The organism is Streptomyces sp. NPDC048196 (assembly GCF_040652715.1).
In the GTDB taxonomy this organism is placed as follows: Bacteria; Actinomycetota; Actinomycetes; order Streptomycetales; family Streptomycetaceae; genus Streptomyces; species Streptomyces siderophoricus.
In genome coordinates, this window is record NZ_JBEZMM010000012.1 from 55,417 (window position 1) to 168,614 (window position 113,198).

The window sequence follows — 113,198 nt, forward strand, 5'->3', positions numbered from 1 at the left end:
GGTATAGCCCTGGCCGCGCCGTACGATGACGCCCTGGTCGAGCGCGGCCCGGTCGGCGTCGGCCAGGTCGGCGGCGCGGAGGAAGTCGGCGACCTTGCCCGGGCATGTCGAAGACGACCGGCAGCTCCGGGCCGGAGCGCACGGGTCGACGGCCGTGTGCTCGGGCAGGAGGTCGGCGACGGTGGTGCGGATGGCGCCGCGGCTGACGTGGTGGTCGCGGGCGAGGGCGGCGATGGAGCGGCCCTCCAGATACGCCGTGCGCACGGCGTCGGTCTTGTCGACCGGGACGGCGGGGCGTCGACCTCCCTCGTTGAGAAAAAACCGATGACGAGCCGATCGGACAGGAGGGACCAAAGGACCGTCGGCCTCGGACTACAGGGTCAGCACGAGCCCGCTGCTCGCCAACCACGACGGGCCGACCGCGTGATGGCGACACACTGCGCGCACGCATGGCCCAGCCACGCCCGGTACCCGGTGCCACGCGGGCGACGAACCGCACCGCCGATCCAGCGAATATCAGCACGTGGACACAAGATCAGGACACATCTGCCGGGCGTTAACCTGCTTCCATGGCTCTTGGTGTGCCCACTACCCGTACGGACCGCGCGGCGTCCATCCGCGACCTCCTGGCCTCGGGAGCCCGCTCCTACTCCTTTGAGTTCATGCCCCCGCGCAGCGCCGACGCCGAGACACACCTGTGGAAGGCAGTCCGAAAGCTGGAGGCCCTCTCACCGACCTTCGTCTCGGTGACCTACGGCGCCGGCGGCTCGACGCGCGGCCGCACCATCAACATCACCGGCCGTATCGCCCAGGAAACCACCCTCACACCCGTCGCTCACCTCACGGCCGTTGACCACAGCATCTCCGAGCTGCGCAACATCCTCGGCCACTACGCCGACCAGGGCGTCCGCAACATCCTGGCGCTGCGCGGTGACCCGCCCGGCGACCCGCTCGGTCCCTGGCCGCGGCACCCGGAAGGGGTCCAGTACGCGGCCGAACTGGTACAGCTGATCAAGGAGTCCGGCGACTTCTGTGTCGGGGTCGCAGCCTTCCCCGAGATGCACCCGCGCTCCTCCGACCGGGAAGACGACATCCGCAACTTCGTGGACAAGTGCCGGGCCGGAGCGGACTATGCGATCACCCAGATGTTCTTCGACGTCGACACCTACCTGCGCTTCCGCGACCGGGTGGCGCGCGCAGGATGCACGACGCCGATCATCCCGGAAATCATGCCGGTCACCTCGATCCGGTCCCTGCGCCGCATCCCCACCCTCAGCACCGCCGCGTTCCCACCGCATCTCGCCCAGCAGATGCTCGCTGTCGAGGACGACCCCAAGGCCGTCAGGGCACTTGGCATCGCCCACGCCACAAGGATGTGCCAGCGTCTGATCGAGGAGGAAGCCCCCGGCCTCCACTTCATGACGATGAACTTCTCCCAGGTCACCTCGGAGATCTACCGCAACCTCGGCCTGCAGACCGGAAACAGCCCCTCCTGAGGCGCAAGGGTGCTGCACACCCCGTGAGCGGAAGCAGGTGGAAACACCAACACCGCTGCACGTGACACCGCTCGCCGTCTGCCGAAGGCAGTGCGGAAGCGGGCGGCGAAGGCCCGTACAGAGCCCACCATGATCGCTGGGCGTCGTCGACGGTGCGGTGCGGTGTGGTGAGCACCTCGTCATGCCGCCTGCTTGTAGCCGTCGGCCCCGGCGAGCCGTCGCCGCGCAGCGGGCTGAAGTCGACGTCCAGGTGTGGGTCGTACGCTTCGGGCACGAGGCCGAGCTCCTGGGTGGAGTACTCGCCGAAGCGGCGGACGTGCTCGGTCAGGTACGGCGAGATGTGGGCCAGGTCCCCGGGGTCGATGACGTGGCCCTCCTCCTGGAGCTGGCGCACGATCTCGGCGATGTCCAGGGCATTGTGGAAGATCACCGCGTTCGTGAGCAGGGCGTTGAATTTCGCGGTCTTCTCCTGCTCGACGGCGTCGTTGTCGGTGATGACGCCGCCGTTGCCGAAGCCGATCCACTGGGAGAAGCCGTTGAACGCCTCGACCTTGTTCGTCGCGGCGGTCACCCGCCGGCGCAGTGGGGCGTCCGAGAGGTAGCGCAGCAGCTGGACGGTGCGCATCACGCGGCCGACCTCTTGGAAGGCGGTGTAGGTGGCGTTCTTGCGCGAGCCGGCGCGTAGGCGTCGCAGCAGCAGGGTGGAGGAGATGGCGCCCTCGCGTACGGAGACTGCCACCCACCCCAGGTGCTCGGCCTGGGCGCGAAAGTGCGACCATGTCGAGGCTTGGCCGACTGCTTCAGCCGGTTGTACTTCGTGGTGCCGGAGGTGTCCTTCTCCGACAGCAGAGCGAGCGGCCGCTCACGGTGGGCCTCGCTGAGCTGGTCGTAGATGCCCATGCAGATCGCGGCGTTCACCTCGGTGCGGACCTTCGCCGCGAGCGCGTCCAGCGTGGTGAAGCCCGGCAGCTCCAGCCCGGCCTCGACAACCTTCTCCAGCGCGATGTTGATGAGATCAGCCGGCCGGTTCTTCGAGACGGCCTCGCTCCGCATCACCGCCTCGGCGATCTTCCGGGCCCTCGCCTTGTCGTACGAAAGGCCCGTCCGCTGGCGCACGGCGGTTCGCTGCCGTTCCGCCGTACGGTTCGAAGCCCTCGGCGCCGTGCCCTCCGGCAGGTCCACCGCGCGGCGCACGAAATCAACGACCGGGTCCGGGATCTCGTCCAGCTTCGGGAAGCACCCCATGCGCTGATACGCCTTCAGCGCGAGCAGCTGGGCCAGCAAGTGCTCGTCACAGTCGGTACGGGCCGCAGCCCACTCGACCTCGTCACGGCTCGACGCGAAGAACAGATGCAGCTCATGCGCGGTGATCAGCCGCTTGAACCGCGGATACGCGGTCCTCTCGATCGAGGTCACAACCCACCCTGCCCCAGACGAAACCCAACGTCACCACCAACGACACTGGGCCGTACGGGTGAGGGGCGAGGCTCTCCACACTCCAAGATCATCCCGGGGCGGGTTTCTGGCGTATCTGGGTCATGCCCCCTGATGACGCCCCGCGCCATGTGGCGCACGGTGGGCCGGTGGCCGCGTAGTGGCGTCCCCGTCCCGGGCAGGAACGCCACGACGCACAGCAGGGAGCGACGTAGCCGGCGTGGACCGATCTACCGGAAGGCGGCGGCGTTCCGCGCGGCCCACTCATGGAAGGTGTGCGGGGGCCGCCCGAGCGTCCGCTCGACGTCGGGACTGACCCGCCGTTCCTCCGGGGTCGGCTCGCCCAGAATCGCCAGCGTTCCCTCGACGACCGGCAGCGGCATGAACTGCGCCATCTGCGCATGGGCCTCCTGGCGGGTCTGTTCCACGAAGCGGACCGGTTCCCCCAGCACCTCGGCGAGCGCCGCCGCGCGTTCGCGTGGGGTGACCGGCGCCGGCCCGGTGAGGTTGTACGTCGCGCCGTCATGCCCCTGCTCACGCAGAGCGGCGGCGCCGACCGCGGCGACGTCGTCCGGGTCGATGAAGGGCAGGCCGACATCACCGAACGGAGCTGCGGCGGTGCGTTGGAGCCGGACCGGCTCCGCCCAGGCGAGGGCGTTCGACGCCATACCGCCGGAGCGCAGAACGGTCCATTCCAGCCCCGATCCGCGCACCGCCGCCTCGAACCTGCCCGCATGCGCGTAGACCTCCGGCCGGGTCCCCGCGCCCTGACTGGACAGCAGAACGAGCCTGCGGACCCCCGCAGACTTGGCCGCCGCCACGATCCCCTGCGGATCCTCCCCGGCCACCAGGAGAAACACCGCCTCCGCCCCGTCAAGCGCGGGCCGCAAGCTCTCGACGTCTCCCAGGTCCGCGGCGACCACGCGCACACCCTGAGGAACGTCAGCCTCGGTGATGCGGCGGGCCACAGCCGTGACCCGTTCACCCGCCTCGACCAGCATCCGTACCAGCGTCCGTCCCACATTGCCCGTAGCGCCCGTAACGACGATCACGATGACCCCCCATAGGTGAAAAAGTTAGTTAGTTAGTTAGTTGACTGACTCACTGAGGGGAACGTAGCACATCTCCCGGCCTATAGTTAGTCGGGTGACCAACTCACAGAGTGCGAGGGCGAAGAACGCCGGTGCCAAGCGGCAGCGCCTGATGGCCGCCGCCGCCCAAGTGGTGCACCAGCAGGGCGCCGAACGCACCACCATCGCCGACATCGCGCGCGCCGCCGACGTCCAAGTGGGCAATGTCTACTACTACTTCAAGACCAAGGACGAACTGGTCGCCGCGGCGCTCACCGAACACACCCGTCAGCTGGAGACCCTCACCGGCGAGCTGGACCGGCTGCCCGATCCGCGTGAGCGGCTCAAGTCCCTCGTACGGGGCTGGGTCGGACAGCGTGACCTCGCGGCACGCTATGGCTGCCCCACCGGGACGCTCGCCACCGAGCTGGACAAGCGCGCGGAGGGCGGGCTGGACAAGGAGGCGGGCAAGGTCATCCGGCTGCTGCTGGACTGGGTGGCGAGCCAGTTCCGGGAGCTGGGCCTGCCCGATCCCGACGGACTCGCGCTGACCCTGGTGGGCGCGTACCAAGGGATGTCCCTGCTGGCCAACGCACTGAGGGACCCGCAGATCATGGTCAAGGAAGGCGACCGCTTGATCGCGTGGCTGGACACGCTCTGAACGGCGGGCACTCTTGAGCGGTGGACACTCTCTGAACGGCAGGCACCCTCTGAACGGTGGGCGCTCGCTGAACGGCAGGACCCTCTGGCTCTGGGCGAAGTGGCTCAGGTGAGGGGGAATTCCGGTGGCAGGCCGAGGGCGGCGGCGACCTGGCGCCAGATAGCGGTCAGGGCGGCGTTCAGGGAGACGGTGGGGTCGGCCATCATCAGGCGGATGCCGTAGCCGTCGCTCAGGGCGAGTACGAGTGTGCTGAGCTCGTCCACGTCGGTCGGGGTGAACTCGCCGGAGTCGATGCCCCGTTGAGCTGCTCCCGCGACCCACTGGTGGAGCTGGGCGTACAGGTCGACGGCGAAGGTGCGGGTCGGCTCGTCGCGTAGTGCCCGCACCCACAGTTCCTGCCACAGCCGCCAGTCCTGCTGCAGTTCCGGGTCGGTCGGCAGCAGGCTGCGGACGATGCGGGCGAGGATGACCGCGGCGGAAACGGTCTCCGCGTCGTGCTCCAGATCGACGGCGGAGTGGGCGAAGGAATGGGTCATCGCCTCGGTGAAGAGCTTCTCGCGGGTGTCGAAGTGGTAGTGCAGCAGCGCCGTGGACACCCCGGCGCGTTCCGCCACCATCCGCATCCTGATCTTCTCGAAGCCGATCTCGGCGATGGCCTGGCACGCGGCGGACAGGATGCGCTCACGGGTCTCCTCCGTGCGCCCCTTGGTCTCCACGCGGTATCCCCCCTGCTCGTCGGGTCGGTACGTCGTGACCATCCTCCCTCACCAGCACATGAGCGACGCGCCCGCCTCGCCCACCCGCCTCGCCCGCCCGTCTCGCTCCGCCGGCGTGCCCGCCCCAGCGGCCCCGACCTAGTGAAGTCGCCAGTTCCTCGACCACCGGTAATTGCGTTGTCGATGTGACGTGGCTCGGCCAGGATCTCGGACCATGGAACGCCCGTCTGCCATCCTCCGCTCGGACCAGGTCGAGCTGCGCCGTTGGCGCACACACGACATCGAGATCCTGGACCGGTTGGTCAACGAGTCACGTGACCACTTGCTGCCCTGGATGCCCTTCGCGGCCAGTCACCACCGGAAGCAGGGCGAAGAGTTCCTGGCCCGGTGCGAGGAGGAGTGGGCGGCGGGACAGACGTACTGCTACGCGATCACCTCGGGCGGTGTGGAGGTCGGCAGCTGCAGTCTGATGCGCCGGATCGGACCGGGCGGGCTGGAGATCGGTTACTGGCTCCACCCTGGTTGGACGGGGAAGGGATTGGCCACCATGGCCGCTGGTGCCCTGGTCGCCGCGGGACGTCGACTGCCCGGCATCGACCGCATCGAGATCCATCACGACGAGGCCAACCCCGCCAGCGGGGCCGTCGCCCGACGCCTGGGCTTCACCGAAATCGAGCGCGTCCCACTGCCCGACGGGCCCGAGACCCCGCACGAGACGGGCATCGATGTCATCTGGCGCCTGCAGATCCACCCTTCGCCCTCACCGAGCACCTGCACGTGCACCGGCACCGGCACCGGCACCGGCACCTGACGCTGCTGACCGTATGTGTACGTAGGCGGGGATGCCCGCCACCCATGAAGGCGACGGGCCTCCCGAAGGGGCGCGGGGCGCCGGCCCGTCCCCTCCCTCCTCAGGTCAGCGACGAGCCGGACGGGACGACGACGCCGTACAGGTCGGCGATCGTCGCGAGCGCGCCGTGGTGGAGCTGTGCGGCGGACACGTCGGCCACCGACGTTTGCAGCGGCCGCGTCGCGCAGGCGTCGGCGACGACGGTGGGCCGGTTGCCGCGCAGGAACGCGCCGGCGGCGGTGAAGACCACGCACATGTGGGTCATGAACCCGGCGATGATGACGTCCTTGTTCCCGGCGGCATCGACATGGTCACCCAGGTCGGTGTCGTGGAACGCGTTGGGCGTGGGCTTGACGACGACGGGCTCGCCCTCGACGGGCGCCACACCTGGGTGGATCTGGCCGATCTCCGCACGGATGTCGTACGGAGTTCCCTCGCCGGCGTCGTTGATGACGTGGATGATCTTCGCCCCCGCGTTACGGGCTCGGGCCAGCAAGGTGGCACCGGCGTCGAGAGCTTCCTGCCAACCCGTCAGCTCCAACGCCCCACGGGTGTAGGTGTTTTGGTAGTCGATCAGGATCAGCGATGCAGTGGCCAGCGATGCCGGCGTCTGATCGAATCCGCTGAGTTCCCGCAGAGTTGTCGTAGACATTGCTGCACTTTCTCGGGGTGGGTGTTGAAGGTTCGCGCCGCCGCGCGAGGGCACAACCCACGCTACGGAGCCGCCCCGGATGGCGGCAATGTCATGTAACTTGCAGATACGGACATGGGCTCACCTCACCCCGTATCCCCTTGCATCGCCTCGCATCGCCTGGCAGCGCCTCGCCTGGCATTGCCTCGTATCACTGTTGCCGACCGGCGGAGACCCCTTGAGCAGCTCAAGCAACAGCAGTAACACCGGCAGCAGCAGCGTCAAACGGCTCACCGTCGTCCTCCTCTTCGACGGCGTTGACCTCCTGGACGTCACCGGTCCCCCGGAGGTCTTCGCGCTGCTGCAACGGGAGACGGGCGATGCGGCGGGCTACCACGTCGTGCTGGCCGCCGAAACGATGGACCCCGTCACCACCGCGGCCGGGGTGCGCGTCCTCCCGGACATCACCTTCCAGGAGGCGTCGGCGAGGAGCATCGACACCCTGATGGTCCCGGGCTCGGTCGAGGTCGACGACCAGCGCCGTGTTCAGGCCCTCACCGACCCCACGGTGGTCCGGTGGGTGCAGAAGCTCGCCGGCCGGACGCGGCGCATCGCCTCCGTTTGTGTGGGAGCGCATCTCCTCGCAGCCGCCGGACTGCTGGACGGAAGACGCGCCACGACCCACTGGTCGACCGCGCAGCAACTCGCCGCCGACCACCCGTCGATCGAGGTCGACGCCGACCCGATCTTCATCCGCGATCAGAACGTGTGGACCGGAGCGGGCATCACCGCCTGCCTTGATCTCTCACTCGCCCTTGTCGCCGAGGATTTCGGCGAGGCCATCGCCCTTCGCGTCGCCCGGCAGCTCGTGATGTACCTGAAACGCCCGAGCGGTCAGAGCCAGTTCAGCGTCCCGATCGAACCCGTCTCCACCACGCGACGCATGGACGATCTCCGCCACCACATCACACAGAACCTCGCCGAACCCCTCACCGTCGCCGATCTCGCCGAACACGCCCACGTGAGCGAGCGCCAGCTGACCCGGATCTTCAAGACCGAACTCGGCATGACGCCGGCTTCCTACCTCGAATCAGCCCGCGTCGAAGTGGCCCGAAACCGACTCGAGTCCACGGATGACACCCTCGAACGCATCGCATCCGCATGCGGCTTCCATACGACCGACACCCTCATCCGCGCATTCCGCCGCAAGCTCAACACGACACCGACGGAGTACCGCAATCGGTTCCGGCATACCGGTTAGCGGACCTCGCAGGCGCGAAGCGCGACGCTGGTGATCCGTGGAGGCACGTCGTGCGGGGACGCCGTGGGCACCGTTGATGAGGCCGAATTGCCGGGGAGCGTGTGTGGCCCGTCGCACGGGCTGAGGAATGGGCGCCCGGCCCAGGCCGGCCATGCCGCTTGGTTCCGCGCGCCGGAACCGTTCTGGGCGGGAGCACGGGCCCCACCCAGAACGGCCTTAGGGACCCACCAGTCCCTAGCGCGCCCTACGCACGCAACGCGACTCTATGCCGGAGAATTTAACGTGACATCAACGGCTGGGCTGGATCGTGATAACACGTCGGCCATTCTCGCGGCGGCACACGAGGGAACGCTGGCCCGAATCAGCCGCCGCTTTAAGGAGCTCGCCTAGGCTGAGGCCCGCATGCTATGCCAGCAGGCCTATGTATGCATGCTTACGGCCGCATGCTTATATCCGCATGCTTATGTTCGCATCCCGAGGAGGAGAGGTCCATGAGTGCATTTCGCCGCAGCGCGTCCCTGTTGGTGGCCGGGTTTACCGCCCTGCTGACCGTGTCAGCGGCTGTCGAACCCGCGGTGGCCGCCGACCCGGTTCGTCAGCCCCTCACCTGCGCACCGTCGACGGCGGGTTCGTTCCTGCTGTGCAACGTCGAACGCAACTTCTCCGACACGTGGGACGGGCGCGCACTGTTCCGCCTGACCTCGGCCGCGGCACGTACTGGGGAAGGCAGTTACTTCCTGTACGTGCCGGCCACGGCGGCCGTCCAGAGCATTCCCCACAACGGCCCAGAGGTGCCGTCCGACTGGCGTGCTGTGCTGTTCACCATGCCGCGTTCGGAGCACCGTGTGGAAGTCCGCTTCGGCGATATCGATCGTCCCGAGGCAGCCGAGCCGGTCGCCTGGGTGGAGGAAATTCCGGCAGGCTGAGCGCACTCGGGGCACAGCGGGCTGTCAGCCCCGCGGATGCGGAGCGGAGAGCGCAGAGCGCAGATTTCTGAGCGCCGAGTACCGAGTGCCGAGTGCAAAGTCATCCCATGCGAGCGTGAGCCGGCATTTAGCGTTCCGATTACTGCCACAATTCCGAGGCAATGTTAATTGATCAGTGCCTCGCTGAGGCGCTGGGGAGGCTGACCCACACCTCGGACACCGTGAGATGGCTCAGGCGGCGAACCAGGGAACACGGCAGGCGTGCGGTGCCATGCCTTCCGGGCACATGGTCTGGAGTACCGTCCTGCGGATCGCGCGCCAGCTCCGCAGGGAGCAAGCCAACTGGACGCGCAGCTCGACCAGTTCGCGCGTTCCGCTGTTCTGACCGGGGTGTTCCCAGGCCCACTGGTCCGCCAGCAGGTCGTACATGTCGGCGGCCGTGATATCGCTCCCGGGAAGCGTGTGGTGGACGGCCTCGCCGAGGATCCGGGCGCTCCGGGAACCGACAGCTTCGCCGATGATTCCCCTCACCCAGGCCAGCCCCTGCTCATCCGCGTACAAGCCGAACCTCAGGGTGCGCGTCCTCATCGCCTCAAGCCTTCTCTGTTGTCATCTCCGGTGCCTTCACCAGTGTCATCTCCGGTGCCGTCACCAGTTCTTCTCCGGAGTCCTCACCAACGCCTTCAACCGACGCCTCCACCGATGCCTTCACCGATGTCTTCACCGGGCCGGGAATTGCACGGCGGCCAACGGTAACCAGTGACAGTCGGTCCCTTCACCTGCTTTTTCGCTACGTACGGCGCAGCACATGCTTACGCGATGCGCTACTGACACGCGCCCCTGCTCGTGGTCGGCCCCGTACCGGCCAAGAACGTCCACTGCGCCGGGCCCGGGCCGTCCATTTCCTGAGCTGCCACTGCAGGCGCAGGGCTGTGGCGGAGGTACCACTCGGTGGACAAGAGCCGCTCCTTGCCGTCCGCCGGGAGGCCGGCGATCACACCCGGCATGGCACCCCGTTCCACCTCGCTGCGATGGGCCAGGACGGCAGCGACCTTCTGCTCCAGCCACGGGCGGACATCGACGGCCGCGGTGATCTGTTCGTCCGGAACGCTGTACACCGCCTTGCGCACCCCGACCACCTCCGTCAGCGCCGGCACCACGGAACGCGGGTGGGTGGCCAGGTAGAGCGCGCTCGGCTGCCAGGGTTCGCCGGCGTCCGGGTAGAGCTGGTCGAGCCCGGCCGCCTGGACCGCGAGGACGGTCACCCGGTGGGTGTGTACATGGTCCGGGTGACCGGGCAGCCCACCGTAGGCGTCATGGGTGACCACCACCTCCGGGCGGAAGTCCCGGATGTGCGCCACCAACCGCCGCACGGCTTCGTCGAGCGGCGCCTCGATGAAGGGCACGCTGCCCGGCGCCGACTGCGGTACGCGCGCATCGGCGAAGCCGAGCATCCGCGGCTCACCGGCACCAAGGATGCGCAGCGCCTCGGCCAACTCCGCGGCACGCCGGGTGCCCGCGGCCCAGGTCGCCGTGACGACTCCGGTACGCGCTCCCGCCGCCGCATGCCCGGCGAGCACTCCGCCCGCCGACAACGATTCGTCGTCAGGATGGGCAAAGACCCCGAGCAGGCTCGGTACGGACATCGACGTTGACATCGGCATCGGCATCGATGGACCACCTTCCGGTGCGGGGGTGTCGGATCACGGCCGCCGGGCACATCATCCCTGATTGGCCCACCATCCCCGCCCTGTCTCAGGCACAAGAGCGCGAACGGCGACGGGGGAAGCGCGTACGACGCTCCACGGAAGCGCATACGCCCCCGGCGGTCACGGTGTGAGGATCCGGTCCTGCTCCACCGGGGGTGTGCCGTCGTACCAGGGCAGCGCGTTGCCGAAGCGGATCAACTCGCCGTAGAGGGCCGGGTCGACGTGTTCGGCGAAGGCCAGGTCCAGGACTGCCTGGGCGGCCTCGGAGGGTGACTGGGCCTGGCTGTAGTCGCTGAACCAGGGGCGGGAGGTCGCGGTGTCGACCATGCCGGGGCACACGGAGGCGATCAGGGTGCCGGTGGCGAGGTCGTGTGCGCGGCGTTCGGCGGCGACCGCGCGGACGGCGGCCACCTGGGCCACCTTGGACGGCACGTTCAGCCAGCGCGGCCAGCCCGCTTCCTCCGCCGTCCGCTGGTGGATGGCGCTGCGCCAGGACTCGACGGCGTACTCGACCTGGTCCAGGCTCGCGCCGTCGAAGAGGTGGTGCAGTCGCGCATCGAGGTGGCCGAGGGTGCCGAGGCTGCTCGCCACGACCAGCAGCCGGCCACCCGGGCGCAGGAGAGGGCCGAAGGAGCGCAGGATCGTATGCGTGGCCGTGTTGGAGACGTCGATGAACTCGTCGGCGCGGACGGATTGTGATTCCTCGGGCAGCACCCGTGCCACCGCATTGGAGATCACGACGTCGACGCCGCCGTACTGGCTCTGGAGCTCGCCGGCCAGAGCCTCGATGGCCTCGGTTTCGGTGACGTCCAGGACCCGGCCCTGGATCCGGCTGCGGGTACCGGGGAGTTGGGCCACCTCGGCGGCGGCATCGGCGACGCGCTGTCGGCTGCGGCCGGTGAGCAGAACCAGGTCGTCAGGGCGCATGCGGGCCGCCAGCCCTTCGACGAAGGCGCGGCCGAGTCCCTGGTTGGCGCCCGTGACGAGGGCGATTCGGGGAGCGTTCATGCAGGCAACGGTAGAAATCGCCGCTCCATGAGTCCAACGAAAGTTGGGCATGGCTAGTATGCGTCATCGTCATGGACTTCACCGATGTGTCACTGACCGCGCTGCGCGTCTTCCGCGCGGTGGCGGAGCAGGGGACGTTCACCGCGGCCGCGGCGTCGCTGGGCTACACCCAGTCGGCGGTGTCCCGGCAGATCGCGGCGATCGAGCGGGTGGCGGGCGCGGAGCTGCTGGAGCGCAGGCGGGACGGCGTACGGCTGACCGCGGCCGGCCGCGTCGTCATGCGTCGGGCGACGGTCGTGCTCGACGAGATCGACGCGACCGCGCGCGAGCTGTCGGGCCTGCCCGGGCAGGCCGGCACGGTCCGGCTCGGCTGGTACCCCAGCGCCGGAGCCGTCCTCCTGCCCCGAGCCCTCACCGCGCTGCGGCGCACCGCCCCCGGCATTCACCTCGTCAGCCGGGAGGGCACCACCCCGTCCCTGGTCCGCGCCCTGCGCGCCGGCAGCCTGGACCTGGCCCTGCTGGCGGCGGCGCCGCCGTTCCGCCCGCCGGACACCGAGTCTCCCCCGCTGGAGCTGCAGACGCTTGCGGAACGACCACTGTGCCTGGCCGTGCCCGCCACCCATCCGCTCGCCCGCGGCGAGTTCGTGGACGTCGCCGACCTGCGCGGGCAGCGCTGGATCGCCAGTCCCTCCTCCGGGGAGGACCGGCTGATGGGAGTCTGGCCGGGCCTGGACGAGCGTCCCGAGATCGCCCACACCGCGCGTGACTGGCTGGCCAAGCTCGGACTGGTCGCCGCCGGTTGCGGACTGACCACCGTGCCCGCCTCACTCGGCGCCGCCGCACCGCCTGGTGTACGCATCCTGCCGGTCCGCGGCGGCCCCCAGGAACAACGCCGCCTGCTGCTGGCCCGCCTCCCGCAGCCACCCACCGAACAGGTCACCCACGTCGCGCACGCTCTGCGCATGGCGGCACTCGACGTCGACGAGTCGGACAAGTAGCAGCCATAGCAGGGACTTGATATCCGTAAGGTGGCTAACTCCCGCCCATGCAGGCGGAGTTGCCCCTCCTCTCGTGCACTATGGTCGCGTGGAGAGCGAAGCTGACCGCCCTGCGAACGCGAATCGCCACCTTCCCGTCCCCGTCGGCCGCGGCCGTCCTTCTGTCCCGGCGACAACCGAAGCCCCACTGACCCTGGGGGTGGAGGAGGAGTATCTACTGGTCGATCCGGTGACCCGGGAAGTGAGCCCGCAGGGCCAGAAGGTGGTGGCGCAGGCGTCCTCTTCCGGGCTCGGGGACCGGGTCGGCACGGAACTGACGTGTTATCAGGTGGAGGCACGTACCGAACCGCACACCGTGGTACGGGAGCTCGCGGAGCAGATCCGGTCGATGCGGGCCGTTGTCGCCGATGCCGCCGGGCGTCAAGGCTTGCGCGTGGTCTCCAGCGGTTCGCCCGTTCTCGGGCAGTCGGTTCCGCCACCCATCTCGGACGGGCCCAGGTACGCGCGGAGCGTCGCGACCTTCCGGGCCCTGGACGACGAGCAGACCGCCTGCGCCTGCCACATTCATGTGGGAATCGCGGACCTGGGCCGGGCGCTCCAGGTCAGCAATCATCTGCGGCCCTGGATCCCGGCCCTCATCTCCCTGACGGCCAACTCTCCGTACTGGAACGGCAGGGACACCGGCTATGCCAGTTGGCGTGTGATGACGTTGGCGCGCTGGCCGGTCTCCGGTCCGCCGCCGTACTTCGATTCTCCGGCCCATTTCCACGACCTCGTCGGGCGCGCCATCGAGGTGGGAGCGGTGATGGACCGTGGCGGCCTGTACTGGGACCTCCGGCCCTCCAGTCATGTGCCGACCCTGGAGATCCGGGTGGCCGACGCGGCCGCCACCGCTGACGAGACCGTACTGTTCTCGGCCATCATCAGGGCCATGGTCGCGACCTCGCTGACGGCCGTCGACGCAGCAGAACCTGCACCGCGTCCGCAGCCGGAGCTGCTGCGCGCGGCCTGCTGGCGGGCCGCGCGCGACGGCCTGGCCGGGCAGAGCGTCGATCTGCCCACCAGTCGCCTGGTCCCGGCGGCGGCCCGGGTGGACCGGCTCCTGACGTGGATCCGGCCCGCGCTGCGCGCATACGGCGATCTTGGGCTGGTGCGTTCCGGGTGGTCACGGCTGCGGGCCGTGGGCAACGGCGCCGACCGTCAACGCGTCGCCTATCAGCGCCGTCACAGCCTGCCCGACGTCGTCGACCACCTGATCGTCGCCACGACACCGCCACCCACCTATCGGTGAACGCGTGCACCGGCCCACCGGCCGGTGATGGGGTTCAGGACGTGTGGCGGGGCCAGGGGACGTCGGTGGCGACGGGTGCGGTGTAGTCGACGCCGGGGACGGCGAAGCCGTAGAGGCGCTGGACCTCGGCGTGGAACCAGTCGAGGTCGGCGAGTTGGGCGATGGTGTCGGTAGTGGCGGCCTGCCAGCGTTCGGCGACGGCGGTCTGGACCTCGGGAGCCAGCTCCCAGGTGTCGAGGCGTACGCGGCCGTCGTCGTCCAGGCCGAGGGGGCGGGCGCCGGTGAGCTGGTCCCACAGGTCGGTCAGCTGGGCGAGCGGCGGTACCACTCCCTCGCCGAGGACGCCGCGGAGCAGTCCGACGTACAGGGCGATGCCGGGGATGGCGGTGGAGGACTGGGTGACGGCGGCGCCGTTGACGGAGGTCACCGCACGGCCGCCGACGAGCTTTTCCAGGCGCTCGGTCAGGGTGCGGGCGGTGGCCTCCAGATGGGCCTTGGCGGTGCCGATGGTGCCGTGGCGGTAGATGGCGGCCGTCAGCGGGGACCCGATGTAGGACAGGGCCGCGGTGCTGAACCCGTCCGCGAGCAGGCCGCGGTCGGCGAGGTGGTCGATCCACCGCTCCCAGTCGGCTCCGCCCATCACCGCGACGGTCTGCTCGATGTCGTCACCCACGGCCGGCTGGGTCTCGACCTCCTTGATCTCGCCCGCGCCCTGGTCGTCGAAGACCAGCGTCTTGGTGCGGTGGGCCTGGCCGATCGGCTTGAGTACGGAGGCGTAGAGGGTCCCGGTGTCGGGGTCGGTGCGGCGGGGCGCGGCGACGGAGTAGATCAGGTGGTCCAGGCGGCCGCCGAACCGCTGCTTGAGGAGGTCAGCGACCTGGTCCTTCATCTCGTCGGCGAAGGCGTCGCCGTTCAGGAAGACCATGTCGTGCCCCGCCCGGGTGGCGAGTTCGGCGGTCGCGGCGGTGCGGTACCAGCCGGCCGTCGCGGTACGCCGTTCGCTCGGGCCCTTCTCGAAGCAGACCCCGATGCCGCGGATCCCGACCCGCCGGAGGCCGGCGATGGTGGCGGCGAGCCCGTATCCGGCGGACGAACCGATGACCAGCGCCACCGGACCGTCCCCCGTCGGCGTCGCGGCGGGGCCGGCCACGGCGGCCTGCCACATGTCCTCGACCAGGCGCCGGCAGCCCGCCGGGTGGGAGTCGAGGAAGAGGAAGCCGCGATGACGTGGGGTGATGACGCGTTCGGTCACGATCAGTCAGTCCTTAGGTCATTCGGACGTGAAGCATGCGGACGTGCAGGTGGTGGCCGCGCCGATCCCGGTCGGCGCGCCTTTGGCAAGTCTTCACCCGCACCGAAACGGACCGTTACATCGGCAGGCACAGGGATCACGATCTTGGATTGGAGCCTTTCCACTACTTCGCGCGGACCGCGCCGGGCTGCCCTTCGCACCTTCGCGGGAAGGCGGAGGTGGCGCGGGGCCCTGCCCCCGGCAGGAGCCCCGCGCCTCGCTGCCTCACCAGGCCGATGGCCGGGGCTGGTCGCCGTCCTCGCCCTCCTCCGGCCACTCGATGGGGCGAGTGTCCGTCCGGTAGAGGATTCCGGGGTCGGGTGCGTACGCGTCGTCGTGCGGACCGCTCCAGTAGCCCCGCCGGGTACGCGGAAGGGGAATCTCGACCAGCTTCCCGTCGTGGATCATCCACAACCCGAAGCAGTCGTCCTCCTCGTCGTGTATCAGGACCTGCACCGTCTCCGGCCGGGGCCACGGCAAGGACTCCAGATGTCTCAGCAACCCGGATCTGCTGCGCATCCGCACGAACTCCGCGCCCCAGCCGAATCCGTAGCCCGGGGCCATCGCGTGGAAGACGCCCTTCCAGGTACGAGAGTCGTCGTACCGCGTCAGCGGCTCCATCACCTCGTCCGCGTTCTGCGCCAGCACGATCACTTCAGCGATTCTGCTCATGCGGGGAGTATCACCGTCGGCCTCGGATCCACCAACCCGGTTTCGCCGCTGGTCAGGCCCACCGTGAGGGAGGCCGCTCAGGGGGTGCAGGCCTCGGCGACCGAGAGGCTGTTCTCGTAGACGTGGTGCCGGGTGATCAGGCCGTCTTCCACGGACAGCCGCAGCGCGAAGGGCCCTTCGAAGGTCTTCCCGGTGGCCCGGACCGTCCCCGAGAGGTGGCCGGTCAGCACGGCGTCCGTGCCCTCCACCACGATCGCGTCGATGGAGAAGGAACCCTCGCCCGGGACCGTGTGCGCGGCCAGTTCGATCCAGTGGCCCGCGACGTCCGCACGGGTGGAACGGGGGCGGATCCAGGGGACCTGCGGGTTCTCGGCCACCATCCAGTCGACCTTCTCCGCGTAGACGGCGGCGATGTGCTCCGGGTCGCCGCCGGCGGCACGGCGAAGGTACTCCTCCACGACAGCCCGGGTGTGCTCGGTGGTGGTGGTCGTCGTCGTCATGTTCGGTGGATTCCTCTCCCCAGTGATGCAGTGATCAGTCGTGAGGCCTCAGTCATGCAGACCTCAGTCATGCAGGCTTCAGTCGTGCGGGCCAGTCATGTCGTGACCAGTCATGTAGTGATCAGCCTGCGCGATGCAGCGGGGAGAGTCGATTACCTCGCAGGTAAGGAACCTCTGGTCAGCCGTGGCGGAACCCGCCGAATCCGCCACCGTGATCGTGGCCGTGGTCACCCGGTCCGCCATGGTCGTGGCCGTGGTCACCCGGCCCACCGTGGTCGTGACCGTCGTCGTGGTCGTGGTCGCCGTCTGGACCGCCCAGCCTTGGCGGGAGTTCGACGGTGTCGCAGTAGATCACCGGCCCCGGAGTCATGGGCGGAGTGGGCGGAGTGGGGACGTCGGGGGGGATGCCCTCGGTTTCCAGGACCAGCAGACGCAGGGGCCCGCGCCGGCCGGGCGGTAGCGGGATCTGGCCGGTGTAGAAGGGCGTGTGGGAGGACTCCGCGTCGACCGAGGTGAGTTGGGTGGTGGTGTCGTCGAGGCTCACCCAGCCGAGGTCGTCATCGTCGACGAGACGGTTGCGGCGTTGCAACGTGGCGGTGATCCGTGGCGGCCGGGGACCGGTGGGGTCCGTGGGGTCCCAGGAAGGGCCGCTGACGCTGACCGACAGTGGGTCGCTGAGCGTGACCCGCAACTCGCGGTCGGGCAGGGTGCGCACCAGGTCGGCGAGGACGACCTTGGAGATCTCGGCTCCGGAGACGGAATCCGGCTGATAGCGGACCAGGGCGAGCCGCACGAAGGGCAGACAGGTGTCCCCGGTGTCCAGGTCCAGGTCACAGAACCAGCGGCCGATCTTGTCCAGATCATCGCCGGGCTTGGGAACGGCCTTTTCGAACTGCGGGGTGAAGCCGACGACCCGTACTTGGAGGGGGATCGAAGGAAGGTCGAGCGCGATCGGCTTCGGGGTCTGCGCCACCGCGTTGGTGAACATCTCCGGGGTCGGGGCCACGACCGGTGCGGAACGGTGGATGGGGTCGCGGCCCATCAGGGTGACCCAGGCGTCCCGTACGGACGTGGGGTCGCCTCCCGGCGGGTCGCCGAGAACCACGCCGAGCAGTTCGCCGTCGCCGGAGGAGTACCAGGGACGGTCCAGGTAGATCCGGATCCCGCGACCGTGCCGGCGATGGACGATGACGCCGGGCGGTCCCTTGATCTCCTCCATGGTGAGCGTGGGTACGCAGTACTGCAGTCGCGGCGCCGTGGGGCGCGCGCTGCTCGGTACGGAGTACTCCTCCGGCTGCCCCGCCACGGTCAGCGCGTTCGTGCCCGGCGCGGCGAACTCCGGTGGGAAGTAGTCGGAGAACTTGCTGCCGGCCACCGGGTGGTAGCGCACCGTCCGGTGTTTGGTGTCGCCGAACTCGTGCTTGGCGGGTTTGGGCGGGTCGGGGTGCTTGTCCGGGTCCCCCACCGCAGCAGCGGCGTCCGCCTTCGCCTTCTTCTCCGCCGCCTCGGTATTGAAGGTCAGGACGCCGTCCTGGAGGACGGCGGGCTCGACGCCCGGGGCGCCCTTCTGGCTCGCCGCCCAGGCCGTCAGCAGGTCGAAGACCGGGACGGTCATCTCGCTGGTCTCGCGGCCGTCGGGGCCGGCGTCCCGCACCTCGGTCCATTCGGCGATCAGGTCGACCCGGTCCGTACTGGCCTCGTCCAGGGCGATGGCCCCGGTCAGGTGCTCGGCGGTCGCTCCGAGCGGACGCCGCGACGGATCAGGGTGGACGAGTGTCAACACCGGTGACTTCAGTGGCTGTTGTACCGCGTGGACGAGTGTCAGTTCCTGCCAGGGGGTGAACATCCAGTGCCGGCTGGCGGCGGCCAGTGCCAGCACGTCGTCGGTGCGCCGCGCTGCCGCCGCCCTCCGCGCCGCCACTTCCCCCTCCCCCTCCATCGCGAGCCTCGGTGCCGAGTCCTGCTGCTTCCGGCACCAGCCGGCCACGCCCATGACCTTCTCGTCGAAGTCGATCCTGGAGCACACCCGGACGGTCGCCACGACGCCCTTCGGCAGGAAGACGGTCAGCACCCGGGACGCCTCGTCGAAGCGCGGCGGCGCACTGCCCTCGGCCAGCCGCAGCCTGAGGGAGCGCGGGCGGTGCCAGACATCGCCGTCCCAGGCGACCGCGAAGGGCTCTCCCTCAGTCACGCCCGGCAGGTCCAGGAAGACGGCGCCCGTGGACAACGGATCGGGGAGGTAGGGCAGTTCGACCTGCTCGCCCGTGTGAAGGACGGTGTTCGCCGGGTTGTTGGGGTCCGCCGCCGGCGACTTGATCGTCTCCACTTCGACGTCCGGCTGGGACGGGTCGCTCAGCGAGCCGCTCTCCCGTACGGCCAGGTCGTAGACGGCGTTCTGTACGTTCGGGTCGGTGGATCCGATGGCCTCGTCCAGCAGTCCGTGCCACTCGATGCAGCGCAGCGACGCCTTCGGCGCCACCACATGGCGTTCGTCGGTACCCCGGTACGGGGCATGGCCTCCCGAGGTGACCAGCGGCGACCGGTTGAAGTCCGCGGCGTACTGCTCCGCCGTCATACCGGCTCCGGCGCCGGCCGCAGTGCCGGTTCCCGTGCCGGGGCTGGTGCCGCCGTCGTCGCAGTCGACGGCGAATCCGCTCTTGAGGCCCAGTTTGGTGAGCGTCTTGCAGCCGGGTACGCCGTCGGCATCGCTGCCCGTGAAGCCCTGGGCTTCCTGCTCCTGCGCATAGGCGGCTCTGGTCTGCTCGCCGAAGAATCCGGTCGGGCCGGCCGGGATGGGATGTCCCTGGGCGATGAGGGCCTGCTGGACGATGCGTACCTCGTCGTTGGTCATGCCGGGCTGGACATGGGTCCGGTGGACGATGATCTGTGGCGTCCCCGGAGTGGCCGGCGGCGGGCCGGACCCCGGACTGCTCCGGATCACCATCCGGAACTCCGAAGCGCCTTCCCCGGACCCGAATCTGGACACCACGGCGGGCGCCAGAACGGCCTCGAACCTCTGGAAGGTCAGGAGCTCCGCGTCCTTGGGGAGCAGCAGGGCCTCCCGGTCCTTCAGGCCGTCGGCGGCCGCCACGTCCGTTCCGTTGTCCGTCAGGTCGACCAGGGCGTCGGCCTCCGCCTTTTCGAGCCCGTTGCCCGCCAGGTCGACGGTGCGCATGCGCGCCCGGTACTCGTGGCCGAACCGCAGCCTGGGCAGTGTGCCGGGCCGCACCGTCGGTGTGATTTCCAACGGCAGTTTCGTCTGTGCCTCGTTGTTGAGCGGTACCGGCTGGTTGGGGTGCCGGTCCTCGTCGACCGAGCCCGCGTCGGTGTCCAGCACCAGGCCCGGCCGGGGCGCGGACAGTGACCAGCCGTCCCAGGTGACCAGTTGCTCGGGCACGTAGAGGTGGTCGGGGTGCATCGCCTCGGGGGGTGGTCTGAGCAGGTGGGCCTGGAAGAAGCCCTCGTCGGAGGCTTTGAGCAGGAGCGGTCCGCCGCGCGGCTTCCGGTATTCCACCTCGCGCTCGTGCAGTGAGAACCACTGCCGTCGGGTCTCGTCCCAGATGTCCAGCCGGTGGCCGCGCACCAGGTTCTCGGCGAACAGTTCGGGGGCGGGCACTTCGTCACCCGCGGCGTGCGGGGCGGCCCCCGGATTCTGCGGGTCGGGTGGCGCGCCACGCTCCTTCTGCTGCTTGACCACCGCGCTGAACGCCTTGTCATGCTCCGCCGCCCGGGCGAACTCCTGCCGGAGGCTTTCCATGCGCTGGTCCCTGACCAGCGCGATCCCATGGGTCCGCACCGTCGCGAGTCCGGTGGCGTCCTTGGCGGGCCCGACCATCTTGCCGGCGGCGGCGTCGATGTCGGCCGGTTCGAGAGTGAAGTTCCCCTGCAGTTCCACCAGGCCGCGGGAGGGTGGCGTCAGCGGGCCGTCGGTGGGTGCCCCGGCCCGGGGAGCGAAGGCGCGGCGGTCCGGAAGGAAGACATACCGCGTGCGAGGCGACACATTGTGCGACGCTTCCTCTCCCAGTTCGGGCTTCCAGTGGGGGATGACCTTCAGGAACAGCTGGCCTGACGAGACGGGGAGCCGGTCGGCCGGCAGGCGGAAGTCCAGGACGAGTCCGAGCTGCCGCAGCAGTGTGGGGTGGTCGCCGAGCCAGGTGAGCATCTGGTGGAAGTCGGGATCGTGCTTCTCGGGTCGCGGTGGTGGCGGCGGTTCTTCGCCGGCGAGGGTGGACGGTCTCTCGGGCATGGGGATCGTGTGGAAGCTGTGCAGGCTCTGGAGCTCCGCAGGCATCGGTGGATCACCGTCCGTGGTGGTGTCGCCGACCGCTGTGGGCTCGTCCCTGGGGCCCACGTCGCCGGTGCCCGCGGAGCCCCCTGGGCCGTCGCTCGGAGAGCCACCATTCGTTGAACCGCCTTCCGTGGCGCCGCCGTTGGTTGAACCGTCGTTGGTTGATCCGCCGTCCGTAGGACTGTCGCCCGATGGCATCACCAGGCCTTGGGTGGGGGGTGGTACCTCGGGTGACTTCATGGCCGCTTCGACGTACTTGTCCTTGGTGAAGGTGCTGACCTCGTTGGCGGAGTAGGTCTCGCAGATCTTGTCCGTATGGCTTTCGAAGGTGTAGGGATCGAGCGGTGTGCCCTTGCCGAAGAGGCTCTTCCACAAGTCCGCATCGGGGGGCGGGCCTTGCGGCTTCAGCCCGGTGACGAAGGTCGTCGAGGGGGCGGGCGTCGTGTTGGGCTTCTGGTCCGCCTCGGTGGAGGTGGAGGGCTCGCGGGTGCCCGCGCCGGTGGCAAAGTCGAAAGTGGCGTTCGCGATCTTCTCCGGCCAGCTGAGGAAGTCGGGGAAGGGACCCAGCGTGGCGCGTTTCGTCGGGTCGGGCGGGTCGGGCGGGGCGGGCCCCAGCAGCCGCGGCGCGATGAACACCGACACCTTGACCTGCGTACCGTCGGCCGTCAGCCCGGCGGGCAGAACGGTCCAGTTGATCTGCTGTTCGAAGTCCATGGTGGTCTCCACGCGGCTCGCTCACGCGGCGAACGCCGCGCAGTATTCCGGCCAGTCCTGCTCCTTCGAGAAGCACTGCGCGAAGGTCGGGTCGACCGGCGCGCCGGCGAAGGTCCGCTCCAGTTCGAGCGAGACGGATTTGCTGAAGAAGGCGATCCGTACGCTGACGGTGAGGGTGCCCCGGCCTCGGACGATCGACTGCTTGCCCTTCTTCTCGTAGGTGAGCTCCAGATAGAACTCGACGGACACCGTGACGATGCCCAGCACCGTCAGGAAGCCGTTGCACCGCAGGTAGCCGGTCAACTTCACCTCGTTCTTGGCCAGCATGAAGCGGATGCCCGCCATGATGGAGACCCCGCCGCTCGCGACCCCGAGGTCCAGGGCCGCGGCGCCGCCGAACTCGATGGCGCCCTCGACCTCCTTTACGCCGCTGGCGTCGACCAACATGGAGAAGTAGCCGCCGCCACCGAACAGGGAGACCGTGACGGTGAAGGGGTGCTTCTGCTCACTGACCGAGAAGCGGAACGAGACCGGCTTGCCGTCGAAGGGGATCGCCAGCTCGGCCGACAGGGTGAGGTTGGCCAGGTTGAAGACGCCGAGGGGGATGGTGGGAACGGCGAGCTTGTACCCGGCACGGATGCCGCTGGTCTGGACGTCGATGAACGCGCCGGCGCCGAAGACGTCGGCGGGCAGGGCGCTGCGGAGGGTGTTGACGAACTCCATCGGACCGCGGAACGTCAGCGCCACACCGGAGGCCGCCACGTCGGGCTTCTGCCCCGGGCCGGTCTTGAACTTCAGCTTCTCGAAGTCCACTCGGGCCATACCCAGGAAATCCAACGCGAAGTGGCTCAGGCTGCCCTCCACCGTGGATTTGTCGAGGGCGTCCTTCGACCGGACGGTCCGGGCGTCCAGGATCAGCGAAGCTTTGGTCACGTCGATCAGGGGCAGGGCACCCCCGGTCGGCGGGTCCAGCGGCGGCTTCCACACGTACCGCAGTTCCTTGCCCTGTCCGTCCGCCAGGTCGCGCATGCGCAGCACGGGCGCGGGCAGCAGACGGTTCGCGTCTCCGAGTATGTTCGCGATCTCGTCGTCGCCCAGCTTCCGCAGTGTGCCGAGTTGGTCCTTGACCAGCTTCTTCAGATTCAGGTACTGGCTGAGGTCGATGCCGAGCAGCTGTGCCCCGCCGAAGGCGTCTTTGATGGCCTTGACAGCATCCGCATCGGCGATCGCATCGGTGGCCTGGTCCGACTTGAAGATGTCGGGGAGGACGCCCGCCCGGCTGGTGATCAGCTTCACCGCGGCGTTGGGGCTGGAGAGTCCGCCCGCCTGCTGCGCCCCGAAGGTGAGGTTGAGCGGGGTCGTCAGATCCAGGTACGCCCCGGCCGGATGTCCCTCGATCTTCTGCTGCAGAAAGGTGTCGTTGAACTGGACCTTGAGATTGCCGGCGTTCGGGGTGAACTGCTCCACGGCGGGGACCCGGACCTCCGCGGCCGCCACACAGGGTTGGCCCACGACTGGCGCACCTTCCGCGCCGAGTCGGAAGGTCAGGGTGCCGACCGCGTGGCTGGTGCTGCCGGCAGCGCCGTCGGGGGGCTGCGCCATGGCCATCACCTGGCCGTGCAGCTCCCGGTTCTGGCGCTGGTCCATCTTTTTCTTTGTTTCCTTCGTCGGGTCGTGCAGGGCCTTCAACTGCTTGTCCTCATCCAGCAGTCCGTCGGGCACGAATATCAGCGGCATGGTGAAGGTGACCTTGCGGCCTTCGGAATCCGTGCCGATCAGGGTGAATTCGTGGTCCTCGCCTGATGGTTGGAGACGCACCCAAAAAGCCTTGATATCCGGCTTGTCCTCTTCGGGGGGCAGTGGGGGATTGGAAGGGACGTCGGGCGGAATGATCACCGGAGTGACGCGGTCGGTGATGCGCAGCACCTGGAACGGCATCTCGCGTCCCTCGTGCGGGAAGCCGGTGGCCGCTCCGTACGTCATCTCCGGCTGCTTGACGATGATCCGGTCCTCCCGCTGGAGGTAGGCGACGATTCCGTCGTCCGGACGCGCGATGAAGAGCCGCTTGTACTCCTGCATGTGCAGGGCCTCATGGCCCGTGGACAGGCGGCCGTGGTGGACGATGCGGACGTACTGGTCACGTCCCAGGCCTGTGATGTGGTCGTACGCCACCAGATTCGGAGCCCGCCGACCGACCTCCTTGTAGCGGTCGAGGGCGGCCTTCGCCAGCGGCTCCCAGGCGCCGTGCAGATGGGCCGAGGTGCCCATGGACGTGAGGAGGAACTGCTCCGCGTGCAAGGGAGCACTGTGCACTTCGAGCGGCCCACCTATTCCGGGCAACGGGAGGCGGCTGGTTTGGGTGACGAGGTCCTGCAGGACAACGTCTACGTACGGCGCACCCGGTGGCAGCGTCCCCCCGTTCGTGACCATGGCGAAGGCCCTCAACTTCACGCCGCCGTCGGGTGCACCGGGCCCGGCGCCGTCCGGTGCGGCGTGCAGCCGGGCGTGCCACAACGCGGTGCGGCCGTCGGCTTGTTGGGGTCGGGTCCCGCCCAACCAGTCAACGGGCTCGTCGTAGCTGATCAACAGCCGGATGGGGAACTCGATGACGCTTCTGGGGACGCCCTGGAAGACTGTCGTTCCCGGCGTGTCCGGGCCTTTTTGGCCGTCCGGCACCCTGAGCGGCACCAGGCGCTCCCAGTCGAGCAAGCCGTCCAGCGACAGCTCCAGCTCCTTGATGTCCGCCGGCACCGAGAAGGCCAGCCGGGTGGAGCCGGCGGTGACTGCCTTCATGGGAGCAGTGACCTTGTTCAGGTCATCGGGCACCTCTTCGGCCACATGCTGCGGGGGCAGTCCGACGAGGATGAAGGCGTTCGGCGCGTCGGGGGTCCGCACGAGGCGGTGTCGGCCGCCGTCGAAGCGCAGACCCACGAGTGCGATGTCGACGACCAGCATGTCCGCGGGCCGCACCACCCGGAACGGTCCCTCCGCGACGTCCTCCTCATGGGGTGGAGGAGGGTGCGGGGGCTCATGCGGTGGAGGGGGCTCCGGGGGCCGGCCGGGACCGGGGCCAGGGCCGGGGTGCGGGCCGTGCGGTGGACCAGGATGCGGACCACCGAATCCGCCACCGGGTCCCCCACCGAAGCCGCCACCCCCGCCAGGGCCCCCGCCGCCCCCACCGAAGCCACCGCCCCCGAAGCCACCGCCGAAACCGCCACCCCCGAACCCTCCCCCTCCCCCGCCGCCGAAACCGCCGCCGCCGGCACGGTCGCCGCGCTCACCGCCGTGGTCGTCGCCGTGACCGTCGCCGTGGCCGTCGGACCGGTCGTCATCGGGATGGTTTCGCAGCTCCGCCCCGAGCCACAGGGAGACAGGACGGCGGGAAGGGAACGTCATGAGGAACGCCTCACCCGAGCTCATGAAGGTGTGCAGAGACCGTGCGAGGGGCGAGGTGCACAGGCACCTTCACCTCTCTTCCATGCTTACTCCGGTGGCGTACCGGCGCCACCGGGGTGGGCGACAGCCGCGATCAGGCTCTGGAGCGACGACGAGAGGGACTGCGCGGGGGTACCCGCGACCACAGCCACCGGGCCGGTCACCGGTGCCGTCTTGGGGCCGGATCTTGCCCACCGCGACGGCGGCGGCCACCGCGGCCGCGCGGTCCCGCGCCTCACCAGCGACGGAGGCCATCTTCCGTTTGAGCGACTGCTTCGTCTGCGGCTTGACCTTCTTACGAGGTGGCATGGTCGGCGCCTTGGTGCCCGTCTCACGAGGTGGCAGGGTCGGCCCCCTTGGCGCCCGCGGATTTCCGGTGCCGGATGGACACCCGACACCCGACGACGTCCGAGCCGCGCTGCGACCCCTCCAACCACGCTGACTCCCCGTCGAGTTGTCGACGACCGCAGTCGGCGCCCGCAGTCGGCGCCCGGGTGCGGGCCGGTAGGCGGGGGGCTAGCGTGGAAGGGAGCCGCCGTGCCGCCCGTGTCCTGGACGACGTCCCGGCCCACCCCCACCCTGCCCCTCCCCCCAGGCGGATCGCTATGTCCTCCACCGTTCGCATCGCCGGCGCGCTGCCCACGCCGGACGCCAACCCGAGCCTGAGCATCGTCTTCGCCGGCGGCTGGTCGGTGGGTTACGACTGGGCGGCGGACCACGTGGTCACCGCGGGTGCGCCGGTGCAGCCGCTTTTCCCCGCGCCGTTCGACCGCGACCTGGACGGCGCGCTGCTCGGCCAACAGGCCTTCAGTGACTTCGAGTACGTCTTCCAGGGCGGCAACTACCAGCGGATCAAGCTGGTCGGGCTGCAGCCGGACGGCGACCCCGCCTCGACGGCGGACAACTGGTTCCTGCCGTCCGACTGGACCACGCTCGACGCCGTCTTCCCCGGCGGCGGGGTGAAGAGCGGCTTCGCGTACTTCTTCCACGGCCCGGACTACATGCGCTTCGACTGGCCGGCCAATGCGGCCTCGGCCGGCTACCCGAAGCCCATCGGCCCGAACTGGCACACCAGCGGCGACTTCACTCACGACCTGGACGGCGAGATCACCGGCCTGCGGGGCTTCGGCACCAAGGCGTACCTCTTCCGGACCGTCACCACCATGGTGAACAGGGACGGCCGACGGACCTCCAGCGGTGGCGTCGTGGTGAATGCGCCGGTCTATTGCCGTTACGACTTCAACGGGGAGGTCGTCGACAACACCGTCACCGACCCGGCCGACGTCGTCGAGCAGTGGAACGGCCTCTTCCCGCTGCTCGATGCCGGGGACGCCATCGAACTCGGTCTGGCCTGGATCGACGCGGCCGAAACGGCGGCGGCCGCCACGCCACTCGATCCCGCCACCCTGACGGCGTTCGCGCATCACTTCATGACCGGATCCCCGGACGCGACCGTGGTCAACACGGTCCGCGACCGGCTCCGGCAGATCCGCGAGCGGCTCAACGAGCTTCCGGACCGGTTCAAGTGGACCGCGGACCTGGGGTTCGCGGCAGTGACCACGCCCGGCGTACTGACCGAGATCGGGAACGAGTTCTCGACCTTCCACGGGCCCAACGGCCGGGCGGCGGCGTTGATCCACGAGGCGAGCCACTTCCGCTTCGACGCCGGCATCGACGTGCCGGAGTGGTCGGGCGAGGTGGTCGCCGGTGTGCAACAGGGCCAGGCGGTGATCGGCGGCGTCACCATGCCCCGCTACAGCACCATCCCGACCTCCGACGCCCTGGTGAACCCGAGTTCCTACGCCGCGTTCGCGCAGGAGACCGCGCTGGGCGAGGACACCCGGTTCGGTGCCGCCCGGCCCCAGCTCTGAACGCGGCGCTCACACGGCGCCCGCTCTGAACGCGGCACTCATGCGGCACTCATCGAGCCCCTGCCGCCTCACCGGCCCCCGGAGCGCCCCGCATCGCCACCCGGTACTCGCTGGGCGACATCCCCGTCGCCGTTCGGAAGGCACGGGAGAAACGGTCCGGCTGCGGATAGCCCCAACGGGTGGCGATGGCGTGCACGGTCAGCCGGGACAGTGCGGGGTTGGCCAGGTCCCGGCGGCAGCGGTCGAGGCGCTGCCGGCGGATGAAGGCCATGGGGGTGGTGGCCTGCTGCTGGAAGATGCGGTGCAGGTAGCGCAGGGAGATCTGGTGGGCGGAGGCGATGGTCTCCGGGCCCAGTCCGGGGTCGCCGAGGTGATCGACGATGAAGGCGCTGATCCGCAGGAACAGTGCGTGCCGGCCGGATTCGCCGGACGCCTCGGTGCCGTCGGGCGGGGTGGTGTCACGGTCGAAGTGGTGGGCCAGGACGGTCGACAGCAGGTCGAGTGCGGTGTCTCCCAGGCGGGTGACGTCCTGCGGGGTGCAGTGGGCGTACTCCTCGGCCAGCCCGACCACGAACTGGCCGAAAAGGCGGGCGACTCCTTCCGTCCACGGCAGGGAGAGTCCGCACAGCCGGGTGAACTGCTCGTGCGGCAGCCGCAGCAGTTTCTTCGGGAACTGGAAGAGCAGCGTCTTGCCCGGTGTGTCACCGGCGAAGGTGTCGAACGGTTGGGAGCTGTCGAAGAAGCCCAGGTCGCCGCGCTTGAGCAGGGAGTTCTGCCGACGCTGCTCGATGCCTATCTCGCCCTCCGTGACGATGGCGACGTGGTACATCTCCGGATCGGACTGCCGGACGAGCCTGGGGGTCCGCTGCGCGATCACCGAGGCGTAGGAGAGCTCGGAGACCTGTCCCACGCCGAGCGGCATCATCGCGATCCGTGCCCCGAAGGTCGCCGTCTCCAGAAACTTGACGCGCTGGGTCACCTGCGCCAGCGCCATGGTCTCGGCCCACGCCTCCGGTCGTTCGTGGACGGGAAACTCGACGGTGTCGATGACGGTTGGATGCATCCCTGCTCCCGGGTGTGGATGACGCTGCTTCGAGACAGCCGACAGTGTGCAGGGACGCCGGGGACCTACAGTGCGGTCCGCGCCAACACGTGTGCGTCCGGGGGCAACGACGCCCGCCGCCCGGCTCGGGCAGGATCGGAGCCTGTCCCGCACGACCACTGCTGGTCGGGCCGGTACCGCCGCGGGGGTGCGGTACCGGCCGCGGGGCACCCTGCGCACCGGGCCGGCCACAGCGAGGGGTCACGCACGCGGCAGGCGTGCCGCGTTACTCCAGCCCCGCCTCCGCGATCCGCAGCAGCAGCGCATGCAGCGTCTTCCGCTCGGCCGGTTTGAGTGGATCCAGCAGCTCGTCCGTCACGTGCAGACCCGATGCGTCGGTGTCGCGGAGGAACGCGCGGCCCTCCTCCGTCAGCACGACGATCCGGCTGCGTCGGTCGTCGGGGGCGGGCCGGCGCTCCACGAAGCCCAGCTTCTCCAGATCGTCGACGAGACCGACGATCGCGCTGGGGTCGTAGCCGAGCCGGGCACTCAGCTCGCGCTGCAGAGCGCCCTCCGAGGTGGCGAGGAAGCGCAGCAGCGCGTAGTGCCGCAGGCGCACGCCCGACTCCTGGAGGAAGGCGTTGAAGAGCTGCCCGGAACGCAGCCCCAGCCGGTACAGGAGGTAGCCCGTGTCCGCGTGCAGTCCGCGCATCCATGGCTCGTGCGCGTCGATCGGGACGGGGGTCTTGGAACGCGGCTGGCGGGCGATGACGGACTCCCTGGTCAGGGCCCCGGCAAGGGCGGAGTTGTGGGTGCTGGTCCCAGTGTGGCGCATCGCGTCGGTCGGCAACAACTATTGACGTCAACAATCATTGTTCTTACCTTCGATCTCGACGTCGCACCCCGAGCGCCGTGCAGGCGCCCCTACGAAGGGATTCGTACGTGCCCACCATCGATCTCACCGGCAAGGTCGCCGTCGTCACCGGCAGCGGCCGGGGCCTCGGACTCGCCTACGCTCAGGCGCTGGCCGCGCACGGCGCCTTCGTCGTCGTCAACGACGCGGACGAAGACGCGGCGGAAGCGGCCGTGAAGTCCCTCACCGCTGCGGGCGGCACGGCCGTCGCCGAGGTGGTGCCGGTCGGCACGGCCGAGGCCGCGGACCGCCTGGTGGCGCGCGCCGTGCACGAGTTCGGGCGGCTGGACGTCCTGGTCACCAATGCGGGCATCCTGCGCGACAAGGTCCTGTGGAAGATGACCGACGAGGACTTCGACGCCGTGCTCACCACCCACCTCAAGGGCACCTTCACCTGCGCCCGGGCCGCCGCCGTCCGCATGCGCGAGCAGGGCGAGGGCGGCACGCTGATCCTGGTCGGCTCCCCGGCCGGCCAGCGCGGCAACTTCGGGCAGACGAACTACGCCGCCGCCAAGGCCGGTATCGCCGCCATGGCCCGCACCTGGTCGATGGAACTGGCCAGGGCCGACATCACGGTGAACGCGATCGTGCCGGTGGCCGCCACCGCCATGACCGAGAGCATCCCGGCCTTCGCCCCGTACATCCAGGCCATGAAGAACGGCGAGCGGCTGCCGGACTTCCTGCGGAAGGGCGAGGGCTTCGGCACGCCCGAGGACTGCGCGGGCCTCGTCCCCTTCCTCGCCTCGGAGGCGGCCCGCGGCATCACGGGCCAGGCCATCGGCATCGGCGGCGACAAGGTCGCACTCTGGTCGCATCCGCAGGAGATCAGGGCGGCCTACGCCGACGGCGGCTGGACCCCGGAGGCCCTGGCCGCCGCCTTCCCCACCTCCATCGGCGCCGAGTTGCAGTCGGTCGGCATCCCGGCGCCCGCGTTCCCGGAGGCGTGATGACCACCCGGATGAATCCCGAAGAGCTCGTCGCGATCGACGTCCACACCCACGCCGAGGTCTCCTCCCAGGGCCGCTCCTCACTGGACGACGAGTTGCACGACGCCTCCGCCGCCTACTTCAAGGTCGAGGGCAGGCGGAAGCCGACCTTGGAGGAGACGGCCGCGTACTACCGCGAGCGGAAGATGGCCGCCGTGATCTTCACGGTGGACGCCCAGTCCGCGACCGGTACGCCCCCGGTCCCCAACGAAGAGGTCGCCGAGGTGGCCGCCGCCAACGCGGACGTACTCATCCCCTTCGCCTCCATCGACCCCTTCCGCGGCCGGGCGGGCGTGCGGCAGGCCCGCCGCCTGGTCGAGGAGTACGGGGTGAAGGGCTTCAAGTTCCACCCCAGCATCCAGGGCTTCTTCCCCAACGACCGAGCCCTCGCCTATGAGTTGTACGAGGTCATCGAGGAGACGGGCACGATCGCGCTCTTCCACACGGGCCAGACCGGCATCGGCGCGGGCGTGCCCGGTGGAGGCGGGATCCGCCTCAAGTACTCCAATCCGCTGCACGTCGACGACGTCGCCGCCGACTTCCCGCATCTCAACATCATCCTGGCGCACCCGTCCTTCCCCTGGCAGGACGAGGCCCTCGCCGTCGCCACCCACAAGCCGGGCGTGCACATCGACCTGTCCGGCTGGTCGCCGAAGTACTTCCCGCCGCAGCTCGTGCAGTACGCGAACACGCTGCTGAAGGACAAGGTCCTCTTCGGTTCCGACTTCCCCGTCCTGACGCCCGATCGCTGGCTCGCCGACTTCGCGAAGCTGCCGGTCAAGGACGAGGTGAAGCCGAAGATCCTCAAGGAGAACGCCGCCCGCCTGCTCGGGCTGACCACGCCGTAAGGGGCCGTCGATGCGCAACGAGGGACTGGGGTCGTGGCCCGCACGCCGGGCCCGCAAGACCCCGCACCGTACCGCCTTGATCCACGGCGACATCGCGACCACATACGCCGAACTGCACGAGCGCACCACGCGCCTCGCGCACGCGCTGCGCGAGCGCGGCATCCGGCGGGCCGACCGGATCGCCTACCTCGGCCCCAACCACCCCTCCTACCTGGAGACACTGTTCGCGGCGGGCATCCTCGGCGCGGTCTTCGTCCCGCTCAACACCCGTCTCGCCGGGCCGGAACTCGCCTACCAGCTCGCCGACTCCGGTGCCAAGGCCCTCGTCTTCGGCCCCGCATACGCCGGGCTCGTCGGCGAGCTGCGGCGGGACACGGACGTGTGGACGCCCATCGAAGTCGGGGCAGAATACGAGGAGTTGATCGCAGCGGCCCCCGCGGTGCCGATCGACGAGCCGGTCGCTGCCGACGACCTCAGCCTCATCATGTACACCTCGGGGACGACCGGTCGCCCCAAGGGTGCGATGCTCACCCACGGCAATCTGACCTGGAACGCGCTCAACGTCCTGGTCGACACCGATCTGATCACCGACGAACGCGCCCTGGTCTCGGCGCCGTTGTTCCACACGGCCGGCCTGAACATGCTCACCCTTCCGGTACTGCTGAAGGGCGGCACCTGCGTGCTCGTCGAGGCCTTCGATCCGGCGGCCACCCTCGACGTGATCGAACGGCACCGGATCACCTTCATGTTCGGCGTGCCCGCCATGTTCGACCAGGTGGCGCGGCATCCGCGCTGGGCGGACGCGGACCTGTCCAGCTTGCGGATCCTCAACTGCGGCGGCTCCCCGGTGCCGACGCCGTTGATCGCCCGCTATCAGGAGCGCGGGCTGACCTTCCTCCAGGGCTACGGCATGACCGAGGCGGCGCCCGGGACGTTGTTCCTGGACGCCGAGCGCGCGGCCGACAAGGCGGGTTCGGCCGGTGTGCCGCACTTCTTCAGCGACGTACGGGTGGTCCGCCCGGACCTCACTCCGGTCGACGTCGGTGAGACCGGTGAGGTCGTCGTCCGCGGACCGCACGTCATGCCCGGCTACTGGGGGCTGCCGGAGGAGACGGCCGCCTCTTTCGCCGACGGCTGGTTCCGCAGCGGGGACGCGGCACGGGTCGACGAGGACGGGTACGTGTACATCGTCGACCGCATCAAGGACATGATCATCTCCGGTGGGGAGAACATCTACCCCGCCGAAATCGAGGACCTGCTGCTCGCCCATCCCGGCATCGCCGAGTGCGCCGTGATCGGCGTCCCGGACGAGAAGTGGGGCGAGGTGCCCCGCGCGGTCGTCGTGCCCGCCGAGGACGGCTCGCTGGACCCGGACGAGGTGCTGGCCTCGCTGGCCGGGCGACTCGCCAAGTACAAGCTCCCCAAGTCGGTGGTGATCGCCGACGAACTCCCGCGCACCGCCTCCGGAAAGCTCCTGAAGTCCCGGGTGCGCACGCACTACGGAAGCTGACCAACTCCCTCAAGGAACAGGCCACTTATGAGCATCACCGTCCACGGCATCGACGAACTGAAGAAGCTCGCCGGCAGCGACCTCGGCACCAGCGAGTGGATCGCGGTCACCCAGGAACGGATCCACACCTTCGCCGACGCCACCGGCGATCACCAGTGGATCCACGTGGACCCGGAGAAGGCCGCCGCGGGCCCCTTCGGCGCCCCGATCGCCCACGGCTACCTCACCCTCTCCCTCTTCATCCCGCTGTTCACCGAGCTGCTGGACGTCCGAGGCGTCACGACGAAGGTCAACTACGGCCTCAACAAGGTGCGTTTTCCCGCGCCGGTGAAGGCCGGCTCCCGCATCCGGCTGGCCGGGAGGCTGGCCGAGGTCGAGGACGTGGCCGGCGGCGTACAGATCACCGTCGACGGCACGATCGAGATCGAGGGCGGGACAAAGCCTGCGGCGGTACTGCAGAGCCTGTCCCGCTTCTACGCCTGATCAGGGCGCAGGGGTACGAGGTCGAGAAGGCGTTCCGAGGCGTCCTGGGCGAGTGGCGTGAGCCGGTCGTACACCGCCCGGAACGTCTTCTCGGCCGGCTCGGCCGGCCAGTCGTCCGGCAGGTGCCGGACCGGCAGACGCGGGTCCCGGCGGATGACCTGCAGCCACTCGGCCTGCAGCCGCAGCCGGAGGGCGAGCGCAGCGAGAGGAGCCTCCGGCAGCTGCGTCTTCCACGGCTGCCAGCGCCGGACGAACTCCTCGTAACCTGCGGCCAGTTCGGTCAGCTCGGCCAGTCCCCAGGTCTCCTCGATCATCGCGCCGATGTCCATGCCGGTGTCGGCGCGCGCCCGGAAGATCTTCACGTGGGCGGTCAGGCCGAGCTCGGCCACCAGCGAGGACACGTCCACCTCGCCGGGTGCGATCCACAGCCCGCTGAACAGCGGTCCGAAGCCGCTCCAGGTGAGCTTCGCGCGCAGGTCGTGGCGCTGGCGCTGCCAGGACTCGGGCAGCGAGAAACCGAGCAGGGTCCAGGTGCCGTCCCACTCCTGGTTGACCGCGCCGGTCCGCCAGATGCGCCGTTCGCCGTCGCGCAGCACGGCCACCGAGTGCTCGGTCAGCCCGAAGTACATCCGGCGGCCCTCGCGCTGGCGGCGCAGCAGACCGCGGTTCACCATGCGGGTCAGCGTCGAACGTGTCGCCTGCTCACCGATCCCGGCGCGGGCGAAGACGTCGATGACGCTGCCGGAGTACACGCAGACGTCCCGCCCCAGCACCTGGTCGCCCAGGAACGCCAGCATGAGGGACTGCGGCCGCAGCGACTCTTCCGTGTTCACGCGGTCCACCGTAGCCCTCGCCGTTCGTGCGTGACCTGGCGGTTCGCCTTCCCGCCCACGTTCAGGTCCGCCTTGATCACGGCCTTCCCGTCCGCGCTCCCGTCCGCGCTCTCCTCCTCGTTCTCGTCCTCGTTCCCGTCCGCCTTCCTGTCCACGTTCATGTCACGGATCAGTGCACCCTCGTGTTGCGGCCCCGGATACCGACCAGCTCCGGAGCGGTGTAGCGCACGAACGAGGGGTAGCTGCCCTCCTCCGCCTCCCCCGCGGCCTTGTTGAGCTTCTGCGGCTCGGTGGCCGCGTCCCAGCTGCCGGTGTCGAGGCGGTGCTCAAGGGCGTTCAGGACGGCGAGCCAGTTGGCGGGCTTGAAGGTGCAGTGGCCGGTGGCGTGCACGTACGTCTGGCGCAGCATGCTGCCGTCGCCCGCGCTGCGCACCCTTCGGGCGTACTCGCTCTCCTGGGGCGCCGGGTTCAGCGGGTCGTCCGTGGTGTGCAGGGTGAGGTTCGGCACGGCGAGGTGGCCGGAGGGCACCCCGGTGCGCTCCATGTTCCGTACGGCGGCCGGGTCCGCCTCGGTGTGGGCATTGCGCGTGAGCTTGGCGAGGTCCGTGTCCAGGTCGAGGTCCGCCTTCTTGTAGAGGGCCCGGACCTGGGGCAAATCGCGGCTGTGCCGAAGCAACTGGGCATAGTTGACGCCCGCGTTGGAGTAGACGGGTCCGCCCTCGGCCTTCTCCACCTGATAGCGCGCCCCGAGCGTGAAGGGGAGGGACATCTTCACAAGCCCCTCGGCCTGCTGCTTCTCCCGTGCCTCATAGTCACGGGCCTTGGGCGGCTGTGGGCCGCTGGACCAGTTGGGCTGGTTGCGCAGGGCCGCGACCAGTGCCGTACGCGCGCGTCCCTGTGCTGTCGACTGGGCGCCCTGGACTACGTCCACGAGGGCCTTCCCGGAGGCGGCGGCTTCCTCCTCGGAGGAAAAGCCGCTGACCTTGATCTGTTTGCCGGAACGTCCGGAGCCGCCGGAACGTCCGGAGTTGTCGGAACTTCCCGAGCCGCCGGAGCCGCCCGAGACGAGGAGCTGGTTGATCGCGTAGTCGCCATCCGCCTGGTACTCGTTGAAGTCGAGGCCCCCCGCCACGATGCCGCAGGCGGAGAGTGCGCCGTCGACACGGCCCCGGCCGTGCTGCGCGACGAGCGAGTTGATCAGCCCGCCCATCGACTCCCCCCAGGCAAGGGTGCGTTTCGGCTCGCGCACCGCGGGGACCTTCTTCCGTACCGCGCTGAGGGTGTCGAACTGATCCTTCACGGCCACATTCAGCGCCCACCGCGAGCTGCCCGAATACGAGGAACCGGCCAGCGCATAGCCCCGCTTGAGGAGCGCGTCGCGGGTCTTCGGACCGGGGGCGTTCTGCGCCTGGAGCGGCCCGTAACCGTGCGAGAACAGCATCAACGTGCCGTTGAAGTCCGGTGGCACATCAGCGATCCATTTGGCCCCGTCCGCGAGTTCACCTGTGTAGTGCTTGGCCTGGGCAGCAGGGCCCGTGGGAGCGGCGCTACCGGAAGCCTTGGGGGTCCCGGCCCTCCCGGTCTCCGCCCCGCCGGGGGTCCCGCAGCCGGCGGTCACCGCCAGCGCGGTACAGCAGCCGAGCACTGCGGTCACGGTTCGGGGGTAGGTGGTGGGGTGAGCGCGATGTCCCGGGCCTGGCAATGTCATGAGGACTCCGTGGGCGGTTGGCTACGGAGCATCGACAGTAGGCAATTGCACTACAGCCGTCAAAAAACTGCCTAACGTTACGTGATCGCCCTCCCTGAGTGAGGCCCAGGACACGGCGTCCTGGGCCTCACAGCGACCGTCCTGTAGGCCTCACAGTGGCCGGTCCCGGAGAAGTGACCGTGACCGTTTCCGGGAAGTGATCGCCCCGGGAAGTGACCGTTCCCGGGAAGTGACCGTTCCCGGGGCCCGAGAGCTCGGCCGCCGATCACCCCTCGTCAGTCCCTGTCAGCCCTCGTCAGTGCCTGTCAGCCCTCGTCAGTGCCCGTCAGTCCCCGTCAGCCCCCGTCAGTCCTCGTTGTTCGTCAGGCTGGCCCGGTAGGTGACCTTGGAACCGAGGACGTGCTCCTTCTTGTAGGCGGCCTTGCCGAAGGACGCCACCTGCGGCTCGGCGGACCAGTAGGTCTGGGCGCCGTAGCCCTTGACGCTGACGCGGTTGTGGGTAACGGCTATGGCCGCGTTGACATTGGCAACCTTGGCGGTGGCGGTGGCTCGCTTCGGGCCGTTGCCAGCGGTCGGGTAGGCAATGCTGATGGTCTCGGCGGTGACCGGGATCTTGAAGATCTCCTCCGTCACGGTGAAACGGACGGTAGTGGTGCGGCGCTTGTCCTTGCCCACGGAAGTGGAGGCCTTGGTGACGAAACGCACCTCGCTGTTGTGCGGGTCGACGACAGTGCGCGGCTGCCCGATCCGGCCCTCCACCTGACCGAGGAGAGCCTCGTAGATCTTGCGGTTCTGGAGGTCCTGGACGAAGGTCGCCTGCTGACCCTTGGTCAGTGCGCCGAACCCCTTGAGGGCCTTCTTCGCCTCGGGCGTCTTCTGCTTCTTCAGGTACGCCTGGTAGGACGCCACGGTGAGCTTGGCGGGCTTCTTCGCCGCGATCTCGGAGGCGTCAGCGGCATGCGCAGTGGGAGCGAGGATCGCTGCGGAGGCGCCGACGGCTATGGCCGCAGTGGCAAGGCGGCGGCTCGCGGTGCGAGTGGGCATAAGGGTTCCTCCCGTTGCGGAAGTGATGCATGTGGTGGTCGCAACGAACCTACGGAAGCACCGCGTCGGCTGAAATCGTCTCTACAGCCAGCGTCCGTTGGGGCATGGGCCATCCGATCAACTCCCTTTGGTCCAGGGGCATCCGGGTCAGCGTCCGAACCACGCCTCCTCCATCTCGGATGCGGCCGACGACGTGCGACGAACGCGGAACACGGAAACCCGCCGGCCTCCGGCACCGGGGCCGACGCCGAGGCCGCCGGGGAGTCCCCAAAGGGCGAGGATCCCGAGATCGGACCAGACACGGTCGCAAGGATCCTCGTCGAGGTCGAAGCCCGCTTCCGCTGCCGCCTCACGGTCGACGCCTATGGCACGCAACACCGCTTCCGGGTCGCCGGCGACATCCCATTCGTCGTCGCAGTCCCACCCCGCGGCGTACGCCTCCACGCCGCCGGGCAGGTCCACCACGTCTTCGAGGAAGCTGTTCCCGTAGTCCATTTCGATCGACCCGACGATCCGGGCCTCCGGGTACCGGGCACGCTGCCCGCGGACCTCCTCCGTCATGGCATACGTAAGGAAGTCACCCCCGAGGGCCGGATCGGTGATGTGGACGGCGTTGCCCCAACATCCGACCGCGACCAGTTCGAGGTCTGCGCGCACCCTTGGATCGGGAAGGTCTGCGAGGAGGCGGTCCGGCAACTGCTCCAGAACCTCCTCCACGGTGCCCAACTCCTCAACGATCTGACGGGCACGCACCGGGTCATGAGGTGCCAAGACCGACTCGTCGGCCTCACCCGGGACCGGAAACGGCGGGAAACGCAGGGACAGCACGGCATGGCTGCCCAGCTTCGGCCTCACCTCCTGGGACCCGTTCTCAGTCCCGTTCTCGGTACCGTTCTGGGTCCCGTTCCTGCCCCCCATCTCAGGGTCTCCTCCGGGCCGTTCATCCTGCATATGGCTCATCTCACTCATCATGATCGGAGCCTAACTCCCGCCACTGACAACGCACTTCGGACGCCTGAGCCACCGCTTCTGCGCCCTCCCCACCCCTCGCCGCCCCCAGCTTTTCGACTGTGTCGCGCATCACACCGGCCCCGTGTCACGAATGGACGGGGAGCTTGCATCTGGTGGTCGTCAGCAGGCAGGCGAAGGCAAGTGAACGAAGGCGAATGATGAGCACACAGCACGAAACAGGAACCGGAGCAGGAGCCGGAGCCGATGTGGCGATCCCCAGCCAGTCGACCGCGCGACAGACGCCCACCCAAAAGGCGGCCACCCATCAGAAGGCCGTCCACCGCGTCCTCATCCTGGGAGCGGGTTACGCAGGCATGGCTGCCGCCATCCAGCTCGGGGCTCGGGTCGCGGCGCGCGAGGACGTGCAGGTGACGCTGGTGAATGCGCAAGAGCGGTTCACCGAACGGCTGCGGCTGCACATGACGGCGACCGGGCAGCAGCTCGCCGAGCTGAGCATCCAGGAGCTGCTGGAGGGCACCGGCGTGCGCTTCGTGCGCGGCTGGGTGACGGCGGTGGACGCGGACACCCGGACCGTACGGGTCGATGACGACCAGGTGCTGCCCTATGACACGCTGGTGTACGGGTTGGGGAGCGTTGCCGACACCGCGGCGGTGCCGGGCGTCGAGGAGCACGCGTACACCCTCAGCAGCGCCCAGGACGCCGAGGTCCTGGCCGGCCGGCTGGTGCAGCCCCACGGCAGCGGCACGGTGGTGGTCGCCGGCAGCGGACTGACCGGCGTCGAGGCGGCCGCGGAGATCGCCGAGCGGCACCCGGAGCTGAACGTCGTGCTGCTGGGCCGACAGGAACCCGGCGCGGCCATGAACCCGAAGGCCAAGGCGTATCTGCAGGGCGTACTCCACCGCCTCGGCGTCCGGGTGCGCAGCGGGGTCGAGGTGGTGGAGGTCCTGCCGGACGCGGTCGAGCTGGCGGGTGGGGAGAGCATCCGCGCCGACGCGGTCCTGTGGACCAGCGGGACCCGAGTGTCGCCGCTGGCGGCCGCCGCCGGCCTGACGGTCGACGCGCACGGCCGTATCGTCACCGACGTCGCGCTGCGGTCGGTGTCGCACCCGGATGTCTACGCCGTGGGCGACGCGGCGGCGATCCGCCAGGGGTACGGGGTCATGCACGGCACCTGCCAGGGCGGCATGCCGACGGGCGTGCATGCGGCGGTGTCCATTGCCCGCGCGCTGAAGGGCAAGCAGCCCAAGCCGTTTCGCTTCGGCTATTACCACACGCCGGTGAGCCTGGGCCGGCACGAGGCGGTCGTGCAGTTCACGCACCCCGATGACAGCCCCCGGCGGCTCTATCTGACCGGACGCCTGGCGGCCCGGTATAAGGAGACGGTGAGTGCTTCCCCCTGGCCGACCTACGGCCGCATGAAGAAGATGCCCGCCTCGGGCGCGTTCTGGCCGCGCGGCGGCCGCTTCACCCGCATACGGGAGGCACGGTGACCAACCCGCCCCCGCGCCCTGCACCGAACCCGGACACGGACCTGGACCAGGACCCGGGCCAAGAGGTGCGCCTGCGCCTGGACCAAGAACTGGACTCGGACCTGGACCTGGACCTCTGCTCGGACCTGGACTCGGAACTGGACTCAGACCTGAACCACCAGGTGTACCACCAGCATCGCAACCTGCTGTTCTCGGTGGCCTACCGCATCCTCGGCACGGCGGCGGACGCCGAGGACGCGGTGCAGGACGCCTGGATCAAATGGTCGGCGGCCAACCGCTCGCAGGTGGCCGACCCGAAGGCGTATCTCACGCGGATCGTGTCGAATCTGGCGCTGGAACGGCTGCGCTCCACCCGGCACAAACGGGAGGCGTATGTGGGGCCGTGGCTTCCGGAACCCATCCTCACCGTCGGCGACACCGCCGATTCCGTCACGGACGCCGAGTCGGTGTCGATGGCGATGCTGGTGGTGCTGGAGACGCTGAGCCCGCTGGAGCGCGCGGTGTTCGTGCTGAAGGAAGTCTTCGGCTTCAGTCATGCCGAGATCGCGGAGGCGGTGGAGCGTTCCGAGGCCGCGGTGCGGCAGACCGCCCATCGTGCACGCGAGCACGTACAGGCCCGGCGGCCGCGCTTCGCCGCGGACCGGTCACGGCAGCGGGAGGCCACTGAGAAGTTCTTCGCGGCCGCGACGGGTGGGGACATCAACACCCTGATGGAGTTGCTGTCTCCGGACGTCACGCTGTGGACCGACGGCGGCGGCAAGGTCCGCCAAGCCCTGCGCCCGGTGGTGGGCGCGCAAACGGTGGCCTCCTGGTTCGCCGCCATCGGCACCGTTACCTACCAGGGCATCGAGCCTGCCGATATGCACGCCGCATTGGTCGAGATCAACGGCGGCCCGGGGCTGGTGTTCCGCGGACCGGACCGCGTGATCGCCACGGTCACCTTCGATTTCGACGCCGAAGGCCGTATCACCGCCCTCCACAATGTCGCCAACCCGGAGAAACTCCAGGCCATCACGGACGGCACCCCTCACGACGTCGCCACCCGGTAAATCAGGAGAGCACCGGCCACCCACCCCCGGTCGTCCGGCTGGTCACCGGCGCCCAGCCGCCGCGGGCGCCCCCGGGGGAGGGGCCGGTGACGTGGGACGGGACAGTGTGGCGATCCGGCCATGATTTTTTCCGTATCGCGAGTGGCGGACTTCCCCGCCTATGTACGATACGGCCGAAAAAGAACGCCATTTGGCATGATTCCTGTGGGGGGAATTCTTGAAGAGCCGTATAGCCGCCGCTGCGGTTGCCGTTGTCCTGGCCCTGGGGGTCGCCGGCACGGCGGAAGCGTCGACGACGCTGCCGCGCACGAACACCGCGCACAGGTGCGTGCACCACACCACCGGCGTCTGCGGGTGGAAGGCCGGGAAGAAGCCGGTGGACCGCTACGAGACCGCGCGCTGCAAGGACAACAGCCATTCCTACTCGCGCCACTCCAGCGGTACCTGCTCGCACCACCGCGGTGTGAAGTACTGGTGGAAGTGAGGTAGCCGCCGGTACGTAGTCACGGTTATGTAGCCACAGTTACTTGGTGGTGCGCCGCCCCCGTCTGCCATCCATGCGGACGGGGGCGGCGATGTGTGGGGCGGCCCAGAGCCGTGGGCCGGCCGCGAAAACTCGATTGTCAGTGGCCGGCTCTAGGGTGATCCACATGGAAGCCACGGCTCTGGAACAGAGACTGCGAGAGCATCCCGACGATGTCGCCGCATGGCGCGCTTACGCCGAGGTGTTGCGCGAACTGGTCGATTCCCGGGGGAAGTTGATCGAGTGGGAACAACGCGCATGCATGGCGGGCAAGGCCGCGCGCGAGCAACTGTCGTCTGACGTACAGAAGTTGTCCGAGGCGCACCAGGAGAACTGGGACGCGGAGCTACCGTCGGAAGTGACCGTCGAGGCGCGTCGGCACGGGTTCGCCACGAAGGTCTCCGTCGAATGGTCCGACGAGGCACCGGAGTTGATAGCAGCGGCCCTGCGCGCCCGCTTCGTGACCGCGTTGCGAATCAAGACGGGTGATGACCCGGAGGGCGAGGAGTGGGGGCACGAAGAGGAGCATTGGGACGAGAACGGGCCACTCATGCCGCCGCCCATCGAGGCGGGCGGTCTCGCCAGCCTGGACCTCGGCCGGCTCGTCGCACTCGACCTGTCGTACTTCCGCATCGGTGACCCCGGTGCCGAGGCCCTCGCGGCCGCGACCGGGAGCGGCCGGATCGAGACGTTGGACCTGCGGTACTGCGCCATCGGCGATTCCGGCCTGGCGGCCCTCACCGCATCCCCGCACTTCGCGGCGGTCCGGCGCCTGCACCTCCAGTGCAACGCGGTCACCGCGGAGGGCGTGCGCTCGCTGAGGGGTTTCCCGAACCTCACCGAGCTTGACCTCCGGTACAACCACCTCGGCGAGGACGGCGTTGACGCCCTCCTGGCGGCACCGTTCATCGGCTCGCTCAAGCGTCTGCTGCTGTACCGCGACGACGTCTCCGAGGCGGGCGTGCGGAAGCTCGCCTCCGCCCCTCAGCTCCCGACCACCCTGCGCAGCTACTGGAGGAGCGTGTGAGCACCGAGCTCCGCGACCGTTTCTTCGCCCTCTCGACCGGTGAGGCCACCGACGAAGAGGTCGCCCGCTACCGCTCCGAGGTCGACGCGACCGATACCGAGCCCACCGCAACGCTCGACGGGCTGTCGATTTCCTGGCACCCCACCGCGCGCCACAAGTCGGTGCGCTTCGTCGACGCCGAGCGCATCGACGCCGACCTGCGCGAGCTGTTCGCCCGGCCCAGCGAGGGCGCGCCGCACCTGGCCGCCGTCTTCGTCGATCCCCGCGAGCTGTCGTTCCGTACGTTCGAGAACATCGTTCCGCTGGACCACCTGTTTGCGGACGTCCCCCTTGACCTGGAGCTCGCCGAGCCCGTCGAGCTGGGGCCGGACGCGTACGCGCTGTCCTTGCGACTCCCGGATGCCGCCCGCGCCGGCCTCGAACGGCTCGACTCGCTCCACCTCTACGTCCCGCCGCTCAATGCCTCCTCGCGTGGCGGCGAACGCTTCATCTTCCACTCGGCGCTGCTCGCCGAGGCGCTCACCAAGGCAGTGTCGGCCGCGATGCCGGAGGCGGTGCTCGACGGCTTCTCGCATGTGAATCCGGTGTTCCGCTGCAATCGCTTCGAGCCCGGCGACAGCAACTTCCACCACCACCGTGATACGCCCTACTACGACGCCGCCCGCGGGCAGGTCTCCCGCCACACGGTGCTGCTCTATCTCACCGGGGGCTCCGCCGATCCCGCCCTGGACCTCGTCGGTGGGCCGGCGGTCTCCGAGATCGAGCCCCTGACCTGTGTGATCTTCGATCAGCGGTACGAGCACGAGGGCGCGCCCTACCGTGACGGCCGCAAAGTCTTCCTGCGTACCGAACTCGTCTTCAGTGAGCCGGACGTCACGCACGATCCCGAGATCGGCGCCCAGTTCAGCAAGGCCTGCTACTGGACCGGCGAGAGCGTCTTCGCTCCCGAGCTCGCCCGCCATGCCGACGCCTATTACGACCAGGTCGCCGCAGCGCATTGGAACGGCCTCACCCCCGGTGAGACCGGCGAGCCCTTCGTCCACAAACAGTTCCGCGGCGTGCATTTCCTCGCGAACGGCTATGACTTCTGGTTCCCGAAGAGCGACACCCTCTCGCTGACCGAATGCGCCGCGATCACGCTGCTCGACTACTTCAATTGCAAGATCGGCGACACGGCGTTCCGCGAGCTGTGCGACACGGCCGTCATCAAGGCCGAAGGCACTGACGGCACGTGGATTCCCCGCTTCCTCAAAGCCAAGCGTGCCGGGTCACCGACGTCGGCGGAGTCAGCCGAGTCAGCGGCTTCGTCGGACTCTCCACATCCGTCCCAGTCGCAGATACCGTCACCCTCGCCCGTCTCGTCGTTCGACAAGTCGGCCTTCTTCCCGGACGGGGAAGAAACGGACGATGTGTGCTGCCCCTTCCACGACTTCGGCAGGTTCGACGCCACGCGCTTCGACGAGATCGTCGATCTCTACGAGCGCGCTCAGACCTTCGCCAAGGCGCACATCATGCCGGCGCCGATCCTGATGCTCGGCGAAGACGTGGTCCTCGACCCGGAAAAGTTCGTGGTCCGGGGCAATCAGATACACATCCTCGGCAAAGAGCCGCTGACGCCCGTGAACTTCGCGGCCTGCTGGAATTCCGGTGGAACGCCGGACAACTACATCGACGTCGCGGCCACGGTCGGTGCGGCACACTTCCTCGTCCCGCCGATCCTCTTCAGCGAGTCGGACGACTGCTACCACCTTCAGTTCGACTTCTTCCGCAACACCTGGATGGTGCAGCACCAGCAGTCGACCGTGCCCGTCCCCATGATCCGTCGGATCGACGAGGGCGAGGCCGAGGAACTCGACGAGGAAGAGGCGTATCCGTGGATGGACGCCGTCGATCCCTCCCTGGTCACCGGCGGCTCCGATGGGTCCGCCCGTACCCCTTGGTGGGCCGACGACTCCCCACTCGTCGACGAGCTCTACGACCACCTCACCGAACGTGAGGACTACTACGACGATGAGGATGACGACAAGGACGACCAGGACGACGAAGACGACGAGGACGACAGGGAAGACGGGGACGACGACTAGGAGGGGGCGGGCGCGCCCTCCCCGGGACGGAAAGAACACGTATGGCGTGCCACCGGCGATGCACCCTTGCCGGGGCACGACATGGCACCTTCACTCCCCCTCGCGCTGCTCCATGAGGACGCGGAGAAGTCCCGGGAAGGCTTGCTCGAACTCGTCGCTGCGCAGGGCGTTCATGCGCGAAGTACCCGCGTAGCACTGCCTGATGAGGCCGGCCTCGCGCAGGACGTGGAAGTGGTGGGTGGCGGTGGACTTGCTGACCGGCAGGTCGATCGTGCCGCAGGCGAGCTCCCGGCGGGCGGCGTACAACTCACGGACGATCCGGCGGCGTATCGGGTCGACCAGGGCCTCAAGCACCTGCTGAAGGCTGATCTCCTGAATGTCCGGGTGGGGCGGGACCCGTTCCTGCCCGCTTCGTCGTGCTCCTGCCATCGCGCGTTGACCTCCCATGTTCGTGCCATGACGTCCAGCAAAGTATGACACTCATCAAAGTACGGCACGCATCGAAGTTTGACATCCGTCGTACCTTCCGCTTGAGTGAGGCCGCGCCTGTCGCCAACTCGCGTCGATGGGCCCATGGACAGGGGGATGCATGATGACCAGAGCAGTGCGGTTCCATGAGCACGGTGGCCCGGAGGTCCTGCGGCTGGAGGACGTGGAGGTCGGTGAACCCGGCCAGGGTGAGCTGCTGATCCGGGTCGACGCGATCGGCCTCAACCGTGCCGAGGTGCTGTTCCGCGACGGCAAGTACATCGAACCCGTAAGGAAGTTCCCCGCCCGGCTCGGCGCCGAGGCCGCAGGCGTGGTCGAGGCCGTAGGCGCGCACGTCACCGGATTCGAGGTCGGCCAGCCGGTCAGCGTGGTGCCCGCGTTCTCGATGAACGACTACGGCGTCTACGCGGAGCGCGCACTCGTCCCCGCGTCCGCGGTGGTACCCCGCCCCGACGGGCTCGACGCAGTCGGGGGCGCCGCGGTGTGGATGCCGTACCTGACCGCGTACGGGGCGCTGGTGGAGGTCGGCGGGATGCGCGCCGGGGACACCGTCGTACTGACCGCCGCCTCCAGCAGTGTCGGGCTCGCCGCGATCCAGATCGCCCACCGCGTCGGGGCGGTACCCCTCGCGACGACCCGCACCAACGCCAAGAAGGACGCACTGCTCAAGGCAGGAGCAGCCGACGTGATCGTCACTGACGAGGAGGACGTCGCCGCGCGAGTGCTCGACCTGACCGGCGGCCGGGGCGCCGAGTTCGTCTTCGACGCCATCGCCGGTCCCGGTGTCGTGGACCTGGCCAAGGCGGTCGCCCCGGACGGCACGCTCTTCCTGTACGGCGCACTGAGCGGCGAGCCGACCCCCTACCCCGGGTTCGAACTCGGCATGCCGGCCCTGAACATGCGCACCTACACCGTCACGCAGGAGACGACCGCCGACCCGGAACGCCTGCGCCGCGCCGTGGCGTTCGTCTCCTCCGGCCTGCGCACCGGTGCGTTCCGGCCGCTGGTGGACCGCACCTTCCCGTTGGACGACATCGCCGAAGCCCACCGGTACATGGAAGCGGGCACCCAGGTGGGCAAGATCGTCGTCACCGTCGACCACTGAGACACCACCCACGCCAGAATCAGCTATTCAAGATTGACTAGGCGCCCGCTGGCGCCCTACCCTCTCCCGCGTAGTCAAACTTGATGAGCTCTCCCTCCGCCTCGTCCGCCATGCGCGACGAGCGCCCAACAGCCTTGAAGAGGAGCCAGCGTGACCGTTCTTCCCCCGACCGGCTATGTCCCCACCACCGAGGATCGCGCGAGCCTGGATGCCTGGTTCGCGGAGTACGACGCCCAGAGCGCGAAGCGCAACATCGAGCGGATGGCCGAGATGGCGGTCTTCCCCCTGAATCTCGTGAGTGACGACGCAGCCGGCAACGGCCGTTCGGCGCAGTGGGACCGCGAGCAGTTCGTCGCGACGATGACCCATGTCATGGGCGACGGCAGCGAGGACATCGGGTTCGAGTCGACACGAACGCCGGTCTTCCTCTCCCCCGCCATCGCCGTGGTCTTCACGGACTCGACCATGACGATCCAGGGTGAGACCCAACAGCTGCGGTACGCCGACATCCTGCTCAGGCAGGACGGAAAGTGGGCGTTCCAAACGATGATCCAGGGCGGCTGGGGCGACAACCTGGCCTGACCTCGACCGGCGAAGGTGTCTGAGGCTGCTCACGAGGCCATTGGCCAGGCATTCACGCCTCTATGCGCAGCCAGGTGTCCCCCGTACGGAGCCACAGGACGCCGTCGCGGCCTTGGCCGCAGCGCATGACGACCCGTCCGGGCACGCGGAGCTTACGACGGCTGGTCACCGTCCAGGTGGGGGTGTTGGGGGCGTTGTGGCTGGTAGGGCCGGTAGAACCGGTGGTGTCGTCGAGCTCGGCGCGGATGAGTTCGACGGACCGCTGGTGGTGATTGCGGACGGTCAGCACGGCGCGATGGCCGCGGACGGCGAACCCGTCCGGGTGGGGAACAGGGCTGCGGTAGCTGGTCACTTCGCCGGTGGACGGGGTGATCCGGGTCAAATACGTGCCGGCTCCGCGTCCGCCGCCCGAGTACCACACCAGCCATACCCGTTCGCCCTCGGTGGCGGCGGTACAACCTTGCAACGGGTGGGCGGGGAGCCGCCCTTCGGGCTTCCATATCGCATGGCCCTCGGCATTCCAGCCGGCCATTCCGGCCGCTGACTCCGGGTGCCCGCCGTAGATGCCCTCGTCTCCGTAGGCCGCCCAGATTCCCCCGTGGCGGTCGGCGACCAGAGTGGTGAGGTCATCGCCGATGCAGAATTCGCCTTCGGGTTTCCCGGAGGGCGACAACACCACGGCGTTGGGTGTCCAGTCGCCCTCGGTCGCCCCCTCTTCGGTCTTGGTCCTGAAGGTGCGGCCGGCGGCCATGAGGAATCGCGATTCCGGAAGCAGGACCAGGTGGCTGGGCCGGATCGGGATGTTCTCCAACGGCGTGCGCCGCTCTCCCTCTGACGTGACGGTGACCAGCTCGGCACTGAACGGGGCTTCCGGCCGCCACCCGATCCACCCCTTGACGTAGCGAGAGCGGCTCAGATACCTCCGGTGAACCAACAGGACCGCCAGTTCCCCGGCGGGCCGTACGTTCCACCACAGGGCCCGCCACCCTCGCACGGCATCGTTGGCGGGCAGCCGCCAAACGCTGCGTATCGCGGCGTCGGAACGGGCAGTCACGGGCCGAAGATTCATGAGGAGACGCCTTGGGGACTCCAGGGGCTCACGCCGCCCGAAGAGCGTTACCTTACCCGGCCCACGACCCTCACCCGAGCCTGGTCCGCAAACCGACCGGCCGCCCCCTCCTCCCGCGGCTCATGCCTCGGTGGCGAAAGGCCGGACCACGGTGTCCGGGCCCGGGGACATGATGGTCTCGTGACCGTCCTCGAAGCGCACCCGATACGGCGGGCTGCCGTTTGCTCCCAGCACCTCGATGACCTCGGCGGTCCGGTCGCGCTGCCCGACGATGCGCCCGTGAATGAGCAATCTGTCACCTACGCTGACCTGCATGATCATGCCTTTCTGAAGACCGGTTCCGGCCCGCATGGCATCCCCGTAGCAGCACTCCGCTATGCACGGTGTCACCGGTTCGGACGTAGCGTCACTTTCCCGCGTTGCGTTCTCACGGCACGTTCTCGCGTCACGTTCTCGCCTCGCTTTCTCCGGGTGGGGCTGCAACGTCTGTGGCACTGGCACCCAGGGGGAGGCTGCTCCGCCGGGAGTGATCAGCGCCCGGTGAAGTGCGCGGTGGCGAGGACGCGGCCGTCGGTCGTGGTCAGGCGGGCGCCCGCGAGCGCGGAGGTGTTCACGGAGGTCGGGGCACCCCAATAGGCGTAGCCGCCGCGGAGGCTGAAGGTGCCGAGTCGGACGGTGGTGCCGTCGGTACGCTCCAGTGTGCAGATGACCTTCCCGCTGTACCGGATGCCGGCGTCGGCGAGGTCGACGGACATGAAGACCCAGCCGCGCGGTCCGGGGTGGGCGTAGATTTCGCCGACCGGTTGGCGATGGTCCGTACCGTCCGCGGTCAGGTTCGCCCGTAGCATTCCCGCCGCGGTCTGGACGGGCGGCGCGGGGCCGGCGGCCAGGTTTTCGATGGCCGTACCGACGGCCCAGCCGCCGAACCCGAAGCCCAGCGCGATGACGGCCGCCGCGGACGCGACCCGTAGCCGTACGCCTCTGCGGACCCGGGTGGGCCGAAGCGCGGCGCCGCGCGCGGTCTCGCGTCCGTCACGTGCGGCTTGCGCCTGGGTCAGCCGCCGCGCCACCCGGGTTTCGAAGCCGGCCGGCGGCTCCCTGCGGGGCAGGAGGGACAGCAATCCGTCGCCGACGAGGGCGAGCTGCTCGATGTACTCCCGGCAGTCCGCGCAACGGTCCAGATGAGCGGCCGCCTCGGCCCGCTCCCGGCCCGAGAGGACGCCAAGGGCCAGCTCGGCACCGGTCTCGTGCAGCTGTTCGCAGGTCAGGTCCTTGTTCATGGCCGCCTCATTCATGGCCGTCCCGCTTCGGAGACGCGGGATGCGGATCGGCGGGCTTCGGGGCTTCGGAATGTGTCGGGTGCGGAGGGGCGGGATTCGGGGCTTCGGAATGTGCCGGGTGCGGAGGGGCGGGGTTCGGCGAGGTGAGAGTGGTGCGTAGTTTGCCCATGGCGGTCCGGATCCGGGTCTTGGCGGTGCCCAGGGGGATGTGTTCCCGGTCGGCGACCTGCTGAGCGGTCATTCCGTAGATGCCCGCCATCACCAGGGCACGGGCCTGCTCGCGCGGCAACTGCGCCACCGCGGCCCGCAGGGCGGCCGACGCCTCGTCTGCGAGCGCACGTTCCTCGGGGGTGTCGGTCACCGCGCCGAGGAGCGCGTCGAGGTCTTCGGGGGCCACCGGCTCCGGCCGACGCGATCGGACGGCGTCGATGGCGAGGTTGTGGGCGATGGTCGTCAACCAGGTCGTCACCGATCCGCGGCGTGAGTCGTAGACCTGCGCATGCCGCCACGCACGCTCGAAGGTCTGCTGGGCGATGTCCTCGGCGAGCTGCGGATCACGGGTGACCGCGAGCGCGACGCCGAAGACCGTGTGCTGGAATCGCCGTACGAACGTGACGGCGAGCTCCGGATCCCCCGTGGCCAGGCCAGCCAGCAGCGCCTCGTCGGGGATGCGTCCGACCGGGAGCTGCAACTTCTGCATACCCTTGTGTACGGTCCGCCCCGACCAGGGGATTGCCCTGCGGTTACGGAAGACCACGCACTCATTCTCTCTCGGGGTAACGGCTCCGTTGGCGCGGTCACGACATGCCTGTGCGGTCACGACGTACGGGCGCGGTCACGACGTACCGGCTGTGGCTACCCAGCGTGCACGGACGCGGTGGGTCGGGTGACCTCGGCAGGCGGGGTCCGCGTCTTCGCGACGCCGCACCAGGCGATGAAGGTGATGATGAAGGCCACTTCGGCGACCATGCACAGTACGCCGTAAGGGGGGTCCCAGCCTTCTTCCTGGTAGTTGGGCAGCCCGACGGTACGGGACAACGCGAAGCCGAGGACCATGCCGCCGCTGACCAATGTGCCGAGCAGCCACGCCGGTACGGGGTTCCGCCGCGCAAGACCTGCCGCAGCGACGAGCAGCGCCACACTGCCGATGAGGAACAGGATTCCCATGTACGGCACTTCTTTGAGGTGTTCGGGGACGATGAGGAGATGAGCTACCGCGCTGAGGAGCGCGCAGACGGCGGCAACTCCTCGCAGCGAAGCCTCAGCTGGGCGAGAAGGCATCGGGACCTCCCGGAAGCGTCTGGTGTCTGTTTCTGTGTCGGTGTCTGTTTCTGTGTCGGTGTCTGTTTCTGTGTCTGTTTCTCTGTCTGGGGACCGTGGCTGGGGTCTGGGTCTGGTGTCTGGGTTCGGTGTTGCCTGGTGTACGTAACGAGCCTGGTGAATGGTTCATGATCGGCGGCGATGTCTGGACCGCCACTCCGCGTCGGCCGTGTGGCAGCACACCGTCCAGTACCGCTGCGAGTTGGGCGAGTGAAGGCCGGGCGCCCGGGTCGGGGGACAAGCAGCTGTCGATGGCCGTGGCGAGGGAGTGGGGCAGTCTCCGGTGGGTGCTGACGGACGGGGCTCGTTCGTCGAGCTGCGGGTACCGGTCGGGGCCGGTACCGGTGTCGGTGCCGGTATCGGTGCCGCTGTCGGCATAGGTCTCGGTGTCGGCGAAGGGGACATCGCCCGTGACGGCCTCGTACAGCGTGCTGCCGAGGCCCCAGACGTCGGTCGCAGGGGTGAGCAGTCCGCCGCGCGCCTGCTCGGGGGCGAGGTAGCTGACGGTGCCGAGGCCTGGCGGGGCGGGGCCCGGTGGGCGGGCGATGCTCAGGTCGAGGACCTTTGCGCGCCGGCAGCCGACCACGATGTTGGACGGCTTGATGTCCAGGTGCAGCAGGTCCTTGCCGTGCAGGTAGTGGAGGGCCGAGCACAGGTGCAGGCCGAGCAGGGCGAGGTCGTTGGTGGCCAGGCGGCGCTGTCGGCGCTCGACGAGGTGGGCCAGGGTCTCGCCGGTGAGGGTCTCCAACACGACGTACGGTTCCGGGGTTTCGCCCGTTTCGTAGGCGCGGACCAGGTGTGGGTGGGTGAAGGTCTGGAGCCAGTGGCCCTCTTGCAGCAGTCGCTCGCGCAGCCTCTGCTCGCCTTGTCGGTCCGGGCGCAGCACCTTCACCACGCATCGGCACTCCCGCTCCTGACTCCAGGCGTCGTAGAGGTCCAGCCAACCGGTGCGGCAGAGGTGGGCAAGGACCCCGTAGCCCGGGGCCACAGTCGTCCCGGCCGTCAGCGGCGGGGTTTCAGGGGGCGGCGTACGGCTCATTGCAGCACCTCGGCCATCGGCTGGTCGCCGGGCCCGTGCAGCCAGTAGAGCCGGGCGTACGACGCGCTGCGGCCGAGCAACTGGTCGTGGGTGCCGTGGTCGGCGATGCGGCCGTCCTCAAGGAGCACGATCTGGGTGGCGTCGCGGACGGTGAGCAGGTTGTGGGAGATGAGGATCGTGGTGCGTCCGCTCATCAACAGACGCAGTGGTTCGAGGATGCGCCGGCCCGATTCCGCGTCGAGGCCGGTGGTCGGCTCGTCGAGGATGAGGAGGGGAGCGTTACGGATCATGGCGCGGGCGATCGCGAGGCGCTGCCGCTGTCCGCCGGAGAGCAGCCGGCCGCGCTGGCCCACCACCGTGTCGTAGCCCTCGGGAAGTTGGCTGATGAAGCCGTGTGCGTCCGCGGCGTGAGCGGCCGCGACGATGTCGTCCTCGCTCGCGTCGGGGCGGCCGTAGGCGATGTTGTCACGCACCGTGCCGTGGAAGACCAAGGTCTCCTGGAGCAGTACGGCGACGTTGTTCCGTAGGTCGTCCAGGCGCAGATCGCGGAGGTCGTTCCCGTCGAGGCGGACGGTTCCGTGGTCCGGGTCGTAGAAGCGGAGCAGCAGCTTGGCGACGGTCGACTTCCCGGCTCCGCTCGCCCCCACCAGTGCCAGGGTCTCGCCCGGGGCGACGCCGAAGGAGACGCGGGAGAGGGCCGGCCTGGTCGTCCCCGGGTACCGGAAGGAGATGTCGTCGAACCGGATCTCACCGCGCGCGTGGCCGAGTTCCCGAGGGGTCGTGGCCTGGACGACCTGGGGCCGCTGGTCGAGCAGTTCGATGATCCGCTCCGCGGCGGCGGACGCCGAGTAGAAGGTGTTGCTGAGGCCGGAGATGCCGCGGATCGGGCTGTAGAGCCTGCTCAGCAGGGTGAGGAACACCATCAGGCCGCCCAGGGTGAGGCGGCCCTGGGTCAGCTCCCAGGTGCCCAGGGCCATCACGAGCAGCGCGCCGGCCAGCTCGATGACGTCGATGACCGTGGCGTACACCGCACCGATACGGGCCGACGCCATGGCCGCCCGGAACCGGCCGAGGTTCTCGCGCTCGAACCGGCCGTGCTCCCACCGCTGCCGGTTGTACGCCTGCACGAGAACGATGTTGCCGAGGGCCTCCTCGGTGACCGCGCTGACCGAGCCGCTGCGGCGCCGCCGCTCCCGCGACGCGGCCTTCACCCGCCGGGAGAAGCGTCGGGCGGTCCACCAGAACAGCGGCGCGATGACGAGGGCGAGGACGGTCAGCTCCCACCGGAGGTAGAAGAGCACGCCGAGGAAGATCCCGAGCCGCATCACCTGGGCGATCGCGTTGACGATCCCGGAGAGCAGGAACGTCTCGACCGCATCGACGTCCCCGGTCACCCGGGAGAGCACGTCCCCGAGCCGCCGCCGCTCGAAGAATCCCAGGGACAGACCTTCGACGTGGCGGAAGAGATCGGACCGCAGGGCCAGCAGGAAGCGCTCACTGACCCAGGTGGAGGTCACCTCGTCGGCGAAGGCGAGGACGCCGGCGAAGAACGTGAAGGCGAGGTAGGCGAGGGCGATCGGCAGGAGGAGGTGCAGATTGCGCGGGACCAGCATGTCGTCGATGACGATCTTGAAGAGCCAGATCTCGGCCGCGTCGACGACGGGGCCCAGCACGACGAAGGCCAGGATCACCACCAGCCAGCGCCGCCCGCCCCGCGTGTACGGCCAGAAGCGCCGGAAGACGTCCCGCAGGGCAACTGGCGGAGCGGGCTCGACGATGCCGCCCGTGCTTCCGTCCGCCTTTGCTGCGCATCCGGTTCCGCTTGTGGTCCCGTCCGTGGTTCCGTGGGGGGTCCCGTCCGTGGATCCGTAGGAGATCCCGTCGGTCAACTTGGCGGAAGAGCGCAGGGGAGGGTGCTCGGAAGGACGCTCCGGAGGGCGCGCCTTATCCTTTCCCCCGCCTTCGCCTGGCGCGCCACCGGGGGAGGAAGCGATCGGCCGCGCGCTGCTCATATCGCCTCACTCCTCAGCCTCGCCGACTGATGCGGCCGGGCGAGGGCCCGGCCGCCGACAGTCAGCAGGAGTGTTCAGCACCTACCTTCATCCATGGCCCCTGTCGTGACCACGGTGTCCTCCGTGACGCCGGTGCCGACGCCGACGGCGATCGTGGTCGTCATCGTCCGTGTCCCTGCGCCTGCCCGTCGTCGAGCGGTCACGACGGCTGTGGCTCAGCGCGGGAGCCAGGTTTTCGAGGACTCCCATGCTCTTCCCTTCTCGGTCCCCCTCCGCAAAGCCCCCCTCGAACCATCCATCAATCACGTATACGGAGGAAAGTTGAAAAGGGATTCAACCGGCGCCTGGGCCGACGATTCAGGAATCGAGGACGGCGGCGACGGCCTCGATCTCCACGAGCTGGTCGTGGTAGCCGAGCACGGTGACGCCCATCAACGTGCTGGGAACGTCGTGGTCACCGAACGCGTCCCGCACCACCTCCCACGCGGCGACCAGGTCCTCCTGGCGGTTGGAGGCGACCAGGACGCGGGTGCTGATGACGTCGTGCAACTCCGCCCCGGCGTCGGCCAGCGCGGTCCGCAGGTTCTCGACGGCCTTGGCCGCCTGCCCGGCGACGTCCCCGATCGCCGCGGTGGAACCGTCCTCGTTCAGCGGGCACGCCCCGGCGAGGAAGATCAGCCGGGACTCGGCGGGGGCCGTGGCCGCGTAGGCGTACTCGGCGACATCGGACAGGGAGGCGGAACGGATCAACGTGACGGCACGAGGCACGGACATTCCTTTCGCGGCGTGTGCAAGGCGTCCATGACCCTGTCAAAGATGCGTTCCACATTCGACGCATTTTCCCGGCCTGCTGACCGCCGTCGGACCCGACCGACCACACGACGAGAGCCGGCAGCACCACGACGCTCGGCCGCCGGGCAGAGCGCCACCATCATCCCGTACGCAGTCACCCACGGACTCGGCAGGGTGGGGTAAAGGCGCGGTAAACCGCGGCGTACGCTCCGGGCATGAGCGAGCGAAGAGCGCTACTACGGCGCATACGCGTGTGGCTGGTCATCTTCATCATCTGCCTGGTGCTGAGCGGGCTCACGGCCTTTCCCCTCGTCACCGAACTGCACCTGGTCCACGGCGCACTGACGTCCTGGGCCTCATCCGTCGGCGAGACGCTCCCGGGGCTCGCCGACTGGATCGAGCGCGTTCGCGACGGCCTGGACGCCACCGACGCGAAGTACCCGTTCGTGCTGTACGGCACCGACTGGCTGGCCTTCGCCCACCTCGTCATCGCCGTCGCCTTCTACGGGCCGTACCGCGATCCCGTGCGCAACATCTGGGTCATCGAGTTCGGCATGATCGCCTGCGCCGGAATCATCCCGCTCGCCCTCATCTGCGGGCCGGTCCGCGGGATCCCCTTCTGGTGGTCGGTCCTCGACATGTCGTTCGGCGTGTTCGGCGTGCTCCCGCTGCTCCTCGTACGCCGCCTGATCAAGCGCCTGGAGCAACACGACCGAGCTCCCGGCGCGCAGCCCGTCCCCGCCTGAGGTATTGCCCCCTCACCCAAACCGAGGCGCATAGCTGAACGCCGGGCAGGGCAGGCGAAGTAGAGCGAGAGGCTCAACCCTGGAGGGCGGGGTGTGCGACGGGTGCTGGAGATGTCGCCCGTTGCACACTCCCGCCCTCGACCGCCGGGCGGACCTCAACCGGCTTGGCCAACGGCGGTGGTTCGGTCAGCGCAGATAGTCCTCGATCACGTCCGCGCCACGGGCGGCGCCGCCGCTCTCCCGGACGACCTTGCGCATCCGGTCGAGGTTGGCGCGTACCGTGGGGTCGGAGGCGACGCGGGCGACCGCGGCACGCAACGACTCAGCCGTCACCGTCGCAGCGTCCAGTTGCTCACCCAGCCCCAGTTCCTGCACGCGCCCGGCGTTGGCGGCCTGTTCGGGCATCTGGGGGACGGCGATCAGACCGACCCCGTAATACAGCGCCTCCATCGTGGAGTTCATGCCGGTGTGGGAGACGAAGGCGTCCGCATGACGGAGCACCGCCGGTTGCGGAAAGCGGGGGCGTACATCGATGGTGGGCGGAATATCGCCGAGGTCGGCGAGGTCTACGTTGCCCACGGTCATGGCCACTTGGTACGGGCCCTGACCGAATGCCTCGATGCATGCGCGGTAGAACTCGGGACGGTCGTTGAAGACCGTACCCAGCGAGATGAACAGCACGGGGGCGTCGGGGTCGGCCGGCGACCACGGTTCGTCCTGCTCGCGGCTGCCCAGCGAGGGGCCGATGAAGTGGAAGCGTTCGTCGAAGGAGTCCCCCGCCGGCTGGAACTCCCGCGGTATGAACACCAGGTTGAGCTTCTCCGTCACATCCATGAGGTGTTGCGGGTCGAGCTCAACACCGTGCTCGGCAGAGAATTCCGCACACTCGGGGCCGAGGGCCGCGGCGAAGGGATTGGTGAGGGCGTGGGAGTCGGTATTGGCCTTCGAGTCGGTGTTGGTGTGCGAGTCGACGTTGGCGTCGGAGTCGGTGTGGTCGCCGCCGCCGTGGCTCTTCATGAAGTTGGCGAAGAGAGAAAACGTCTCGTTGGAGGCGAAGTTGGGTATGCAGCGGACGGCGGGAATGCCCAGCTTCTCGGCGACGACGCGGGCCGACCAGTTCATCGCGTCGTAACAGATCGCGTCCGGCAACTCGTTCAGGCAGTGCTCCTGCAGCACGGGGTAGGCCGCGCGCATCGCCGTGAACATGTGACGCATGAAGGTCGCGATCTCCGCGGGACCGAACTCGCGCGGTGGCGTCAGCATTTCCCATGACGGCAGCTCCACCCAGCGCGCGCCCGCCCGGATGACCGCTTCGGAGTGTTCCGCGCTGGTGGCGTAGTCCACTCGGTGTCCCCGCCGCACGAGTTCCTCGACCAGCGGGAGGGTGGGGTTGACATGCCCGTGCCCGGCAAGGGTCACGAATAACAGGTGTTTCGGCATATCGCACATTCTACCGAGGCCGCAATTTCCGCCTGCGCTGGGGCGGATGGTCGATCAGCCAGTCGGTTGGTCGGAGAGTCGGGCGGGCGGAGAGTTTCGGTCGGTCGGAGAGTCGGTCGGGCGGGCGGTCGGTTGCAGCGAGGGTGGCGGCCTACGGGTGCTTCGGCCGCGTCGTGCCTAGCTCGGGCTCGCTTTCGATGATGTGAGATGGCGTGAGACGCTGAGTCGATGCAGAGCGACGCCCATGAGTGGGAATCGGCCCTTCGCGCGGAAGGTGCCGAACCGATTGGCCCCGAGGGCCTCACCGTTGGCCGGACGGCTGCGCTGGTCGGGGTCAGCGTGAAGACGCTGCACCACTGGGACGCGATCGAACTCGTCCGCCCGAGCGGCCGCACCTGGGCCGGCTACCGGGTCTATTCCGGCGACGATGTCGCCCGTATCCACCGGGTCCTGGTGTACAGGGAGCTTGGGATTCCGCTCGCCGACATCGGACGGATCCTGGACGACCCTGCCACCCATGCGCGCGACCATCTGCGCCGGCAGCGGTCACAACTCGTGGAGCGCATTTCCCGCCTGCAGAAGATGGTCGACGCAGTCGATCGCATGATGGAGGCGTCCAAGACGGGAATGCGATTGACTCCGGAGCAGCAGGTCGAAATCTTCGGTGCCGACTGGCAGCCCGCCTGGGTGGAGGAGGCCGAGGAACGCTGGGGCGAGAGCGCGCAGTGGGCGCAATACGCCGAGCGGGCAGCCGATATGACACCGGAGGACTGGAAAAGGGTCGCGGTCGCGACGGATGCCCTGAACGCAGACCTCGCCGCCGCGTGCCGTGCCGGCGTCGCCCCGGGTACCGCCGAGGCGAATGCCCTCGCGGAGCGACACCGCGCGCTGATCTCCACGTACTTCGACTGTCCGCACGCGAGGCAGGCGTGTATCGGGCGGCTGTACGTCAGTGAACCCGGCTATGCCGAGTACTACGACGCGCTCGCCCCGGGCCTGACCGTCTGGCTGCGCGACATCATCTTCGCCAATGCCGAGACCCACGGCGTCGACCCGGAATCCGCGACCTGGGAATGACCTCTCTTCGACCTGCGTGCGCCGGGCGGCCTGAGTGAGGTGCTGAGCCGCTGCGGTGGTGCGCTGAGGCGCTTGAGCCATGCGCTTGGCCGCTTGAGCGGTGCGCTGAGCTTCGCACGCCGAGGTTCCCGCGGCACAGGTGACGACAACGTGCCGTAGGGGACTACACGCCACAGTAAGAACCAAACGCCACAACGGTTAGCACACACCTCATGAGGCACACATGCCACAGTGGAGGTATGTGCGGTCGATACGTTGCCACGCGCAGCCCGCAGGATCTGGCCGGGCTGTTTCACGTCAGCCGGTGGAACCCGGAGCAGCTGCTCGCGCCGAGCTGGAACGTCGCGCCCACCGATGACGTGTGGGCGGTGCTGGAACGCCCTGATCGGCAGACGGGCGAGGTGGCGCGGCAGCTGCGGGCGCTGCGATGGGGGCTGGTGCCGTCCTGGGCGAAGAGCGTGGACGTCGGCGCGAAGATGATCAATGCGCGGATGGAGACCGTCCACGAGAAGCCGGCCTACCGCCGCGCCTTCGCCAAGCGCCGCTGTCTGCTGCCCGCGGACGGCTTCTACGAGTGGCAGGCGGTTCCCGTGGAAGGGAGGGCCAAGCCGCGCAAGCAGCCGTACTTCATCAGCCCCGAGGACGGGCAGCCGATGGCGATGGCGGGTCTGTACGAGTTCTGGCGCGATCCGGGCGTGGCCGACGACGATCCGGCGGCGTGGTGGACGACCTGCACCATCATCACCACCGAGGCCACCGATGCGGCCGGCCGGGTGCACCCTCGTATGCCGCTGGCCATCGCCCCCGCCCACTACGACGCCTGGCTCGACCCCCTCCACCAGGACCCCGACGAGCTACGCGCCCTCCTGACCACCCCCGCCGACGGCCACCTCAACGCCCGCGCGGTCTCCCCCGCCGTCAACGACGTCCGCAACAACGGACCCCACCTGCTGGAGGACGCACCGGACGACCGGAGTGATTCGGGCGGTTCGGGCGACCGGGGCGGCTCGGGTGGCGGGGACGGCTCGGACGGCTCGGGCGACGGGGACGGCTCGGCCCGCGGGGACGGCTCGGGCGGCTCGGGTGCGTGACGCTCTGCGGGTCGGAATCTGCCTGTGCGCGAACCCGTCCCACTGACTCGCCACCCGGCACCCGCCGCCCGCGACCCGGCACCAGCCGCCCGCCACCCGCCACCCCGCACGTCAGCCGTGTCGATCACCCCCGTCCCGTCCTGCCGCGGGAAGGCTTCAGGGATGGTCCCCTCCGTACTGCATGCGCTGTCGATCGCCGGTTCCATGACCTGGGAGATCACCTGGGCCCTGATCCTGGGCTTCGCCCTGTCCGCCGTGGTCCAGGCAGTCGTCCGCAAGTCCACCGTGGTCTCGTTGCTGGGCGATGACCGGCCCCGCACCCTCGCGGTCGCCGCCGGCCTGGGCGCGGCGTCCTCCTCGTGCTCCTACGCCGCGGTCGCGCTGGCCCGCTCCCTGTTCCGCAAGGGCGCGCACTTCACCTCCGCCATGGCCTTCGAGATCGCCTCCACCAACCTGGTCATCGAGCTCGGGGTCATCCTCGCGCTGCTCATGGGCTGGCAATTCACGGCCGCGGAGTTCGTCGGCGGGCCCGTCATGATCGTCGTGCTGGCCGCACTGTTCCGCCTGCTGCTACCTGACGGGCTCCTGCGGCGGGCGCGCGGGCAGGCCGAACGCGGCCTGGCCGGCTCCATGGAGGGCCACGCCGCGATGGACATGTCCGTACGGCGCGAAGGCTCCTTCGCCCGACGACTGCTGTCCGGTGAGGGCCTCACCGCCACGAGCCATGTGTTCGTCATGGAGTGGGCGGCGATCTTCCGGGACCTGGTGCTCGGCCTGCTCATCGCCGGTGCCATCGCCGCCTGGGTACCGGACGCGTTCTGGCGCAGCTTCTTCTTCGAAGGCCACCCGCTGGCCGCCAAGCTGTGGGGACCCGTCATCGGCCCGCTGGTCGCGATCGCCTCGTTCGTCTGCTCGATCGGCAACGTCCCGCTCGCGGTCGTGCTGTGGAAGGGCGGCATCAGCTTCGGCGGTGTCGTCGCCTTCATCTTCGCTGACCTGCTGATCCTGCCGATCCTCAACATCTACCGGAAGTACTACGGCGCCAGGATGGCCCTCTTCCTCCTCGGCACCTTCTACCTCGCCACCGTCATCGCCGGCTACGCCGTCGAGTTCGCCTTCGGCGGCCTCGGCCTCATCCCCGACCAGTCCGACGCCAAGGTCCCTATGGAGGGCGTCACTTGGAACTACACGACCTGGCTCAACATCGCCTTCCTCCTGCTGGCCGCCGCCCTCCTCATCCGCTTCTTCCGTACCGGCGGACGGGACATGCTCCGCATGATGGGCGGCGGTGCCGGATCAGCCTGACGAGCCGGACGAGCGGGTGAGTTCGATGAGCCGGAGGAGGGGAGAAGCTCGATGAGCCGGGCGAGGGATGGGCTCGATGAGCCGGGTGGGCCAAGGCGACCGGTTGCAGTGCTCTTCTCGGACGGCGTCGCCGCTCAGTGCCGGCTGTTGAGGAACCCTATGGCGACCGCTCCCCACCAGCACATTTGAGACACCGCCGCGGTGGCGGCGCCCCACCACAGGGTCCGCGGCCTCAGTGCTGGTGCCGCAGGACGCGCGGTTGCCGCCGGGCGGGCCAGGTGCCGGGCGAGGACCCGGGCCTGGAGACCGTTGAGGGTGAGGACGAGGACCAGGGCCAGCTTGGTGCGGGTGAGGGCGGAGCCGAGGTCGGGGTGGAGCAGGGCGCCGCTGCCGACCAGGCCGGCGAGGCCCGCCCAGACCGGCGGGTGGAGCCGGTCGGCCGTGGTGAGCGCTTCGGCGAGGGTGCATCTGCCGGTCAGCCACAGCAGACCGTAGTAGTCGATCACCAGGACCGCGCCGAATCCCAGCGCCATGGAAGCCAGGTGGACGAAGAGTGCCGCCGTGTGCAGAGCCGGGTCGGGGTGCAGGTGGGCGGAGGCCCACAGGCAGAAGGTGAGGGCGAGAGCGGCCAGCAGGCCAGCGGCGCCGACGGCCCACCACGAGTCGTGCAGCCGCAGCCGTGGGGAAGGATCTGCGGTGGTGGTTGCGGACAGCGATGGCACGTCGAGCTCCAGGCGGGAAGGACAAGTAACGAAGGTAAGGCTTACCTAATGCCATGGGTTTCGGTCAACGTCAGCGGGCCGGAGAGGAGCCGCACCGCCCAAAGCGTGGCCGCACCGAGACATGGCCGATATCTGACTTACCGACAGCCACCCCAGGCGTCTGACCTGCGAGCAGGTCCCGCTCTGACTACGTAGCCCCTTATCTCCATGTCCGGCATATCCACATTCTGCGCCTGGGAGGTGGCCGGCCCAGTAGCCGGCCTCGGTCACCTCGGGCGGGCCTCCATCTGCGAGAACGGTCGCTGTCAGTGGTCGCCCCTACAGTGTCCGCATGGTGCCTGAGACACAGCCGGAAAACTCCCCGCAGGAGCTGCTTCAGCAGTGGATCGGCGATCTGCCGTATCAGCTGCTGTTGCTGGAGAAGGTGTTCCTCGGCAGGAGCGTTCCCTTCGACTACTCGCCCGAGTCGCTGGAGACTTTGGAAGCTCGCCTGCTGGAGCACCACGACTCCGTTCAAGCGCCCGAGAAGCGGGCGGAGTTCGTGGAAAGTGCGACGGCCTATCTCGGTGAGGTCCTGCTCGGCATAGCGGGCGGTGGTTGGGGCTGGAACACCCGGCCGGTCGACGACCGCCCGGGGCAGCCGGTCATCTGGCCGGACCCGGACCTCGAACTCTCGCCCGTTGCACCGCGGTTGCTGATAGCGCACGCCCTCCGGGTCCGCACCGGTACCGCGTTCGCCCATGAGGTGGAGCGGCTGCGGGAAGCGGTGTCCGCACTGCAGGACGCGGTTCCGGGGTGGAAGCCGGTCAAGGAGCACACACCGCGGGTGGACCCCACGGTGCCGATGCCTGAGGATCCGGCGCTGACCGCCTGGCTGGACGAGCGGAGCAAGGCCCTCTCCGCGTGGGCCGAGGACGCGTTCAACGGAGCTTGGAGACGGAACTTCCACCCCGACACATTGGACTGGCTGGAAACCGTGATGCGGCAACGGTTCGCCACGGTGGAGGAGTTCGACGCCGCCCGGGACGATCCGTTTGTGCAGGGCGCCTGCTGGTACCTGGGCGAGGTGATTCGCCGCGTCAAGGGCGCGGTGTGGCAGTACATACCGTTCGATCCGGATGCCGGGCCGGGGGCCCCGGGGTCGCGGGAGAGCCCGTGGACCGAGGTGCCGTTCATCGACCAGCCGGACAAGCGGGTCGGGGGCGTGGCGATTCCGCTGGGGTGCCTGCGGGAGCTGTTCCTTGAGGAGAACGGCCTTGCGGAGGACAGCCTCCAGGACCTGCTGATCTGGTTCAGGGCGACCTCGTACGCGCAGGTGGGAGCGCTGCTGGCGCGGATGGGCATGGTGTCGCAGGAGAAGGTCGACCGCGTCCTCGCCGAGGACGCCGACTTTGCGCACCATGAGCTGCCACCCCATGAAGTGCCGGACACACTCAAAGCGTTCGGTGTGGCGATATCGGCCCACGGGGATGATGTCGACGACCTTGAGGGGAGCTATGCATGGTTCCTGACGGAGGCTGAGGCGCTCACCGAAGGCGCGGTCACCATCACCGACGTCCAGCTGCGTGAGGACGAGGAGCTCGGTGAGGTCCTGGAGTTCAAGCGCAACGGTGTTCTGGTGACCCAGCAGACCGAGCATGAGTCGGACGACTACCTGGACCATCTGGCGATCCTGGAGTTCATCGATCACCTCGATCCCGACCCCGAGGACGACCCACGCCGGTTCTACGTGGTCCAATTCGTGCGCATCCGGGAAAGCAACTACGACTCGTATTACCTTTTCGCCACGCCTGAACAAGCGACCGTACTGGAGAAGCAGCTCGGCCTGGAACTGCACTGAACGATCGGAACTTCATGCACGGCAGGCACCCGCAGGGCCTTCGGCAAGCGTCTCGGCCGACGGCCTATGAAGGCATCTTCCGGGTGCGCAGCCGGAGTTGTACCTCCTTCTCCTGATCACCGGAGGCCGAGCCGACGTCCTGGACGGCGAATGTGCGGGCCAAGCCCGCGTGCAGGCGGTGTACCGCCTGGTAGCCGCCCTGCAGGGTGACCGTCACCGGCTCGGTCAGCCGGCGCGGCTCCACCTCGGCGGGAGCCTCCGATACGTCAACGGACGCTGCCCATACCGTCGGCTGACTGCCGGGTGAGCCACGAGGCACGTCCTCGGTCGCCCGGTTGGAGGTGAACAGCGCGTTCAGCGCGCCGAACACCGCGTGTGCGTCCTCGGCCCGGCAGTCGGTGACCTCCACCTGGACCTGGGCCGCCTGCTGACGGGCCTGCGCGCTGGCCTCTGAGTCCCTCATCGCCGTCTCGCGCCTCCTTTGCCTATGGGAAACCGTTCCGCCGGTGCGCGTACCCGATCAGGCTCCACCTACAACTGGTGGTGCAGCCGACGGAACCGCCTGACCCTGCGGCCGGAGGGGCCGTGGCGAGTGGCTGTTCCTGGTCGCCCTCGCGGTGCCGGTCGCCGTCGCGGTGCCGGTCGCCGTCGCGGTGCCGGTCAGCGTTGTCTGGCCGGGCGGACGACGATTTCATTGACGTCCACGCCGGGTGGCTGGCCGATCGCGTAGGAGATGGCGTCGGCGATGCTGCTCGGCGGGATGGAGTCCGCTCGGTATGCCTGCATCGCCTCCCGGGCGGCCTCGTCGGTGATCGAGTCGGCCAGTTCGGATTCCACGACACCTGGGGAGACCGTGGTGACGCGGATGCTCGGTTCGAGTTCGAGGCGGAGGCCCTCGGTGAGAGCCCAGGCGGCGTACTTCGTGGCGCAGTAGACGGCACCCGTGGGCACCACCTGGTGGGCGCCGATCGAGGCGACGGTGATGAAGTGGCCGCTGCCCTGACGCTGGAAGTGGGGCAAGGTGGCGACGATCCCATGGAGGAGGCCGCGTACGTTCACGTCGATCATGCGGTCCCAGTCATCGGCCTGGAGGGCGTCGAGGCGGGAAAGGGGCATGATTCCGGCGTTGTTGATGATGACGTCGATCCGGCCGTGCCGTTCGGCGGCAGCGTTCGCGAAGGCGGTGACGGCCCCCCGGTCGGTCACGTCGAGGCGGCACACATCGGCCTTGCCGCCGGCGGCCTCGATCTCCTGCGCGACCTCGACCAGTCGGTCCTCGCGACGGGCGCCGAGTACTACGTGGTGGCCCTCGCGGGCCAGGCGTTGCGCGGTGGCACGGCCGATGCCGCTGCTCGCGCCGGTGATGAGGATGACTTTGGACGGGGTGGAGGACTTCGGGGCTGCGCCCGGCACGGGCTCGGGGGTGGCTTCCGGCGCGGCTATGGCGGCTCGGGTTTGTGGCGCGGGCATGCGTTCTCCTGAACGGGCGGGGGGGGTGGGTGTGGTGGAGCGGTGGGTGGGGTGGAGCGGTGGGTGGGTTGCAGCGGTTGGTGGGTGGGGGCACGGCGGCATGGCGCATCGGCGGAGCCATCAAGGCCGATGCGCGGGAGGAACTGGAATCAGCGCGTGCGCGGATCCACGTCGACGGCCGGCTCGGCCACAGACTCCGGTTCGGCCACGGACTGGACGGCCGGTTCAGCCACAGACTCGACGGCAGGATCGGCCACGGCCCCAGTAGCGACGGCGGACGCGGCGGTGAGGCTGCCCAGCAAGGAGAGGGCCTCCTCGGAGCGGCTGGCCGGGGCGGCCTGGTAGACGACCAGTTGCTGGCCGGGGGCGCTGTTCACGGTCAACGACTCATAGTGCAGGGCGAGTTCGCCGACCAAGGGGTGGTGGAAGCGTTTGGTCTCGTGGGTCTTCCGGCGGATGTCGTGGCGGGCCCAGAGGCGACGGAACGTCTCGTTCTTGACCGACAGTTCGCCGACCACCTCGATGAGGCGAGGGTCGTCGTATGCGGTGTCGACGGCCGCGCGCAGACCGGCGACCGTGTTGGCCGCCACCTGGTCCCAGTCGGGGTAGAGGTCGCGGGCGCCCGGGTCGAGGAAGACGAGCCGGACCAGGTCACCGCTGTAGGTGTGGCCGTCGAACAGTGCCTCCCCCAGTGGGTTGGCGGCCAGTACGGTCAGGCAGTGGTCCAGGACCACGGCGGGGGTGTGCGGCCAGGCCGCCATCATGCGCAGCAGGTGGGGGCTGACCTGCCCGCGCCGGGCGGGCCGGCGGCGTCGGACGGAGGAGGGGTGGGCGAGCCGGTGCAGGTGCGCGGCCGCGTCGTCCTCCAGTTCCAGGGCCCGGGCCAGGGCGTCGACCACCTGGGCAGAGGGGTGACACTCGCGACCCTGTTCCAGCCGTACGTAGTAGTCGGTGCTCATACCGGCGAGCCGCGCCACCTCCTCGCGTCGCAGCCCGGCCACACGGCGGCGGGCGCCGACCGGTAGACCCAGGTCCTCGGGCCGGAGCAGCTCGCGGCGGGCCCGCAGGAATCGCCCGAGGAGGTTCTCCGTTTCGATCTCCATGACATCGAGGCTAGGGCGGAAGCCGGGTGGGCACGAGCCCGGAGAGTGGGCGCGATACTCCCACCCTCCGCCGCTCGCCGGGATCTCCTTCGCGTCTCGCCGGGATACCCTCCACTCCCCCATCGACCCGACCCATCCACCCGACCCGTCCACCCGACCCGTCCACCCGGCCCAGTTGCCCGCCGTACGCCTCCCCGTTCGCAACACCCCGTCGCATTACGGAGGTTGTCAGCGCGACTCGGGCACCGCCTCCGTTCCCCCTTGGTCCGCTGAAGCTCCGGGAGGACCGTCAGGGAAGGAGCTGCGTCGATACGAGCCAGCAGCTCGCCGGTCCAGCCGGCCGGCCACGCTGCCGCGCTCGCGAACGGTCAGGAGGAAACCCCGGGGACGGGCCGGAGCCGGTAAGTGCCTTCCTCCGTGGTGACGAGTCCGGCGGTCGGCGGGGGGAAGTGGCTGCCGAGGAGCAGGGTTTCCGTGTCGGCGAGCGAGGCGATCAGTTCTCGGCGGCTGTGGATGGCCTGGGCGGGGTCGATGTCCACGCAGCTGGTGATGCCCGGTCGGTGCAGCTGCACGGGGTGGTGGACGCAGTCACCGGTGATGACGGCCGAGCGGACGCCGCTGTGGAGTTCCACCGCGACCTGGCCAGGCGTATGGCCGGGAGTGGGCCGCAGGCGAATACCGGGGGCCACTTCGCTGCCGGTGTCCGGGACGTCGACCAGGTCGAGCAGCCCGGCGTCCCGCACCGGGTGCACCGAGTCCCGGAACAGCTGTCGGCGCTGCTCGTCCATCTCGACGCCGGCCCAGTAGTCCCACTCGGTGCGCGCGACCAGATATCGGGCGTGGGGGAAGGTGGGCACCCAACTGCCGTGGCGGTCAAGGGTGTTCCAGCCGACATGATCGGTGTGCAGATGCGTCAGGATGACCAGGTCGACACTTTCGGGCGCGAAGCCCGCCGCAGTGAGTCGCCGGAGATAGGGGGTGTCCAGGTGGTCGAAGGCCGGATTGGTGCGGGTCTTGCCGTTGCCGATACCGGTGTCGACCAGCACCCGCAGGCCGTTCGCCTCGACGGCGAAGCTGTGGCTGGCCAGCCGCAACGCACCGTCGGACGTGGCGAAGTCGGGCCGCAGCCAGCGGGCGTCACCCACCACGTCGGGGGTGGCCTCGGGCAGCAGCCAGGCACCGGTCGGTGGCGGGAGTTCCGTCTCGTCGACGCGGTGCACCAGCAGATCGCCGACGGCCCAGGCCGGGCCGGATCCTTGGACGACGGCGTGCGGGGGCGGCGTGAACTGATGCATGGCTTCTCTCCTCGACCCTCAGCAACTAAAGCGATTTCTTTGCGTTAGTGGCACGGTATGCCGTACGGTCCACTAACGCAAATATTCAGCGTTAGTGGGTGCCCACCGGCGCCGACTCTCGCCCCACTCGCACTCACGCCCCATACACATGCACACCGATACACACGCACTACACACGCACAATGCAGGAAGGAACGTTCCGCAATGACCACCGAAGATCTCTCCCCGCAGGAGGCGGCCCGTTGGGCTCTGCGGGCGGGCCTGCCCGTGGAACCCGGGCGGCTCGACGTGATAGCGGCCACGGCGAACCACATCCAGCACGTCCTGCGCCCGCTCCGCGAACTGGACCTGCTGGACGCGGCCCCAGCCGTCGCGCAGCCACCCCTCGGCCGCACCACGGCGCTCACCACAGGAGAGGACCAGGCAGATGCGCTTGCCGTATGAACTGTCGCTCGCCGACACGGCGCAGGCGATCGCCGCTCGCGAGCTCTCGCCGGTGGAACTGACCGACTCGGTTCTGGAGCGCATCGCGGAGGTGGAGGACGGCCTCGGGGCCTACGTCACCGTATGCGCGGACGAGGCCCGGAAGGCCGCCGCTCAGGCAGAACGGGACATCGCGGCGGGCCGGCACCGCGGACCGCTGCACGGAATCCCGATGACCTTGAAGGACCTCATCGACGCCGCCGGGCTGCCGACCACGGCCAGTTCCCGGGTGCGCGCGCACCACACGGCCCTCAAGGACAGCGCCGTCGCGGCACGCCTCCGAAGCGCCGGGGCGGTATTGCTGGGCAAGACCCACACCCATGAATTCGCCTACGGCCTGACGACCCCTCAGACCCGGAACGCCTGGGCCGCCGACCGGGTGGCCGGCGGCTCCAGCGGCGGCTCGGCGGTGGCGGTCGCGGCAGGTGAGGCGACCTTCGCCCTGGGGACGGACACCGGCGGCTCGATCCGCGTCCCCTCCGCCCTGAACGGCATCGTGGGGCTCAAGCCCACCTACGGACTCGTCCCCGTGGACGGCGTCACGCCACTGTCCTGGTCCCTGGATCACGTCGGCCCGATCACCCGCACGGTGCGCGACGCGGAACTCGTCCTCGCCGCCCTCACCGGTCAGCACTCCACGGAGGGGCCCTCCCATACGGACGAGAGGCTGGCCGGCCTGCGCGTCGCCGTCCCGCGCAACTACTACTTCGATCGGGTCGCACCCGAGGTCGTGGCGGCCGTACGCCGGGCCATCGGTCAACTCGCCGCATTGGGCGCCGAGTTGACGGAAGTAGACATTCCGATGACCGAGTATGTCCAGGCCACCCAGTGGGGCGTCATGGTTCCCGAGGCCACCGCCGCGCACGAACAGACCCTGCGCACGTCCCCGGAGCTGTACGGATCCGACGTCCGGGTGCTGCTGGAGGCGGGCGGGCTGGTACCGGCGACCGACTACCTGCGCGCCCAGCGGGCCCGCGCCCTGATGCAGCGGGCCTGGGCGCGGCTGTTCGAGGAGGTCGACCTCATCGCCGCGCCGACCGTGCCCTGCACGGCCGTCCACCGTGACCAGCAGGAGGTCACCTGGCCGGCCACCGGAGGCACCGGGAGCGAGCCCGGCGCGGACGCCCGCGAGGGCCTGCACCGTCCGGATGCCCCCGCGGGCACGCCCGGCCCGTACGTCAGCGAGAGCGTGTCCGACGCGTACGTCCGGCTGTCGGCCCCGGCGAACCTCACGGGTCTGCCGTCGCTCTCCCTGCCCGTCGGCCTGGACAGCGCGGGGCTGCCCATCGGTATGCAGCTCATCGGCCGGGCGCTCGGCGAGGCCACGCTGCTGCGTGCCGGACGGGCCTACGAGACGGCGCACCCGCCCGTCACCCTCTTCGGCCGGGCAGTCGGCCAGCGGACGCCCGCCTCCGCCCCCACCCCAGCTTCCGAACCCACCCCGCCAGCTGATGCAACGATTTTGCGTTAAGCTGGGGGCATGAGTCCCAAACCAGCTGCCCGGCCTGGAGGCCGTAGTGCCCGCGTACAGCAGTCCGTGCACGCGGCGGTGCGCGAACTCCAGGCCGAGCAGGGGCGCGGCGACCTCACCATCCCTCAGATCGCCGCGCGGGCCGGTGTCACCCCGTCGACCCTCTACCGCCGCTGGGGAGACCTCCAGGAACTGCTGTCGGACGTGGCGGTGGAGCGGCTGCGGCCCGAGGCGCCGCCGGCCGACCACGGGAACCTCCGCGCGGACCTGGAGCACTGGGCCGCCGCGTTCCTCGAAGAGATGTCGTCGCCGGCGGGCCGCTCGTACATCCACGACACCCTGGCCGGTGATCCGGACGGCAGCAACTCCGGGCAGTGCTCCGCCTACGCCGTCGACCAGGTCGACACCCTCCTCACCCGGGCCGCGCGGCGCGGTGAACACGTACCGGACACCGACACCGTGATGGACCATGTCGTGGCGCCCCTGATGTACCGCATCCTCTTCCGCCCGGGCCTCCTCGACCCGCAGTACGCCCGCGACCTGGTCGCCACCGTCCTCTACCGGCTCATGCCGCTGCCCTGACCGGGCACCGGAGTGCCGGCTACGTACCTGCCGGCCGGCGGTAGAAGTCGAATTGCGTGACTTTGTTGTAGCCGTAGCTCTCGGGGTGCAGTTCGTGCAGCGCGACGCCGGCCCGGGGCAGTGGGCCGAGGAGCTCCGACAGCAGGTCACCGGCCCGGGCGATGAAGTCGGCCTTCTCCGCGGCACTGTTGGTGCCCAGGGTGAGACTGCCCTCCACATGTGCGTCACGGTGGCCACTCAGCGGCTTGCCGTCGACGAAGTAGCTGCCGGCCGGAACCAGGTTGATCTGGACGATGGTGCGCGCGCTGGATTTGTTCAGGACCGAGACCGCCAGCTGGGTCAGCCCCTCGGCGAGGGCGCGCTGGACGTCGGACGGAAGGTCGGGGTCGGGAACGGTGACCCGGAAGTACGGCATGGCATGCCTCTCTGCTTTGTGTGGGCTCGGTGGCCAGGTGCGCTGCGCCCGGTGCGCGGCGCTTGACCGGCGCCGGTGTGACGCCCAGCCAGCGTCCCCGACCTGGCACGATAGATCCAACGCATAGCTGTCATACGCATATGAGGCCGACGCATGACCGTGAACCTTCCCCAACTGCGGGCCTTCCTCGCCGTCGTGGACGCCGGCGGCTTCGGTGCGGCCGCCGCCGAGCTGGGCCTGAGCCAATCGGCGGTGTCGCACGCCGTCGCCTCCCTGGAACGCGAACTGGCCGCCCCGCTGCTGGTCCGGGCCAGCCCCGCCCGTACCACCGCGCTCGGCGAACGGGTCCTGCCGCACGCCCGCCTCGCGGTGTCCGCGGCCCGGTCCGTGGCAGAGATCGCGGCCAGTGCCACCGAGGCCATGTCCGGCATCGTCCGGTTGGCCGCCACGCCAACGGTCTGCCAGGGGCTGGTCCCCCGCCTGCTCCGGCACTGGCACGAGGACCAACCGCGTATCACCGTCCGGGTCTTCGAGGGGGACAGCAGCGAGGTCACCACCTGGCTGGACGACGGAACGGCCGATGCCGCCGTCCTGATCGACCCGGAGCCCGGGCCCGGCGTCCAGCTCGCCGTGGACGGTTACCGGGCCCTGTTGCCCCGGGACCACCCCCTGGCGGGCGAGCCGGCCGTGGACATCCGCGACCTGGAGGACGACCGGTTCCTGATCTCACCCAACGGATGCGAGGCCCGCATCCGTACGATCCACCGACTGGCCGGGCTGCGCTTCGACCCCACTCACCGGGTACGGGACCTGGCGACCCTGATCAGCATGGTGCAGGCCGGCATCGGCGTGACGATCCTTTCCGAGGTCTCCCGCGCCTTCGTCCCCCCGGACCTGGTCCTGCTGCCACTGGCGCCCGAGACCTCGCGCCGCCTCGTACTGACCGGCCCGCAGGCCCGCCCCTGGCACCCCGCGCTCCGCACCCTGGCGGAGTCGGCCGCCCATCACCTGGCCCACACCACGTCCCGGTCGAACGACTAGGACTCGCCCCTCCGGCCTCCCCTAGCCCGGCAACACCCGTACCTCTGCCTCAGCAGGCAGCGCGAGCTTGGCCCACCAGTGGTCGAACCGGCGATAGACCGCGGTGTCGCGGTCGGCCAGCAGAGCCGTCAACGAACGTGCCTCCGCGGCGAGCCCGTCCCATACTGCGGGCGGGAGGGCATGGAACGCCGTCGCCTCTATGCCTCCGTCGACCGGGCGCCACACGCCGGCGACGTACCCGTCGACCAGCAGTGTCGGCAGCACATCGCCGTTGGTGCGGATGACCAGCCGGCGGTAGGCCGGGGGTAGCACGCGGCTGCGGTCGGCGTAGGCGAGCAGGACGCTGTCCCACATCGCCATCAGCCGGGGCGGGGCCGGCGTGTCCGCGGAGGGGCGCGGGGCGCCCGGGAGGTCGAACAGCGCGGTGCCATCGGCACCTTCGAGCCTCTCGACGGCCCCGTCGAGGGTGTCGAGGGCGGTGAGCACCTGGCGGACCGGCGTGCGCTGGACCGTGGCGAACTGCGCCACGTCCGCCACCGACGCCGGCCCGAACCCCGCCAGATAGCGCAGGACCAGGGTGGTCAGTGCTTCCGTCCTCGTCTCCCGGCCCGTGAGGACGGGCCCGGTGCGCGCCGCGACGTACGACGGCCGGGTGCCGAACGACCACGGCCCGCCCGTCGGGACGTGCAGCAGCGGTACGTAGGCCCGCAGCCCCCACCACGCTCCCGCCTTCCGCTCCGCCCCCACCTGCTGCTCCACCCAGGTCTCCATCTCGGCGGCGGTGCGGGCCTGATCGGCGAACTTCAACGCCTTCGGCACCAGAGCCTCGCCGTCGGCGGGCGTGAGTCCCGTGGCGGCGAAGTGGTAGCCGAGCCGCGCGGCATACAGCGTCGGCTGCATCGCCTCGCGGAAGAGCCGGTAGTCATCGGCGTGGACCGCATGCAAGGTCATCCGCAGCAGGGTCGCCTTGACGGCCGCACCCCCGGCGAACGCGTCATCCACCTCCTCCGCCTTGAACCCGTCGATCCGGTTCCACAACGCGAGATACGGCGAAGCCGCGTGCTGGGCCTGCAACGCGACAACCCGGCGAATGGCCTCCACAACAGCCAACTCCTGCCGTTCAAGCAGCAGTTGACGGCTCAGAGTGGCCCGGTTGAGTTCGCGCGCGGTAACGGTGATCTTCACGGCCGGAATTGTGCCGTGCCCGGCCCCCGGCCGCCACCACTCCCCTACTCCACTCCGCTACTCCGCCTCACGCTCACGCTCTGGTCGCCACACCCGCGTTGCGGAGTACCTCACGCGCCGGCAGCGCGACGCTCTGGGCGGCGGTCAGACCGGATGCCGCCCGGTGCGCCTCCACGATCCGCAGTCCGACCCCGTACCCCGCGAAGTCCGGCAGCCCCACCGTGGGTTGCCCCATCAGCCGCGCGGTGGCATCGCCCAGCACATATCCGGTCAGGTTCTGCATCCCGGCGACGTCGATATCGGCAGTGATCTTCTCGTACGCGCGGTCCAGCCCGGCACCGCTCAGCGCCGTCGCCCACGGGCCCATGGCCTCCTCCCCGGCCAACTCCCGCACGAACGCCTCGGCCAGCCCCTCGGCGACGACATGCTCCCCGACGGTGACGGTCATCGGGTCCCAGACCACGTTCGCGTAACGCACGTTGTGGTGGAGCTCATGTGCGGCAGCGTGACCGATCTTCTGCAGGCTCGTCCCGGTGGGCCACATCACCAGCTGGATCGCCCCCGGAAACCCTCCCATCCCGAAGTAGCCGCCGCTCCGCACCGTCAGGTGTTCATCATCGGGATTGCCCAGCACCAGGAAGACATGCAGGGTCTCAGCGTGCTTGATCCCGGGCACCGCCCCGCTGATCTCCTGCCACGCCGCGGTGAGCGACTCCTCGATCCGCTCCCACACCCCCGCGTCCCGCATCTGCCGTACGGCGGGCAGATACCGCGCATCCTCCCGATCGAGCCGGAACCCACTGTTCATTGCGCTGTGCGTCTGCACCACATCCACGTCCCCCATGACGGAAGCCAGCACTTTCTGCAGCGGACCGAGCATCTCCCGCAGCGCCTCGGGCCGCTCCTCCAGCGGCCGCTGCAGGAGATCGATCATGGCGGACGCGGTGTCGTGAACAAGAATCTTCATGTCTCGGACCGTAGGGCCTCCGGTTACCGGAGGGTCAAGCGTCGTTGAGTTGAACGTCAAGACGGAGCTGCCGCAGATCCTGGCCGGGGAGTACTCCGGAACGAAAGCGGTCTACGCGGTCATATTCTGCGGTCGTGGCAGGTGTAGGAGTCGTCCGCGTTGTGGGCCAGCGACTCGTGGCCCCAGCACTTGAGCATCGGGGCCAGGGTGTAGGCGCGATAGCCGGCCGCGGCGAGCAGGAGGGCGCACGCCAGGCCGACTGCGGCGGTGGGCAGTGCTTTGCGGGAGATGCGCGGAGCGGTCGCCGCTGCTCCGAGGAGCGCGGCCAGCCCGAGGATCAGGATCAGCAGCACGAGGCCGCTGCGGTTGTCCTTGATCCCCGGGAAGGCGTCGGGTGCGTCGATCTCGGTGGTGGCCGCGAAGCTCACCAGGATCAGCAGGGCGCTGAGCAATATCAGTCCCACGGTCAGACAGGCCCCGGCGAATCTGCCGGGCGTCTTCGCGGCTCGTGGGGTGCCTGCTGTCGTGTTGCGCATCATCCGGTCATCGAAGCCGAGGGCGCGGGCCGGCGGCAACACGGCCCGCGCCCCCGGTCGAACGGACCGAAGGGCGACCGGCCGTCAGAGCGGTCCCTGCAGGCCGCCGCCTCCTGTCGGGGCGGAAGGACGGTAGTGGTCGATCAAGCCCGCGTGCTGGTTGGGCCGGGCGGCCCGGTGGGAGTCGGGGTGGTCGAGCCGGGGCCGGCGCCCGTGGAGCACGAACTGCGCCACGCGAGAGGTTAAGCGGCTGAGACTGTCCGCTGTCATCGATCCTCCATGGGAAGAAGTCAGTGGTACGGCAACGGCAACCTTACGGAAGAAGGCGAAGTACGCGGTGGCGTACGGGAGATGGCGTGTCGGACCTCACTCACCAGGGCAGAGTGCTCTCCGCGTCGAAGTAGCCGCCGGTGGGGCCGTCGGAGGTCACCTGGGCCATGCGCACGATGATCTCGGCGCCCTGTTCCACGCTCTGGGTGCCGGTGTTGCCGTTCAGGTCGGTTTTGGTGAAGCCGGGCTCGACCGCGTTGATCCGCATGTCCGGGAACGCCTTCGCGAACTGGATGGTGATCATGTTGACCGCGGCTTTCGACGTCGGGTAGGCGACGCCCGGGTAGCCGTACGCCGGGCTGCTCGGGTCGCTGACCCGGGTCAGGGAGGCCAGGCCGCTGCTGACGTTGACGATGACCGGGGCCGGTGAGCGGCGCAGCAGCGGGAGGAACGCATGGGTGACGCGCACCGTGCCGAAGACGTTCGTGTCGAAGGTCTGCCGCATCACGTCGGCGGTGATCTCCGCGGCACCGGGCACGTGGTTGTCGGCGTCCCGGGTCTCGATGCCCGCGTTGTTGACCAGTACGTCCAGCCCTCCCTCGGCCTCGACGGTCCGGGCCGCGGCCGCCACGGACCCGTCGTCGGTGACGTCGAGCTGGACGGTCCGCGCGCCCAGCCGTTCGGCGGCCCGGCGGCCGCGGGTGGCGTCCCGGCTGCCGACGTAGACGGTGTGAACTGCGGCGATGAGGCGGCGGGCGGTCTCGAAGCCGAGGCCCTTGTTCGCTCCGGTGATGAGTGTGGTCGTCATGACTCCAGGCTGCGGCGGCGGGCCGCGAGCAGCCAGGCGTCCCGTCTTCCTGGGACTGCCGGTACCAGGAAGATCCGGGTGGCGCGGTGCACAGTGGGGACATGGCGAGTACGGAGTTCGGGCGGACGGTGCGGCGCTGGCGCGACCGTGCTTCCCCGGAGGCGGCCGGGCTGCCCGGGGGCGGGCATCGGCGCGCGGCCGGGCTGCGCCGTGAGGAGCTGGCGATGCTGGCCGGGATCTCGGTCGACTACGTCACCCGGCTGGAACAGGGCCGGGCCACCCACCCCTCGGAACAGGTCGTCGAGGCGCTGGGGCGGGCCCTGCGGTTGTCCGGAGCCGAGCGCGAGCACCTGTTCCACGTCGCCGGTCTGGTGCCACCGGGGCAGGGCACGGTGCCCGCGTACATCACGCCGAGCGTGCACCGGATGCTGGACCGGCTGACCGGGGCGCCGGTCGCGGTCTCCGACGCGTCGTGGACGCTGCTGCTGGCCAACCCGCTGTACACGGCGCTGATGGGCGAGCGGCAGGGCCGGGAGCGCAATGGCGCCTGGCGCGCGTTCCTCGGGTCGGGTGGTCGGGTCCGCCACACCGCGCAGTCCCGGCGCGCGCTGGAGACCGCTGTGGTCGCCGACCTGCGGGCGGCGGTGCGCCGGTATCCGGCGGACCGGCGGCTACGGCAGCTGATCGCGGAGCTTCGCGCGAACAGCGACCGGTTCGCCGAATTGTGGGACTCGGGAGCCGTCGGCCGGCATGAGGCGTCGCGCAAGACCATCGACCACCCGCAGGTGGGCACGATGACGCTGGACTGCGACCTGCTGAGCGTCGCCGGCAGCGACCTGCGCATCATGATCTACACGGCCGAGCCCGGTACCGAGGACGCCGAACGGCTGGAACTCCTCGCCGTTCTGGGCACCCAGACGATGGTCGGGTAGGGACGGCCGCGGATGCCGGCCCCGGTGGCCCGGCGGGGCGTCCTCGGTCTTCACCTGCTCGGCCTTCACCTGTCGAGGCCGCCGCGTTTCACGAGCTGGCTCGCGATCACGTTGCGCTGGATCTCGTTGGTGCCCTCGCCGACGATCATCAGGGGCGCGTCGCGGAAGTAGCGCTCGACGTCGAATTCGGTGGAGTAGCCGTAACCGCCGTGAATGCGGACGGCGTTGAGGGCGATCTGCAGGGCCGTCTCGGAGGCGAAGAGCTTCGCCATACCGGCCTCCATGTCCACCCGGCGGCCCGCCTCGGCCTCCCGGGCGGCGTACAGGGTCAGCTGGCGGGCGGCGGTGAGCGACGTGGCCATGTCCGCGAGGTAGTTGCCGATCGCCTGGTGCTGCCAGATCGGCTTCCCGAACGACTCGCGCTCCTGGGCGTAGGCGAGGGCGTCCTCCAGTGCCGCCCGGCCGACCCCGAGTGCGCGGGCGGCGACCTGGAGGCGTCCGGTCTCCAGGCCCTTCATCATCTGCGCGAAGCCCTTGCCCTCGGTCCCGCCGAGTACGGCATCGGCCGGTGCCCGGTGGTCGTCGAAGGAGAGCTCGCAGCTTTCGACGCCCTTGTAGCCGAGTTTGGGCAGGTCGCGCGAGACGGTCAGGCCGGGTCCGTGCTCGACGAGGAGGATCGAGATGCCCCGGTGCGCGGGCTCCGCCTCCGGGTCGGTCTTGCACAGCAGGGCGATCAGCGCGGACCGCCGGGAGTTGGTGATCCAGGTCTTCGACCCGTTGATGAGGTATCCGCCGTCCGGGTCCCTGCGGGCGACGGTACGCAGGGCCTGGAGGTCGGAGCCGCCGCTCGGCTCGGTGAGGGCGATCGTCGCCCGGGTCTCGCCGGTGGCCATGGTCGGCAGATAGCGGCGTTTCTGCTCCTCCGTGCCGTAGTGGAGCAGCAGCTTGGCGACGACGGTGTGGCCGCCCATCGCACCGGCCAGGCTCATCCAGCCGCGGGCGAGTTCCTCGGTGATCAGCACGAAACAGGGGGCGGAGACCGGGGTGCCGCCGTATTCCGCGGGGATGGCCAGGCCGAAGATGCCGAGCCGTTTCATCTGGGCGATCAGGGCCTCGGGGTAGGTGTTGGCGTGCTCCAGGTCCCGGACGACGGGCCGCACCTCCTTGTCGACGAAGTCGCGCACCGTACGGACGACGAGCTGCTCGTCCTTGGACAGGACGTCGAGGGTGCTCACGCGGTGACGCTCCTTGCTGAAGGGCGGGGAGGGCAGGGACCGCACCTGGAGCGGTGGCGGAGGGAGACGGGGGTCAGATGACGCCGTCGGTCCGCAGGGCGGCGATGTCCGCCGTGCGGTAGCCCAGTTCCGTCAGGACGCGCTCGGTGTGCTCGCCGGCGGCGGGGACGGGGTCCATGCGTGGGGCGGTGCCGGTCAGGTCCGCTGGGGGCAACAGCGCGGGGACCACGGCTCCTCCGGGGATGCGTATGTCGCGCCAGCGGTTCCGGGCGCTGAGCACGGGGTGGGCCAGGAACTCCTGGACGTCGTTGACGCCGGCGTTGGCGATGCCCGCCTCGTCCAGCAGCTTCATCACCTCGCCGCTGTCCAGCTCGCCGAACCGCTCGGCCACGATCGCGTTCAGCTCGTCGCGGTGGGCCACGCGGTCGGAGCCGGTGGCGAAGCGCGGATCGTCGACGAGTCCGGGCCGACGCAGGAACTGCTCGCACAGGGCGGCCCATTCCCGCTCGTTCTGGATCGAGAACAGGACGTCCTTGCCGTCCGCCGCGGTGTAGGCACCGTACGGGGCGATGGTGGCGTGCTGGGTACCGATGCGCGGGGGCTGGGTGCCGCCGTGCCGCGTGTAGTACGCGGGCTGGCCCATCCACTCGGCCAGCGCCTCGAACAGGGAGACCTCCACGGCGCGGGCGACGCCGGTGGTGGCCCGGGTGAAGAGTGCGGTGAGGATGCCGGAGTAGGCGTACATGCCGGCGGCGATATCGGCGATCGAGACCCCCACCCGCGCGGATTCCTCGGCGGTGCCCGTCAGGGAGACCAACCCCGTCTGGCACTGCACCAGCAGGTCGTACGCCTTGCGGGCGGCCCACGGCCCGCTGGTGCCGTAACCGGAGACGGAGCAGCGGATGAGGGACGGGAAGCGCTCGGCGAGGGCGTCCGCCCCGAGGCCCATCCTGGCGGCCGCGCCGGGGGCCAGGTTTTGCACGAACACATCGGCGCCGCCCAGAAGTTGCTCCAGGACCTGCCGGCCGCGGTCGGACTTCAGGTCGAGCGTCACGGACTCCTTGGACCGGTTGAGCCACACGAAGTAGCTGGACTCGCCGTGCACCGTGGTGTCGTAGCGCCGGGCGAAGTCGCCCCCGTCCGGGCGTTCCACCTTGATGACGCGCGCGCCGAGATCGGCCAGCTGACGGGTGGCGTAGGGGGCCGCCACCGCCTGCTCGACGCTGACGACGGTGATGCCGGCCAGCGGCAGCCCGCCTTCGGGGAGCTCGGTCATGGGTTGTGGCCTCCCGGAGAGTAGGAATCCCGTAGCGCTCGCTCCGGGCAGCGTATGGGGTCCGTGGTGCAATCGGGAGCAGGTGGCTGTCCTTTCGGCGGGAGTCGCCCCCGTCCCGAATTCGACATGCGGGCCAATTTCCTGAATTCCCCACCAAAGAGTGAATTGCGGCATGGCAAATCGTTTTCCCGGGCGATGCTTTCCGGGTGATGACCAACGCCTGGTGGCGCCGAGTCGCCATGACAACCGCCCTCATCGCAACCGCAATTGCCCCGGCAGTACCGGCCACCGCAACGGCCGCTGCCGCCCCTCATTCACCTGCCCGCCCCAGCGCCGTCAGCCACCCCGCCGACACCGCTTTCCCCACCTCTCCACGGGAATTGCCGGAGCCCCCGCCCGCCGACGTGGCGCGCGAGGAACTCGCCGATCTGAATGTCGACACCCCCCATTCGATGGAGGGATACAGCCGCGCGAAATTCCCGCACTGGATCAAACAGTACGGGGAATGCGACACCCGCGAAGTCGTGCTCTCCCGGGACGGCATCGACGTCCAGCAGGACGAGAAGTGCCGGGCCGTTTCGGGGACCTGGTTCAGCGAATACGACAGCAAGGTCTTCTCCACGTCGGGTCAGCTCGACATCGACCACATCGTGCCGCTGGCCAACGCCTGGCGTTCCGGCGCCGACGAATGGGCCACCCCGAGGCGCCGCACCTTCGCCAACGACCTCGTCCACGCCCAGCTCATCGCGGTCTCGGCCTCCTCCAACCGGCAGAAGGGCGACCAGTCCCCCGACCAGTGGGCTCCGCCGCGGCACGCCTACTGGTGCGTCTACGCCCGCGCCTGGACCGACATCAAGCACCTCTACCAACTGAACGTCACCGAGCCGGAGAAGGACAAGCTCAACGAGATGCTGGACACCTGCGACGAGTGACCACCCAGGCAGTGACCACCCACGACGGTGACGCGCTCACCGATGAGATCACCGCCGGCCCCGGCGGGGCGATGACGGTCCAGGTCGGCGTCATCACCGGCGACCTGACCGTCACCACCGCCGACCGGGGCGACGGTACGGCGCGCGTCACCATCCGGTACACGGGCGCGGAGGAGTGCTACGACCTCGAAGGCAGCCCGGCCCCGCTCCCGCCGGGCGGCCTTCGCACGCTCCACCGGGCCGTACTCCGGGCGGTCCGGGCGGGCCGCGGTGCCGTGGTACCCGGAACGGGTACTCCTCCCGGCCTCTGAGGCAAGGCGGCCGCACGGGGGTGCAGCCCAGCCACGTCCTCGCCACCCACCGCGCCGCCCTGGCAGGCGGAAATCGAATGGACATGCCCGTCCGCGTGACAACTTCCTCCCGCTGCCGGAGCTGCTCGCGCAGTTCGGTGCCCTGGACTGCGACGTCGTGGAAATGGTGCTGGCCGACCAGGACAGCTGGGACCGTTACGTCGCGGCGCAGTGGCGCAACATCCGCCGCTGGCTCGACGCGCACCCGGACGACGAGCTCGCCGACGAGCTGCGCGCGGAACTCACCGCCTCCCCCGCCCAGTACGCCAGGTACCAGCGCGAACATCTCGGGTGGGGCGTGTTCGTCCTGATGAACCGCTGACCGTCGGGACGGAGCCCCGGTGCGGCCTGCCGGGGCTCCTCCCGGCCTCAGTCGACCAGCGTCACGCAGGGCAGGCCCACGCTCTCGCCACCGCGGAAGCCTTCCGCGCAGAGCCGGGTGCCCGACGGAAAGTGGCGCTGCGGGTAGACCTGGTCCCGGTAGGTCCGGAATGCGGCGACGTCTTCGACCTTGGCGTTGGCGCTCCAGCCGTTCGTGGTCCAGACCCGGGCACTGATCCGGTGGGGCTGGTTGGAGTTCACCACTGACACCTCCACCCTGCCCAGGTAGGTGCCGATGTCGTAAGTCTCGATGCACACCGCGTGGTTGCACCACTTACCCGCAGCCGCGGCCGGCGGCCCCGCGACGAGTACCAGCCCCAGGGCCGCAGTCATCGCGCCCGTGCCGGCAAGGATCTTGTTCCTGTGCATGTTCATGTACGTGGGGTATCAGGCATCGGCGCGCCCGGCGGGCGGGGTCGCGACGCCTCACCCGAAAGGGGCTTCCCCGCGGCCGGATCAGCCTCCGAACGCGACCCCCGGCACGCCCTGGCCCGCTTCCGGGATCACCAGGACGGAGCCCGCCAGGGGGTGGGCGGTGCCGGAGCTGGCCGTGGTGATGAACAGGTCGCGTAGCGACGGGCCGCCGAAGCAGCAGGCGGTGGGGCGGGGGACGGGGAGGGGGAGGGTGCGGTCCAGGTGGCCGTGGGGGGTGTAGCGGCGGATCCGGCCGCCGTCCCAGAGGGCTACCCAGAGGCAGCCGTCGGCGTCGACGGTCAGGCCGTCGGGGTAGCCGGCGTCGGGCTCGATGACCACCAACGGCTGTCGTACTGACGGGCGTTGACCGCTCATGTGGCAGACGTCGATGCGGCGGGTCGGGGAGTCGATGTAGTAGAGGCGGGTGCCGTCCGGGCTCCAGGCGAGGCCGTTGCTGACGGTGACGGAGGGGAAGATCACCTGCGTCTCGCCGTCGGGGGTGAGGCGGGTGAGCGTGCCGCCGCCCGTGGCCTCGTCGTAGCGCATGGTGCCCGCCCAGAGCGAGCCGTCGGGGGCGACGGCGGCGTCGTTGCCGCGGCGGCCGGGGACGGGGTCGCGGACGAGCCAGGAGAACGCCCCGTCGGCGTCGTAGCGGGCGATGCCGTCCCGCAGATTGACCACCAGGCCGCCGGTCGCGCACGGTTTGGCCGCGCCGACGTGCTGTTCGGTGGCCCTCACGGTGCGCCGTCCGGTGGCCGGATGGTAGGTGTGGATGCGGGAGCCGAGGATGTCCACCCAGATCAGGCGGTCCGTCGCCGGGTCCCAGGTGGGCCCCTCACCGAGCGTGGCCGAAGCGCGGACCGCGACCTCGGCCCTCATCGGCGGCCACCGCGATGGCCCAGGCGTACGGACAGGTCGCTCGCGCCCTTGGCGGCCAGTTCCGCGAGCTCGGCCTCGCGGTCCTCGCTCCAGCGGATCACGGGTACGGAGATGGACAGGGCGGCGACGACCCGGCCCGTGCCGTCCCGTACGGGTGCGGCCACGCAGTTCACGTCCGGGTTGGACTCGCGGTGCTCGATGGCGATGCCACGCTCGCGGACGACGGCGAGCGCGGCGCGGAGTGCCTCGGGGTCGGTGATGCTGTGGTGCGTCATCGCGTCGAGCTCACCGGCTTCCTCGATGCGGAGCCCCAGTTCGTCGGCGGGCAGAGCGGCGAGCAGCATCTTGCCGACCGCGGTGCAGTGGGCGGGGAGCCGGCGGCCGGCGGCCGAGACCATGCGCACGGCGTGGATGGAGTCGACCTTGGCGATGTAGATGACGTCGAAGTCCTCCAGGATCGCGACGTGCACGGTCTCGTCGCAGGTCTCGGCCACCTCGCGGGCCACCTGCTGGCCTTCGGCGGCGAGGTCGAGCTGTTCCGCGTAGCGGCTGCCGAGCTGGTAGGTCCGGACGCCGAGCCGGTAGTAGCCGGGCCGGCCGGGAGCGGGCACCAGGTACGAGCGGGCGGTGAGGGTGGTGACCAGCTCGTGCACGGTGGTGCGCGGCAGCTGCAGCTTGCGGGTGATGTCGGGCGCGGAGAGGGTTCCGTCGCCTTCGAGGAACAGCTCAAGGATGTCGAGCGCCCTGGTCACCGCGGGGACCAGCCGTCCCATGTGCCTCACCACCCGTTTCGTTCGAGGAGCCGGTCACTGACCGGTATGCCGAACGCAGGCTATGCACAGCGGGGTTCGCCGGGCAATGGTGGGGACGGACCGGCCGCTGCGCAACCCATTGACACCCCGTCGGGACCTGACTACGGTCACGCCACCATTTCGAACGAGTGACGAAATTTCGAACGACATGGAGGGGCAATTGCCGTGCGCATCACGGGAATCAGCACACACGTCGTCGGAACCCCCTGGCGCAATCTCACCTACGTACTCGTCCACACCGACGAGGGGCTGACGGGGGTCGGCGAGACCAGGATGCTCGGCCGCACCGATGCCCTGCTCGGCTATCTGCGGGAGGCGGAGGCCAACCACATCCGCGGATCGGATCCGTTCGCGGTCGAGGACCTGGTCCGGCGCATGAAGTACGGGGATTACGGGCGGGCCGGCGAGATCGTGATGTCCGGGATCGCCTGTGTGGAGATGGCTTGTTGGGACATCAAGGGCAAGGCGCTCGGGGTTCCGGTGTGGCAGTTGCTCGGCGGCCGGGTCACCGATCGCGTCATGGCGTACGCCAACGGCTGGTACACCACCGAGCGCACCCCCGAGGCGTACCACAAGGCGGCGCAGGACGTGGTGGCGCGCGGCTATCGGGCGCTGAAGATCGACCCGTTCGGGACGGGTCACTTCGAGCTCGATCATCAACAGACCCTCTATTCCGTGTCGTTGATCGAGGCGGTACGGGACGCCGTCGGCCCGGACACCGAGCTGATGCTGGAGATGCACGGCCGGTTCAGCCCGGCCACGGCGGTCAGGCTCGCCCGCGAACTGGTGCCCTTCCGGCCCGCCTGGCTGGAGGAGCCGGTGCCGCCGGAGAACCTCAAGGCCCTGAAGAAGGTCGCGGACAAGGTGGAGCTGCCGGTGGCCACCGGTGAACGCCTCCACGACCGGATCGAGTTCCGGGAGCTGTTCGAGACGCAGGCCGCCGACATCATCCAGCCGGACCTCGGGCACCTCGGCGGCATTCTCGAAGCCCGTAAGCTCGCCGCGACCGCCGAGACGCATTACGTGCTGGTGGCCCCGCACAACGTCGGCGGTTCGGTCCTGACCGCGGCTTCGCTCCAACTCGCTTCCTGCACCCCGAACTTCAAGGTCCTGGAGCACTTCAACGACTTCGCGGACGCGGAGATCACGAAGGTGGTGCGGGGCGCGCCGTACGTGGATCCGGAGACCGGGTGCTTCGCGGTGTCGCACGCGCCCGGCCTCGGCGTCGAGTTCGACCCGGACGCCGCGGCCGAATTACCGCAACAGCAGGCGCGCTTCGACCTCTGGGCCGAGGGCTGGGAGCAGAGGCGGCCGCGATGAGCCGAGCGGGCGGCGGCCCGGACGGCCGGGCAACGGACGGAGAGGTGGTGGGACGGGACCGTGGGGCGCAGGTCAGCCGCTCGATCGTCGTCGAGCGGCCCCGGCACCACCGGCTGGTGCACCGCGCGGTACCCGAGCCCGGGCGGGGTGAGGTGCTGGTGCGGGTCGCCGCCGCCGGGATCTGCCTGAGCGACCGCGAGGTCTATGACGGCCGGCGCGACGCCGGGTACGTCCACTACCCCGTCGTGCCCGGTCATGAGTGGTCGGGCACGGTGGCGGCGGTCGGCGCGGGGGTCGATCCGGCGCTGCTGGGGCGCAAGACGGTGGCCGAGGGGTTCCGGGCGTGCCGGGCGTGTGAGCGCTGCCGGGCCGGCGAGAACAGCCTGTGCATCAGCGGGTACGCCGAGACCGGGTTCACCGAGCCGGGCGGGTTCGCGGACCATCTCACCCTGCCCGCCGAGCTGTTGCATCCGCTGCCCGACGACGCCGATCTGCGGGCCGCCGCACTTCTGGAACCGGCCGCGGTGGTCGCCGCGGCGGTGCGGGCCGGGCGGCCGCGGCCCGGTGAGCGGATCGCGGTGGTCGGTGCGGGCACGCTCGGGCTGCTCGCGGTGCAGCTGCTGGCCGCGGCGGAACCCGCCGAGCTCGCGGTGGTCGATCCACGGTCCGGGCGCCGCGCCCGGGCGCTGCGGTTCGACGCGACCGCGGTGTGCACGCCCGAGCAGGCGGCGAAGCGCAACGGCTGCTTCGACCTGGTCGTGGAGACCGCGGGAGCGCGCTCGACCGCGGCCTCGTCCTGTCTGCTGGCCCGCCGGGGCGGCCGGGTGGTGCTCACCGGGATGTTCCCGCCGGGCGCGGCCGGAATCGACCCGGTGCACCTGTCCCTGAGCCAGCTGGAGATCCGCAGCATCTTCGGGGCGCCGTCGTCGGCCTGGTCGTACGCGGTGCGCGCGTTCGGCCGGGGACTGCTCGACCCGGCACCGCTGATCACCCATGAATTCCCCCTGGAAGGGTTCGCCGAGGCCATCGCGCTGGTCGGCGACGGCGACCCGGGGACCGGGAAAGTGCTGCTGCGCCCCTGAGTCACTGCCGTCGCTGAGTCACTGCCGTGCTTGAGGTGCTGTCGTGCCTGAGGTGCTGCCGCCCTCCTGAGACGTGCGGTGGTACGGGAGCCGCGCCCGCCCCGTACCACCGCACCCCACATGCCTTCGCACACCCCGACCCCCAAGGCATCCGCACACTCATCACTCCGAACGCCGTCCGACATACCGAACACTCGACCATGGGAGCCTCGTGACCGCCCCATCAGAGTCCGAACCTCGTCGCCCCGGCGCCGACGCCCTCGCCCGCATCGGCCATCCCACTCCCCCGGCCGATCCCGCGGACGCCTCACCGCACGCCTTTCCCGACGGCGGCGTCTGGCGGACCGAGATCCCGTCGGTGGAGGGCCCGGAGGCGCTGTCCGTCGTGCTGGAGGAGAGCGCCCGCCTCGGTGTGCCGGTCCACCGGATCAGTCAGGGCAGCGGCGTGTGGATGCTCACCGACGGTGAGATCGCCGAGATGGCCGGGGCGTGCGCCGCGCGCGACATCGAGCTGTGCCTGTTCACCGGCCCGCGCGGCACCTGGGACATCGGCGGTTCCACCCGCACCTGCTCCGGCGGCGCGGGCCTGCGCGCCCGCGGCCATGACGGCCTCGCCGGATGTGTCGAAGACGCCCTGCGCGCCGCGGAGTTGGGGGTGCGCTGTCTGCTGGTGGCGGACGAGGGCGTGCTGTGGACGCTGCACCGGCTGCGGGCGGCCCGGCACCTGCCCTACGACACCACCTTCAAACTGTCCGCCCTCTCCGGGCCGGTCAATCCCGCCTCGTTCGCCGTGTACGAGCGGCTCGGCGCCGACTCCCTCAACGTGCCCTCCGACCTGACCGCGGAGCACCTCACCGAGATCCGGCGGGTCAGCGGTGCCCCGATGGACCTGTACGTCGAGGCGCCCGACGACCTCGGTGGCTATGTGCGGATGTACGAGACGGCCGAGCTGATCCGGCGCGGCGCGCCCTTGTACCTCAAGTTCGGCCTGAGCAACGCGGCCGGCATCTATCCCTACGGCGCGCACCTGCGCGAGCACGCCCTCGCCACCGCCCGGGAACGGGTCCGACGTGGACGCCTGGTCCTGGACCTGCTGGCCCGGCGCGGCGCGGACGGCGGGATGTCACCACTGGGCGCCCGCCTCCCGGGCCGGCTGCACCGCTTCCCCGTACCGGAAAGGGACTGATCCCATGCGATCCCGCACCCTCCTCGTCACCGCGAGCGCCGCCCTGCTCGCCGTCTTCCTGACCGCCTGCGGCCAGGAGGCCAGGGGCGGCAGCCGCTACCGGCCCGACCGCGGCACGGGCGGCACCATCGGCATCGCCATGCCCACCAAGGCGTCGGAGCGCTGGATAGCCGACGGCCGGAACATGGCGGAGCAGTTCCGCAAGGCCGGGTACCAGGCGGACCTGCAGTACGGCGATGACAAGGTCGAGAACCAGGTCGCCCAGTTGGAGAACATGATCGCCGAGGGGCACCGGCTGCTGGTGGTCGCCGCCATCGACGGTTCCGCGCTCACCGACGTACTGCAGCGCGCGCACGACGCGGGCATCCCCGTGATCGCGTACGACCGGCTGATCATGGGCACGAGGAACGTCGACTACTACGCGTCCTTCGACAACGAACGCGTCGGCCGCCTCCAGGGGCAGTACCTCGTCGACAGGCTGAAATTGGGCCGGCCCCGCAGCGACGCGGGCAAGAGCTACCACATCGAACTGTTCGCGGGCTCGCCCGACGACAACAACACCCGCTACTTCTGGCGCGGTGCACTCGACGTCCTCACGCCGTACCTGCACAGCGGGCAACTGGTGGTCGGCAGCAAGCAGACGAGGATGAACCAGGCCACCACACTGCGCTGGGACGGCGGGACCGCGCAGAAGCGGATGGACGACCTGATCAGCAAGAACTACGGCGAGGAAAGGGTCGACGCGGTGCTGTCCCCGTACGACGGCATCTCGCTGGGCATCATCTCCGCCCTCAAGAGCGCCGGTTACCGGGGCGCGGACCTGCCGATCGTCACCGGGCAGGACGCGGAACTGGCCTCGGTGAAGTCCATCATCCGGGGCGAGCAGACACAGACGGTCTTCAAGGACACCCGCAAACTCGCCGCCCGTGCCGTGCAGATGGGCGATGCCGTACTCCACGGCCGGAAACCCGAGGTCAACAACACGACCGACTACGACAACGGGACGAAGACCGTGCCGGCGTATCTGCTGAAGCCGGTGAGCATCGACAAGGGGAACACCGATCTCCTCGTGCGCGAGGGGTACTTCACCGCAGGGCAGCTGCGGTGACCCGGCCGGTTGGTGAGCCGCGGCCGACGGCCGAGCGGGCGCGACCCGTCCTGGAGATGCGCGCCATCACGAAGCGCTTCAACGGCGTCACCGCGCTCTCCGATGTGCATCTGACCGTACGGCCCGGCGAGATCCACGCCGTCTGCGGGGAGAACGGCGCCGGGAAGTCCACGTTGATGAAGGTCCTCAGCGGGGTGTATCCGCACGGCAGTTACGGGGGCGAGATCCGCTTCGAGGGCGAGCCGGTGGCCTTCAAGGACATCCGGGCCGGTGAACGGCACGGCATCGTCATCATCCACCAGGAGCTGGCGCTGGTGCCGCAGCTGTCGATCGCCGAGAACATCTTCCTCGGCAACGAGCGGCGATCGGCCCGCGGCACCCTCGACTGGAACGCCACCTACCGCGCGGCGAACCGGCTGCTGGAGCGGGTCGGGCTGCGCGAGAAGCCGCAGACGCCGGTCGCGGAGCTGGGCGTGGGGCAGCAGCAGTTGGTGGAGATCGCCAAGGCCCTGTCGAAGGAGGTGAAGCTGCTCATCCTGGACGAGCCCACGGCGGCCCTCAACGACCAGGACAGCGCTCATCTGCTCGAACTGATCCGCCAGCTGCGCGCCCAGGGCGTGGCCGGCATCGTCATCTCCCACAAGCTCAACGAGATCCGGGCGATCGCCGACTCGGTGACCATCCTGCGCGACGGCCGGACGATCGAAACACTGACGATACGTCAAACTCGTTCTGCTGCACCGGTCTTGTCCGAGGAGCGCCTCATCCGGGGCATGGTCGGCCGCGATCTCGACCACCGCTTCCCCGACCGCACTCCCTACCGGGGCGAGGACGCCGACCAGGTGGCCCTCGCCGTCGACGGCTGGACCGTACGGCATCCGGTCGACCCTCGGCGCACGGTCGTCGACGAGGTGTCGCTCACCGTGCGCCGCGGCGAGATCGTCGGCCTCGCCGGGCTGATGGGCGCGGGCCGCACCGAACTCGCGATGTCCCTCTTCGGGCGCTCCTACGGGCAGTACGCCGGCGGCACGGTGGCCGTCGGCGGCCGCGAGGCCGACACCGGAACCGTACCGGCGGCCATCGCCGCCGGCCTCGCCTACGTCACCGAGGACCGCAAGCGCTACGGCCTGAACCTCCTCGACACCGTGCAGCGCAACATCTCCCTGGCCTCGCTGCCCCGCATGCGACGGCACACCGCCGGCCGCCGGCACGGCATGCGCGGCTTCGTGGACGAACACCACGAACGCCGGGTCGCCGAGCACTACCGCACGGCCCTCACCATCAAGACCCCCACGGTCGCCGAGCAGGTGGGCCGGCTCTCCGGCGGCAACCAGCAGAAGGTCGTGCTGAGCCGGTGGATCCACACCGACCCGCAGGTGCTGATCCTCGACGAGCCGACGCGCGGCATCGATGTCGGCGCGAAGTACGAGATCTACACCGTGATCGGCGAACTCGCGGCCCGCGGCAAGGCGGTGCTCTTCCTCTCCTCCGAACTGCCCGAACTGCTCGGGATGTGCGACCGGATCTACACCATGGCCGAGGGCCGGCTGACCGGTGAGGTCTCCCGCGCCGAGGCCTCCCAGGAAGTCCTGATGCGCCATATGACCCTGCGCCGTACGACCGAGAACGGGAGCTGAGGCCCCGCCATGACCACCACCACGACCACTCCCCCCGCGGACCCGCCCGCGGCACCGCCGGCCATGGCCCTCCTGTTCCACCGCGCCCGGGCCAACCTGCGCCAGTACGGCATGCTCATCGCCCTGGTCTTCCTCGTCGTGCTGTTCCAGATCTGGACCGACGGCACGCTGCTGCTGCCGAACAACGTTTCCAACCTGATCCAGCAGAACAGCTACATCCTCATCCTGGCCATGGGCATGATGATCGTCATCATCGCGGGCCATATCGATCTGTCCGTCGGTTCGCTGGTCGCCTTCGTCGGCGCGATGGCCGCGGTACTGATGGTCAAGCACGACCTGCCGTGGGTACCCGCCCTGCTCCTCTCGCTGCTGATCGGGGCGGTCGCGGGTGCCTGGCAGGGCTTCTTCATCGCGTACCTCGGAATCCCGTCGTTCATCGTGACGCTGGCCGGCATGCTGCTGTTCCGCGGGGCGACGCAGATCGTGCTGGCGGGCCAGTCCCTGGCGCCGTTCCCGGACGGCTTCCAGGACCTCGCCAAGGGATTCCTCCCGGAAGTGGGCCCGTACACGCAGTACCACAACCCGACCCTCGCGCTGGGCCTCTGTGCCGTCGTGCTCCTCCTGCTACGGGAGTGGCGGCAGCGCGCCCGCCAACTCGCCCTCGCTCTGGACGTGTTGCCGACCGGCCTGTGGGTGGCCAGGTGCACCGCGCTCACCGCCGCCGTCGTGGCCTTCACCCTGACGCTGGCCAGTTTCCACGGCGTGCCGGTCGTGATGCTCGTGATGTGCGGTCTGCTGCTCGCCCTCGGTCATGTGATGCGCAACGCGGTCGTCGGACGGCATGTGTACGCGCTCGGCGGCAACAAGGCGGCCGCGCAGCTGTCCGGCATCAAGGACAAGCGCATCACCTTCGCCGTCTTCGTCACCATGGGCGTCCTGGCGGCGCTCGCCGGTTGTGTCTACGCGGCCCGGCTGAACGCGGGTACGCCGCAGGCCGGCCTGAACTTCGAACTTGAGGCCATCGCCGCGTCGTTCATCGGCGGCGCCTCCATGAGCGGCGGCGTCGGCACGGTCATGGGTGCGGTCATCGGCGGCCTGGTCCTCGGTGTCCTCAACAACGGCATGTCGTTGGTGGGCATCGGCACCGACTACCAGCAGGTCATCAAGGGCCTCGTACTGCTCGCCGCGGTCGGCTTCGATGTCTGGAACAAGCGCAGGGCGGGGCGCTGACGCCGGTCGCCCTCGCCCGGCTCGGTGTTACGCGGAGTGCGGTGACGGCTCGGTCTCCGTGCGGCCCAGGAAGCGGCGTACCGCCCAGACCGGCGCGCCGAGCGCGAAGCCGTACACGGTGACCAGTCCGTGGCCGTTCTCCTGCGCGAGCCACATCACCAGGCCGAGCACCGGGACGGCGATCGCGAGGGCCTGCTGCTTCTTGACGCGGGTGCGGGTCAGGAGGGCCAGGGCCAGGGTGGCGCCCAGGAAGTAGGTCGCGCCGGAACTGCCGGCGAAGTTGCGCGGGTCCGTGCTGGGGCCGCTGCCGAGACCGAGCAGCGCGTCGAGGTGCTCCGGCAGGAGGATGCCGGCGGCGAAGAAGAGCAGGGTCAGCGTGCCGCCCCAGAGCCACTGCGCGAGCGCGGCCGCGATGGCGAGGGTCGCGATGTTCCAGATGGCGCCGCCCGGGCCGCCGTTCTGCAGGAAGACCGAGGTGAGCACCCGCCACCAGCCGCTCTTGGCGGGGTCGTTGTCGAGGGCGGCCATCGCGCCCGACCAGCAGAGCTGGAGGACGACGCCGGCCACCGCCAGTGCGGTCAGGGCGATCGCGGCCCACGGGACGGGGCGCCCGCGCAGCGAGTCACGTCCGATCGCCCCGAGCCCGCTGTTGATGATCATCACCATCAACGCCGCCGTGGTCACGTTGAACAGCAGCCCGTCCATGTCCCGCCCCCTGCAACACCGTTCGAAATGGTCGGCCGGAGGCTAACACAGCTTTCGAACAGCGTTGGAAAAGCTTTACGGTAGGAAGATGAAGCTCACCAAGGAGCGGATCATCGATGCCGGTATGGCCACCTTCGCCGAGGTCGGCTACCACGCCCTGTCCATGCGCCAGGTGGCCGACCGGCTCGGCGCGCACGCGGGCAGCCTCTACTACCACGTGCGCAGCAAGGACGACCTGCTCGCATTGATGGCCGACCGGGTCTGCCGGCAGGCCTACGACGACGGCAGCACCGCACTGGCCGCCCTGCCGTCCGGGGCGACCTGGCAGGACCGGATCGAGGCCCAGGCCACCACGCTGCGCCAGACCCTCCTCAAGCAGCCGGGCGGAGCGCTCCTACTGGCCGACAGTCCCAGGATGCTCAGCACCGGCGGCCTGTCCTTGATGGAACGCCTGCTGCACACCCTCCTTGAGGCCGGTGTCCCCGTCGAACACGCCGGCACCGCCGCCGACACGCTGCTCAGCCACCTCACCGGCTTCGTCCTCCAGGAACAGAGCGAGGCACAGGTGGCCCCCGTCACCGAAGAGGTCTACGCGGATCTGCATGCGCGTTTCCCGCTCCTGCTCACGGAGATGCCCCGGTCGGGTCAGGACGAGAAGTTCCGGCGCAGCCTGGAGCTGTTGTGCCGGGCTGTGGCCACTCTCGTCGAGGAGGACTCCCCCGCCGCAGCCGACGCGTCACAGTGACTCCGGAGTGAGGTCCGCGAGCGCGGGCGACGACCGCATAGCGGGTGAAGCGCGGGGTTCCGTTCATAAAGGGACATCGATGGCAGTTTTCGGTCAGATTGCGACTCATGACGTTGCGTGCAGACCAGAGGGGCCTTGATCCGCCGTCGGCCCGACCGGACCTGCCGACGGGCCAGGGCGTCACAGACGCCGGACATCCCGCCGTTGCCAGAATCTGACGGAAAATTTCCGGCGCGTGTGCGGAATTGGTGAAGAAAACCGTCTGAAACTACGCTCTTCGTTTTGACCGGAGATCGCCGGGTCCCCGAATGTCATCGGCATGCCCGTCAGACCCCGAGCCGCCACAAGCGGCCCGCTGCGCATGCCCGAGTTCCGCCTGCTCCTCACCGGAGCCGCGGCCGGACTCTTCGGTTCCCAGGTCACCCTGGTCGCGCTGCCCCTCGTCGCAGTACTCCAGCTCAACGCCCCCGCGTTCCAGGTGGGTTTGCTCACCGCGGCCGAGACCGCCGCGTTCCTGCTGGTCGGCCTGCCCGCGGGAGCCTGGGTCGACCGGATGCGGAAGCTGCCGCTGCTGATCCGTGCCGATGTGGTGCGGGCCGTGGCCATGGCGAGCATCCCGCTGGCCGCCGTCGCCGGGGTGCTGACGATGGCCCAGCTGTACGCCGTCGCCCTGGTCACCGGTGTGGCGACGGTCTTCTTCGACGTCGCCCACCAGAGCTTCGTCCCGCACCTGCTGCCCAAGGAACAGCTGGTCGCCGGCAACGGAGCGCTGGAGACCGTCCGTTCCTCGGCGCAGGTCGCGGGCCCCGGCCTGGGCGGTGGCCTGGTGCAGCTGCTCGGCGCGCCGCTGGCCATCGTGGCGGACGCCTGCGGCTACGCGCTCTCCGCGCTCTTCCTGTGGCGCATCAAGCGGCCGGAGAGCCTGCCGGAACGCGTACCGGGAGCCTCGCTCCGCAAGGACGTCGGCGAGGGGCTGCGCTTCGTGTTCGGCCACCGCCTGCTCCGGGTGATCGCCCTGGCCACCGGCCTGGCCAACCTCTTCTCCGCCATGCTGATGGCCACCCAGTCCGTCTTCCTGGTAAGGGAGCTGGGGCTGGCACCCGCGGCGGTCGGCCTGGTGCTGTCCGCCGCCGCGCTCGGCGGCCTGGCGGGCGCCCTGTGCGCCGGCCCGCTCGCCGCACGGCTCGGCCGGGCCCGGATCATCTGGCTGTCCGCCCTGGTCACCGGGCCGTTCGCGGTGCTGTGGCCGCTGTCCGGGCGCGGCGCGGGAGCCTCGTTGTTCGCGCTCGGCTCCGGCGTGGTCTTCTTCGGGGCGGTCGTCTACAACGTCGCCCAGGTCAGCTTCCGGCAGACGGTCTGCCCGCCCAGGCTGCGCGGCCGGATGAACGCCACCTTGCGGTTCGTGATGTGGGGCACGCTGCCGCTCGGCGCGCTGGTCGGCGGTGCCCTGGCCGATGCGTACGGCGCCCGTGCGGCGCTGGTGTGGTGCGCGGCGGGATTCCTCGCCGTACCGCTGCCGCTGCTGCTCTCGCCGCTGCGCCGAATGCGTGAACTGCCTTCCACTGAGGGTGAGTTGGGCGCCGACCAAGACGAGTCGGACGAGGGCGCCGGTGCCGGTGCCGGCCAGCAGGTCGAGGCCGCCGGGCGCGGCTAGAGCGCGCCCTGCCCGAGCCCTCGCCCCCGTTCTCCCCGCCTCCCCCACCTCACTTCTCCCTCCCCAGAGAGGCTTCCGTGCACAGCATCACGAGCCAGTACCTGGCCCGCTTCCGCCGGCTCGACGACGGCGTCGGCGGTGCCGACAGCGACGGGGCACCGGCCCTGCTGCCGGTCACCGGTGCCCAGCGGCGCTTCGTCCTCGTCCGGGCCATGGACCCGGCCGGGCGGCCCGACCTGGTGCCGATGTTCTTCTCCTTCCCGCGCGGCACGGTGGACCTCGCGCGCCTCGCCGCGGCGGCCCGACGCCTCGCCGTACTGCATCCCGTGCTGCGCGCCCGTCCTGAGGTGCTGCGGGGTACCCCGGTGCTCCGGCTGGGGCCGCCGGAGGTGCCGGTGACGCGGGTCTCCCGGGTGCCGGGGGAGGACGCGGCGGCCGCGCTGCGGCGGGTCCTGTGCGACTGGGCCCCGCAGGGAGCGCCGCTGCGGCTGTTCCTCGCAGCGGACGGCCTGGACGGCGCGGAGGGCCAGGGCGGACCGGGTGCCGAAGGGCCGCGGGAAGTGCTCGCCGTGGTGCTGGAGCACACCGCGTGCGACGGCCAGTCGCTGAACCGGATCGTCGAGGAGCTGGGCGCCGCCTACGCCGCGGGCCGCGCGGCGGACGGCCCGTCGCCCGCCGACGCGGCCGCCGAGCTGGACGCCTACCGGGAGGCGGTGCTCCTGCAGTTGGCCGCGGAGGACCGGGCGGGTTCGCCGGCGGCGATGGCGTACTGGGGCGACCGGCTCCGCGCGGTGGGTGAACGGGCGCGGTCCGCGAACGGGCCGCAGAGCCTGGCGCGGGACGGGCTGCCGAGCGGTTCGGCCGAGCGGCGGATGCCCGCTCCGGAGGCCGGGACGTCCTTCCCCCAGCTGCTCGACGCCTGCCGCGCGGCGGCGGAGGCGCTGTACGGGAAGGGCCACGTGGTGCCGCTCGGCTATCCGTGGGGCGGCCGTCCCCCCGGCGCCGCACCGGTGCTCGGCTGCTTCCTCAACACCGTGGTCTTTCCCACCGCGACGGGCACGGGCCCGGTGACGCCGGAGGAGACGGCCGGCGCATGGTGGGACGATCTGGACCACGCCGGCACGCCGTTCGACGCGGTGGTCCACGCGGCGCGGGCCGCCGGGTCCGGCTGGCGGGGCGGTCTCGACGGGCTGTTGACCGTGGACGACGCCCGGCGGCGACCCCCGCTCCGGCTCGGCGGGGTCACCGGCCGGGAGATCCACATCGACGGCAGAGCGGTGCGCGGACCCTTCGCGGTGTCCGTCACCCAGGGCCCCGAACTGCGACTGCGCATGGTGTGGGACCGCGCGGTGCACTCCGACGGGACGGCCGAGGCCGCCTTCGCCGCGCTGACCGGTGCCCTGGGCTCCCCGGCTGCTGCGGTCGGCTGACCGGCCGCCTCCCTCCCTTCCCTCCTGCCTCTTCTTTCCCTTCTTCATCTCTTTCTTCAGCTCTTTCCTCGCACGATCCCTCGCCCCTGAAGCCACCTCGCGGCCGGCCGTGTGATCCGCGGCCCGGCCTGCGCACTGCGCGGCCGGCCCGACCATGCCCGGCCGCGCCACTCCGATCCGACCACACATCAAGGACCGCCCATGCTTCCGCTCTCCTCCTCGCAGGAGATTGTCTGGCTGCACGAACAGGTGCAGCCGGGCAGCCGCGCGTACAACTTCACCGCCGCACTCGATCTGTGGGGCACCCTCGACGCCGAGGCCCTGCGCCGCGGGCTCGCCGCCGTCCTCGACCGGCACCCCGGTCTGCGGCTGGAACTCGTCGCCGTCCCCGGCGCGGTGCCCGGCCAGCGGGTCGCCGAGGACTGTGCGCCGCGACTGCGGACGGTGGACCTGAGCGGGGCGGACGACCCCGACCGGGCCTTCGAGGAGCTGCTGCGCACCGAGGCGGAGACCCCGCTCGACACCTATCAGGCCCCGCTGCTGCGCTGGACGCTGGTCCGGCTGGCGGAGGACCGGCACCGGCTCATCCACGTCGAGCACCATCTGATCCACGACGGCCACTCCTTCGCGATCCTGCTGCGGGACGTCTTCACCGTCTACCGGGGCCATGTCCTGGGCGAGCCGGTCGAGTTGCCCGCCGCGTCCTCGTACGCCGATCACGTCCGGGTGCAGCGGGACAGCGGTGCCGCGGGCGACGAGGAGCGGCGGGCCGGCCTTGAGTTCTGGACCGGTGAACTGCGCGACTTCTCCTACGACATGCCGCTGCCCGGGCTGACCCGGCCGGGGTCGCGGCGCCGCCACCACGGCGGGCAGTTGCGCCAGTCGATCGGCGCCGACCTGGCCGGGCGGCTGCGGGAGCACGCCCGTGCGCGCGGTCTGACGCCGTTCGCCGCGCTGCTGGGGCTCTTCGCCGAGCTGCTGCGCCGGCACAGCGGGCGCACGCAGATGGTCATCGGCACCGCGGTCGGCAACCGCCCGCGGGGGTTCGAGGACGCGGTGGGGATGTTCGTGAACACGATTCCGCTGCCGCTCCGGCTGGATCCGGACGCACCGGCCGAGGAGTCCATGGACGAGGTGACCGACACCCTGATCCGTGCGCTGCCGCACCAGGAGGTACCGGTCCAGGAGCTGACCCGGGCACTCGGTCTGCACACCTCGGGTGCGGACAACCCGCTGTTCAGCGTCATGTTCAGCGCCCATGACGCGGAGCTGCCCGAGATCGACGTGCCCGGTCTGGACATCACGCTGTTCGAGGGCTTCAACACCGGCACCACCCGTTTCGACCTGGACGTGGTGCTGCTGCCGGACGACCGGCGCGGGGTCACACCGCGGCACGGTGCGCCGGGCATGACGCTGGTGTGGGACTACGACGCCGACATGTTCGGGGAGGACGTGGCGAAGCTGCTCGCCGGGCGGTTCCTCGACCTGCTTCGGGCCTACCTCGACGCCCCCGGCACCGTCCTCGCCGACCTGGCGCTGCCGTCGGCTCCCGGGCCGGTCCCGGCCGCAGCCGGCACGCCCCTCGCGCCGACGGCCCAGGACGCTGCCGACCGTGACCCGCTGGACCCCGCCGCCGCCCATGACCCGTCGCTGCCGGCGCTGCTCGTCGGCGCCCGCCGGATCACCTACGGCGAGCTGGACGCGCAGGTGGACTCGCTGGTGAAGCGGCTGGGCGCGGCGGGGGTGACGGCCGGTCAGCCGGTGGCCGCGGTGCTGCCGCGCGGCCTCGACTCGGTCGTGACGCTGCTGGCGTGTCTGCGGAGCGGAGCGGTGTACTGCCCGCTGTCGCCGTCCGACCCGCCGGCGCGGCTGGAGCTGCTGCTGGAGCGGCTCGCCCCGGCCCTGGTACTGACCCCCGCCGAGGCCTCGGTCACCGGCCCGGCCGGCTGCTCCGCCCCGTCCCTCACCTCCGTCCCCGCCGGTCTTCCGGTGGCCCCGGTCGACGCGCCGGTCCTGTCCACGGCCCGGAAGGCGGAGGTGGTGCCCGGCGCCTCGTACATCATCCACACCTCGGGCTCGACGGGTGTGCCCAAGCCCGTGGCCGTCGGCCGGGCGGCGCTGGCGAACCATCTGACCGGCGCGGCCGAGCGGTTCGGGCTGGCGCCCGGTGACCGGGCGCTGCTGTTCGCCCAGCCGTCCTTCGACGTGGCGCTGGAGGAGGTGCTGCCGTCGCTGTACGCCGGGGCGTGCCTGGTCGTGCCCGAGTACGAGGTGCCGACGGGGGCCGAGCTGACCGAGCTGCTGACCACCGCCAGGGTCACCGTGGCGAACCTGCCCACCAGTTACTTCCTCGCCACCCGTGACGACATGGCCCCCGCCCTGCGCGACGGCCGGTGGGCGCCCCGGCTGCTGGTCCTCGGCGGGGAGCGCCTCCCGGCCGAGGTGATGCACGCCTTCCTCGCCGACACCGACGCCACGGTGCTCAATGTCTACGGCGTGACGGAGGCCGCCATCAGCTCCACCGTCCACGAAATCACCCGCGACGGCCTGGCCGAGGGCGCGGAGATCCCGTTGGGCACCGAACTGCCCGGCGAACGCATCCGCGTGCTGGACGCCGGGCGCCGTCCGCTGCCGGACGGAGCGGTCGGCGAGCTGGCGATCGCCGGGGCCGGGCTCGCCGAGGGGTACGTCGGCAACCCGGAGGCCACCGCCGCCCGGTTCGTCACGGTCGACGCGCTCGGCGGGGAACGGGTCTACCTCACCGGTGACCTCGGCTACCGGGGCCGCGACGGGCTGCTCTACTTCCTGGGCCGCCGGGACAACCAGGTCAAGCTGCGCGGCTACCGCATCGAGCTGGAGGAGGTGGAGGCCGCCGCCTCGGCCGTGCTCGGCGGCCGGTCCTGTGCCGTCGTCCTGGACCGCGAGGCCCCCGGCGGGCCCCGGCTCGTCGGCTTCCTGGAGAACACCGGCTCGGGCACCCCGGGCGCGGAGTGGGACGAGCAGGCCCTGCACACGGAGTTGAGCCGCCGGCTGCCGGCCGCTCTGGTGCCGGGGCGGTGGGCGCGGCTGGACGTGCTGCCGAGGCTGGCCGGTGGCAAGCCGGACCGGGTGGCGCTGTCCCGTACGGCCGCGGCACCGGAGCCGACGGTTCCGGTGGAGGCGGTGGCTTCTGCGGCCCCGGCCGGGGAGGGTGAGGCCACCGGCCCGGTGTCCGATGATCCGCTGACGGCGCTGCTCGCCGACGGCTGGCAGGAGGTCCTGGGCCACGGCCGCTTCGATGCGACCTCGCACTTCTTCCACGTCGGCGGTCATTCGCTGCTCGCCGCGCAGCTGTCCGCCTGGCTGGAGCCCCACCTGGGCGAACGGCCGCCGCTGCGGCTGCTGTTCCGCAACCCGGTACTCGCCGACCAGGCCGACGCCCTCGCGGCGTTCGCCGCCGCGTCCACGACGGCCGCGGCTCCTACGACCACGACGGCCACCCCCGTTGTGACCCCTGTGACTGCTGCGACCACTGCGACGGAGGCGTGATGCACCCGACCTCGACCCCGACCCTCCAGGCACCCCGGACCTCCGAGAGCCCCCAGGACCTGGACCGCCCGCTGAGCATCGCCCACGGCGCCGCGCCCGCGGCCGGCGCCCCGGCCGGTGTGCTCTCCCGCTTCGCGGAGTGGGCCGCCCGTTCGCCCGAGGCACCCGCGGTGATCGACGGCGCGCACACCTGGACGTACCGGGAGATCGGCACCGCCGCCGACGCGGTGGCGGAAGCGCTCCGCGACCGGGTCCGGCCCGGCGACCTGGTCGGCGTCTGCCTGGACCGTTCGGCCGCGCTGGTGGTGACCGCCGTCGCGCTCGCCCGCCTCGGCGCGGTCTACCTGCCGCTCGGCCCGCAGCCCGGTGCACGCCGTGTCGAGACCGTCACCCAGGACCTGGACGTGGCCTGTCTGATCGGCGATCCGGCGCTGCTCCCGCCCCGTTTCCGGGCGTCCGGGCAGGGGGCACGGATCGAAGCGGAGCGGATCGAGGCGGCGCAGGCCGACCAGGTGGTGCTGCCCCTGCCGGTGGTGGGTGCCAATGCCCCGGCGAAGGCCGTCGCAGCGTTCGCGGACGGACCCGGCGCGGGAGCCCGTCGCGCGCCCGCCGAGGCGTTCTACGCCGTACTCACCTCGGGTTCCACCGGCCGTCCCAAGGCGGTCGCGGTCGCCGAGGCGGCCCTCGGCACCCTGCTCGACTGGTACCGCGCGGAAACCGGGCTGGCCCCGGGTGACCGCCACTCCCTGCTCATCGGCGTCGCCTTCGACCCGCACGTGCTGGAGCTGTGGGCCGGACTGACGTCCGGTGCCGCGCTGGTACCCGCCCCGGACGAGGTCCGCTGGGACTCGGAGGTGCTCACCGACTGGTGGCGCGATGCCGGGGTATCGGTGTCGATCGGGGCCACCCCGATGATCGAGCCGCTCCTCGACCGCCCTTGGCCCACTGGCCTGACGCTCCGTCATCTCATCGTCGGCGGCGACCGGTTGCGCCGCCGCCCGGCCGCGGACGTGACGGCCACCGTCCACAACGCCTACGGCCCCGCCGAGGCCACCGTCATGGCCACCTCGTACGCCATGCGCGGCACGGACGCCGCCAAGACGGCGGACGTGGAGAACGCGCCCCCGATCGGCGGGCCGGTGCCGGGCGTGACCGTGGTGGTCACCGACGACGACGGCCGGCCCGTACCCCGCGGTGCCGAGGGCGAGTTGCGCCTCGGCGGACGGTGCCTGGCGCTCGGCTACCTGGACCCCGAACTGACCGCGCGCCGCTTCACCGCCCCGCCCGCGGGCCTCGCCCTGCCGTCCGGCGTGGACCGGCTGTACCGCACCGGGGACCGGGTGCGGATGCGGGCCGACGGGCTGCTGGAGTTCCTCGGCCGCCTCGACGACCAGGTGAAGATCAGCGGCGTGCGGATCGAACCGGCGGAGGTGGCGGCCGCGTTCGAGCAGGACCCGGCGGTGCGCGGCGCCGTCGTCGTCGCACCCCGGACGCCCGACGGCCACACTCGCCTGGTGGCGTACGTACGGCCGGCCGGCGGCGCCACCCCGACCGCGGAGGATCTGCTGACGGCGGTCCGGGCCTGGCTGCCCGAGCAGGCCGTCCCCTCGGCCGTACGCATCGTCGACGCCTTCCCGCTGGACGCCAACGGCAAGGTGGACCGGGCGGAGCTGGTGCGCCGGGCGACCGAGGAGGGCGCCTCGCCGCTACCGACCGGCACTGGTTCGTCCGGCCCTGGTTCGTCCGTCCCTGGTTCGTCCGGCCCGGCGGCGCCGTCCGGGTCGGAGGTGCTCCCCGACGGAGCCACCCCCGGGGAACGGCTGGTGCTCGGCACGGTGCGCGATCTGCTGGCCCGGCCGGAGACCACGCTGGCCGAGAACTTCACCGCGGCGGGCGGCACCTCGCTGATCGCCGCCCGTCTGCTGACCGCCATCCAGCGGGAGACCGGCGTACGGCTGCGCGCTCCGGAGCTGCTCCGCCAGCCCGATCTGCGCGCCGTGGCGGCCCTGGTGGACGCCCGCCGCGCGGATGCGGATCCGAAGCCGGGGCGGGCCTGAGATGACCGCCCCGCTGTCTCCGCACCCCGACGACACCTGGAGGGAAGGGCCCGTGCCCACCGAAAGCACCCTGTCGAGCGAGCCCGCTCCGACCAGCCTGCCGGCACTCGTGGCGCGGCACGCCGAACGGACCCCCAACGCCCTGGCCGTGGCGGACGGCGACGCCACGCTGACGTACGCGCAGCTGGTCCGGGCCGCCCGTGCGCTCGCCGGGCACCTGCGCCGGCGGGGAGTCCGCCGGGGTGACGCGGTGGCGTTGCTGACGCCCCGCTCGGCCCGTACCGTCATCGCCCAGCTCGCGCTGTGGTGGGCGGGGGCCGTCTGCGTACCACTCGATCCGGCGCACCCGCGCCCGCGGAGCGAGGCGCTGGCCGCGGAGGCCGGTGTGACGCTGACCGTCGGGGACGCCAAGCTGCTGGAATCCGCCGCTCCGGCCGGCCCGACCCTGGCCCTGCCCGACGAGCCGCAGGGGAAAGACCCGCGGCTCGACGAACCGCAGGCCGACGGCACCCCGGCTGACGGGCCCCTCCCCGACGCCGCCGCGTTCATCATGTTCACCTCCGGCTCCACCGGTCGTCCCAAGGGCGTGGCGATCGCCCACCGCGCGCTGGCCGAGCTGGTCAGCGCCCCGGCGTACCTCACCCTGACGCCCCGTGACCGGGTGCTGTTCCATTCGCCGCTGACCTTCGACGCGTCGACCTTCGAGGTGTGGAGCGCCCTCGCCAACGGCGCCGCCGTCGTGGTGTGCACCGTCGAGCGGCCCTCGCTGGAGGACCTGGCCCAGCAGGCGGAGCGGCACGGGGTCACGGTGGCCTTCTTCACCACCGCGCTCTTCCACCAGCTGGCGGTGCGCCGTTCCCGGATCTTCGCGCCGCTGCGCACGGTCGTGGTCGGCGGCGAGGCGCTCGCCGCGCACCATGCCCGCGAGGTGCTGCAGGCGTTCCCCTGGCTGGAACTGGTCAACGGCTACGGGCCGACGGAGACGACGACGTTCGCCACCGCCCACCGGGTCACCGCCGCCGACTGCGCCGGACAGATACCGATCGGCCGTCCCATCGCCGGGGCCGCCGCGCACGTCCTGGACGCGGCCGGCCGGCCCGTCCCGGACGGCGAGCGGGGCGAACTGTGGGTCGGCGGCAGTCGGCTGTCGCTGGGCTACACCGGCCGTCCGGAGCTGACCGCCGAACGCTTCACCACCCACCCACAGTGGGGCCGCCTCTACCGCACCGGCGATGTGGTCTCCCGACGCCCGGACGGTGTGCTCGACTACCACGGCCGCACGGACGACCAGGTGAAGGTGCGCGGCTTCCGGATCGAGCCGGGGGAGGTCGAGTACGCGCTGCGGGAGCAGCCGGAGGTGGCCGATGCGGCCGTCACCGTGCACCGTCCCGCCCCCGACGACGCCCGGCTGGTCGCCTTCGTCGTCGCCGCACCCGGTCCCGTCCCCCGGCCGGACGCCCTGCGCGACCGGCTGGCCGCGGCCCTGCCCGCCCATCTGGTACCCGACGAACTGACCGTCGTCGCCGACCTGCCGCTCAACACCTCGGGCAAGGTCGACCGCCGCGCGCTGGCCGGCCTGCTCTCCGCCAACCCGCCTGAGAGTTCAGGTGATTCAGGTGGTTCGGATGCGCCGGACGGGTCGCCGATGTCTGCGGCCCCGGACGGACCGCTGACGCCGCTGGAGCAGGCCGTCGCCGACGTCTGGAGCCGCTCCCTCGGCTGCGGAGTGACCCGCCCGGACGCCGACTTCCTCGCCCTCGGCGGCCACTCGCTGCTCGCGCTCGCCGTCACCGACGACCTCCGCGAGGAGCTCGGCGTGGAACTGTCGCTCGCCGACTTCTTCGGCTCCCCCACCGTGGCCGGCCAGGCCGCCCTGGTCGAGCGGGCGTTGCTCGCCGCGCACGGTGATCTTCACCCGCACGCCCCGGAGGACACCGATGGCCACTGACCGCCCCGCCGCCCCTTCCTTCCAGGAGGAGCTGCTGCGCCGGGCCCGGGAACGCGCCGCGGCCCGCCCCGCCGCCCGTCCCGATTCCGCCGACCGCGGCCCGGCACCGCTCTCCCGCGCCCAGCACCGCATGTGGCTGATGGACCGGCTCGGGCATGACGGCGCCTCGTACAGCGTGCCGTTCGCCACCCGGCTGCGCGGCCCGCTCGACGTCGACGCGCTGGCCTCCGCGCTGACCGAGCTCGTCCGCCGGCACGAGATCCTGCGCACCCGTTACGTGGAGCGGGACGGCGAGCCGTGCCAGGAGGTGCTGCCGGCACCCGCGTCGTTCGCGGTGCCGGTGGTGCCGGCCGACCCGGCGGACGCCCCACCGCTGCTGGCGGCGGAGGCCGGCCGCCGGTTCGACCTCTCCGCCGGGACCGTGCCCCGCGCACTCGTCCTGCGCCACGGCCCCCAGGACCACACCGCACTCCTGACGTTCCATCACATCTCCCTCGACGGGCCGTCCCTGGAGATCGTGGCGGAGGAACTCGCCGCACTGTACGAGACCGCCGCCCACCCGCGGGAAGCCTCCGCTCCGGCCCCCGGGTCCGACCCCGCACGGCTGAAGGCCCAACCGCCCCAGTACGCCGACTTCGCCCGGCACGAACACCGAGCCGCGGCCGACGGCCTCGACGCGGGGCTGCGCCACTGGCACGCCCTGCTCGAAGGCGCCGCTCCCCCGCGACTCCCCGGCCCCACCCACCCGCCCACCGACCTCACCACCCGGCCCACCGGCTCCCACACCACACCGCTCGCCCCGGAGGTACCGGCCGCCCTGCGCGAGCTGGGCCGGCGGCACCACGCCACGCCGTTCACCGTGGCGCTCACCGCCGCGTTCGCCGCCCTGCACCGCTGTACCGGGCAGGACGACCTGGTGATCGGCATCGCCGGTACGCACCGCCGGGGAACGGCCATGCGCGGACTGGTCGGGCTGTGCGTCAACACCCTCCCGTTGCGCGTCGACACCTCCGGCGACCCGTCCTTCAGCACGCTGCTGACGCGGGTGCGGGCCGCCCTGCTCGATGCCCAGCAGCACGCCGACGTGCCGTTCGACCGCATCGTGGACCGGATCGGTGCCGCCGCCCGCGGTGCGGACGGCACGTCCCTGGTGCGGGTGACCGCGGACGTCCTCGGCACCCCGACGACGCTGCGCCTGCCCGGGACGGACGCGGAGTACGTCGAGGTCGGTGTGGGCGAGGCCAAGTTCGACCTCTCCTTCGGCCTGGTGGACACCGATCGGCCGGCCGCCCTGGTCCAGTACCGCCGCGCCGCACTGGACGAGGAGGCGGCCACCGCCTTCGGCGCGACCTACGCGGCCGTCCTCACCGCACTCGGGGCCGCCACGGACGACCTGCCACTTTCTCAACTTGGCGAGGGTGGTAGCGGTCAACTCCCCTCAGGCAGCGGTGTGTTGCAGGAAGACGACGCGCACCCGGCCGAGCGGCTCCTGCGCCGCCACCCCGATCTCTCCGACGCCACGGTGGTCTCCCCTGCCGGTGGCCCGCTGCTCGCCTACGCAGTCCTGCGGGAGATCGGTGGCCCGTCGCCCGCCGAGCTCCGCGCCCACCTGCGGGACCGCCTGGCGCCCGGCCTCGTCCCGGCCGCCGTCACCCTGCTCGACGTCCTCCCCCGCACCGCCGACGGCACGGTGGACCCGGCGCATCTGCCCGGCCTCCCCGCGCTGCCCGCACCCGAGGGGCCGCACGCCGACGCCGTACGCGAGGGCTTCGCGGCGCTCCTGGGCCGAACGCCCACCCCGGACGACGACTTCTTCGCCCTCGGTGGCCACTCGCTCGTCGCCGTACAGCTCGCCGAACGCTTGCGGCGCGCGCTGACCCTGCCCCTGACCGGCCTGGACATCATGCAGGCCCGCACTCCCCGCGCGGTCTCCGCCCTCCTCGACGCACGGGCCGCGGAACGCGCCGCCGCATCCCTCCGCGCGTCCACCCGCCCGGGACAAACGGGCCGCACGGGCCGGCCGGCGCCGGCGGGACAGCCGGCACTGCGGACGGGCCGGGCGCGGAACGGCACCGTCCTGGTCACCGGCGGCACCGGCGGCGTGGGCAGCTTCCTCCTGCGGGAACTCGCCGCCCAGGGACGCCCCGTACTGGCCCTGGCCCGTCCCGAATCCGCGCACCTGGTCGCGGCGGACGGCGTGGAGGTCGTCGAGGGCGACCTCACCGACCTCGACGGGCTGCGCAAGGCCGTTCAGGACGCGGACGCCATCATCCACGCGGCCTGCACCTTCACCCGTCCCGAGGTGGACGTGGCGGCGATGGACGCCATGGTGGACGCCTGGTCGCGGGGCCCGTTCGTCTTCGTCAGCAGCGTCGACGCGTACGGGCATCCCGTGGGCGGCCAGGTGGCCGAGGAGTCTCCCTCGCACGAACCGCTCAGCCCCTACGGCCGGGCGAAGGTCGACTGTGAGGCGCGGCTGCTCCGGGCGGCCGGCACCGCGGGGCGGGGCGGGGCGAGCGCGGTCCGTTCCCCGCTGGTCTGGGGCCCGCACGACCGGCTCCGCGATCAGCTGCGGTGGGGCGCCACGGGAGTTCTCTACCAGGCCATCAGTGAGGGCCGGCCGCTGGCCGTCCCCCGCCCGGGCGCCGGCGGCCACGCCTGGTACGGCGCTGCCTGGGTGCACGCCGCGGCGCTGGCCCGAGCGGTGGTGTCCTGCCTGGACGCCCCGGTACACGGTGTGGCCAACGCCATCAGCGGCCATGTCACCTGGCCCGACCTCGGCGCGGAGCTCTCCCGACTCCTCGGCGCGACCGCCGACTTCAAGGAATCGGACGACATCCACCCCGATCTCAACCACCACTGGCACTACCACTCCGACCGCCTGGCGCGCCCGCTGCGCCCGCTGCCCGGCGAAGACCTGCGTTCCGTCCTCGCCGCGATGATCACCCCGTCCCTGGACCGGCAGCCCGGCCGAACGTGAGGCCCCACCCTGCGGTCGACCACTTGTCGTCGCAGGTCGGCCGGCTTCCCGGCATCCATTGATCGCGATGCGCGGACTCCTCCGGACGTGACCGGAGGAGTCCGCCGGGGAGGCATGGCATGAGCGTCCGCAGAGCCTGCTGATCGGCGAAGTGCCGGAGGAACAGCGCCGGTTGCGACGACCGCAGTCCCCGCGATTGGCTCTCGAACGGCTCCCTGGTGTAGAACTCTCCCGATCAATCATGATCACGTCATTTCGCACATCACGGGGGACTTTCGGCGTGAAGCCAACTCAACGACTCATCAGCACACTTGCGCTCGTCACGACGCTCGGTGCCGGCCTCACCGCCTGCGGCCCGGAGGGCGACCCCTACGGCGACAGCGCCGGGTCCAAAGGTTCCGGCGGCTCCAGCGCCTCCGCCCAGCCGTCGAGGAAGCCGGCCCCGAGTGACCAGCCCTCGGACCAGGCCGACGGCCCCGGCGACTGCGGGACGCCGCCGAAGCTGCCGGCCGGGCACAAGATGGTCGAGCCCGCCGTTCCCCCGTCGAAGGGCTCCCTGTCCGCCAAGGACGCCAAGCCGGTCTGCACGCCCAACGACTGGATCTACCACGGTCAGGGCAAGGCCAAGTACTACCTCTTCGCGGGAGAGGTCAAGGCGGAACTGTCCACCGGGCCCGGCCGCACGAAGTCGGTTCCGGTCGGCCAGCTGTGGATGCACGCCGGCGACTGCATGACGAACCAGAGCGCCGTGAAGCCGCCCTACACCTGCTCCGGGAACATCTACGACATCACCCTGGACTCCGAGGGCCAGATCAACAGCATCAAGGAGATCTGGCACCCCTGAGCCCCGGGCACGGCGCCGGCCGCAGGCTCGGCCGGCGCCCACCTCAGGCTTCCGCTTCAGATACCGTTCACCGTCGCCACGGTGAACGGTATCTGCGGCGTTCCCGGCCCCATGGGGCCGCCCTTGTCGAACTGCGACCGCACGACGAGCGTGCGCCCGTGGCTGCGCACCATGGTGGTCGGGATCTGCAGCGCCTCGTCGGTGACCTTGCGCTCCAGGCGCGCCGACGCACCGTCGTCGAAGACGTGCCAACGGCTGATCGTGTTGGTGGCGTTGTGGACGACCCACAAGGTATTGCCGCGCAGCTCCAGACCGTCGCCGTGCAGGACGTCCCCGCCGTGCAGTGCGACCCGGCGCACCGCGCCGGAGCGCAGGTCGACGCGGTACAGCGTCCCGGCAGTCATGTCGACGGTCAGCAGATAGCGGCCTGAGCGATCGGCCGCGATGCCGTTCAGGCTGACGGCGTCCGCCGGACGCGGGCCGAGCACGTCGGTCAGGTCGTACGCGGTGGTCAGCCGGGCCCGTCGGCCGTGCGCCGCGGCCGCGGCCAGTTGCTGCGGAGTGACCCGGTAGAGCACGGACCGGTAGCTGTCCGTCAGATACGCGGTCCCGTCGGGCGCGATCGCGAGGTCGTTGACGAAGGACTTGGCCGACCCCGTGACGTCGAACCGCGCGACGAGCGCGCGGCTGCGCAGGTCGTACACCGCGACACCGGCCGTCGAATCGGTCACCCAGAGATGACCGGCACGGTCGACCTTGAGGCCGTTGGCGGTCTTACGTCCGTCGGTACCGGCCGGCAGGAAGATCGCGGCGGTGCGGTGGCCTGGCGTCGCCCTGTACACGGCGCCGGTCGCGTACGAGCCGACGTAGAGGTCACCGCTCACCGGGTCGGCGGCGATGCCCTCGGGATAGACGCGGTCACCCGGCAGGTCGTACGCGGCGGAGACCCGCGCAGGGGCGCCCTGCCGGGCGGCGGCCGGGTGCGAGGTGGACACGTCCGCCTGGGCCGTGGCGGCGACGGTGACGGAGGCGGATGCGGCCGTCAGGGCCAGGGCCGCCGCGCCCAGCACATGGCGCCGGCGCCGGTTGGTGCGGGACAAGAAGGTGGATGCCTCTCGGGACAACGTGAGCGCCTCTCGATAGCGGACGGAGATCCGGCCCAAGAAGTCAGAACCGGAGCACGCGCGGACCGGGAGCCGCAGAGCCCCCACCGGCGATGAATACGAACCTAGATTAGAACTCTAATGCTCGTCAATGTTCATATCCGCATGTAGGCCCTCACTCAGCTGGTGGAGTCCCTCCCTCGGCACAGCCATTACGATGCGGAGATGACGTCCATGCCCGCGTCCGAGCGCCTCGGATCCTCCATCAAGCTCGCCGAGCGGGCGCTCCAGAGCGCCAAGCACGCGGCGCTCAAGCCGGCCGGTCTGACGGTCCCGCAGTACGCGGCCCTGCTCTTCCTCTCCGAGAAGCCCGGGATCTCCGCGGCCGCACTGGCCCGGTCCTGCGGGGTGACGCCGCCGACCATGAACACGGTGCTCAAGAACCTCCAGGAGCGCGGCCTCATCGAGCGCACCCGGCACGAGTGGCACCGGAACGTCCTGGAAACCCGGCTCACCGACCAGGGCCGGGCGGTGATGAACGACGCCGACGCACGCGCCATCCGCGTCGAGCGCGCACTGGCCGCGGAGTTCACGGACGAGGAGCGGGCAACGCTGGTGGCCCTGCTCGGCCGCTGCGCCACGCTCCTCGATTCCGTACGCCCGGACTGACCGGGCCCCGGGCGAAAAAACGAGGGTGGGACCTCTCGTCCGTCGTGAGAGGCTGCAGCATGTCCAAGCACCTGCGCTTCTTCTTCGAAGCCGGCGTCCCGCACACCCCGCTGTGGCCGCACGAGCTCACGAACCCGTACGGCTACCCGACGGATCTGCAACGGTTGCCGATCGGTCCGGCCACCCGCACCGAACTGACGCGGCTGTGCGAGTGGTTCCAGTCCTCCCTGGACTGGAAGGACCCGGCCGGCCCGTCCCCGTGGTCCGACGAAGAACGGGAGCTCTTCGACCAGCAGTCGGACGCGGCACTCACCGCTCTGCGGCAGGAGCTGGGCGACGACTGGACGATCAACGACGAGCGGCTGCCGTGGTGATACCGCCACCACCGCGCACACCGTGAGTCCTCCTGCGGCAGAGGCGACCCGTGGTCCGTCGCCCGGTCATCCCCCCGTGGCGAAGCCGGGGAAGAGTGTCATCCCGCCGTCCACGTACAGGGTGCTGCCGACGACGTAATCCATGAGGTCGGAGGCGAGTACGGCGACGGCGTTGGCGATGTCCTCCGGGTCGCCGACCCGCCGGTAGGGAATCAGGCGCAGCAGTTCCTCCTCGGCCTCGGGAGTTTCCCAGGCGCTGCGGTTGATGGGCGTACGGATGGCTCCGGGGGCCACCGCATTGACCCTGATCCGGTGGGGGGCGAGCTCCTGGGCCAGGGTCGCCATCATCATCAGTACGCCGCCCTTGGAGGCCGCGTAGTTCACATGGCCCGACCAGGGGATGACCTGGTGGACCGAGCTCATGCAAATGATCTTCCCTGCGGAGGCGGAGACCTCCGGGACCACCCCGCGACGCCGGAACTCCCTGGCCGCCTCACGGGCGCACAGGAACTGTCCGGCCAGGTTGACGTCGAGAACCTTCTTCCACTGGTCGAGGGTCATGTCGGTGCTGGGCGCGTCCCGCTGCAGCCCGGCGTTGGCCACGAGGACGTCGATGGTGCCGAACTCCTCGGCCATGCGCGCGAACATCGCGCGGACCTGGTCCTCCTGGGACACGTCCGCCGCATGCGCATACGCCCGCACCCCGAAGCCCTCGATCTCCCGGACGACCTCGTCGGCGGCTTCGCGGCCGGTGACGTAATTGACCACGACATCGGCCCCCACCCGCCCCAGCGCAACGGCGGTCGCCCGGCCGATCCCGGAGTTGGCACCGGTGACCAGCGCCTTCTGCCCCTTCAGGAGGGGAAGGGACGCCAGCTGGCGGGACTTGTCGGACGGGCTTGCCGCGTCGGACGGGCTGGTGGTCGTGGGGGTGCTTGCCGAAGTGGTGGCGGACGTGCGTGCCGAAGTGGTGGTCACAGGTGGTCTCCCTCTCCTCGCCAGGCGCGTCAGGCCCGTCAGGTGCGGTCTCCCGTTCGTCGTGCGCGTACGGGCCGGAACGGGACGGGTCCGCCGAGGCCTCGGCAATCCGCCACGCTTTCAGGCGGCTGCCCGGCGAGGCGCGTCACAACCATGGCGCTCAAGGGCCGAGCACTCAGCGACGCCGGAGCGGTGGTCGGAATGGCGGTCACCGAGTTGCCCGTCCCCAGGCGGCGTGCGGTGATGGACAGCGGTGGTGGAGACCACCTTCCGGCTCGTCGTCGCACCTCAGGAGTCAGTCAGCATGGCCGAGAAGCGCAAACAACGGCAGGTACACCAGGACGAGACGGGCCAGGCCCTGAAACGGCAGCCGCCCAAGGAAGAGCGCGACCGCAGCGCCGAGGAAGTCAACGCGGATCAGCCGTCGGTACGCGGCAAGAAGCCGAAGCGAGCACCGAAACGGTGAAGCGGAGCACGCCGACCGCTACGGCTTTCCCGACCGCCCCGCCGCCCGACGTTCACCGCGGGCCGTGAGCATCAGGGCGACAGCGGTCAGCAGGGAGAGCAGACCCCAGGCCGGCGTGAAGCTGCCCGTGCCGTCCTTGAGCAGACCGAGGGCGGGCGGCATCACCACGATGGCGATCTGGTTGACGGACATGGCCAGGCCGAGCGCGAAGCCCGACTTGTCCGGCGGAGCCGACTCGGTCACGTAGGCGACCCACGGGCCGTACCAGCCGAGACCGAAGAACCCGAGCCAGACGAACACCGCGCAGGCCGCCACGGGTGAGCTCCCCACGGGCGTCATCAGCAGGGCCAGCCCCGCGATCACGGCGACCATGCAGGTCTTGACGGAGACGTAACGACCAGAGGCGTATCGACCAGAGACGTAACGACCAGGTACGCACTGGCCGGACAGGTATCGGCCGGACATGCGGCGACCGGGCAGGTGGCGGCCGGGCCTCCGCCGGTCGCTCCACCACGCGAGGACGATCCGTCCGACCGCGCCCGCCGCCTGGGCGGCCACCAGGACCAGGGCCGCCGCGCCGGCCCCCACGGACGCCCGCTCGTGGAGGTGCAGCACCGTCAGGATTCCCACGCCCGTCTGCACCGAAATCAGGCTCGCTCCGGACAGCATGATCCGCACCATGGCCGGTTCGCGGAGCATCCGCAGCCGAGCACCCAGCTGCGCCCTGAGCGAGGACGACCACCCGGTCCGCGCCGACGGGCCGCGAGCGGCCGACGGGCCTTCTTCCTGCAGGGCGGCTCGGGTGGGTGGCCGCCGGTAGAAGCCCATGAAAACGCCGGCTCCCAACAGGGCGACCAGGCCACCGGCCACGAGTGTCGCCCGCCAGCCGGCAGCGGCGGCGAGGAGGGGCAGTACGGCCGAGGCCAGCGCCGCTCCCAGCGGCAGCCCGGCCTGCCGGATGCCCATCGCGAGCCCGCGCCGGGACGCGTCGAACCAGGACGCCACCGATTTGCTCCCGCCGGGCTGAACGGTGCTGTAGCCCGCGCCGACCACCAGCAGTACGAGGAGCAGGGACAGATATCCCGGTGCCGCACTCCCCACGAGCAGGCCCGCGGCGACGACGCAGCCGCCGATCCCGACGACCCAGCGCTCGTTGTAGCGGTCCAGCAGCTCCCCTGCCACCAACAGTCCGATCAGCGGCAGTAGTTGCGCCGCGGAGAGCAACAGACCCAACTGGGCCGTACTCAGGTGCAGGTCCCGTTGCAGGTCGAGGCCCATCGCCCCGATGCCCTGCACGAAGAAGGCGGAGGCGGCCTGGGTGAAGGTGGCGATACCGAGGACGATCCAGCGGTACCGCCCTGCCCGGCGCGTCGGCAGGGCGGCGGTCACCGGCCCCCGGCCCGGGGTGACGCATCGCCGAGACGGCCGCGACTGATGCGAAGGCGGGTGAGGCGGACGGGGGTGTCGAGGCTGTCGAGGATCCAGGGATGTCACGGCCGACCACCTCTCACGGTCGCCAATACAGCGACGGGTCGGGGTGGTCGGCGAAACCGAGCGCGCGGTAGAGCGGTTCGCCGTCGGCCGAGGCGTACAGGTCCACCCGGGAGACCCCGCGCTCCCGGAACCAGTCGAGCAGGCCCTGCATGATCGCGCGGCTGTGCCCGCGCCGCCGGTGCGCCGGCTCGGTGACCACGCCGATCACATGCCCGACCGAACCGTTGCGGTTGTGCGGGCCGGGGAACCACCGCTCGACGGTACCGATACCGCAGGCGGCGAGCCCGTCGTCGCCGTCCACGACGAGGATCCGTACGGTGTCCGTCGCAGCCAACTTTTCCGCCAGCACCTCGGCCAGTGCATCGCGCCAATCGACGTCGGCCGGTGAGGGATTGAAGAATTCCCCACCGAGCGTCTCGAACAGCAGGGCCCGCAGGCGTACCAGCTCCGCGATGTCGTCCTGCCGCGCCCGACGCACCTCGCCGGCCTGTGCGGTATCGGGTTCGTGGTGTGGGTGGTGCTCGTGGTGTGCCATGCCGAGCACGATGATGTAATGGTCTTATGCACCTCAACCCTTACGGCGAGGATGCCGTGAACCTGGCCGCGGACCTGGCCAACCGGCGGCCGACGAGCCCGGAGGAGCTCGCGGACCGCTGCCGCGCCGCCGGGCTGGTGCTCGAACACCCGGTGACGCCATGGGACTTGGCGCGTGTCGGCCTCGCGCTGGAGGCATGGGAGAAGGTCGTCGACGCCTCCGACGAGCGTGCGCGCGCCGCGCTGCTCAACGAGATGCTGCGGGCGACCGCCGCCCATCCGCGGCTGACCGATCACGCGGGCAGCGGCTGGCACCTGCACTACCGCGACGCCGACCAGCCGCTCGGCTCCCTGCTCTTCGCCCTCATCTCCGTGGGCACCGCGCTGCATCTGGTGGGGCGGGGCATGCACCGGCTCCGGCGATGCGCCGTGACCGAGTGCGCGCTGATCTTCGCCGACACCTCCCCCACCGGGCGGCAACGCTACTGCTCCCCGCGGTGCACCAACCGCGACGCGGTACGCCGACACCGCGCGCGCCGCGCGGTGACCAGGCCGGGGCCCTGCGATCCGGTGATCAGCTGACGTGGGCTGCGATGGTCCGCGCGCACACCAGGGACTCGGTATGCGTCGTGTCCACCTCCAGGTCGTAGAACACTCCCTGGTGCACCGCATCCGCCTGCGCCGCGGCCATCCCCTGGATGCGATCTCCTCGTGCGACCTCCCGTCCCGCGGCGACCGCACTCTCACACCGCACGCCGACCCACAGCACGCCCAGTTCGCCAAGTGCCTTCTGCCACCGCTGCTGGGACGCCGGTCCGCCGAGGAAGACGTCATCGACGAGGATCCTGGCGCCCGCCCGGGCCATCGCCACGATGCCCTCCGTCCAGGCCGCCTCCAGCGCCCGGAAGTCCGCCCCGACGCTCACCTCGCCGTCCGCCGCGAACACGATCCCCCCGTCCGACGCCTGCATCTTCGCGGGCATGGCCTCCACGAACGAGTCACACCCGAACGCCAGCCAGGGATCCGGCAATACGGCCTGCAGACACCGTACGATCCCGGACTTCCCCGAGCTGGAACCACCGTTGAGAATGATCATCTGAGTCGTCACCGCGCCACAGTAGGGCGCTACCACCACGGCACGAAACGAATATCGGCACACACCGCTCTGCTGCCCCTTCATCCCCGCACGCCAGGCCGACGGACCGCCTCAGCAAGGTGATCAGGCGGCTTGCCGCAGGAACGCCGCGGTGGTCGCCACGAACCGGTCGGCGTCGTCGAGCCAGGGGTAGTGGCCCGCTCCCGGCTGCACGGAGAGTGTGGCGTCGGGGAAGAGCCCCGCGAACTCCGCGACCGCCTGTGGCGGGCTGTTCAGGTCGAATTCTCCGGCGAGCAGCAGGGCGCGGCCCTCGTAGGTGGCGAGTGCCGCACGCGTGGCCTCCGGGGTGAAGGCACCCTCGGCCGCGAAGAGTGCGACGGCTTCCTGGTTGCTCGGCCGGCCGGCCGCGTGGTGGTGCTGCGCGGCAGTGTCCCACCGGCCGTAGAAGAAGGGGGCGATGGCCTCCCAGTCACTGCCTGCACCCTCGGTGATCGCCTCCAGGGCGGCGAAGGCCGACGGGAACCACGGTTCGCCTTGCCGTAGTTGCGCGAGCTCACGTCGTGTCTCGCCGGTGATCGCGATGCCGACGGCGCGAGCACCGGGGGCGATCAGAGCGAGCGTGCGGACGTGGTCCGGGTAGCGGGCCGCGTACTGCGTCGCGAGGTTCGCGCCGGCGGAGTGGCCCAGCAGATCGATCCGGGCGAGTCCGAGGTGGCGGCGCAGGGCCTCGACATCGTCGACGAGGCGGTCGCAGCGGTAGGTGGAAGGGTCCTCGGGTATCGCGGACCTGCCGGTGCCGCGAAGGTCCAGGAAGATCAGCTGGTGGTGCGCCGACAGGCCGCCGAGGTCGCCGAGATAACGGGAGTCCATGGGGCCGCCCGGGAGGCAGACCACGGGACGGCCCTCGCCCTGTGTGCGGTAGGCGAGCTGGGTGCCGTCGGGCGCTGAGAAGGTGAGAGACATGACGCGCATCGTTGCAGTCATAACCAGGATGTACAACCCGGTTATGACGAGGAACGGAGAGGGTGTATAACCGAGTTGTGGGAAGCGACGACACCCGACACCCGAACGACGGCGGCGCGCAGCAGCCCTCCCGGACGCTCACCGAGGAACAGGCCGCGCGGATACTCGCCGGCATGAACGAGGTCATTCGTGCGGGCGAGGAGATGCGGAAGCTGCGCACCGAAATGATCAAGATGTTCGCCGGCTTGGGCTGGACCCAGGACAAGATCGCCCAGCTCACGGAGATGAGCCAGCCCGCCGTGTCCAAGCAGGTGATGAAGTCGAAGACGGGCGACCCACCGCCCCCGATGGACCTCTCCCTCGACCAGCGCGACGTCCCATGGCTCGAAGGGCGTCTGTGGGGCCTCGCCGAGGAGATCTCGGAGGCCTGCCACGACGCCGCGCGCTGCACCCGCTACGTCAACGCCCTCGCCCGAGGGCGGAAGCGGTTCACCCCCCAGAACGTCGATGAGCTGCGCCGCCTCGTCGAGGAGGACCTGAGGCTGCACCGGTCGATCCTGTCCGGCAGCTACCGGGACGCCTACGACCAGATCAGCCGGGCTCTCGACGTCCCCACGAAGGCCCCGTCCGCCGCCGGCGCCACCACGCCCACCGCAGCTCCCCCGGCATCGCCCGCCGCGCGGCGAACCCTCGCCTGTCAGATCCAGCGCGACCGGCTCCGGGGCGAGTCCTGAGGGCGAATTGCGCGCTCGTGGCACCTCGTTGGGAGCGGGCCTTGGGAGCGGCCCTCTGGGCGGGCCTTGGAAGCGGCCTTCGGATCGGGGCTTGGGAGCCTGGGAACGGACCTCCGGGACAGGCTCGCGAGGGGACTCAGGGTTGGATCTCGGGGATGCGTCAGGGTCGGTACCTGATGTAGTTCAGGGTGCCGAGTCCGTACTTTTTGATCATGACTTCACCACGCACTGCATTCCTCACCGCCCCCCTCCTGATGGGCGCGTACGGCGTGCTCCGCATCATCGACGGCCTCGACGGCAGCCGCGGGCCGGGCGTCGCATGGAGCGCCGGCCACCTGTGCTTCCTCGGCGGGCTCGTCTTCTTCGTGCAGGGCTTCGGCATGATGCGCGCGTGGGTGGGTCGCAACCGGCTGGCCACGGTGGGCCTTTGGACCGGTACAGCGGGAGCCGTCGCCGTCGCCGTGCAGTTCCTCATCGACCTCGTAGTGGGGTTCCTCTCCGCCGACCACGGCGCCATGCAGGAGCTGTTCGCCCGTATCCAGGCGATACCTGGAGTGCTCCCGGTGTTCTACGACTACGGGCCCCTGCTCTTCTTCGTCGGCCAGCTCATCCTCGTCGCCCAGCTCGCCGTCCGGCGCATCCTCAAGCCGTGGGCACCCGTCCTCGTGCTCATCGACACCACACTGCCCCTCGCCGACAAGGACCTCATACCGCTCGGAGCCGCACTCCTGCTGGTCTCCTTCGCCCCGCTGTACCGCCGCCGCGCGGCCACGCACCAGCCGATCGGCACGTCACTCGCGGCGTGACGGCTTCAGGGGGTAAGGATCAGCTTGCCCTTGGTGCGGCGGGCCAGGAGGTCCTCGTGGGCGTCGCGGGCGCGCCCGAGGTCGTATGCGGCACCGACCAGCGGCCGCAGGCGTCGCCGCGCGACGAGGTCGAGCAGTTCCTCCAGTGCCGGGCCACCGGCACCCTGCGTGGCGATCAGCGGGATGAGCCAGAAGCCGGCGACGGTGATGCTGTCCACCGCGAGCCGTCCGGGGTCGATGCCGGCGGCGGCCCGCCGGGAGGAGGCGCCGTACGTCACCAGGCGTCCCAGGTATCCGAGTGCGTCCAGTGCGGAGTCGAGGACGGGGCCACCGATGGCGTCCAGGATGATGTCGACCGGGTGTCCGTGATTGGCGTCGAGGACGCGCTCGCGGTAGCCCTCCGCGCCACCGTCGATCGCCGCGTCCGCGCCCAGTTCCAGGGCGAAG

106 protein-coding genes and 2 pseudogenes (2 of these 108 only partly in view) are annotated in these 113,198 nt (G+C 70.3%); 52 read left to right on the plus strand and 56 right to left on the minus strand.

What is annotated here, in order from left to right; all coding sequences use genetic code 11:
- Positions 1-264, minus strand: the 5' portion of a protein-coding gene (locus AB0E02_RS15315; RefSeq protein WP_362139181.1) for a resolvase. The gene continues 159 nt to the left of window position 1, outside the view; only the first 264 of its 423 coding nucleotides appear in the window; its start codon is at positions 262-264; the stop codon falls past the left edge of the window.
- 305 nt (positions 265-569) lie between these two features.
- Between AB0E02_RS15315 and metF the strand changes: the two genes are divergently transcribed.
- Entirely contained in the window at positions 570-1,496 is a 927-nt protein-coding gene (gene metF / locus AB0E02_RS15320; RefSeq protein ID WP_362139184.1) for a methylenetetrahydrofolate reductase [NAD(P)H], read from the plus strand.
- On the opposite strand, the gene AB0E02_RS15325 is transcribed toward metF, so the two are convergent.
- From AB0E02_RS15325 to AB0E02_RS15335, 3 genes are all read right to left on the minus strand, one after another.
- Positions 1,441-2,235, minus strand: a complete 795-nt coding sequence (locus tag AB0E02_RS15325; protein ID WP_362139188.1) for a Tn3 family transposase — start codon at positions 2,233-2,235, stop codon at positions 1,441-1,443. The genes metF and AB0E02_RS15325 overlap by 56 nt on opposite strands.
- Positions 2,121-2,912 carry a DUF4158 domain-containing protein gene (locus tag AB0E02_RS15330; protein ID WP_362139190.1) on the minus strand — a complete coding sequence of 264 codons (792 nt, stop codon included), beginning with the start codon at positions 2,910-2,912 and terminating at the stop codon, positions 2,121-2,123. Before AB0E02_RS15330 ends, AB0E02_RS15325 begins: the two co-directional genes overlap by 115 nt.
- A gap of 248 nt (positions 2,913-3,160) precedes the next feature.
- Positions 3,161-3,982 carry an NAD(P)H-binding protein gene (locus tag AB0E02_RS15335; RefSeq protein WP_362139192.1) on the minus strand — a complete coding sequence of 274 codons (822 nt, stop codon included), beginning with the start codon at positions 3,980-3,982 and terminating at the stop codon, positions 3,161-3,163.
- A gap of 151 nt (positions 3,983-4,133) precedes the next feature.
- On the opposite strand from AB0E02_RS15335, the gene AB0E02_RS15340 reads away from it, so the two are divergent.
- Positions 4,134-4,661: a TetR/AcrR family transcriptional regulator gene (locus AB0E02_RS15340; RefSeq protein ID WP_362139435.1), complete on the plus strand. Its 528-nt coding sequence runs from the start codon at positions 4,134-4,136 to the stop codon at positions 4,659-4,661.
- Between the two features lie 104 nt (positions 4,662-4,765).
- Here the strand turns inward: AB0E02_RS15340 and AB0E02_RS15345 are convergent, their stop codons facing one another.
- Positions 4,766-5,377: a TetR/AcrR family transcriptional regulator gene (locus AB0E02_RS15345; protein ID WP_362139195.1), complete on the minus strand. Its 612-nt coding sequence runs from the start codon at positions 5,375-5,377 to the stop codon at positions 4,766-4,768.
- A gap of 214 nt (positions 5,378-5,591) precedes the next feature.
- Between AB0E02_RS15345 and AB0E02_RS15350 the strand changes: the two genes are divergently transcribed.
- The gene (locus AB0E02_RS15350) at positions 5,592-6,188 is read left to right on the plus strand and encodes a GNAT family N-acetyltransferase (RefSeq protein ID WP_362139198.1); all 597 of its coding nucleotides are present in this window, start codon (positions 5,592-5,594) and stop codon (positions 6,186-6,188) included.
- A 100-nt stretch (positions 6,189-6,288) separates the two neighbouring features.
- Here the strand turns inward: AB0E02_RS15350 and AB0E02_RS15355 are convergent, their stop codons facing one another.
- Entirely contained in the window at positions 6,289-6,879 is a 591-nt protein-coding gene (locus AB0E02_RS15355) for a cysteine hydrolase family protein (RefSeq protein ID WP_362139200.1), read from the minus strand.
- A gap of 79 nt (positions 6,880-6,958) precedes the next feature.
- On the opposite strand from AB0E02_RS15355, the gene AB0E02_RS15360 reads away from it, so the two are divergent.
- Together AB0E02_RS15360 and AB0E02_RS15365 are read left to right on the plus strand one after the other, a co-directional pair.
- Positions 6,959-8,119 carry a DJ-1/PfpI family protein gene (locus AB0E02_RS15360; RefSeq protein WP_362139203.1) on the plus strand — a complete coding sequence of 387 codons (1,161 nt, stop codon included), beginning with the start codon at positions 6,959-6,961 and terminating at the stop codon, positions 8,117-8,119.
- A 491-nt stretch (positions 8,120-8,610) separates the two neighbouring features.
- Entirely contained in the window at positions 8,611-9,045 is a 435-nt protein-coding gene (locus AB0E02_RS15365; protein WP_362139205.1) for a hypothetical protein, read from the plus strand.
- Positions 9,046-9,276: 231 nt separating this feature from the next.
- Here the strand turns inward: AB0E02_RS15365 and AB0E02_RS15370 are convergent, their stop codons facing one another.
- From AB0E02_RS15370 to AB0E02_RS15385, 4 genes are all read right to left on the minus strand, one after another.
- Positions 9,277-9,633 carry a hypothetical protein gene (locus AB0E02_RS15370; protein ID WP_362139207.1) on the minus strand — a complete coding sequence of 119 codons (357 nt, stop codon included), beginning with the start codon at positions 9,631-9,633 and terminating at the stop codon, positions 9,277-9,279.
- A gap of 4 nt (positions 9,634-9,637) precedes the next feature.
- A complete protein-coding gene (locus AB0E02_RS15375; RefSeq protein WP_362139210.1) occupies positions 9,638-9,769 on the minus strand; it encodes a hypothetical protein in 132 nt (43 codons plus the stop codon).
- 100 nt (positions 9,770-9,869) lie between these two features.
- Entirely contained in the window at positions 9,870-10,691 is an 822-nt protein-coding gene (locus AB0E02_RS15380) for a PIG-L family deacetylase (RefSeq protein ID WP_362139437.1), read from the minus strand.
- A 183-nt stretch (positions 10,692-10,874) separates the two neighbouring features.
- Positions 10,875-11,762, minus strand: a complete 888-nt coding sequence (locus AB0E02_RS15385) for an SDR family NAD(P)-dependent oxidoreductase (RefSeq protein WP_362139212.1) — start codon at positions 11,760-11,762, stop codon at positions 10,875-10,877.
- Between the two features lie 71 nt (positions 11,763-11,833).
- Here AB0E02_RS15385 and AB0E02_RS15390 point away from each other — a divergent pair, with 71 nt between their 5' ends.
- Together AB0E02_RS15390 and AB0E02_RS15395 are read left to right on the plus strand one after the other, a co-directional pair.
- Positions 11,834-12,760 (plus strand): LysR family transcriptional regulator, encoded by a 927-nt coding sequence (locus AB0E02_RS15390; RefSeq protein WP_362139214.1) that lies wholly within the window; start codon positions 11,834-11,836, stop codon positions 12,758-12,760.
- A gap of 88 nt (positions 12,761-12,848) precedes the next feature.
- Positions 12,849-14,051: a glutamate--cysteine ligase gene (locus AB0E02_RS15395; protein WP_362139215.1), complete on the plus strand. Its 1,203-nt coding sequence runs from the start codon at positions 12,849-12,851 to the stop codon at positions 14,049-14,051.
- 34 nt (positions 14,052-14,085) lie between these two features.
- Here AB0E02_RS15395 and fabV read toward each other — a convergent pair whose 3' ends face one another.
- From fabV to AB0E02_RS15420, 5 genes are all read right to left on the minus strand, one after another.
- The gene (gene fabV / locus AB0E02_RS15400; protein ID WP_362139216.1) at positions 14,086-15,303 is read right to left on the minus strand and encodes an enoyl-[acyl-carrier-protein] reductase FabV; all 1,218 of its coding nucleotides are present in this window, start codon (positions 15,301-15,303) and stop codon (positions 14,086-14,088) included.
- 264 nt (positions 15,304-15,567) lie between these two features.
- The gene (locus AB0E02_RS15405) at positions 15,568-16,014 is read right to left on the minus strand and encodes a hypothetical protein (RefSeq protein ID WP_362139218.1); all 447 of its coding nucleotides are present in this window, start codon (positions 16,012-16,014) and stop codon (positions 15,568-15,570) included.
- Between the two features lie 77 nt (positions 16,015-16,091).
- Positions 16,092-16,514 (minus strand): nuclear transport factor 2 family protein, encoded by a 423-nt coding sequence (locus AB0E02_RS15410; RefSeq protein ID WP_362139221.1) that lies wholly within the window; start codon positions 16,512-16,514, stop codon positions 16,092-16,094.
- A gap of 178 nt (positions 16,515-16,692) precedes the next feature.
- Positions 16,693-21,516 carry a peptidoglycan-binding protein gene (locus AB0E02_RS15415; RefSeq protein WP_362139224.1) on the minus strand — a complete coding sequence of 1,608 codons (4,824 nt, stop codon included), beginning with the start codon at positions 21,514-21,516 and terminating at the stop codon, positions 16,693-16,695.
- A gap of 21 nt (positions 21,517-21,537) precedes the next feature.
- Entirely contained in the window at positions 21,538-24,489 is a 2,952-nt protein-coding gene (locus AB0E02_RS15420; RefSeq protein WP_362139226.1) for a hypothetical protein, read from the minus strand.
- A 1,067-nt stretch (positions 24,490-25,556) separates the two neighbouring features.
- Here AB0E02_RS15420 and AB0E02_RS15425 point away from each other — a divergent pair.
- The gene (locus AB0E02_RS15425) at positions 25,557-26,822 is read left to right on the plus strand and encodes a hypothetical protein (protein ID WP_362139228.1); all 1,266 of its coding nucleotides are present in this window, start codon (positions 25,557-25,559) and stop codon (positions 26,820-26,822) included.
- A gap of 49 nt (positions 26,823-26,871) precedes the next feature.
- Here AB0E02_RS15425 and AB0E02_RS15430 read toward each other — a convergent pair whose 3' ends face one another.
- Positions 26,872-27,885: a helix-turn-helix domain-containing protein gene (locus AB0E02_RS15430; RefSeq protein ID WP_362139231.1), complete on the minus strand. Its 1,014-nt coding sequence runs from the start codon at positions 27,883-27,885 to the stop codon at positions 26,872-26,874.
- A gap of 265 nt (positions 27,886-28,150) precedes the next feature.
- Positions 28,151-28,576: a MarR family transcriptional regulator gene (locus AB0E02_RS15435; RefSeq protein WP_362139439.1), complete on the minus strand. Its 426-nt coding sequence runs from the start codon at positions 28,574-28,576 to the stop codon at positions 28,151-28,153.
- A gap of 230 nt (positions 28,577-28,806) precedes the next feature.
- Between AB0E02_RS15435 and AB0E02_RS15440 the strand changes: the two genes are divergently transcribed.
- The 4 genes from AB0E02_RS15440 to AB0E02_RS15455 are packed head-to-tail and all read left to right on the plus strand — an operon-like array spanning position 28,807 to position 32,604.
- A complete protein-coding gene (locus AB0E02_RS15440) occupies positions 28,807-29,724 on the plus strand; it encodes an SDR family oxidoreductase (protein WP_362139234.1) in 918 nt (305 codons plus the stop codon).
- An 11-nt stretch (positions 29,725-29,735) separates the two neighbouring features.
- Positions 29,736-30,611, plus strand: coding sequence for an amidohydrolase family protein (locus AB0E02_RS15445; protein ID WP_362139441.1), 876 nt, complete (start codon positions 29,736-29,738; stop codon positions 30,609-30,611).
- 10 nt (positions 30,612-30,621) lie between these two features.
- The gene (menE, locus tag AB0E02_RS15450) at positions 30,622-32,121 is read left to right on the plus strand and encodes an o-succinylbenzoate--CoA ligase (RefSeq protein WP_362139236.1); all 1,500 of its coding nucleotides are present in this window, start codon (positions 30,622-30,624) and stop codon (positions 32,119-32,121) included.
- A 27-nt stretch (positions 32,122-32,148) separates the two neighbouring features.
- Entirely contained in the window at positions 32,149-32,604 is a 456-nt protein-coding gene (locus AB0E02_RS15455; protein WP_362139238.1) for a MaoC family dehydratase, read from the plus strand.
- Here the strand turns inward: AB0E02_RS15455 and AB0E02_RS15460 are convergent.
- The 5 genes from AB0E02_RS15460 to AB0E02_RS15480 all read right to left on the minus strand — a co-directional run bounded on the left by AB0E02_RS15460 (position 32,595) and on the right by AB0E02_RS15480 (position 37,161).
- A complete protein-coding gene (locus tag AB0E02_RS15460; protein ID WP_362139240.1) occupies positions 32,595-33,437 on the minus strand; it encodes a PaaX family transcriptional regulator C-terminal domain-containing protein in 843 nt (280 codons plus the stop codon). The genes AB0E02_RS15455 and AB0E02_RS15460 overlap by 10 nt on opposite strands.
- Positions 33,434-33,598: a hypothetical protein gene (locus AB0E02_RS15465; RefSeq protein WP_362139242.1), complete on the minus strand. Its 165-nt coding sequence runs from the start codon at positions 33,596-33,598 to the stop codon at positions 33,434-33,436. The genes AB0E02_RS15460 and AB0E02_RS15465 overlap by 4 nt, the downstream gene beginning before the upstream one ends.
- Before the next feature lie 8 nt (positions 33,599-33,606).
- A complete protein-coding gene (locus AB0E02_RS15470; protein WP_362139244.1) occupies positions 33,607-35,091 on the minus strand; it encodes an alpha/beta hydrolase in 1,485 nt (494 codons plus the stop codon).
- Positions 35,092-35,490: 399 nt separating this feature from the next.
- Positions 35,491-36,189, minus strand: a complete 699-nt coding sequence (locus tag AB0E02_RS15475) for a hypothetical protein (protein WP_362139247.1) — start codon at positions 36,187-36,189, stop codon at positions 35,491-35,493.
- Between the two features lie 147 nt (positions 36,190-36,336).
- Complete coding sequence (locus AB0E02_RS15480; RefSeq protein ID WP_362139248.1) at positions 36,337-37,161, minus strand: DUF6333 family protein; 825 nt, start codon at positions 37,159-37,161, stop codon at positions 36,337-36,339.
- A 197-nt stretch (positions 37,162-37,358) separates the two neighbouring features.
- On the opposite strand from AB0E02_RS15480, the gene AB0E02_RS15485 reads away from it, so the two are divergent.
- From AB0E02_RS15485 to AB0E02_RS15505, 5 genes are all read left to right on the plus strand, one after another.
- Complete coding sequence (locus AB0E02_RS15485) at positions 37,359-38,651, plus strand: FAD-dependent oxidoreductase (RefSeq protein ID WP_362139249.1); 1,293 nt, start codon at positions 37,359-37,361, stop codon at positions 38,649-38,651.
- Positions 38,652-38,788: 137 nt separating this feature from the next.
- On the plus strand, positions 38,789-39,700 hold the full coding sequence (locus AB0E02_RS15490; RefSeq protein ID WP_362139443.1) for an RNA polymerase sigma-70 factor: 912 nt from the start codon (positions 38,789-38,791) through the stop codon (positions 39,698-39,700).
- Positions 39,701-39,917: 217 nt separating this feature from the next.
- On the plus strand, positions 39,918-40,184 hold the full coding sequence (locus AB0E02_RS15495) for a DUF3761 domain-containing protein (protein WP_234442022.1): 267 nt from the start codon (positions 39,918-39,920) through the stop codon (positions 40,182-40,184).
- Between the two features lie 166 nt (positions 40,185-40,350).
- A complete protein-coding gene (locus tag AB0E02_RS15500) occupies positions 40,351-41,250 on the plus strand; it encodes a hypothetical protein (protein ID WP_362139252.1) in 900 nt (299 codons plus the stop codon).
- A complete protein-coding gene (locus AB0E02_RS15505) occupies positions 41,247-43,334 on the plus strand; it encodes a hypothetical protein (RefSeq protein WP_362139254.1) in 2,088 nt (695 codons plus the stop codon). Before AB0E02_RS15500 ends, AB0E02_RS15505 begins: the two co-directional genes overlap by 4 nt.
- Positions 43,335-43,424: 90 nt before the next feature.
- Here the strand turns inward: AB0E02_RS15505 and AB0E02_RS15510 are convergent, their stop codons facing one another.
- The gene (locus AB0E02_RS15510) at positions 43,425-43,763 is read right to left on the minus strand and encodes a helix-turn-helix domain-containing protein (protein ID WP_201801254.1); all 339 of its coding nucleotides are present in this window, start codon (positions 43,761-43,763) and stop codon (positions 43,425-43,427) included.
- Between the two features lie 163 nt (positions 43,764-43,926).
- Here AB0E02_RS15510 and AB0E02_RS15515 point away from each other — a divergent pair, with 163 nt between their 5' ends.
- A complete protein-coding gene (locus AB0E02_RS15515; protein WP_362139445.1) occupies positions 43,927-44,928 on the plus strand; it encodes a zinc-dependent alcohol dehydrogenase family protein in 1,002 nt (333 codons plus the stop codon).
- A 150-nt stretch (positions 44,929-45,078) separates the two neighbouring features.
- Positions 45,079-45,510: a nuclear transport factor 2 family protein gene (locus AB0E02_RS15520; RefSeq protein ID WP_362139257.1), complete on the plus strand. Its 432-nt coding sequence runs from the start codon at positions 45,079-45,081 to the stop codon at positions 45,508-45,510.
- Positions 45,511-45,562: 52 nt separating this feature from the next.
- On the opposite strand, the gene AB0E02_RS15525 is transcribed toward AB0E02_RS15520, so the two are convergent.
- From AB0E02_RS15525 to AB0E02_RS15560, 8 genes are all read right to left on the minus strand, one after another.
- On the minus strand, positions 45,563-46,564 hold the full coding sequence (locus tag AB0E02_RS15525) for a hypothetical protein (protein ID WP_362139260.1): 1,002 nt from the start codon (positions 46,562-46,564) through the stop codon (positions 45,563-45,565).
- Between the two features lie 135 nt (positions 46,565-46,699).
- On the minus strand, positions 46,700-46,894 hold the full coding sequence (locus tag AB0E02_RS15530) for a DUF1918 domain-containing protein (protein WP_201801511.1): 195 nt from the start codon (positions 46,892-46,894) through the stop codon (positions 46,700-46,702).
- A gap of 215 nt (positions 46,895-47,109) precedes the next feature.
- Positions 47,110-47,859: a hypothetical protein gene (locus AB0E02_RS15535; protein WP_362139262.1), complete on the minus strand. Its 750-nt coding sequence runs from the start codon at positions 47,857-47,859 to the stop codon at positions 47,110-47,112.
- A 7-nt stretch (positions 47,860-47,866) separates the two neighbouring features.
- On the minus strand, positions 47,867-48,559 hold the full coding sequence (locus tag AB0E02_RS15540) for a sigma-70 family RNA polymerase sigma factor (RefSeq protein WP_362139264.1): 693 nt from the start codon (positions 48,557-48,559) through the stop codon (positions 47,867-47,869).
- A gap of 155 nt (positions 48,560-48,714) precedes the next feature.
- Positions 48,715-49,026, minus strand: a complete 312-nt coding sequence (locus AB0E02_RS15545; RefSeq protein WP_362139266.1) for a hypothetical protein — start codon at positions 49,024-49,026, stop codon at positions 48,715-48,717.
- A 94-nt stretch (positions 49,027-49,120) separates the two neighbouring features.
- The gene (locus AB0E02_RS15550; RefSeq protein WP_362139269.1) at positions 49,121-50,218 is read right to left on the minus strand and encodes a serine/threonine-protein kinase; all 1,098 of its coding nucleotides are present in this window, start codon (positions 50,216-50,218) and stop codon (positions 49,121-49,123) included.
- Entirely contained in the window at positions 50,215-52,107 is a 1,893-nt protein-coding gene (locus AB0E02_RS15555) for an ABC transporter ATP-binding protein (protein WP_362139272.1), read from the minus strand. Before AB0E02_RS15555 ends, AB0E02_RS15550 begins: the two co-directional genes overlap by 4 nt.
- 480 nt (positions 52,108-52,587) lie before the next feature.
- Complete coding sequence (locus tag AB0E02_RS15560) at positions 52,588-52,998, minus strand: Rid family hydrolase (protein WP_362139274.1); 411 nt, start codon at positions 52,996-52,998, stop codon at positions 52,588-52,590.
- A gap of 239 nt (positions 52,999-53,237) precedes the next feature.
- Between AB0E02_RS15560 and AB0E02_RS15565 the strand changes: the two genes are divergently transcribed.
- Positions 53,238-53,768: a hypothetical protein gene (locus tag AB0E02_RS15565; protein WP_362139277.1), complete on the plus strand. Its 531-nt coding sequence runs from the start codon at positions 53,238-53,240 to the stop codon at positions 53,766-53,768.
- Between the two features lie 186 nt (positions 53,769-53,954).
- On the opposite strand, the gene AB0E02_RS15570 is transcribed toward AB0E02_RS15565, so the two are convergent.
- Positions 53,955-55,208: a macrolide family glycosyltransferase gene (locus AB0E02_RS15570; protein ID WP_362139280.1), complete on the minus strand. Its 1,254-nt coding sequence runs from the start codon at positions 55,206-55,208 to the stop codon at positions 53,955-53,957.
- 228 nt (positions 55,209-55,436) lie between these two features.
- Here AB0E02_RS15570 and AB0E02_RS15575 point away from each other — a divergent pair, with 228 nt between their 5' ends.
- From AB0E02_RS15575 to AB0E02_RS15585, 3 genes and pseudogenes are all read left to right on the plus strand, one after another.
- Complete coding sequence (locus AB0E02_RS15575; RefSeq protein ID WP_362139282.1) at positions 55,437-56,285, plus strand: MerR family transcriptional regulator; 849 nt, start codon at positions 55,437-55,439, stop codon at positions 56,283-56,285.
- A gap of 239 nt (positions 56,286-56,524) precedes the next feature.
- Positions 56,525-57,250: pseudogene (locus AB0E02_RS15580) on the plus strand (SOS response-associated peptidase); the annotation flags it as partial.
- 288 nt (positions 57,251-57,538) lie between these two features.
- The gene (locus AB0E02_RS15585) at positions 57,539-58,681 is read left to right on the plus strand and encodes a permease (protein WP_362139284.1); all 1,143 of its coding nucleotides are present in this window, start codon (positions 57,539-57,541) and stop codon (positions 58,679-58,681) included.
- 134 nt (positions 58,682-58,815) lie between these two features.
- Here AB0E02_RS15585 and AB0E02_RS15590 read toward each other — a convergent pair whose 3' ends face one another.
- The gene (locus tag AB0E02_RS15590) at positions 58,816-59,403 is read right to left on the minus strand and encodes a hypothetical protein (RefSeq protein ID WP_362139286.1); all 588 of its coding nucleotides are present in this window, start codon (positions 59,401-59,403) and stop codon (positions 58,816-58,818) included.
- Between the two features lie 331 nt (positions 59,404-59,734).
- On the opposite strand from AB0E02_RS15590, the gene AB0E02_RS15595 reads away from it, so the two are divergent.
- On the plus strand, positions 59,735-61,243 hold the full coding sequence (locus AB0E02_RS15595; protein ID WP_362139288.1) for a hypothetical protein: 1,509 nt from the start codon (positions 59,735-59,737) through the stop codon (positions 61,241-61,243).
- Between the two features lie 64 nt (positions 61,244-61,307).
- Here the strand turns inward: AB0E02_RS15595 and AB0E02_RS15600 are convergent, their stop codons facing one another.
- The 4 genes from AB0E02_RS15600 to AB0E02_RS15615 form a co-directional block, all read right to left on the minus strand.
- Positions 61,308-61,706, minus strand: a complete 399-nt coding sequence (locus AB0E02_RS15600; RefSeq protein ID WP_362139290.1) for a hypothetical protein — start codon at positions 61,704-61,706, stop codon at positions 61,308-61,310.
- A 197-nt stretch (positions 61,707-61,903) separates the two neighbouring features.
- Positions 61,904-62,713 (minus strand): SDR family oxidoreductase, encoded by an 810-nt coding sequence (locus tag AB0E02_RS15605; protein WP_362139293.1) that lies wholly within the window; start codon positions 62,711-62,713, stop codon positions 61,904-61,906.
- Between the two features lie 149 nt (positions 62,714-62,862).
- Entirely contained in the window at positions 62,863-63,816 is a 954-nt protein-coding gene (locus AB0E02_RS15610; protein WP_362139296.1) for a helix-turn-helix transcriptional regulator, read from the minus strand.
- A 368-nt stretch (positions 63,817-64,184) separates the two neighbouring features.
- Positions 64,185-65,111, minus strand: coding sequence for an MBL fold metallo-hydrolase (locus tag AB0E02_RS15615; RefSeq protein WP_362139298.1), 927 nt, complete (start codon positions 65,109-65,111; stop codon positions 64,185-64,187).
- 204 nt (positions 65,112-65,315) lie between these two features.
- Here AB0E02_RS15615 and AB0E02_RS15620 point away from each other — a divergent pair, with 204 nt between their 5' ends.
- From AB0E02_RS15620 to AB0E02_RS15630, 3 genes are read left to right on the plus strand one after another with little or no spacing between them, the layout of a single operon-like run.
- The gene (locus AB0E02_RS15620; RefSeq protein ID WP_362139300.1) at positions 65,316-65,555 is read left to right on the plus strand and encodes a hypothetical protein; all 240 of its coding nucleotides are present in this window, start codon (positions 65,316-65,318) and stop codon (positions 65,553-65,555) included.
- Complete coding sequence (locus AB0E02_RS15625) at positions 65,539-67,065, plus strand: amidase (protein ID WP_362139302.1); 1,527 nt, start codon at positions 65,539-65,541, stop codon at positions 67,063-67,065. Before AB0E02_RS15620 ends, AB0E02_RS15625 begins: the two co-directional genes overlap by 17 nt.
- A gap of 9 nt (positions 67,066-67,074) precedes the next feature.
- The gene (locus AB0E02_RS15630; protein ID WP_362139305.1) at positions 67,075-67,647 is read left to right on the plus strand and encodes a TetR/AcrR family transcriptional regulator; all 573 of its coding nucleotides are present in this window, start codon (positions 67,075-67,077) and stop codon (positions 67,645-67,647) included.
- Between the two features lie 19 nt (positions 67,648-67,666).
- Here the strand turns inward: AB0E02_RS15630 and AB0E02_RS15635 are convergent, their stop codons facing one another.
- Positions 67,667-68,062 carry a tautomerase family protein gene (locus AB0E02_RS15635; RefSeq protein ID WP_362139307.1) on the minus strand — a complete coding sequence of 132 codons (396 nt, stop codon included), beginning with the start codon at positions 68,060-68,062 and terminating at the stop codon, positions 67,667-67,669.
- A 153-nt stretch (positions 68,063-68,215) separates the two neighbouring features.
- Here AB0E02_RS15635 and AB0E02_RS15640 point away from each other — a divergent pair, with 153 nt between their 5' ends.
- Entirely contained in the window at positions 68,216-69,103 is an 888-nt protein-coding gene (locus AB0E02_RS15640) for a LysR substrate-binding domain-containing protein (protein ID WP_362139309.1), read from the plus strand.
- A gap of 21 nt (positions 69,104-69,124) precedes the next feature.
- On the opposite strand, the gene AB0E02_RS15645 is transcribed toward AB0E02_RS15640, so the two are convergent.
- The 5 genes from AB0E02_RS15645 to AB0E02_RS15665 all read right to left on the minus strand — a co-directional run bounded on the left by AB0E02_RS15645 (position 69,125) and on the right by AB0E02_RS15665 (position 72,869).
- Positions 69,125-70,282, minus strand: coding sequence for a winged helix DNA-binding domain-containing protein (locus AB0E02_RS15645; protein ID WP_362139447.1), 1,158 nt, complete (start codon positions 70,280-70,282; stop codon positions 69,125-69,127).
- 79 nt (positions 70,283-70,361) lie between these two features.
- On the minus strand, positions 70,362-71,255 hold the full coding sequence (locus AB0E02_RS15650; protein WP_362139310.1) for a DUF2268 domain-containing putative Zn-dependent protease: 894 nt from the start codon (positions 71,253-71,255) through the stop codon (positions 70,362-70,364).
- A 119-nt stretch (positions 71,256-71,374) separates the two neighbouring features.
- Complete coding sequence (locus tag AB0E02_RS15655) at positions 71,375-71,794, minus strand: hypothetical protein (protein ID WP_362139312.1); 420 nt, start codon at positions 71,792-71,794, stop codon at positions 71,375-71,377.
- Between the two features lie 81 nt (positions 71,795-71,875).
- Complete coding sequence (locus tag AB0E02_RS15660; RefSeq protein WP_362139314.1) at positions 71,876-72,025, minus strand: hypothetical protein; 150 nt, start codon at positions 72,023-72,025, stop codon at positions 71,876-71,878.
- 136 nt (positions 72,026-72,161) lie between these two features.
- Positions 72,162-72,869 (minus strand): SDR family oxidoreductase, encoded by a 708-nt coding sequence (locus AB0E02_RS15665; RefSeq protein ID WP_362139315.1) that lies wholly within the window; start codon positions 72,867-72,869, stop codon positions 72,162-72,164.
- Between the two features lie 101 nt (positions 72,870-72,970).
- On the opposite strand from AB0E02_RS15665, the gene AB0E02_RS15670 reads away from it, so the two are divergent.
- Positions 72,971-73,801, plus strand: a complete 831-nt coding sequence (locus AB0E02_RS15670; RefSeq protein ID WP_362139317.1) for a helix-turn-helix transcriptional regulator — start codon at positions 72,971-72,973, stop codon at positions 73,799-73,801.
- A 65-nt stretch (positions 73,802-73,866) separates the two neighbouring features.
- Here AB0E02_RS15670 and AB0E02_RS15675 read toward each other — a convergent pair whose 3' ends face one another.
- Positions 73,867-75,036 carry an acyl-CoA dehydrogenase family protein gene (locus AB0E02_RS15675; protein ID WP_362139319.1) on the minus strand — a complete coding sequence of 390 codons (1,170 nt, stop codon included), beginning with the start codon at positions 75,034-75,036 and terminating at the stop codon, positions 73,867-73,869.
- A gap of 73 nt (positions 75,037-75,109) precedes the next feature.
- Positions 75,110-76,312 (minus strand): CaiB/BaiF CoA-transferase family protein, encoded by a 1,203-nt coding sequence (locus AB0E02_RS15680; RefSeq protein WP_362139321.1) that lies wholly within the window; start codon positions 76,310-76,312, stop codon positions 75,110-75,112.
- Positions 76,313-76,521: 209 nt separating this feature from the next.
- Here AB0E02_RS15680 and AB0E02_RS15685 point away from each other — a divergent pair, with 209 nt between their 5' ends.
- The 3 genes and pseudogenes from AB0E02_RS15685 to AB0E02_RS15695 form a co-directional block, all read left to right on the plus strand.
- Positions 76,522-77,244: an HNH endonuclease family protein gene (locus tag AB0E02_RS15685; RefSeq protein ID WP_362139449.1), complete on the plus strand. Its 723-nt coding sequence runs from the start codon at positions 76,522-76,524 to the stop codon at positions 77,242-77,244.
- A 71-nt stretch (positions 77,245-77,315) separates the two neighbouring features.
- Entirely contained in the window at positions 77,316-77,555 is a 240-nt protein-coding gene (locus AB0E02_RS15690) for a hypothetical protein (protein WP_362139450.1), read from the plus strand.
- A 97-nt stretch (positions 77,556-77,652) separates the two neighbouring features.
- A pseudogene (locus AB0E02_RS15695) lies at positions 77,653-77,916 on the plus strand (SAM-dependent methyltransferase); the annotation flags it as partial.
- Positions 77,917-77,963: 47 nt separating this feature from the next.
- On the opposite strand, the gene AB0E02_RS15700 reads toward AB0E02_RS15695, so the two are convergent.
- From AB0E02_RS15700 to AB0E02_RS15710, 3 genes are all read right to left on the minus strand, one after another.
- Positions 77,964-78,350, minus strand: coding sequence for a hypothetical protein (locus AB0E02_RS15700; RefSeq protein ID WP_362139323.1), 387 nt, complete (start codon positions 78,348-78,350; stop codon positions 77,964-77,966).
- Positions 78,351-78,431: 81 nt separating this feature from the next.
- On the minus strand, positions 78,432-79,268 hold the full coding sequence (locus AB0E02_RS15705) for an SMP-30/gluconolactonase/LRE family protein (protein ID WP_362139325.1): 837 nt from the start codon (positions 79,266-79,268) through the stop codon (positions 78,432-78,434).
- A complete protein-coding gene (locus AB0E02_RS15710) occupies positions 79,265-80,041 on the minus strand; it encodes an IclR family transcriptional regulator (RefSeq protein WP_362139326.1) in 777 nt (258 codons plus the stop codon). The genes AB0E02_RS15705 and AB0E02_RS15710 overlap by 4 nt, the downstream gene beginning before the upstream one ends.
- Before the next feature lie 204 nt (positions 80,042-80,245).
- Here AB0E02_RS15710 and AB0E02_RS15715 point away from each other — a divergent pair, with 204 nt between their 5' ends.
- The 6 genes from AB0E02_RS15715 to mmsB all read left to right on the plus strand — a co-directional run bounded on the left by AB0E02_RS15715 (position 80,246) and on the right by mmsB (position 87,643).
- Positions 80,246-81,400, plus strand: a complete 1,155-nt coding sequence (locus tag AB0E02_RS15715; protein WP_362139328.1) for a mandelate racemase/muconate lactonizing enzyme family protein — start codon at positions 80,246-80,248, stop codon at positions 81,398-81,400.
- Positions 81,397-82,482 (plus strand): alcohol dehydrogenase catalytic domain-containing protein, encoded by a 1,086-nt coding sequence (locus AB0E02_RS15720; protein WP_362139330.1) that lies wholly within the window; start codon positions 81,397-81,399, stop codon positions 82,480-82,482. Before AB0E02_RS15715 ends, AB0E02_RS15720 begins: the two co-directional genes overlap by 4 nt.
- A gap of 211 nt (positions 82,483-82,693) precedes the next feature.
- Positions 82,694-83,668 (plus strand): hypothetical protein, encoded by a 975-nt coding sequence (locus AB0E02_RS15725; RefSeq protein ID WP_362139332.1) that lies wholly within the window; start codon positions 82,694-82,696, stop codon positions 83,666-83,668.
- A 4-nt stretch (positions 83,669-83,672) separates the two neighbouring features.
- Positions 83,673-84,776, plus strand: a complete 1,104-nt coding sequence (gene chvE, locus AB0E02_RS15730) for a multiple monosaccharide ABC transporter substrate-binding protein (RefSeq protein WP_362139334.1) — start codon at positions 83,673-83,675, stop codon at positions 84,774-84,776.
- 56 nt (positions 84,777-84,832) lie between these two features.
- Positions 84,833-86,413 carry a sugar ABC transporter ATP-binding protein gene (locus tag AB0E02_RS15735; protein ID WP_362139336.1) on the plus strand — a complete coding sequence of 527 codons (1,581 nt, stop codon included), beginning with the start codon at positions 84,833-84,835 and terminating at the stop codon, positions 86,411-86,413.
- 9 nt (positions 86,414-86,422) lie between these two features.
- On the plus strand, positions 86,423-87,643 hold the full coding sequence (gene mmsB / locus AB0E02_RS15740) for a multiple monosaccharide ABC transporter permease (protein WP_362139338.1): 1,221 nt from the start codon (positions 86,423-86,425) through the stop codon (positions 87,641-87,643).
- 27 nt (positions 87,644-87,670) lie between these two features.
- Here mmsB and AB0E02_RS15745 read toward each other — a convergent pair whose 3' ends face one another.
- Entirely contained in the window at positions 87,671-88,348 is a 678-nt protein-coding gene (locus AB0E02_RS15745; protein ID WP_362139340.1) for a hypothetical protein, read from the minus strand.
- 88 nt (positions 88,349-88,436) lie between these two features.
- Here AB0E02_RS15745 and AB0E02_RS15750 point away from each other — a divergent pair, with 88 nt between their 5' ends.
- The 8 genes from AB0E02_RS15750 to AB0E02_RS15785 all read left to right on the plus strand — a co-directional run bounded on the left by AB0E02_RS15750 (position 88,437) and on the right by AB0E02_RS15785 (position 103,534).
- Complete coding sequence (locus AB0E02_RS15750; RefSeq protein ID WP_362139342.1) at positions 88,437-89,093, plus strand: TetR/AcrR family transcriptional regulator C-terminal domain-containing protein; 657 nt, start codon at positions 88,437-88,439, stop codon at positions 89,091-89,093.
- Between the two features lie 319 nt (positions 89,094-89,412).
- Complete coding sequence (locus AB0E02_RS15755; RefSeq protein ID WP_362139344.1) at positions 89,413-90,747, plus strand: MFS transporter; 1,335 nt, start codon at positions 89,413-89,415, stop codon at positions 90,745-90,747.
- Between the two features lie 77 nt (positions 90,748-90,824).
- Positions 90,825-92,177 carry a non-ribosomal peptide synthetase gene (locus AB0E02_RS15760; protein ID WP_362139346.1) on the plus strand — a complete coding sequence of 451 codons (1,353 nt, stop codon included), beginning with the start codon at positions 90,825-90,827 and terminating at the stop codon, positions 92,175-92,177.
- 201 nt (positions 92,178-92,378) lie between these two features.
- Positions 92,379-95,705: an amino acid adenylation domain-containing protein gene (locus AB0E02_RS15765; RefSeq protein ID WP_362139349.1), complete on the plus strand. Its 3,327-nt coding sequence runs from the start codon at positions 92,379-92,381 to the stop codon at positions 95,703-95,705.
- Positions 95,705-97,762 carry a non-ribosomal peptide synthetase gene (locus AB0E02_RS15770; protein WP_362139351.1) on the plus strand — a complete coding sequence of 686 codons (2,058 nt, stop codon included), beginning with the start codon at positions 95,705-95,707 and terminating at the stop codon, positions 97,760-97,762. Before AB0E02_RS15765 ends, AB0E02_RS15770 begins: the two co-directional genes overlap by 1 nt.
- A 52-nt stretch (positions 97,763-97,814) precedes the next feature.
- A complete protein-coding gene (locus tag AB0E02_RS15775; RefSeq protein WP_362139353.1) occupies positions 97,815-99,710 on the plus strand; it encodes a non-ribosomal peptide synthetase in 1,896 nt (631 codons plus the stop codon).
- Positions 99,700-102,690, plus strand: a complete 2,991-nt coding sequence (locus AB0E02_RS15780; RefSeq protein ID WP_362139354.1) for a condensation domain-containing protein — start codon at positions 99,700-99,702, stop codon at positions 102,688-102,690. The genes AB0E02_RS15775 and AB0E02_RS15780 overlap by 11 nt, the downstream gene beginning before the upstream one ends.
- A 280-nt stretch (positions 102,691-102,970) precedes the next feature.
- Positions 102,971-103,534 (plus strand): hypothetical protein, encoded by a 564-nt coding sequence (locus tag AB0E02_RS15785; RefSeq protein WP_362139357.1) that lies wholly within the window; start codon positions 102,971-102,973, stop codon positions 103,532-103,534.
- 56 nt (positions 103,535-103,590) lie between these two features.
- Here the strand turns inward: AB0E02_RS15785 and AB0E02_RS15790 are convergent, their stop codons facing one another.
- A complete protein-coding gene (locus AB0E02_RS15790) occupies positions 103,591-104,634 on the minus strand; it encodes a superoxide dismutase (protein WP_362139359.1) in 1,044 nt (347 codons plus the stop codon).
- Between the two features lie 228 nt (positions 104,635-104,862).
- Here AB0E02_RS15790 and AB0E02_RS15795 point away from each other — a divergent pair, with 228 nt between their 5' ends.
- Both AB0E02_RS15795 and AB0E02_RS15800 read left to right on the plus strand, forming a co-directional pair.
- A complete protein-coding gene (locus AB0E02_RS15795; protein ID WP_362139360.1) occupies positions 104,863-105,306 on the plus strand; it encodes a MarR family transcriptional regulator in 444 nt (147 codons plus the stop codon).
- Between the two features lie 59 nt (positions 105,307-105,365).
- The gene (locus AB0E02_RS15800; RefSeq protein WP_362139363.1) at positions 105,366-105,680 is read left to right on the plus strand and encodes a hypothetical protein; all 315 of its coding nucleotides are present in this window, start codon (positions 105,366-105,368) and stop codon (positions 105,678-105,680) included.
- 66 nt (positions 105,681-105,746) lie between these two features.
- Here AB0E02_RS15800 and AB0E02_RS15805 read toward each other — a convergent pair whose 3' ends face one another.
- Positions 105,747-106,556: an SDR family oxidoreductase gene (locus AB0E02_RS15805; RefSeq protein ID WP_362139452.1), complete on the minus strand. Its 810-nt coding sequence runs from the start codon at positions 106,554-106,556 to the stop codon at positions 105,747-105,749.
- Positions 106,557-106,914: 358 nt separating this feature from the next.
- On the opposite strand from AB0E02_RS15805, the gene AB0E02_RS15810 reads away from it, so the two are divergent.
- Positions 106,915-107,124, plus strand: a complete 210-nt coding sequence (locus AB0E02_RS15810; RefSeq protein ID WP_362139364.1) for a hypothetical protein — start codon at positions 106,915-106,917, stop codon at positions 107,122-107,124.
- Positions 107,125-107,142: 18 nt separating this feature from the next.
- On the opposite strand, the gene AB0E02_RS15815 is transcribed toward AB0E02_RS15810, so the two are convergent.
- Positions 107,143-108,513 (minus strand): MFS transporter, encoded by a 1,371-nt coding sequence (locus AB0E02_RS15815; RefSeq protein ID WP_362139366.1) that lies wholly within the window; start codon positions 108,511-108,513, stop codon positions 107,143-107,145.
- Positions 108,514-108,631: 118 nt separating this feature from the next.
- Positions 108,632-109,153, minus strand: coding sequence for a GNAT family N-acetyltransferase (locus AB0E02_RS15820; protein WP_362139368.1), 522 nt, complete (start codon positions 109,151-109,153; stop codon positions 108,632-108,634).
- 26 nt (positions 109,154-109,179) lie between these two features.
- On the opposite strand from AB0E02_RS15820, the gene AB0E02_RS15825 reads away from it, so the two are divergent.
- Positions 109,180-109,734, plus strand: a complete 555-nt coding sequence (locus tag AB0E02_RS15825) for a CGNR zinc finger domain-containing protein (RefSeq protein ID WP_362139371.1) — start codon at positions 109,180-109,182, stop codon at positions 109,732-109,734.
- Here AB0E02_RS15825 and cpt read toward each other — a convergent pair.
- Positions 109,727-110,260: a chloramphenicol phosphotransferase CPT gene (gene cpt / locus AB0E02_RS15830; RefSeq protein ID WP_362139373.1), complete on the minus strand. Its 534-nt coding sequence runs from the start codon at positions 110,258-110,260 to the stop codon at positions 109,727-109,729. The two genes, AB0E02_RS15825 and cpt, sit on opposite strands and share 8 nt — an antisense overlap.
- Positions 110,261-110,371: 111 nt before the next feature.
- Complete coding sequence (locus AB0E02_RS15835; RefSeq protein ID WP_362139375.1) at positions 110,372-111,211, minus strand: alpha/beta hydrolase; 840 nt, start codon at positions 111,209-111,211, stop codon at positions 110,372-110,374.
- A 77-nt stretch (positions 111,212-111,288) separates the two neighbouring features.
- Between AB0E02_RS15835 and AB0E02_RS15840 the strand changes: the two genes are divergently transcribed.
- Together AB0E02_RS15840 and AB0E02_RS15845 are read left to right on the plus strand one after the other, a co-directional pair.
- A complete protein-coding gene (locus tag AB0E02_RS15840) occupies positions 111,289-111,945 on the plus strand; it encodes a sigma-70 family RNA polymerase sigma factor (RefSeq protein ID WP_362139377.1) in 657 nt (218 codons plus the stop codon).
- A 212-nt stretch (positions 111,946-112,157) separates the two neighbouring features.
- On the plus strand, positions 112,158-112,751 hold the full coding sequence (locus AB0E02_RS15845; protein WP_362139379.1) for a hypothetical protein: 594 nt from the start codon (positions 112,158-112,160) through the stop codon (positions 112,749-112,751).
- A 5-nt stretch (positions 112,752-112,756) separates the two neighbouring features.
- Here AB0E02_RS15845 and AB0E02_RS15850 read toward each other — a convergent pair whose 3' ends face one another.
- Positions 112,757-113,198, minus strand: the 3' portion of a protein-coding gene (locus AB0E02_RS15850) for a zinc-binding dehydrogenase (RefSeq protein WP_362139382.1). Its footprint extends 521 nt past the window's final position; the window shows 442 of its 963 coding nt (coding positions 522-963); the start codon falls outside the window, past its right edge — the gene reads right to left on this strand; its stop codon occupies positions 112,757-112,759.

Bases quoted from the DNA above. Each gene is read 5' to 3' on its own strand.
- AB0E02_RS15365 (WP_362139205.1), top strand. From the start codon at position 8,611: ATGAGTGCATTTCGCCGCAGCGCGTCCCTGTTGGTGGCCGGGTTTACC.
- chvE (WP_362139334.1), top strand. From the start codon at position 83,673: ATGCGATCCCGCACCCTCCTCGTCACCGCGAGCGCCGCCCTGCTCGCC.
- AB0E02_RS15835 (WP_362139375.1), bottom strand. From the start codon at position 111,211: ATGTCTCTCACCTTCTCAGCGCCCGACGGCACCCAGCTCGCCTACCGC.
- AB0E02_RS15445 (WP_362139441.1), top strand. From the start codon at position 29,736: ATGAATCCCGAAGAGCTCGTCGCGATCGACGTCCACACCCACGCCGAG.
- metF (WP_362139184.1), top strand. From the start codon at position 570: ATGGCTCTTGGTGTGCCCACTACCCGTACGGACCGCGCGGCGTCCATC.
- AB0E02_RS15545 (WP_362139266.1), bottom strand. From the start codon at position 49,026: ATGGGAATCCTGTTCCTCATCGGCAGTGTGGCGCTGCTCGTCGCTGCG.
- AB0E02_RS15600 (WP_362139290.1), bottom strand. From the start codon at position 61,706: ATGAGGGACTCAGAGGCCAGCGCGCAGGCCCGTCAGCAGGCGGCCCAG.
- AB0E02_RS15720 (WP_362139330.1), top strand. From the start codon at position 81,397: ATGAGCCGAGCGGGCGGCGGCCCGGACGGCCGGGCAACGGACGGAGAG.
- AB0E02_RS15750 (WP_362139342.1), top strand. From the start codon at position 88,437: ATGAAGCTCACCAAGGAGCGGATCATCGATGCCGGTATGGCCACCTTC.
- menE (WP_362139236.1), top strand. From the start codon at position 30,622: ATGCGCAACGAGGGACTGGGGTCGTGGCCCGCACGCCGGGCCCGCAAG.
- AB0E02_RS15385 (WP_362139212.1), bottom strand. From the start codon at position 11,762: ATGAACGCTCCCCGAATCGCCCTCGTCACGGGCGCCAACCAGGGACTC.
- AB0E02_RS15340 (WP_362139435.1), top strand. From the start codon at position 4,134: ATGGCCGCCGCCGCCCAAGTGGTGCACCAGCAGGGCGCCGAACGCACC.
- mmsB (WP_362139338.1), top strand. From the start codon at position 86,423: ATGACCACCACCACGACCACTCCCCCCGCGGACCCGCCCGCGGCACCG.
- AB0E02_RS15610 (WP_362139296.1), bottom strand. From the start codon at position 63,816: ATGGAGATCGAAACGGAGAACCTCCTCGGGCGATTCCTGCGGGCCCGC.
- AB0E02_RS15475 (WP_362139247.1), bottom strand. From the start codon at position 36,189: ATGCCCACTCGCACCGCGAGCCGCCGCCTTGCCACTGCGGCCATAGCC.
- AB0E02_RS15640 (WP_362139309.1), top strand. From the start codon at position 68,216: ATGACCGTGAACCTTCCCCAACTGCGGGCCTTCCTCGCCGTCGTGGAC.
- AB0E02_RS15430 (WP_362139231.1), bottom strand. From the start codon at position 27,885: ATGCATCCAACCGTCATCGACACCGTCGAGTTTCCCGTCCACGAACGA.
- AB0E02_RS15480 (WP_362139248.1), bottom strand. From the start codon at position 37,161: ATGATGAGTGAGATGAGCCATATGCAGGATGAACGGCCCGGAGGAGAC.
- AB0E02_RS15625 (WP_362139302.1), top strand. From the start codon at position 65,539: ATGCGCTTGCCGTATGAACTGTCGCTCGCCGACACGGCGCAGGCGATC.
- AB0E02_RS15415 (WP_362139224.1), bottom strand. From the start codon at position 21,516: ATGGACTTCGAACAGCAGATCAACTGGACCGTTCTGCCCGCCGGGCTG.
- AB0E02_RS15620 (WP_362139300.1), top strand. From the start codon at position 65,316: ATGACCACCGAAGATCTCTCCCCGCAGGAGGCGGCCCGTTGGGCTCTG.
- AB0E02_RS15510 (WP_201801254.1), bottom strand. From the start codon at position 43,763: ATGGCAGGAGCACGACGAAGCGGGCAGGAACGGGTCCCGCCCCACCCG.
- AB0E02_RS15770 (WP_362139351.1), top strand. From the start codon at position 95,705: ATGCACCCGACCTCGACCCCGACCCTCCAGGCACCCCGGACCTCCGAG.
- AB0E02_RS15670 (WP_362139317.1), top strand. From the start codon at position 72,971: ATGGCGAGTACGGAGTTCGGGCGGACGGTGCGGCGCTGGCGCGACCGT.
- AB0E02_RS15845 (WP_362139379.1), top strand. From the start codon at position 112,158: ATGACTTCACCACGCACTGCATTCCTCACCGCCCCCCTCCTGATGGGC.
- AB0E02_RS15605 (WP_362139293.1), bottom strand. From the start codon at position 62,713: ATGCCCGCGCCACAAACCCGAGCCGCCATAGCCGCGCCGGAAGCCACC.
- AB0E02_RS15650 (WP_362139310.1), bottom strand. From the start codon at position 71,255: ATGAAGATTCTTGTTCACGACACCGCGTCCGCCATGATCGATCTCCTG.
- AB0E02_RS15630 (WP_362139305.1), top strand. From the start codon at position 67,075: ATGAGTCCCAAACCAGCTGCCCGGCCTGGAGGCCGTAGTGCCCGCGTA.
- AB0E02_RS15680 (WP_362139321.1), bottom strand. From the start codon at position 76,312: ATGACCGAGCTCCCCGAAGGCGGGCTGCCGCTGGCCGGCATCACCGTC.
- AB0E02_RS15565 (WP_362139277.1), top strand. From the start codon at position 53,238: ATGAGCGAGCGAAGAGCGCTACTACGGCGCATACGCGTGTGGCTGGTC.
- AB0E02_RS15570 (WP_362139280.1), bottom strand. From the start codon at position 55,208: ATGCCGAAACACCTGTTATTCGTGACCCTTGCCGGGCACGGGCATGTC.
- AB0E02_RS15455 (WP_362139238.1), top strand. From the start codon at position 32,149: ATGAGCATCACCGTCCACGGCATCGACGAACTGAAGAAGCTCGCCGGC.
- AB0E02_RS15435 (WP_362139439.1), bottom strand. From the start codon at position 28,576: ATGCGCGGACTGCACGCGGACACGGGCTACCTCCTGTACCGGCTGGGG.
- AB0E02_RS15800 (WP_362139363.1), top strand. From the start codon at position 105,366: ATGTCCAAGCACCTGCGCTTCTTCTTCGAAGCCGGCGTCCCGCACACC.
- AB0E02_RS15540 (WP_362139264.1), bottom strand. From the start codon at position 48,559: ATGCAGAAGTTGCAGCTCCCGGTCGGACGCATCCCCGACGAGGCGCTG.
- AB0E02_RS15700 (WP_362139323.1), bottom strand. From the start codon at position 78,350: ATGAACATGCACAGGAACAAGATCCTTGCCGGCACGGGCGCGATGACT.
- AB0E02_RS15410 (WP_362139221.1), bottom strand. From the start codon at position 16,514: ATGACGACGACGACCACCACCACCGAGCACACCCGGGCTGTCGTGGAG.
- AB0E02_RS15485 (WP_362139249.1), top strand. From the start codon at position 37,359: ATGAGCACACAGCACGAAACAGGAACCGGAGCAGGAGCCGGAGCCGAT.
- AB0E02_RS15735 (WP_362139336.1), top strand. From the start codon at position 84,833: ATGCGCGCCATCACGAAGCGCTTCAACGGCGTCACCGCGCTCTCCGAT.
- AB0E02_RS15745 (WP_362139340.1), bottom strand. From the start codon at position 88,348: ATGGACGGGCTGCTGTTCAACGTGACCACGGCGGCGTTGATGGTGATG.
- AB0E02_RS15370 (WP_362139207.1), bottom strand. From the start codon at position 9,633: ATGAGGACGCGCACCCTGAGGTTCGGCTTGTACGCGGATGAGCAGGGG.
- AB0E02_RS15585 (WP_362139284.1), top strand. From the start codon at position 57,539: ATGGTCCCCTCCGTACTGCATGCGCTGTCGATCGCCGGTTCCATGACC.
- AB0E02_RS15390 (WP_362139214.1), top strand. From the start codon at position 11,834: ATGGACTTCACCGATGTGTCACTGACCGCGCTGCGCGTCTTCCGCGCG.
- AB0E02_RS15665 (WP_362139315.1), bottom strand. From the start codon at position 72,869: ATGACGACCACACTCATCACCGGAGCGAACAAGGGCCTCGGCTTCGAG.
- AB0E02_RS15380 (WP_362139437.1), bottom strand. From the start codon at position 10,691: ATGTCCGTACCGAGCCTGCTCGGGGTCTTTGCCCATCCTGACGACGAA.
- AB0E02_RS15405 (WP_362139218.1), bottom strand. From the start codon at position 16,014: ATGAGCAGAATCGCTGAAGTGATCGTGCTGGCGCAGAACGCGGACGAG.
- AB0E02_RS15705 (WP_362139325.1), bottom strand. From the start codon at position 79,268: ATGAGGGCCGAGGTCGCGGTCCGCGCTTCGGCCACGCTCGGTGAGGGG.
- AB0E02_RS15500 (WP_362139252.1), top strand. From the start codon at position 40,351: ATGGAAGCCACGGCTCTGGAACAGAGACTGCGAGAGCATCCCGACGAT.
- AB0E02_RS15755 (WP_362139344.1), top strand. From the start codon at position 89,413: ATGCCCGTCAGACCCCGAGCCGCCACAAGCGGCCCGCTGCGCATGCCC.
- AB0E02_RS15355 (WP_362139200.1), bottom strand. From the start codon at position 6,879: ATGTCTACGACAACTCTGCGGGAACTCAGCGGATTCGATCAGACGCCG.
- AB0E02_RS15655 (WP_362139312.1), bottom strand. From the start codon at position 71,794: ATGATGCGCAACACGACAGCAGGCACCCCACGAGCCGCGAAGACGCCC.
- AB0E02_RS15575 (WP_362139282.1), top strand. From the start codon at position 55,437: ATGCAGAGCGACGCCCATGAGTGGGAATCGGCCCTTCGCGCGGAAGGT.
- AB0E02_RS15780 (WP_362139354.1), top strand. From the start codon at position 99,700: ATGGCCACTGACCGCCCCGCCGCCCCTTCCTTCCAGGAGGAGCTGCTG.
- AB0E02_RS15515 (WP_362139445.1), top strand. From the start codon at position 43,927: ATGACCAGAGCAGTGCGGTTCCATGAGCACGGTGGCCCGGAGGTCCTG.
- AB0E02_RS15710 (WP_362139326.1), bottom strand. From the start codon at position 80,041: ATGGGACGGCTGGTCCCCGCGGTGACCAGGGCGCTCGACATCCTTGAG.
- AB0E02_RS15360 (WP_362139203.1), top strand. From the start codon at position 6,959: ATGGCGGCAATGTCATGTAACTTGCAGATACGGACATGGGCTCACCTC.
- AB0E02_RS15635 (WP_362139307.1), bottom strand. From the start codon at position 68,062: ATGCCGTACTTCCGGGTCACCGTTCCCGACCCCGACCTTCCGTCCGAC.
- AB0E02_RS15550 (WP_362139269.1), bottom strand. From the start codon at position 50,218: ATGAGCCGTACGCCGCCCCCTGAAACCCCGCCGCTGACGGCCGGGACG.
- AB0E02_RS15820 (WP_362139368.1), bottom strand. From the start codon at position 109,153: ATGGCACACCACGAGCACCACCCACACCACGAACCCGATACCGCACAG.
- AB0E02_RS15530 (WP_201801511.1), bottom strand. From the start codon at position 46,894: ATGCAGGTCAGCGTAGGTGACAGATTGCTCATTCACGGGCGCATCGTC.
- AB0E02_RS15425 (WP_362139228.1), top strand. From the start codon at position 25,557: ATGTCCTCCACCGTTCGCATCGCCGGCGCGCTGCCCACGCCGGACGCC.
- AB0E02_RS15825 (WP_362139371.1), top strand. From the start codon at position 109,180: ATGCACCTCAACCCTTACGGCGAGGATGCCGTGAACCTGGCCGCGGAC.
- AB0E02_RS15615 (WP_362139298.1), bottom strand. From the start codon at position 65,111: ATGCATCAGTTCACGCCGCCCCCGCACGCCGTCGTCCAAGGATCCGGC.
- AB0E02_RS15685 (WP_362139449.1), top strand. From the start codon at position 76,522: ATGACCAACGCCTGGTGGCGCCGAGTCGCCATGACAACCGCCCTCATC.
- AB0E02_RS15795 (WP_362139360.1), top strand. From the start codon at position 104,863: ATGACGTCCATGCCCGCGTCCGAGCGCCTCGGATCCTCCATCAAGCTC.
- AB0E02_RS15350 (WP_362139198.1), top strand. From the start codon at position 5,592: ATGGAACGCCCGTCTGCCATCCTCCGCTCGGACCAGGTCGAGCTGCGC.
- AB0E02_RS15535 (WP_362139262.1), bottom strand. From the start codon at position 47,859: ATGAACAAGGACCTGACCTGCGAACAGCTGCACGAGACCGGTGCCGAG.
- AB0E02_RS15765 (WP_362139349.1), top strand. From the start codon at position 92,379: ATGCTTCCGCTCTCCTCCTCGCAGGAGATTGTCTGGCTGCACGAACAG.
- AB0E02_RS15595 (WP_362139288.1), top strand. From the start codon at position 59,735: ATGGTGCCTGAGACACAGCCGGAAAACTCCCCGCAGGAGCTGCTTCAG.
- AB0E02_RS15690 (WP_362139450.1), top strand. From the start codon at position 77,316: ATGACGGTCCAGGTCGGCGTCATCACCGGCGACCTGACCGTCACCACC.
- AB0E02_RS15465 (WP_362139242.1), bottom strand. From the start codon at position 33,598: ATGAACGTGGACAGGAAGGCGGACGGGAACGAGGACGAGAACGAGGAG.